114 protein-coding genes, 3 tRNA genes and 1 other RNA gene (2 of these 118 running past the window's edge) are annotated in these 113,547 nt (G+C 57.8%); 56 read left to right on the top strand and 62 right to left on the bottom strand.

The window, feature by feature from the left end; translation table 11 throughout:
• Window positions 1–136: the start of a DUF2182 domain-containing protein gene (locus I9185_RS03095; RefSeq protein WP_171633831.1), read on the bottom strand. 629 nt of this gene lie to the left of the window's left edge; only the first 136 of its 765 coding nucleotides appear in the window; the start codon lies at window positions 134–136; the stop codon falls past the left edge of the window.
• Between the two features lie 115 nt (window positions 137–251).
• Here I9185_RS03095 and I9185_RS03090 point away from each other — a divergent pair, with 115 nt between their 5' ends.
• The 10 genes from I9185_RS03090 (at window position 252) to I9185_RS03045 (ending at window position 7,901) form a co-directional block, all read left to right on the top strand.
• On the top strand, window positions 252–983 hold the full coding sequence (locus I9185_RS03090; protein ID WP_210092330.1) for an FCD domain-containing protein: 732 nt from the start codon (window positions 252–254) through the stop codon (window positions 981–983).
• Between the two features lie 117 nt (window positions 984–1,100).
• Window positions 1,101–2,501: a selenium-binding protein SBP56-related protein gene (locus tag I9185_RS03085; protein WP_210092329.1), complete on the top strand. Its 1,401-nt coding sequence runs from the start codon at window positions 1,101–1,103 to the stop codon at window positions 2,499–2,501.
• Window positions 2,502–2,514: 13 nt separating this feature from the next.
• Window positions 2,515–3,168 carry a hypothetical protein gene (locus I9185_RS03080; protein WP_171231674.1) on the top strand — a complete coding sequence of 218 codons (654 nt, stop codon included), beginning with the start codon at window positions 2,515–2,517 and terminating at the stop codon, window positions 3,166–3,168.
• 59 nt (window positions 3,169–3,227) lie between these two features.
• Window positions 3,228–3,878, top strand: a complete 651-nt coding sequence (locus I9185_RS03075) for a TenA family protein (protein WP_209833200.1) — start codon at window positions 3,228–3,230, stop codon at window positions 3,876–3,878.
• Window positions 3,879–3,895: 17 nt separating this feature from the next.
• Window positions 3,896–4,258 (top strand): DUF4345 family protein, encoded by a 363-nt coding sequence (locus I9185_RS03070; protein WP_210092328.1) that lies wholly within the window; start codon window positions 3,896–3,898, stop codon window positions 4,256–4,258.
• Between the two features lie 36 nt (window positions 4,259–4,294).
• Window positions 4,295–4,642: a transfer-messenger RNA gene (ssrA, locus tag I9185_RS03065) on the top strand.
• A 101-nt stretch (window positions 4,643–4,743) separates the two neighbouring features.
• Window positions 4,744–5,175 carry an ester cyclase gene (locus tag I9185_RS03060; RefSeq protein ID WP_171632620.1) on the top strand — a complete coding sequence of 144 codons (432 nt, stop codon included), beginning with the start codon at window positions 4,744–4,746 and terminating at the stop codon, window positions 5,173–5,175.
• Between the two features lie 125 nt (window positions 5,176–5,300).
• Complete coding sequence (locus I9185_RS03055) at window positions 5,301–6,116, top strand: sulfurtransferase/chromate resistance protein (protein ID WP_210092327.1); 816 nt, start codon at window positions 5,301–5,303, stop codon at window positions 6,114–6,116.
• Window positions 6,113–7,366 (top strand): chromate efflux transporter, encoded by a 1,254-nt coding sequence (gene chrA / locus I9185_RS03050; protein WP_210092326.1) that lies wholly within the window; start codon window positions 6,113–6,115, stop codon window positions 7,364–7,366. Before I9185_RS03055 ends, chrA begins: the two co-directional genes overlap by 4 nt.
• Window positions 7,367–7,442: 76 nt before the next feature.
• Entirely contained in the window at window positions 7,443–7,901 is a 459-nt protein-coding gene (locus tag I9185_RS03045; RefSeq protein WP_171168262.1) for a ClpXP protease specificity-enhancing factor SspB, read from the top strand.
• Between the two features lie 27 nt (window positions 7,902–7,928).
• Here the strand turns inward: I9185_RS03045 and I9185_RS03040 are convergent, their stop codons facing one another.
• Window positions 7,929–8,492, bottom strand: a complete 564-nt coding sequence (locus I9185_RS03040) for a hypothetical protein (protein ID WP_171632634.1) — start codon at window positions 8,490–8,492, stop codon at window positions 7,929–7,931.
• A gap of 205 nt (window positions 8,493–8,697) precedes the next feature.
• Between I9185_RS03040 and fumC the strand changes: the two genes are divergently transcribed.
• From fumC to I9185_RS03020, 4 genes are read left to right on the top strand one after another with little or no spacing between them, the layout of a single operon-like run.
• Window positions 8,698–10,092, top strand: a complete 1,395-nt coding sequence (gene fumC / locus I9185_RS03035) for a class II fumarate hydratase (protein ID WP_210092325.1) — start codon at window positions 8,698–8,700, stop codon at window positions 10,090–10,092.
• Entirely contained in the window at window positions 10,092–10,268 is a 177-nt protein-coding gene (locus tag I9185_RS03030; RefSeq protein ID WP_152457906.1) for a DUF4169 family protein, read from the top strand. Before fumC ends, I9185_RS03030 begins: the two co-directional genes overlap by 1 nt.
• Window positions 10,265–10,486, top strand: a complete 222-nt coding sequence (locus I9185_RS03025) for a ribbon-helix-helix domain-containing protein (RefSeq protein ID WP_152457905.1) — start codon at window positions 10,265–10,267, stop codon at window positions 10,484–10,486. Before I9185_RS03030 ends, I9185_RS03025 begins: the two co-directional genes overlap by 4 nt.
• A 58-nt stretch (window positions 10,487–10,544) precedes the next feature.
• On the top strand, window positions 10,545–11,147 hold the full coding sequence (locus I9185_RS03020; protein ID WP_210092324.1) for a DNA-3-methyladenine glycosylase I: 603 nt from the start codon (window positions 10,545–10,547) through the stop codon (window positions 11,145–11,147).
• Window positions 11,148–11,151: 4 nt separating this feature from the next.
• On the opposite strand, the gene I9185_RS03015 is transcribed toward I9185_RS03020, so the two are convergent.
• The 4 genes from I9185_RS03015 to I9185_RS03000 all read right to left on the bottom strand — a co-directional run bounded on the left by I9185_RS03015 (window position 11,152) and on the right by I9185_RS03000 (window position 15,476).
• Window positions 11,152–12,033: a fructose bisphosphate aldolase gene (locus tag I9185_RS03015; protein ID WP_210092323.1), complete on the bottom strand. Its 882-nt coding sequence runs from the start codon at window positions 12,031–12,033 to the stop codon at window positions 11,152–11,154.
• 73 nt (window positions 12,034–12,106) lie between these two features.
• Complete coding sequence (locus I9185_RS03010) at window positions 12,107–13,456, bottom strand: cytochrome P450 (RefSeq protein ID WP_210092797.1); 1,350 nt, start codon at window positions 13,454–13,456, stop codon at window positions 12,107–12,109.
• A gap of 2 nt (window positions 13,457–13,458) precedes the next feature.
• Window positions 13,459–14,661, bottom strand: coding sequence for a hypothetical protein (locus tag I9185_RS03005; RefSeq protein WP_210092322.1), 1,203 nt, complete (start codon window positions 14,659–14,661; stop codon window positions 13,459–13,461).
• Between the two features lie 62 nt (window positions 14,662–14,723).
• Window positions 14,724–15,476, bottom strand: a complete 753-nt coding sequence (locus I9185_RS03000; RefSeq protein ID WP_210092321.1) for a cytochrome c biogenesis protein CcdA — start codon at window positions 15,474–15,476, stop codon at window positions 14,724–14,726.
• A 106-nt stretch (window positions 15,477–15,582) separates the two neighbouring features.
• Between I9185_RS03000 and I9185_RS02995 the strand changes: the two genes are divergently transcribed.
• Entirely contained in the window at window positions 15,583–15,816 is a 234-nt protein-coding gene (locus I9185_RS02995; RefSeq protein WP_210092320.1) for a sulfurtransferase TusA family protein, read from the top strand.
• Window positions 15,817–15,865: 49 nt separating this feature from the next.
• Here I9185_RS02995 and I9185_RS02990 read toward each other — a convergent pair whose 3' ends face one another.
• The 8 genes from I9185_RS02990 to purC all read right to left on the bottom strand — a co-directional run bounded on the left by I9185_RS02990 (window position 15,866) and on the right by purC (window position 26,041).
• Entirely contained in the window at window positions 15,866–18,736 is a 2,871-nt protein-coding gene (locus I9185_RS02990; protein ID WP_210092319.1) for a ribonuclease E/G, read from the bottom strand.
• 508 nt (window positions 18,737–19,244) lie between these two features.
• Entirely contained in the window at window positions 19,245–20,579 is a 1,335-nt protein-coding gene (locus I9185_RS02985) for a sigma-54 dependent transcriptional regulator (protein WP_050603452.1), read from the bottom strand.
• Between the two features lie 12 nt (window positions 20,580–20,591).
• Window positions 20,592–22,370 (bottom strand): ATP-binding protein, encoded by a 1,779-nt coding sequence (locus I9185_RS02980; protein WP_171632656.1) that lies wholly within the window; start codon window positions 22,368–22,370, stop codon window positions 20,592–20,594.
• A 36-nt stretch (window positions 22,371–22,406) separates the two neighbouring features.
• Window positions 22,407–23,075, bottom strand: a complete 669-nt coding sequence (purQ, locus tag I9185_RS02975; RefSeq protein WP_210092318.1) for a phosphoribosylformylglycinamidine synthase subunit PurQ — start codon at window positions 23,073–23,075, stop codon at window positions 22,407–22,409.
• A gap of 11 nt (window positions 23,076–23,086) precedes the next feature.
• A complete protein-coding gene (locus I9185_RS02970) occupies window positions 23,087–24,130 on the bottom strand; it encodes a zinc-dependent alcohol dehydrogenase family protein (RefSeq protein WP_210092317.1) in 1,044 nt (347 codons plus the stop codon).
• A 4-nt stretch (window positions 24,131–24,134) separates the two neighbouring features.
• A complete protein-coding gene (purS, locus tag I9185_RS02965; protein ID WP_117872765.1) occupies window positions 24,135–24,365 on the bottom strand; it encodes a phosphoribosylformylglycinamidine synthase subunit PurS in 231 nt (76 codons plus the stop codon).
• A gap of 115 nt (window positions 24,366–24,480) precedes the next feature.
• A complete protein-coding gene (locus tag I9185_RS02960) occupies window positions 24,481–25,146 on the bottom strand; it encodes a MarC family protein (protein ID WP_210092316.1) in 666 nt (221 codons plus the stop codon).
• A 139-nt stretch (window positions 25,147–25,285) separates the two neighbouring features.
• On the bottom strand, window positions 25,286–26,041 hold the full coding sequence (gene purC / locus I9185_RS02955; RefSeq protein WP_209833217.1) for a phosphoribosylaminoimidazolesuccinocarboxamide synthase: 756 nt from the start codon (window positions 26,039–26,041) through the stop codon (window positions 25,286–25,288).
• Window positions 26,042–26,228: 187 nt separating this feature from the next.
• Between purC and I9185_RS02950 the strand changes: the two genes are divergently transcribed.
• Both I9185_RS02950 and bmt read left to right on the top strand, forming a co-directional pair.
• Window positions 26,229–26,546, top strand: coding sequence for a DUF1476 domain-containing protein (locus tag I9185_RS02950; protein WP_152457893.1), 318 nt, complete (start codon window positions 26,229–26,231; stop codon window positions 26,544–26,546).
• 121 nt (window positions 26,547–26,667) lie between these two features.
• Window positions 26,668–27,681 carry a betaine--homocysteine S-methyltransferase gene (bmt, locus tag I9185_RS02945; RefSeq protein WP_210092315.1) on the top strand — a complete coding sequence of 338 codons (1,014 nt, stop codon included), beginning with the start codon at window positions 26,668–26,670 and terminating at the stop codon, window positions 27,679–27,681.
• Window positions 27,682–27,692: 11 nt separating this feature from the next.
• Here bmt and I9185_RS02940 read toward each other — a convergent pair whose 3' ends face one another.
• The 10 genes from I9185_RS02940 to I9185_RS02895 all read right to left on the bottom strand — a co-directional run bounded on the left by I9185_RS02940 (window position 27,693) and on the right by I9185_RS02895 (window position 39,107).
• Window positions 27,693–28,469, bottom strand: coding sequence for an enoyl-CoA hydratase-related protein (locus I9185_RS02940; protein ID WP_171723332.1), 777 nt, complete (start codon window positions 28,467–28,469; stop codon window positions 27,693–27,695).
• Between the two features lie 75 nt (window positions 28,470–28,544).
• Window positions 28,545–29,000 (bottom strand): cytochrome c-type biogenesis protein, encoded by a 456-nt coding sequence (locus I9185_RS02935; protein WP_210092314.1) that lies wholly within the window; start codon window positions 28,998–29,000, stop codon window positions 28,545–28,547.
• Window positions 28,997–30,961, bottom strand: coding sequence for a heme lyase CcmF/NrfE family subunit (locus I9185_RS02930; protein WP_171116071.1), 1,965 nt, complete (start codon window positions 30,959–30,961; stop codon window positions 28,997–28,999). The genes I9185_RS02935 and I9185_RS02930 overlap by 4 nt, the downstream gene beginning before the upstream one ends.
• A gap of 75 nt (window positions 30,962–31,036) precedes the next feature.
• Window positions 31,037–31,615, bottom strand: coding sequence for a holin family protein (locus I9185_RS02925; RefSeq protein ID WP_210092313.1), 579 nt, complete (start codon window positions 31,613–31,615; stop codon window positions 31,037–31,039).
• Window positions 31,606–32,217 carry a holin-associated N-acetylmuramidase gene (locus I9185_RS02920; RefSeq protein WP_209833223.1) on the bottom strand — a complete coding sequence of 204 codons (612 nt, stop codon included), beginning with the start codon at window positions 32,215–32,217 and terminating at the stop codon, window positions 31,606–31,608. Before I9185_RS02920 ends, I9185_RS02925 begins: the two co-directional genes overlap by 10 nt.
• A 118-nt stretch (window positions 32,218–32,335) precedes the next feature.
• A complete protein-coding gene (gene ccmE, locus I9185_RS02915; RefSeq protein ID WP_210092312.1) occupies window positions 32,336–32,782 on the bottom strand; it encodes a cytochrome c maturation protein CcmE in 447 nt (148 codons plus the stop codon).
• Window positions 32,783–32,789: 7 nt separating this feature from the next.
• Window positions 32,790–33,818 (bottom strand): N-acetyl-gamma-glutamyl-phosphate reductase, encoded by a 1,029-nt coding sequence (gene argC / locus I9185_RS02910; RefSeq protein WP_210092311.1) that lies wholly within the window; start codon window positions 33,816–33,818, stop codon window positions 32,790–32,792.
• 94 nt (window positions 33,819–33,912) lie between these two features.
• Window positions 33,913–34,722, bottom strand: coding sequence for an aspartate/glutamate racemase family protein (locus I9185_RS02905; protein ID WP_171632695.1), 810 nt, complete (start codon window positions 34,720–34,722; stop codon window positions 33,913–33,915).
• 8 nt (window positions 34,723–34,730) lie between these two features.
• Window positions 34,731–35,609 (bottom strand): lysophospholipid acyltransferase family protein, encoded by an 879-nt coding sequence (locus tag I9185_RS02900; protein WP_210092310.1) that lies wholly within the window; start codon window positions 35,607–35,609, stop codon window positions 34,731–34,733.
• Between the two features lie 78 nt (window positions 35,610–35,687).
• Window positions 35,688–39,107 (bottom strand): indolepyruvate ferredoxin oxidoreductase family protein, encoded by a 3,420-nt coding sequence (locus I9185_RS02895; RefSeq protein ID WP_210092309.1) that lies wholly within the window; start codon window positions 39,105–39,107, stop codon window positions 35,688–35,690.
• Between the two features lie 169 nt (window positions 39,108–39,276).
• Here I9185_RS02895 and I9185_RS02890 point away from each other — a divergent pair, with 169 nt between their 5' ends.
• The 5 genes from I9185_RS02890 (at window position 39,277) to grxD (ending at window position 45,842) form a co-directional block, all read left to right on the top strand.
• Window positions 39,277–40,185, top strand: a complete 909-nt coding sequence (locus I9185_RS02890; RefSeq protein WP_171116088.1) for a LysR family transcriptional regulator — start codon at window positions 39,277–39,279, stop codon at window positions 40,183–40,185.
• 269 nt (window positions 40,186–40,454) lie between these two features.
• The gene (locus tag I9185_RS02885; RefSeq protein ID WP_210092308.1) at window positions 40,455–42,701 is read left to right on the top strand and encodes a mechanosensitive ion channel domain-containing protein; all 2,247 of its coding nucleotides are present in this window, start codon (window positions 40,455–40,457) and stop codon (window positions 42,699–42,701) included.
• Window positions 42,702–42,881: 180 nt separating this feature from the next.
• A complete protein-coding gene (purL, locus tag I9185_RS02880; RefSeq protein WP_210092307.1) occupies window positions 42,882–45,041 on the top strand; it encodes a phosphoribosylformylglycinamidine synthase subunit PurL in 2,160 nt (719 codons plus the stop codon).
• A 135-nt stretch (window positions 45,042–45,176) separates the two neighbouring features.
• Window positions 45,177–45,413 carry a BolA/IbaG family iron-sulfur metabolism protein gene (locus tag I9185_RS02875; RefSeq protein WP_152457878.1) on the top strand — a complete coding sequence of 79 codons (237 nt, stop codon included), beginning with the start codon at window positions 45,177–45,179 and terminating at the stop codon, window positions 45,411–45,413.
• Window positions 45,414–45,479: 66 nt separating this feature from the next.
• Entirely contained in the window at window positions 45,480–45,842 is a 363-nt protein-coding gene (gene grxD / locus I9185_RS02870) for a Grx4 family monothiol glutaredoxin (RefSeq protein WP_171632707.1), read from the top strand.
• A 6-nt stretch (window positions 45,843–45,848) separates the two neighbouring features.
• On the opposite strand, the gene I9185_RS02865 is transcribed toward grxD, so the two are convergent.
• From I9185_RS02865 to I9185_RS02855, 3 genes are read right to left on the bottom strand one after another with little or no spacing between them, the layout of a single operon-like run.
• Window positions 45,849–46,196: an MliC family protein gene (locus tag I9185_RS02865; RefSeq protein WP_171723341.1), complete on the bottom strand. Its 348-nt coding sequence runs from the start codon at window positions 46,194–46,196 to the stop codon at window positions 45,849–45,851.
• Window positions 46,193–46,588 carry a cell division protein ZapA gene (locus I9185_RS02860; RefSeq protein WP_171632712.1) on the bottom strand — a complete coding sequence of 132 codons (396 nt, stop codon included), beginning with the start codon at window positions 46,586–46,588 and terminating at the stop codon, window positions 46,193–46,195. The genes I9185_RS02865 and I9185_RS02860 overlap by 4 nt, the downstream gene beginning before the upstream one ends.
• Window positions 46,588–47,442, bottom strand: coding sequence for a hypothetical protein (locus I9185_RS02855; RefSeq protein ID WP_171723342.1), 855 nt, complete (start codon window positions 47,440–47,442; stop codon window positions 46,588–46,590). The genes I9185_RS02860 and I9185_RS02855 overlap by 1 nt, the downstream gene beginning before the upstream one ends.
• 236 nt (window positions 47,443–47,678) lie before the next feature.
• Between I9185_RS02855 and tkt the strand changes: the two genes are divergently transcribed.
• Window positions 47,679–49,703, top strand: a complete 2,025-nt coding sequence (gene tkt / locus I9185_RS02850) for a transketolase (protein ID WP_171723343.1) — start codon at window positions 47,679–47,681, stop codon at window positions 49,701–49,703.
• A 56-nt stretch (window positions 49,704–49,759) separates the two neighbouring features.
• Here the strand turns inward: tkt and I9185_RS02845 are convergent, their stop codons facing one another.
• Window positions 49,760–50,719, bottom strand: a complete 960-nt coding sequence (locus tag I9185_RS02845) for a DUF808 domain-containing protein (RefSeq protein ID WP_171632720.1) — start codon at window positions 50,717–50,719, stop codon at window positions 49,760–49,762.
• 181 nt (window positions 50,720–50,900) lie between these two features.
• Here I9185_RS02845 and gap (I9185_RS02840) point away from each other — a divergent pair, with 181 nt between their 5' ends.
• The 3 genes from gap (I9185_RS02840) to gap (I9185_RS02830) all read left to right on the top strand — a co-directional run bounded on the left by gap (I9185_RS02840) (window position 50,901) and on the right by gap (I9185_RS02830) (window position 53,205).
• A complete protein-coding gene (gene gap / locus I9185_RS02840; protein ID WP_152457871.1) occupies window positions 50,901–51,902 on the top strand; it encodes a type I glyceraldehyde-3-phosphate dehydrogenase in 1,002 nt (333 codons plus the stop codon).
• A 72-nt stretch (window positions 51,903–51,974) separates the two neighbouring features.
• The gene (locus I9185_RS02835) at window positions 51,975–52,118 is read left to right on the top strand and encodes a hypothetical protein (protein ID WP_171632722.1); all 144 of its coding nucleotides are present in this window, start codon (window positions 51,975–51,977) and stop codon (window positions 52,116–52,118) included.
• Window positions 52,119–52,200: 82 nt separating this feature from the next.
• The gene (gene gap / locus I9185_RS02830; protein WP_210092306.1) at window positions 52,201–53,205 is read left to right on the top strand and encodes a type I glyceraldehyde-3-phosphate dehydrogenase; all 1,005 of its coding nucleotides are present in this window, start codon (window positions 52,201–52,203) and stop codon (window positions 53,203–53,205) included.
• On the opposite strand, the gene coaD is transcribed toward gap (I9185_RS02830), so the two are convergent.
• The 3 genes from coaD to I9185_RS02815 form a co-directional block, all read right to left on the bottom strand.
• Window positions 53,197–53,688: a pantetheine-phosphate adenylyltransferase gene (coaD, locus tag I9185_RS02825; protein ID WP_152457869.1), complete on the bottom strand. Its 492-nt coding sequence runs from the start codon at window positions 53,686–53,688 to the stop codon at window positions 53,197–53,199. The genes gap (I9185_RS02830) and coaD overlap by 9 nt on opposite strands.
• An 85-nt stretch (window positions 53,689–53,773) precedes the next feature.
• Window positions 53,774–54,211, bottom strand: a complete 438-nt coding sequence (locus I9185_RS02820; RefSeq protein WP_171632726.1) for a CBS domain-containing protein — start codon at window positions 54,209–54,211, stop codon at window positions 53,774–53,776.
• A 60-nt stretch (window positions 54,212–54,271) separates the two neighbouring features.
• Window positions 54,272–55,174, bottom strand: coding sequence for a LysR family transcriptional regulator (locus tag I9185_RS02815; RefSeq protein WP_152457867.1), 903 nt, complete (start codon window positions 55,172–55,174; stop codon window positions 54,272–54,274).
• 104 nt (window positions 55,175–55,278) lie between these two features.
• On the opposite strand from I9185_RS02815, the gene I9185_RS02810 reads away from it, so the two are divergent.
• Window positions 55,279–56,778 carry a CoA-acylating methylmalonate-semialdehyde dehydrogenase gene (locus I9185_RS02810; RefSeq protein ID WP_171632733.1) on the top strand — a complete coding sequence of 500 codons (1,500 nt, stop codon included), beginning with the start codon at window positions 55,279–55,281 and terminating at the stop codon, window positions 56,776–56,778.
• Between the two features lie 189 nt (window positions 56,779–56,967).
• A complete protein-coding gene (locus I9185_RS02805; RefSeq protein WP_210092305.1) occupies window positions 56,968–57,567 on the top strand; it encodes a L,D-transpeptidase in 600 nt (199 codons plus the stop codon).
• A gap of 68 nt (window positions 57,568–57,635) precedes the next feature.
• Here the strand turns inward: I9185_RS02805 and I9185_RS02800 are convergent, their stop codons facing one another.
• Window positions 57,636–58,112, bottom strand: a complete 477-nt coding sequence (locus I9185_RS02800) for a fasciclin domain-containing protein (protein ID WP_152457864.1) — start codon at window positions 58,110–58,112, stop codon at window positions 57,636–57,638.
• A 71-nt stretch (window positions 58,113–58,183) separates the two neighbouring features.
• Window positions 58,184–59,035 (bottom strand): class I SAM-dependent methyltransferase, encoded by an 852-nt coding sequence (locus I9185_RS02795; RefSeq protein ID WP_210092304.1) that lies wholly within the window; start codon window positions 59,033–59,035, stop codon window positions 58,184–58,186.
• Between the two features lie 137 nt (window positions 59,036–59,172).
• On the opposite strand from I9185_RS02795, the gene I9185_RS02790 reads away from it, so the two are divergent.
• The 5 genes from I9185_RS02790 to I9185_RS02775 all read left to right on the top strand — a co-directional run bounded on the left by I9185_RS02790 (window position 59,173) and on the right by I9185_RS02775 (window position 63,899).
• Window positions 59,173–60,288 carry a carboxylate-amine ligase gene (locus I9185_RS02790; protein WP_171632742.1) on the top strand — a complete coding sequence of 372 codons (1,116 nt, stop codon included), beginning with the start codon at window positions 59,173–59,175 and terminating at the stop codon, window positions 60,286–60,288.
• A gap of 112 nt (window positions 60,289–60,400) precedes the next feature.
• Window positions 60,401–61,543 (top strand): acyl-CoA dehydrogenase family protein, encoded by a 1,143-nt coding sequence (locus I9185_RS02785; RefSeq protein ID WP_171632745.1) that lies wholly within the window; start codon window positions 60,401–60,403, stop codon window positions 61,541–61,543.
• Between the two features lie 7 nt (window positions 61,544–61,550).
• Window positions 61,551–62,591: an enoyl-CoA hydratase/isomerase family protein gene (locus I9185_RS20335; RefSeq protein ID WP_245223397.1), complete on the top strand. Its 1,041-nt coding sequence runs from the start codon at window positions 61,551–61,553 to the stop codon at window positions 62,589–62,591.
• Window positions 62,592–62,594: 3 nt separating this feature from the next.
• Window positions 62,595–63,467, top strand: a complete 873-nt coding sequence (gene mmsB, locus I9185_RS20330) for a 3-hydroxyisobutyrate dehydrogenase (protein WP_245223395.1) — start codon at window positions 62,595–62,597, stop codon at window positions 63,465–63,467.
• 108 nt (window positions 63,468–63,575) lie between these two features.
• The gene (locus tag I9185_RS02775) at window positions 63,576–63,899 is read left to right on the top strand and encodes a hypothetical protein (RefSeq protein WP_210092303.1); all 324 of its coding nucleotides are present in this window, start codon (window positions 63,576–63,578) and stop codon (window positions 63,897–63,899) included.
• Between the two features lie 16 nt (window positions 63,900–63,915).
• Here I9185_RS02775 and uvrA read toward each other — a convergent pair whose 3' ends face one another.
• The 3 genes from uvrA to I9185_RS02760 form a co-directional block, all read right to left on the bottom strand.
• Window positions 63,916–66,774 (bottom strand): excinuclease ABC subunit UvrA, encoded by a 2,859-nt coding sequence (gene uvrA, locus I9185_RS02770; RefSeq protein WP_171632757.1) that lies wholly within the window; start codon window positions 66,772–66,774, stop codon window positions 63,916–63,918.
• A 177-nt stretch (window positions 66,775–66,951) separates the two neighbouring features.
• Window positions 66,952–67,028: transfer RNA gene (locus tag I9185_RS02765), tRNA-Asp, on the bottom strand.
• Window positions 67,029–67,072: 44 nt separating this feature from the next.
• Window positions 67,073–67,149, bottom strand: a tRNA-Asp gene (locus tag I9185_RS02760).
• 180 nt (window positions 67,150–67,329) lie between these two features.
• On the opposite strand from I9185_RS02760, the gene I9185_RS02755 reads away from it, so the two are divergent.
• Window positions 67,330–67,404, top strand: a tRNA-Val gene (locus tag I9185_RS02755).
• Window positions 67,405–67,516: 112 nt separating this feature from the next.
• On the top strand, window positions 67,517–69,103 hold the full coding sequence (locus I9185_RS02750; RefSeq protein ID WP_210092302.1) for an APC family permease: 1,587 nt from the start codon (window positions 67,517–67,519) through the stop codon (window positions 69,101–69,103).
• Between the two features lie 45 nt (window positions 69,104–69,148).
• Here the strand turns inward: I9185_RS02750 and lon are convergent, their stop codons facing one another.
• From lon to I9185_RS02730, 4 genes are all read right to left on the bottom strand, one after another.
• A complete protein-coding gene (lon, locus tag I9185_RS02745) occupies window positions 69,149–71,557 on the bottom strand; it encodes an endopeptidase La (protein WP_210092301.1) in 2,409 nt (802 codons plus the stop codon).
• A gap of 223 nt (window positions 71,558–71,780) precedes the next feature.
• Complete coding sequence (locus I9185_RS20325; RefSeq protein ID WP_245223394.1) at window positions 71,781–71,975, bottom strand: hypothetical protein; 195 nt, start codon at window positions 71,973–71,975, stop codon at window positions 71,781–71,783.
• A gap of 307 nt (window positions 71,976–72,282) precedes the next feature.
• Window positions 72,283–73,413 (bottom strand): tRNA guanosine(34) transglycosylase Tgt, encoded by a 1,131-nt coding sequence (gene tgt / locus I9185_RS02735; RefSeq protein ID WP_210092300.1) that lies wholly within the window; start codon window positions 73,411–73,413, stop codon window positions 72,283–72,285.
• 63 nt (window positions 73,414–73,476) lie between these two features.
• Window positions 73,477–74,388: a nucleoside hydrolase gene (locus I9185_RS02730; protein WP_210092299.1), complete on the bottom strand. Its 912-nt coding sequence runs from the start codon at window positions 74,386–74,388 to the stop codon at window positions 73,477–73,479.
• A gap of 174 nt (window positions 74,389–74,562) precedes the next feature.
• Here I9185_RS02730 and I9185_RS02725 point away from each other — a divergent pair, with 174 nt between their 5' ends.
• The 3 genes from I9185_RS02725 (at window position 74,563) to I9185_RS02715 (ending at window position 76,188) form a co-directional block, all read left to right on the top strand.
• Window positions 74,563–75,453, top strand: coding sequence for an SPFH domain-containing protein (locus I9185_RS02725; protein ID WP_171723352.1), 891 nt, complete (start codon window positions 74,563–74,565; stop codon window positions 75,451–75,453).
• Complete coding sequence (locus I9185_RS02720; protein ID WP_171168340.1) at window positions 75,453–75,731, top strand: hypothetical protein; 279 nt, start codon at window positions 75,453–75,455, stop codon at window positions 75,729–75,731. Before I9185_RS02725 ends, I9185_RS02720 begins: the two co-directional genes overlap by 1 nt.
• A 94-nt stretch (window positions 75,732–75,825) precedes the next feature.
• Window positions 75,826–76,188 carry an SUF system Fe-S cluster assembly protein gene (locus I9185_RS02715; protein WP_152457849.1) on the top strand — a complete coding sequence of 121 codons (363 nt, stop codon included), beginning with the start codon at window positions 75,826–75,828 and terminating at the stop codon, window positions 76,186–76,188.
• A 218-nt stretch (window positions 76,189–76,406) separates the two neighbouring features.
• Here the strand turns inward: I9185_RS02715 and I9185_RS02710 are convergent, their stop codons facing one another.
• Complete coding sequence (locus tag I9185_RS02710; protein ID WP_245223392.1) at window positions 76,407–76,676, bottom strand: hypothetical protein; 270 nt, start codon at window positions 76,674–76,676, stop codon at window positions 76,407–76,409.
• A 289-nt stretch (window positions 76,677–76,965) separates the two neighbouring features.
• On the opposite strand from I9185_RS02710, the gene I9185_RS02705 reads away from it, so the two are divergent.
• Together I9185_RS02705 and tpiA are read left to right on the top strand one after the other, a co-directional pair.
• Window positions 76,966–77,331 (top strand): iron-sulfur cluster assembly accessory protein, encoded by a 366-nt coding sequence (locus I9185_RS02705; RefSeq protein WP_171632773.1) that lies wholly within the window; start codon window positions 76,966–76,968, stop codon window positions 77,329–77,331.
• 148 nt (window positions 77,332–77,479) lie between these two features.
• Window positions 77,480–78,229 (top strand): triose-phosphate isomerase, encoded by a 750-nt coding sequence (gene tpiA / locus I9185_RS02700; protein WP_210092297.1) that lies wholly within the window; start codon window positions 77,480–77,482, stop codon window positions 78,227–78,229.
• A 504-nt stretch (window positions 78,230–78,733) separates the two neighbouring features.
• Here the strand turns inward: tpiA and I9185_RS02695 are convergent.
• The 6 genes from I9185_RS02695 to I9185_RS02670 form a co-directional block, all read right to left on the bottom strand.
• Window positions 78,734–79,045 carry a multidrug efflux SMR transporter gene (locus I9185_RS02695; RefSeq protein ID WP_171723355.1) on the bottom strand — a complete coding sequence of 104 codons (312 nt, stop codon included), beginning with the start codon at window positions 79,043–79,045 and terminating at the stop codon, window positions 78,734–78,736.
• 154 nt (window positions 79,046–79,199) lie between these two features.
• Window positions 79,200–80,576, bottom strand: coding sequence for a TRAP transporter large permease (locus I9185_RS02690; RefSeq protein ID WP_210092296.1), 1,377 nt, complete (start codon window positions 80,574–80,576; stop codon window positions 79,200–79,202).
• Window positions 80,576–81,253, bottom strand: coding sequence for a TRAP transporter small permease (locus I9185_RS02685; protein WP_152457843.1), 678 nt, complete (start codon window positions 81,251–81,253; stop codon window positions 80,576–80,578). Before I9185_RS02685 ends, I9185_RS02690 begins: the two co-directional genes overlap by 1 nt.
• A 113-nt stretch (window positions 81,254–81,366) precedes the next feature.
• Window positions 81,367–82,368, bottom strand: coding sequence for a DctP family TRAP transporter solute-binding subunit (locus tag I9185_RS02680; protein WP_171632783.1), 1,002 nt, complete (start codon window positions 82,366–82,368; stop codon window positions 81,367–81,369).
• Window positions 82,369–82,730: 362 nt separating this feature from the next.
• Window positions 82,731–83,960: a sigma-54 dependent transcriptional regulator gene (locus tag I9185_RS02675; protein WP_210092295.1), complete on the bottom strand. Its 1,230-nt coding sequence runs from the start codon at window positions 83,958–83,960 to the stop codon at window positions 82,731–82,733.
• Entirely contained in the window at window positions 83,957–85,738 is a 1,782-nt protein-coding gene (locus I9185_RS02670) for an ATP-binding protein (protein ID WP_210092294.1), read from the bottom strand. The genes I9185_RS02675 and I9185_RS02670 overlap by 4 nt, the downstream gene beginning before the upstream one ends.
• Here I9185_RS02670 and I9185_RS02665 point away from each other — a divergent pair.
• Entirely contained in the window at window positions 85,737–86,918 is a 1,182-nt protein-coding gene (locus I9185_RS02665; RefSeq protein WP_210092293.1) for a cytochrome P450, read from the top strand. The genes I9185_RS02670 and I9185_RS02665 overlap by 2 nt on opposite strands.
• A 128-nt stretch (window positions 86,919–87,046) precedes the next feature.
• Here I9185_RS02665 and I9185_RS02660 read toward each other — a convergent pair whose 3' ends face one another.
• Window positions 87,047–87,529 carry an Lrp/AsnC family transcriptional regulator gene (locus tag I9185_RS02660; protein WP_117869097.1) on the bottom strand — a complete coding sequence of 161 codons (483 nt, stop codon included), beginning with the start codon at window positions 87,527–87,529 and terminating at the stop codon, window positions 87,047–87,049.
• 144 nt (window positions 87,530–87,673) lie between these two features.
• Between I9185_RS02660 and cobA the strand changes: the two genes are divergently transcribed.
• The 7 genes from cobA to infC all read left to right on the top strand — a co-directional run bounded on the left by cobA (window position 87,674) and on the right by infC (window position 93,299).
• Entirely contained in the window at window positions 87,674–88,450 is a 777-nt protein-coding gene (gene cobA, locus I9185_RS02655) for a uroporphyrinogen-III C-methyltransferase (protein ID WP_210092292.1), read from the top strand.
• Window positions 88,450–88,764: a DUF2849 domain-containing protein gene (locus tag I9185_RS02650; RefSeq protein ID WP_171328572.1), complete on the top strand. Its 315-nt coding sequence runs from the start codon at window positions 88,450–88,452 to the stop codon at window positions 88,762–88,764. Before cobA ends, I9185_RS02650 begins: the two co-directional genes overlap by 1 nt.
• 65 nt (window positions 88,765–88,829) lie before the next feature.
• Window positions 88,830–90,494: a nitrite/sulfite reductase gene (locus I9185_RS02645; RefSeq protein ID WP_210092291.1), complete on the top strand. Its 1,665-nt coding sequence runs from the start codon at window positions 88,830–88,832 to the stop codon at window positions 90,492–90,494.
• Complete coding sequence (locus I9185_RS02640) at window positions 90,484–91,245, top strand: phosphoadenylyl-sulfate reductase (RefSeq protein WP_171116163.1); 762 nt, start codon at window positions 90,484–90,486, stop codon at window positions 91,243–91,245. The genes I9185_RS02645 and I9185_RS02640 overlap by 11 nt, the downstream gene beginning before the upstream one ends.
• Window positions 91,242–91,649, top strand: a complete 408-nt coding sequence (locus I9185_RS02635) for a DUF934 domain-containing protein (protein ID WP_171116164.1) — start codon at window positions 91,242–91,244, stop codon at window positions 91,647–91,649. The genes I9185_RS02640 and I9185_RS02635 overlap by 4 nt, the downstream gene beginning before the upstream one ends.
• 109 nt (window positions 91,650–91,758) lie before the next feature.
• Window positions 91,759–92,592 carry a ferredoxin--NADP reductase gene (locus I9185_RS02630; RefSeq protein ID WP_210092290.1) on the top strand — a complete coding sequence of 278 codons (834 nt, stop codon included), beginning with the start codon at window positions 91,759–91,761 and terminating at the stop codon, window positions 92,590–92,592.
• 158 nt (window positions 92,593–92,750) lie between these two features.
• A complete protein-coding gene (gene infC, locus I9185_RS02625; RefSeq protein ID WP_171633836.1) occupies window positions 92,751–93,299 on the top strand; it encodes a translation initiation factor IF-3 in 549 nt (182 codons plus the stop codon).
• Between the two features lie 57 nt (window positions 93,300–93,356).
• On the opposite strand, the gene I9185_RS02620 is transcribed toward infC, so the two are convergent.
• From I9185_RS02620 to I9185_RS02610, 3 genes are read right to left on the bottom strand one after another with little or no spacing between them, the layout of a single operon-like run.
• A complete protein-coding gene (locus I9185_RS02620) occupies window positions 93,357–93,770 on the bottom strand; it encodes a hypothetical protein (protein WP_171723362.1) in 414 nt (137 codons plus the stop codon).
• A gap of 54 nt (window positions 93,771–93,824) precedes the next feature.
• On the bottom strand, window positions 93,825–95,141 hold the full coding sequence (locus tag I9185_RS02615) for an aspartate aminotransferase family protein (RefSeq protein ID WP_210092289.1): 1,317 nt from the start codon (window positions 95,139–95,141) through the stop codon (window positions 93,825–93,827).
• Window positions 95,138–95,911 (bottom strand): 3-keto-5-aminohexanoate cleavage protein, encoded by a 774-nt coding sequence (locus I9185_RS02610; protein ID WP_210092288.1) that lies wholly within the window; start codon window positions 95,909–95,911, stop codon window positions 95,138–95,140. Before I9185_RS02610 ends, I9185_RS02615 begins: the two co-directional genes overlap by 4 nt.
• An 88-nt stretch (window positions 95,912–95,999) precedes the next feature.
• Here I9185_RS02610 and I9185_RS02605 point away from each other — a divergent pair, with 88 nt between their 5' ends.
• A complete protein-coding gene (locus I9185_RS02605) occupies window positions 96,000–96,899 on the top strand; it encodes a MurR/RpiR family transcriptional regulator (RefSeq protein ID WP_210092287.1) in 900 nt (299 codons plus the stop codon).
• A 65-nt stretch (window positions 96,900–96,964) separates the two neighbouring features.
• On the opposite strand, the gene I9185_RS02600 is transcribed toward I9185_RS02605, so the two are convergent.
• Window positions 96,965–97,966 (bottom strand): molybdopterin-binding protein, encoded by a 1,002-nt coding sequence (locus I9185_RS02600; protein WP_210092286.1) that lies wholly within the window; start codon window positions 97,964–97,966, stop codon window positions 96,965–96,967.
• Entirely contained in the window at window positions 97,963–98,931 is a 969-nt protein-coding gene (locus I9185_RS02595; RefSeq protein WP_171723367.1) for an XdhC family protein, read from the bottom strand. The genes I9185_RS02600 and I9185_RS02595 overlap by 4 nt, the downstream gene beginning before the upstream one ends.
• Before the next feature lie 228 nt (window positions 98,932–99,159).
• Here I9185_RS02595 and I9185_RS02590 point away from each other — a divergent pair, with 228 nt between their 5' ends.
• A complete protein-coding gene (locus tag I9185_RS02590; RefSeq protein ID WP_171632817.1) occupies window positions 99,160–99,660 on the top strand; it encodes a hypothetical protein in 501 nt (166 codons plus the stop codon).
• A 4-nt stretch (window positions 99,661–99,664) separates the two neighbouring features.
• Here I9185_RS02590 and I9185_RS02585 read toward each other — a convergent pair whose 3' ends face one another.
• Together I9185_RS02585 and I9185_RS02580 are read right to left on the bottom strand one after the other, a co-directional pair.
• Window positions 99,665–100,924 carry a VWA domain-containing protein gene (locus tag I9185_RS02585; RefSeq protein WP_210092285.1) on the bottom strand — a complete coding sequence of 420 codons (1,260 nt, stop codon included), beginning with the start codon at window positions 100,922–100,924 and terminating at the stop codon, window positions 99,665–99,667.
• Window positions 100,925–100,930: 6 nt separating this feature from the next.
• On the bottom strand, window positions 100,931–101,839 hold the full coding sequence (locus I9185_RS02580; protein WP_171632821.1) for a MoxR family ATPase: 909 nt from the start codon (window positions 101,837–101,839) through the stop codon (window positions 100,931–100,933).
• Between the two features lie 162 nt (window positions 101,840–102,001).
• Here I9185_RS02580 and pyrC point away from each other — a divergent pair, with 162 nt between their 5' ends.
• Window positions 102,002–103,039, top strand: coding sequence for a dihydroorotase (pyrC, locus tag I9185_RS02575; protein ID WP_210092284.1), 1,038 nt, complete (start codon window positions 102,002–102,004; stop codon window positions 103,037–103,039).
• Here the strand turns inward: pyrC and I9185_RS02570 are convergent.
• Together I9185_RS02570 and I9185_RS02565 are read right to left on the bottom strand one after the other, a co-directional pair.
• A complete protein-coding gene (locus I9185_RS02570; RefSeq protein ID WP_210092283.1) occupies window positions 103,036–104,328 on the bottom strand; it encodes an MmgE/PrpD family protein in 1,293 nt (430 codons plus the stop codon). The genes pyrC and I9185_RS02570 overlap by 4 nt on opposite strands.
• A 37-nt stretch (window positions 104,329–104,365) precedes the next feature.
• Window positions 104,366–104,812, bottom strand: a complete 447-nt coding sequence (locus I9185_RS02565) for a type II toxin-antitoxin system RatA family toxin (protein ID WP_171633839.1) — start codon at window positions 104,810–104,812, stop codon at window positions 104,366–104,368.
• Between the two features lie 72 nt (window positions 104,813–104,884).
• On the opposite strand from I9185_RS02565, the gene hpt reads away from it, so the two are divergent.
• Window positions 104,885–105,427, top strand: a complete 543-nt coding sequence (gene hpt, locus I9185_RS02560; RefSeq protein WP_171632829.1) for a hypoxanthine phosphoribosyltransferase — start codon at window positions 104,885–104,887, stop codon at window positions 105,425–105,427.
• Between the two features lie 120 nt (window positions 105,428–105,547).
• The gene (locus I9185_RS02555) at window positions 105,548–105,904 is read left to right on the top strand and encodes a hypothetical protein (protein ID WP_171632832.1); all 357 of its coding nucleotides are present in this window, start codon (window positions 105,548–105,550) and stop codon (window positions 105,902–105,904) included.
• 11 nt (window positions 105,905–105,915) lie between these two features.
• Here the strand turns inward: I9185_RS02555 and I9185_RS02550 are convergent, their stop codons facing one another.
• Both I9185_RS02550 and lipA read right to left on the bottom strand, forming a co-directional pair.
• The gene (locus I9185_RS02550; protein WP_210092282.1) at window positions 105,916–107,067 is read right to left on the bottom strand and encodes an amidohydrolase; all 1,152 of its coding nucleotides are present in this window, start codon (window positions 107,065–107,067) and stop codon (window positions 105,916–105,918) included.
• Window positions 107,064–108,014 (bottom strand): lipoyl synthase, encoded by a 951-nt coding sequence (gene lipA, locus I9185_RS02545; RefSeq protein WP_152457817.1) that lies wholly within the window; start codon window positions 108,012–108,014, stop codon window positions 107,064–107,066. Before lipA ends, I9185_RS02550 begins: the two co-directional genes overlap by 4 nt.
• 263 nt (window positions 108,015–108,277) lie before the next feature.
• Here lipA and I9185_RS02540 point away from each other — a divergent pair, with 263 nt between their 5' ends.
• Window positions 108,278–108,826 (top strand): peroxiredoxin, encoded by a 549-nt coding sequence (locus tag I9185_RS02540; RefSeq protein ID WP_171168387.1) that lies wholly within the window; start codon window positions 108,278–108,280, stop codon window positions 108,824–108,826.
• A 48-nt stretch (window positions 108,827–108,874) separates the two neighbouring features.
• Here I9185_RS02540 and I9185_RS02535 read toward each other — a convergent pair whose 3' ends face one another.
• Window positions 108,875–109,954: a DUF6456 domain-containing protein gene (locus tag I9185_RS02535; protein WP_210092281.1), complete on the bottom strand. Its 1,080-nt coding sequence runs from the start codon at window positions 109,952–109,954 to the stop codon at window positions 108,875–108,877.
• 241 nt (window positions 109,955–110,195) lie between these two features.
• On the opposite strand from I9185_RS02535, the gene I9185_RS02530 reads away from it, so the two are divergent.
• On the top strand, window positions 110,196–110,495 hold the full coding sequence (locus I9185_RS02530) for a DUF6477 family protein (RefSeq protein ID WP_210092280.1): 300 nt from the start codon (window positions 110,196–110,198) through the stop codon (window positions 110,493–110,495).
• Here the strand turns inward: I9185_RS02530 and I9185_RS02525 are convergent, their stop codons facing one another.
• Window positions 110,496–112,040 carry a trimethylamine methyltransferase family protein gene (locus tag I9185_RS02525; protein WP_171632846.1) on the bottom strand — a complete coding sequence of 515 codons (1,545 nt, stop codon included), beginning with the start codon at window positions 112,038–112,040 and terminating at the stop codon, window positions 110,496–110,498. It lies immediately after the preceding gene.
• Window positions 112,041–112,163: 123 nt separating this feature from the next.
• Window positions 112,164–112,613 carry a GNAT family N-acetyltransferase gene (locus I9185_RS02520; RefSeq protein ID WP_209833274.1) on the bottom strand — a complete coding sequence of 150 codons (450 nt, stop codon included), beginning with the start codon at window positions 112,611–112,613 and terminating at the stop codon, window positions 112,164–112,166.
• Window positions 112,614–112,706: 93 nt separating this feature from the next.
• Between I9185_RS02520 and guaA the strand changes: the two genes are divergently transcribed.
• Window positions 112,707–113,547, top strand: partial view of a glutamine-hydrolyzing GMP synthase gene (gene guaA / locus I9185_RS02515; RefSeq protein WP_210092279.1) — the 5' portion only. 719 nt of this gene lie beyond the right edge of the window; only the first 841 of its 1,560 coding nucleotides appear in the window; the start codon lies at window positions 112,707–112,709; the stop codon falls past the right edge of the window.

The following is a 113,547-nucleotide window of genomic DNA, read 5'->3' as shown; positions in this document are numbered from 1 at the left end:
CCATGCGCGGATCCATCGCGGCCATCGCCTGCCCCATCGGCCCCGGACGGCCGATCAGATCAAGGCCCATGTCCCGGCTCATCGAGAACATGACCCACCACGCCCACAAGATCAGAACATAAAAGCCCAGCCACATTCCGCTGCGCAGCCACGTACGACTCACTTCGGCCTCCCGACTCAACTCCCTTGCTTTTCAAATGTCAGACTTTTAAATGTCAGACAAATAAAAATTTGCCCAAGGTCGTCTGAAGATGAAAACCGCGCCCCGGAAAACCGCAGACCTGTCTGCCCAGATCGCCCAGGCCATTCGGGATGCGATCGTATCGGGTGAACTGATCGTGGACGCGCGCCTGCCGTCCGAAGCCGAGCTGTCGGATCAGTTCCAGGTCTCTCGCCCGACCGTGCGTGAGGCATTGAAACGGCTGGCCGCGCAATCCTTGATCCGCACACAACGCGGCGCTTCCGGCGGGGCGTTCGTGAATCGCCTGAGCTTTGAGGATGCCTATTCTCAGCAAGTCACGACTTCGACATTGCTGCTGTCGATGAATGCGGTCAGCTTCGATACCGCATGCGAGGCGCGATATGCCCTGGAAAGGGCCTGTGCGCCTTTGTCAGCGCAGCGGCGCACGGCAGATCACCTGGCGACCATGCGGGCAGAAATATTCCGCCAGTCCCAACCGGGCCTGACGGATGAGGCTTTTTGCGCCTCGGACGTGACTTTCCATCGCGCGCTGGTGGATGGGGCTGGCAACCCGGTCCTGTCCTATCAGCTGGCGGGCGCCGTGGAAGCGATGCAACCGCTGATGAACATGATCACATTCACGGCGCGATCCCGCGAAGAGATCATCGGACTGCACAGCAGAATAGTGGAGGCGCTTGAGGCAAAAGACGCGGACACCGTAGACTCCGCACTTGTTGATCTGGAACACTACACACGACGGCTGGCCCATGACGTGGCCGAAAGCAAACGTAAACCGACCTGAGGGCCGCATTCGAAACAAGATCAGAACAAGGGGCAAAAAAGCGGGCAGATTTTCATCCGGCGCCAAGATCGGAACTTTCAATATGAATTGAAGTTCAATGACTTACGGGAGGACGTTATGAACCAAAGACCGGACCCAAGTTTTTATCCATCCGCGAAACTTGCGATGGAGGGCCCCGCTGAGACGCTTGCATTCACGCTGATGCTCAGCCCTGACTTTTCTCAACCCGACGGGCTGGCGGTTGTGAATGTCGATCCAAGCTCGGACGATTTCGGAAAGATCGTGCATCAGGTGATCATGCCCGAAAAGGGCGACGAATTTCACCATTTTGGCTGGAACGCCTGTTCTTCTTCCCTGTCGCCGCTGAGCGGTCATGCGTTTCTGGAGCGGCGCTATCTGATCATCCCGGGCATCCGGTCCAGCCGGATTTATGTCATTGACGCGAAGAACCCGCTTGAGGCCAAGATTCACAAGATCATCGAACCCGAAGAAGTCTTTGCAAAGACAGGGTATTCCCGTCCGCACACGATCCATTGCGGGCCCGAGGGCATCTATGTCAGCACCCTTGGTGGCGGCGGCCCCGACGGCACAGATGGCCCTCCGGGCATATTCATCATGGATTGCGAGACCTTCGATATCATCGGGCGCTATGAGATCGAGCGCGGCGTGCAGGACAAGCATTATGATTTCTGGTGGAACCTGCCGCGTGACTACATGGTCAGTTCCGAATGGGGCCTGCCGCCGCAATTCGAAAACGGGCTGGTGGCCGAGGATCTGTTGTCCAACAAGTACGGCCACCGGATCCATTTCTGGAACCTTCGGAACCGGACGAATATTCAGACCATCGATCTGGGCGAAAACCATCAGATGGCCCTGGAAATCCGCCCCGCGCATGATCCCGTAAAACAATACGGGTTCTGCGGCGTTGTCGTCGATACGACCAACTTGCAAGGGGCGATCTTCACCTGGTGGCGCAATGATGACGGCACGTTCGAAGCCAAGAAGACCATAACAATCGATCCGCAACCCGCTGATCCTGATGATCTTCCTGACCTTCTGAAGGGCTTCTCTGCCGTTCCGCCGCTGGTCACTGATATTGACCTGAGCCTGGACGACAAGTACCTCTATGTCGCGTGCTGGGGAACCGGCGAGATGCATCAATACGATGTATCCGACCCGATGAACCCAACCCTGGCAGGCAAGGTCGAGATCGGCGGAATCGTCAAAAAGACAAAGCATCCAAATGGTCAAACCTTTGGCTATGGTCCACAGATGGTCGAAATCAGCCGCGACGGCAAACGCGTCTATTGGACCAATTCGCTTTATTCCACGTGGGACGATCAGTTCTACCCCGAGGAAGGTGGTGCGGCCATGGTCAAGGCTGATGTCGGCGAGAATGGTGGTCTGACATTGGATCCGAAGTTCTGGGTAGAGTTTCCCAAGGGCTATCGCAGCCACCAGATACGGTTGGAGGGCGGAGACTGTTCAACCGACAGCTTCTGCTATCCGTCGGTCTGAGTTGGAATTTTTGATGTCATCAACGGCTGGCCTGTGGCTGGCCGTTGTTCTGAGCGGAGCCTATCACGGCCTGAACCCCGGCATGGGCTGGCCGCTGGCGGTGTCTTCGGCTTTGATGGAACAACGTCAATCCGCGCTTTGGGGTGCACTCGCGGCTTTGGCTGGCGGGCATTTCGTGGCCATGCTTGGCGTACTTCTTCCTTTTGCCCTGATGGCCGTACTGGTCGATTATCAGAATGAAATCCGCATCGGCGCGGCTCTGGTCGTGATTGGCATGGGCCTGTACATCGCGATAACCCGCCGTCATCCCCGCTTTCTTTCGCGGATCCCGCCAAGCAGGCTCGCGCTGTGGTCTTTTCTTGTGGCGCTTGCCCACGGGGCTGCCCTGATGCTGGTTCCAATCTATCTGGGCCTGTGTGCCGTGGATGAACTGGACGCGGGCCATCAAGCGATTTCTCAGATCATGACCACGAACACCCTTTTGGTTCTGGGCGTCGCCGCGCTGCATACGGCCGCCATGGTTCTGGGTGGCGGTTTTTTGGCCTTTGCGGTCTATCGTTGGCTTGGTCTGCAATTCCTGTCGCGCAGCTGGTTCAACCTGGAACTCATCTGGGCCCTGAGTCTCATTCTGGTCGGTGGTCTGGGTCTCTGGTCCGCCCTTGGCTGACCTTGTACTTTGTTTTGAAACGCGCTTTGTCTGCATCGAAACAAAACTGGAGCTTCCGAATGCAGGACCAAACCCGCCCAACCGAAGTGCTGCGTCAGGGCAAAATCGACGACTGGACGGCCGCCACAACCCATGCTTTCACCCGCGAGTTGTCTGACGGCACCCTGCCCGAGAACAAGATGCGCTGGTATCTGCAACAGGATTATCAGTTCGTCGACGGTTTCGTGCGTCTTTTGGCCAGCGCCATCGCGCATGCGCCGACCCTTGCTGACAGCGTACCGGCCGCGCAGTTTCTGGCGGTGATCACAGGCCCCGAGAACACCTATTTCCTGCGCGCGATGGACGCTTTGGACACTGAGCCCAGCACCGAGCCCGCGCCTGCCACGCGGGCGTTTCAAGATCTGATGGCCGAAGCCGCAGCCTCTGGCCGTTATCAGAACATGCTGGCGGTACTCGTCGTGGCGGAATGGGTATACCTGAGCTGGGCCAGCCCAGAAAACCCGCCCAAAGACGGCTTGCCGTTCTGGTTTGCAGAATGGATCACGCTACATGCGGGCGAAGGGTTCGAAAGCGTCGTGGAGTATCTGCGCAGTCAGTTGGATAACGTCTGGCCGACGCTGGATGCGGCCGAACAGGCCGAGGTCACGCGACTGTTCCATCGCGCTGTCGAACTGGAACGTGATTTCTTTGACGCCGCCTACGCGGCCTGAACCATAAGGGGGCCGGAATGGTCGCAACTCTGAACGTTATCGCGGCATTGCTGACCATCGGGTTCGGCGCGTTTGGGTTCTTGGCCCCGGCCCACACCGCGTCGGCCCTGGATCTGGCCCCAACCAACAGCACGATGGGGTTGTCCGAGATGCGCGCCTCGGTCGGTGGTTTGTTTGTTGTGACGGGGATCGCCGTTATCTTGCTGAACAACCCAATGGCCTATGTCATGCTGGGCATTGTCTATTCCGGTGCGGCGCTGGGCCGGTTTGTGTCAGTCGCGCTGGACAATCCCCCCTTGGCCAAGGCGTTGATCTTTGGGGGAATCGAACTGGTTCTGGCCGTCTGGCTCATCGCTGCAAACTTCAACAAAGCCACCTAACAGATTGGAAATGTTAAACACGGCTGAGTTCATTCTGAGTTTGCATCCCCCCATCACCTCACCTATATAAGAATCGTCCTTCGGGACTATGGACATAAACGCGCTCGTAATAAGCGGATCGGACCCGGGGGCGGTACCCGGCGGCTCCACCAACCATCCTTCGTTTGGGGATTTTGGGGCCGAAACAGGATCGACGAACGTCTAAAGGGGTTAGCTTTGTCTCGGCTGTCTGCCACCGTTACCGGCGAAAACAGTACAATTGCAAACGACAATCGTGCTCCGGTTGCAGTTGCTGCGTAAGCAGTAGCAAGACCGAAACTTAAGCCCTTGCGCCTAGCCGCGTAAGGCGGGGTTCGCAGGTACCTGGCAACAGAAACCTGCATTAATCCCCCACATGTCTGATTTTATTCACCCGTCCCTTGGCAGATTCAGAGTTTATTCATTCCTTTTTGCCATCTTGCCAGCACTTGGACAGGAGAACTGGGATGACGAATTCAGAGATACTCAGAAAGTGGTACTCCGAAGTTTGGGAAAATGGAAACACCGAAGCAATTGATCAGTTCTTTGCACCCGAAACGATGGCCGAGGGGCTGATTCCGGAAATGCAGGTCGGTGCGGACGATTTTCGGGATCTGGTCATGGCGTTCCGCCATATTCTGGGGGACATCAAGGTCGAATTGCCCAAGATCATCGAAAACGGCGACTGGGTTTCTGCCATTCTGCATGTTCGTACTTTTCGGGCTGACAATGGCGCGCCACTGGAAGTCACGGGCCAGGTCATGGCGCGGTTCAAGGCCGAAAAGATGGTTGAAGCCTACAACCATTTTGACTTCATCTCGTTTTTTGAAGAGCTGGGCCAGTTTCCATCGGACACCCTGCCCGTATGCATGACCGGGCAACGCCTGGACTGGGCGTGAACCCAAAGCAATCTTGACCCCCATGACCCTTGCGCGCTAGCAAGTGCCATGGGGTAAGATTGCGAACGCCCCGTGAGGCGACAGCCCAAGTTTCGCATGTATCCGCGGTCACAAGGAAACATGCCATGGCATCGCCCAACTCTATTTCTCCCAAACAACTCCTGCGTCTGATTGGTACTCCGAATGCGCCCGTTCTATTCGACGTCTGCCTGAATGACGATTTTGAAGAAGATCCCTATCTGATCCCCGCATCAATCCGGCACCCGGCCACGGATCTTCAGGGGCTTTTGTGCAAGATCTCGGGCCGTTCGGTCGTGATTATCTGTCAAAAAGGCAAAAAGCTGAGCCAGGGCGTTGTCTCCTGGTTGCGCGGCGAAGGGCATCAAGCCGAATATCTGGAAGGTGGAATGCATGCCTGGCGCGACATGGCCGATGCACCACGTGTGCCCGCAACACGCATTCCTGATCGAATTGGTGGCCATACGCTGTGGGTCACACGTCACCGGCCAAAGATCGACAGAATCGCATGTCCCTGGCTGATACGCAGGTTTGTTGATCCCGACGCCAAGTTCCTGTTTGTGGCACCCGGCGAAGTCGAAAGCGTTGCGACTGTTTTCGGGGCGTCGCCTTTTGATATCGAGAACACGTTCTGGAGCCACCGAGGCGACAACTGCACGTTTGACACAATGTTGGATGAATTCGAGCTTCACTCCCCTGCGCTGGACCGGTTGGCGACGGTCATCCGGGCAGCGGACACGAACCGGCACGCGCTTGCACCCGAAGCGGCGGGATTGTTGGCGGTGTCTGTCGGGCTTTCAAGGCAGTACCGCGATGACCATGAATACCTGAAAGCCGGGATGAACCTTTACGACGCGATGTATCGCTGGGCGCGCGATGGGTTTGACGAAAGCCATGACTGGCCCACCGGGCGAACGTCATGACACCGACACTGGCCGAGATTTTCAAGGTCTTTGGCAGGATCGGTCTGCTGTCTTTCGGCGGTCCTGCGGCTCAGATTTCCTTGATGCATCAGGAATTGGTCGAACGCCGACCCTGGCTGGATGAACAGACTTACCTGCGCGCCCTGTCTCTGTGCATGTTGTTGCCGGGCCCCGAGGCGATGCAGCTGGCAACCTATGCGGGGTGGCGCCTGCGCGGCGTTGCCGGCGGGCTGATTGCCGGCAGCTTGTTCGTGTTGCCCGGCGCGTTGGTGATTGCGGTTCTGGTCGCGCTCTATTCAGTATTTGGCGATGTTCCCTTGGTGCAGTCGGCCTTCACGGGCATCAAGGCAACCGTCATCGTCATCGTTTTGCAGGCGCTCCGCAATCTTTCGCGCAAGGCATTGAATGATCGCGAGCATCGAACAATCGCAATCCTGTCCTTCCTGGCCATTTTTCTGCTGAACCTCCCGTTTCCGGCGATCATATTCGTTGCCGCAGCCTGGGGGTACGTGACCTTCAAAGGACCCGTAGAAACTCCCACGCGAGAAGGAACACCACATCTGGCGCGGTCTCTGCGAACGATTGCTGTCTGGTTGCCCCTTTGGTTGGGCCCGCTCGTTGCTCTGAGCGTCACAGGCCATCAACTGCTGAGCGATCTGGGGTGGTTTTTTGCCCGGCTCGCCGTTGTAACCTTTGGCGGCGCATATGCCGTATTGGCCTACATGACTCAAACGGTTGTCGACCAGTACCACTGGATCAGCACGGATCAGATGATTGATGGGCTGGGGCTGGCGGAAACGACTCCGGGGCCGCTCATACTTGTCACACAGTTTGTCGCCATGCTGACCGGACAACTGACCGGCGGGTTCACGCTGGCGCTTGCAGCCGGAGCGGTAGCATTGTGGGCGACGTTCGTTCCGTGCTTTCTTTGGATTTTTCTTGCGGCCCCATATCTCGACCGTCTGGCCGCGCGTCCCCGCCTGTCTGCGGCCCTGCATGGAATCACCGCGGCCGTCGTCGGAGTGATTCTCAACCTTTCCGTGTGGTTCGCCCTGAATGTTCTTTTCGAATCGGTATCTGAAAAATCATGGGGTCCTCTGGCAATCCCCATGCCGCAGATTTCCGCGTTGAATTTTACCGCATTCGGTCTAACTATCCTTGCTGGGGCCTTGATTTTTCGACTGAAATTAGGGATGGGAACCGTGCTTGCCCTGATGTCGATTGCCGGCCTGGCTGCACACAATATCTGATCAATCCGGTCGTACCCGCCCTTTCGTTTCCGAACAAAACCCCTATGCTGAGCATAACCACTTTTGAGGATCACACATGTCGCAAGGCATCGACTATGGAAACCTGATGCACACCGCCATGCGCGGCTTGATCAAAACAGTGCTGAAGGACGTTTCTGAAACCGGTTTACCCGGGGCGCATCACTTTTTCATCACGTTCGACACACGTGAAGATGGTGTGGAAATCGCCGACTGGCTGCGTGAACGCTATCCCGAAGAAATGACCATCGTCATGCAGCACTGGTTCGAGAACCTCGAAGTCGGTGACCTCGGCTTTGGCATCACTTTGAACTTTGGCGACGCCCCGGAACCTCTGTACGTCCCCTATTCCGCAATCAAGACTTTCGTCGATCCATCCGTGGAATTCGGCCTTCGCTTTGAAAGCCCGGAAGACGAAATCGAAGAAGATCAAATCATCGAAGACGACATCGAAGTCGAAGAAGAAGAAATACATCACGATGCGGATATCGTGTCGCTGGACAGCTTTCGGAAGTGAACCTTCAAACCCCGCCCGGCGCGGGGTTTATCGTTTCATCAGGAAAGTCTCGACCGATCGTGATTTTTGACCATCTATGAATCGTGAAAACGCGAGGTTCAGCCCGCCCTGAGCAAGCGTGCGGTCGAATTGCTGCAACTCATATCCTCCGTCCTCGTCAATGAACAAAGAAAACACGGTCAGTGTTTCGCCGACGATGCGGCCCCATACAAATGGCTCGCCCTTCATCGGGTCCAACGGGACTTCGTGACCAAAAACATTGCGTTTCATCGCCGCCGAAAACACATCCGGTCGATCCGACGGAACAAAATCAATCGAGAACTTCTGTTCCTTTACGCGTCCATCCAACTTGTATGTCGTCGTCCGCCAACTGACGTTGAAACCGTTCTTGGTCTCGAAGATGGAAACGCTCATGTCGCGGGGCGTTGTCGTGCCATCCGCGTCCACAACTTCGGCTGAACCGATATAATCTCCTGTGAACGGTGTAATGTCTGCCGCGCGGGCCGCTGCGCTCAGAACCGACAGCCACAAAGCGCAAACTGCAAGTATCGCGACTGCTTTTCCAAGCGTAAGGCGATGGAAATCTGGCATTTTGTCCTCCATGGCGTCTATTGCTCCATTGTAGCCCAGCGGTATCGGCAAACAATGCACATTCCCCGCCTATAACGATTAAAGTGACGCACCCCGCGCCTATACCTTTGAAGCCCTTAAGTTTAAGGTGCGCGCAACTGGCCGATTGCGTCACGGCGTGGCTGCGGCTAAACGGCATACAACTGCATACCAGACGGAGTGACCGATGTCTCAAACCCGCACAGAATCCGACAGCTTTGGCCCGCTCGAGGTTCCTGCCGACAAGTATTGGGGCGCCCAAACGCAGCGCTCGATCATGAATTTTCCCATCGGCTGGGAAAAACAGCCGGTCGCCATCGTGCGCGCGCTGGGCGTAATCAAGAAAGCCTGCGCCATGGAAAACAAGGCAACGGGCAAGCTGGACGCAAAGATAGCCGATGCGATCATTCAGGCCGCAGGCGAGGTGATCGAGGGCAAGTTCGACGACAACTTTCCGTTGGTCGTGTGGCAGACGGGTTCGGGCACCCAGTCGAACATGAATGCGAACGAGGTCATCGCCAACCGAGCCATCGAGATTCTGGGCGGCAAGATCGGATCCAAAGACCCGGTACACCCGAATGACCACTGCAACATGGGGCAATCGTCGAACGATACTTTCCCAACCGCCATGCATATCGCAACAGCGATGAGCGTACGCGACGTGCTGCTTCCCGGCCTTGAAAAACTGGCGTCCGGGCTCGAGCAGAAGGCCGAGGAGTTCAAGGACATCATCAAGATCGGCCGAACCCATACACAGGACGCGACACCGCTGACCTTGGGTCAGGAGTTCAGTGGCTATGCCCACCAGATTCGTCAGGGAATCGCACGCGTACATGCGGCGATGCCGGGGATTTATGAACTGGCCCAGGGCGGAACGGCCGTTGGCACCGGCCTGAACACCCAGCACGGCTGGGACAAAGCCGTCGCAGGCCATATGGCCCAAATCACCGACCTGCCCTTCGTGACGGCGCCGAACAAGTTCGAAGCGCTGGCCGCCCATGATGCCATGGTCTTCCTTTCGGGCGCTTTGGCGACGATTGCCGGCAGCTGCTACAAGATCGCAAACGACATTCGTTTCCTGGGCTCCGGGCCTCGTTCCGGCCTGGGTGAACTGATCCTGCCGGAAAATGAGCCCGGCTCGTCGATCATGCCCGGCAAGGTAAACCCGACGCAGGCCGAAGCGCTGACGCAGGTCGCCGCACATGTGATGGGCAACAATGCAGCGATGAATTTTGCCGGGTCGCAAGGGCATTTCGAATTGAACGTCTACAATCCGATGATGTCCTACAACCTGCTGCAATCGATCCAGCTGTTGGGGGATGCCACCGACAGCTTTACCGAGCGGATGCTGATGGGCATCAAAGCGAACGAGCCGCGCATCGACAAGCTGATGAAGGAATCGCTGATGCTGGTCACGGCGCTTGCCCCTACCATCGGTTATGACAATGCGACCACCGTTGCGAAAACCGCCCACAAGAACGGTACCACGCTCAAGGAAGAAGCCATCGCGCTGGGCTTTGTGGACGAAGCGACCTTTGATGCCGTCGTCCGCCCCGAACAGATGATCGGCCCAAAAGACTGATGGGCAAGCCGGTCAATCTGAACCGGTATCGAAAGGAAAAAGCGCGGGCCGAAAGAAAGGCCCGCGCTGACCGGAACACCGTCGCATTTGGGCGTACAAAAGCTGAAAAAGAAGTCGTGAAGCTTCAACAGAAAAAACAAAAGCGCGACCTCGACAATCATGAGCTGGACGAATGAGCGGCCGTCCTGTCAAACGCTCTTTGACCCTGAAAGGACACCGAACCTCGGTATCACTCGAGGATGAATTCTGGCGTGCTTTTCGCGAGATCGCTCAAGAACAAGGTAAGCCAATCAATGTCTTGGCGGCTGAAATAGATGTGGCTCGCGACCCGGAAACGGGTCTTGCATCGGCCATACGCGTCTTTGTGCTGAACTGGTTCCGAAACCCTGATTGAGACTTGTCACGCCCTCACCTCGACGTGTAACGTGAGTGGGAACAAAAAGGGTACAACCATGAGCGACACCATTACCGGGCCGGATGGGCAGCAAAGATGCGCATGGTGTCAGGCCGCGCCCGAGTTCTTTGAATATCACGACAATGAATGGGGTTACCCTGTCGGCGACGACCAACGGCTGTTTGAAAAACTGTGCCTCGAGAGCTTTCAGTCAGGCCTTAGCTGGCGAACGATCCTGAACAAGCGCGAAAACTTCAGGAAAGCCTTTTGCGGGTTTGACTTCAACAGGATGGCCGCGTTTTCTGATGAAGATGTGGAACGCCTGCTACAGGATTCTGGGATCATCCGTCATCGCGGCAAGATTGAAGCGGTGATCAACAACGCACGTTGCGCGCAGGACCTTGTGGCGGCCGAAGGATCTCTGGCGGCCTATGTCTGGCGTTACGAGGCTGAGACGCCTCCGCCTCCGCAAACGGCGTCCACATCGCCCGAGTCGGTGGCCATGTCGAAAGATCTCAAGAAACGGGGATGGAAGTTTGTTGGCCCTACAACCGTGTTTGCGTTCATGCAGGCCATGGGGCTGGTCAATGATCATGCCGAGACCTGCATCGGCAGAAAAAAAGCGGCACAGTTGCGCCGCTCTTTCGTCAAACCTGTCTGACGGATCAAACCGAGGCTTTGAAAATCTTGTCGATGTTGGCACCCAAGGCCGCGTTGAATTCGGCATCTGACTGCTGCTTCGACAGACCTTCGGTCAAGGCCCGCGAGAAGGATGCAATCATCTTGCCGTTCCGGCCCAGCAGATCACAGGCTTCTTCCGTCGAATAACCGCCCGACAGGGCCACAACGCGCAAGACCCGCGGGTGGTCAGCCAGCGCGTCATACAGGTTTGCCTGTGTCGGGATCGTCAGCTTCAGCATCACTTCCTGACCCTCGGCCAGTTGATCGAGGTTTTTGAGAATTTCAGCCTTCAGAATGTCTTCCGCCTCGGCCTTGGTTTCCGAATGGATGTTCACTTCGGGTTCCACGATCGGAACCATACCGGCATCGGTGACTTCGCGGGCGACGTCGAACTGTTGGGCAACCACCGCCGCGATGCCATCGGCATTCGCTTCGTGAATGACCGAGCGTTCCTTGGTGCCGAACACACCATCGGCCTTGGCCAGGGTCTCGGCTAGACCAGGGATCGGTTTCATCATCTGAACGCCATTTGCCTGTTCTTCCAAGCCTTTGTCGATCTTCAGGAAAGGCACGATACCTTTGACCGACCACAGATAATCGGCAACCTTGCGGCCTTCGATCTCTTCGCCCAGGGTACGTTCGAACAGGATTGCGCCAATCACTTTGTCCTTTGTAAAATCGTCGGCCAGAATGATGCGGGCACGCATCTTCTGGATTTCACCGAACATCTCTTCCTCCGAGCTGTAGTCGGATGCCTCGACACCATAAAGCGCAAGCGCTTTCGGGGTTGATCCGCCGCTTTGATCCAGTGCCGCGATAAAGCCCGTGCCGTTGATCATCTGCGCGCGCTGTTCTGCTTTGGACATATTGTTTTCCCGTTCAATGATGATTCCGATGTTCTTCCCCGCATACAACAGGGCGTGAACCGATGGTAGGTTGTTAGCGCTCAAACAGGCGTAACCATATGCCATCTTTGGATCGAACCGTCAGGTGAGCGACCGGAACAGGTGTTTTTCCCGGGATTGTTTCGAACCGGTAGCGGCGCAAGAGCATTGACAGGATCAGCGGCCCTTCGACCATTGCAAACCCTGCCCCGGTGCACACTCGGGGGCCTGCTGAGAACGGGATGTAAGCGTCGCGCTGGCACCGCTTGCCGTTTTCCGTGCCCCAACGGCTGGGATCAAACCCGTCCGGATCGTCCCACAAACGCGCCTGACGGTGCAAATGCCACGGGCTGATCACGATCTGCGCGCCAACCGGTACATCCCGGTTACGGAACCGTTCGGGGCACGTGGTCTCGCGGACCATCATGGGCACCGGAGGATAAAGGCGCAGCGCTTCACGGAACACATCCCGGCTGATCCGGAGTTTTGAAACAGAGGCAAATGAAGGATCATCCAGAACGGCGGCCTCCTCTGCAACCTTCTGCTGCCATTCCGGGTAAAGGGCCATCAGGTACAGCGTCCAAGCCAAGGCTGACGCGCTGGTTTCATGCCCGGCAAGAAAAAAGATCGCCACCTGATCAACCATTTCCTCGGGGTCGAAGAATTGCCCGGTTTCGGGATCAGCCGTCGTCATGATCTTGGTCGCAAGATCATCAGGTGCCGTTCCGTCCTTGATGGCCTTTGCGCGTGTTCTGGTCAGTTCGGCAATCAGCGCCCTGATATCCCGCGCGTTCTGTTTGGTCGCACCGGAATGAAACCGGGGCAGCCACTTTGGCAAAGGAACAAATGCCGCCAGATTCAGCAAAGGTTGCGCGCGTTGATAGGCCCGGAACTTTTCGAACACCTGGCTGGCGATAGCGTTGTCGATAGGAACGGAAAACAGGGTGCGAAATATCACATCCGCCGCCGCATGGCTTGTCTGTTCTTCGAATTCGAGTTCCCCCCCGACATGAGGCCGCAGCCGTTCCACACACGCCTCGGCGGCGGCCAGCATGGCCGGGAATGTATCCTTCAGACGTCCCCCTTCGAACGCGGGATCGATAATCCGCCGCTGTCGTTTCCAGGTCTCGCCATTGGTCAGAAACACCGAATTGCCAAGCAACGGGCGCAGGCCTTCGCTGATCCTGCCGGATTTGGGGAAATCGTCAGCCCGTTTCTTGAGGACGGTTTGAACCAGATCCGGTTGATTGATCAGGAACGACCGGAAGAACGGGGTTTTGAATTCTGCCATCCACGCGCGATACAGCCGGGCTGGCTGCGCCGACAGCAGGTCATGTCTGAACAGTTTCACATAGCGCAGCAACGAAACCTTCTCGGGGCGCGGATCTGGCTTGGGCGGGGTCATGGTCATGGCTTTACCGAGGTGAACTTGGAGACAGGCGTCTCGATGCGGCTGCGCGAAGCCTCACGATCCGCAAACCTTTGCTTCAGCGTCAAAGGGCCAGCCGTTATCCGGAAATAGTCATAGCTTCCCGGCTTGTCGAACGCGCAAAGGTACTGAAAGTGCAGGCGAAAAAACCGCCATCGCAAAACCTTCCAGCGTTCCGGAGACAAGGTTTGCGTGAAAGCCGCCGACAGGACCAGCGGCCAACGTTTGTCGGCGTCGGCCACGCCCGTGACCGCAACCGGATCGCAAAGCGCAAAGGCGCAGCCATCACCGGGGGCCGAGACATCGATCCAGGTGAGTTCGGACCGCGTGGACAGGAAATGCAGATCGGACCGCAAATCGTATGCCCGAGGCAGAAACGAAACCATCGGAACCACCTGCCCCAAGCTGAGGAAAGACAGTGCTGCCCGCCGCTCCTGCACGTTCGTTTTTCGGATCAGCCCGGCCAGAACAGACGCCCCAAGATGCGCGCCCGAGCTGTGGCCAACGACCAGCACCTCATCCACATCGGACTTCAGCGCAGCTTCGATCGTCTCTCGGAACGAAGCCAACCTGTCCCTTAGCTCGACCGGCATTTGCCCGTTCAACTGCGCTGAATAGGCGTAATCATGCATCAGGTAATACGCAAACAGCCGGTTGTCGACCTTGCGAAACCATAACAACAGCGCAACGGCTGCGGCCGCTCCCGGGAACAGCCCCCACCAACCGGCCATGGCTATGCATGCCCATGCCACCGCAAGCGCGATCAGCAGCTGAGACACCAACATCGCCACTGGATACAACGCCGCGATCACCGGGCCCTTGCGCAATCGCATCAGACGCCACAACGTACCGGTTGATATGTAAATCCACGCCGTGCGGGCCAATTGCCAATAGGTCGCCGGGATCGAGACCGACATGCTGTCGCGCACGATGTCGGACCACACCAGAACCTCGAATTCCGTTTCAACGGTCAGGCCATCTTGTTCCGAGGTCACGCGCCAGCCAAAACGTCCGTCCGTTGTCTTTGGGGCGATTGCGATCTCGTACCCCGAGATCCGGGCCTGTTTCTGAGACTCGGTGCGATACAGCTCGCGATATCGCCGGGGCGGCATCGGATCATAGCCGGGAATATAGAACACCCGACGTCTGCGCACCTGCGGCTGATTTTTGTGACTGCTCATGCCCTGACCTTCTGATGCGCAGGTTAACGCAGGCTTGAGGTCAAGGTAAGTGCGTCAGTTGATCACCCGAAGTTTGCCAGCGCCGGAAAAGTCTCCAGCAACCACCAGCTGAAGCGGGTGAAAAGCCCGGTTATCAGCATGATGCCCACAAACAACAGCAGGCCGCCCATGACCTTCTCGATCGTGCCCATATACGGTTTGATCCGGTTCATCACGGTCATCGAGCGATTCAGGAACATGGCTGCCAACAAGAACGGAATACCCAAGCCCGCAGCGTAAACACCCAGCAGAAACGTGCCACGCGCGACCGACGCTTCGTTCGCCGCCAATGACAGGATCGCCCCCAGTTGTGGCCCAATGCACGGGGTCCAGCCGAATGCAAAAGCAAGGCCAAGGATATAGGCACCAAAGACCGAACCACCGGAATCGCCGGTTTCAATCCGTGCTTCGCGATCCAGAAAAGGAATCCGGAAGACATTCAGAAAGTGAAGGCCAAAGACGATGACGACGGCACCGGACAGCTTGGCGAACAGCACCTGATTTTGCAGAACAAACGCACCAAAGGCCGATGCGGTAAAGCCAAGCAGCAGAAAGACGGTCGACAGGCCCATGACAAAGAACAGCGCCGACATGGTCGCCTTGCGCCGCGCGCGGGCCTCGTCCTGCATCTCATGTATGGTAACGCCGCTCATATACGCCAGATAAGGCGGTACGATGGGCAATACGCAAGGCGACAGAAAGCTGATCAAGCCACCCAGTAGCGCGACGAACATGGCGGGCAGAAGTCCCGCGTCTATGATTTCGATTCCGAACATGTTTCTGCACATATGTGATGAAGAGCGATCCGTCACGGGGCCAAACGGTCACATCCTCGTGCACGGAATCTGGACAATATTACAACTTCACCCTATCCCGAAAATCATGTCAGAAATTTCAGATACCCTGGACGCCTTGGGCCTGTTGTGCCCCTTGCCCGTCCTGAAAGCCCGCAAACGACTGAAATCCATGCCGGACGGCGCCGTTCTGCGGGTTCTGGCCGATGATCCTGCGGCCATCGTGGATGTTCCGCATTTTTGTGCCGAGGCCGGGCATAGACTGCTTTCGCAGGACACTGACGGCGCACATCAGATCTATCTGATCCAAAAATCCAGCTGACCTTTGTTTCAGGTCAAAAAAAGGCGGGCCAATCAGCCCGCCTTTTTCGTTAACTTCCCAGCGACCACCAACCGCGTCGTCTGGGCTTGGCCGGTACAGGCTCAGGCTCTTCCGCTACGCCTTCAAGCACTGGCTCGGTTGTTGCTTCTGCTGGCCCGTCTTCGGCAGGATCGTCGGTTTCCGTAATTTCAGAGGCTTCTACAGCTTCCGCAGATGGCTTTTCCGCCTCATCCGCTTCTTCAACCGCTGGTGCCGCATCCACACCGTTTGCAGGTTGCTCTGCCGACAGCGAAGCATCAGCCTGTACTTCGGCTGGTTCGGCGACCACCTCGACCTGCTCCGCCACGTACTCGGCGCTTTCGCTCGCGATGCTCTCACCGGTTTCCTCGGCTGCCGGTTCTTCGGTCACGGCGTCCGCTGTCATGACGGCAGGTTCTTCAGACTGTTCCGCAACTTCTTCGGCAACCGCGTCTTTCTTGCGACGACGCGGGGCGCGTTTGCGCTTGGGCTTGGCCGGTTTTTCTTCCTCCGAAGCCTCAGCTTCAGCCGGTTCAGCATTTTCAACGACAGGCGTATCGCCCTCTGCGTCTTCTTGTGCGGGCGCTTCACCCTCTTCAGCGATCTGCTCGGGCGCATCGCCATTGCCCGAGCCTTTCTTGCGGCGACGACGGCGGCGCTTGCGCTTGGGCTTTGCCTCTTCTTCGGTCTGAACGGTTTCCTCTTCGGCCTCTTCCGCGTCCGATGAATCGACAAGATCCATCAGTGACGCATCAACAGAAACAACGGGCGCCGTGGCCTCGGGAACGATCCGGCTGGCCGTCTTGAATTTCTCCATCGAGAAGTCCGGGCTGACCAAATGGATATCCCCTTCGATCCTCACCGAAAGCCCATACCGCGCCTCGATCTGGGCAATATGCTCGCGCTTCTGGTTCATCAGGAAGTTCGCGATACTGACCGGGCAGCGCACCAGAACCTCGCGCGAGCGGCGGCGGGTGCCTTCCTCTTCGATCTGACGCAGGATCGACAGCGCCATGTTGTCGTCCGAACGGATCAGGCCGGTGCCGTGGCATGCCGGGCATGGCTGTGTGGTCGCCTCGATCATACCGGGGCGCAGACGCTGACGGCTCATCTCCAGCAGACCAAAACCCGAAATACGACCAACCTGAATGCGGGCGCGGTCGGTTTTCAACTTGTCTTTCAGACGCTTTTCGACTGCAGCGTTGTTCTTGCGCTCGTCCATATCGATGAAATCGATGACAATCAGACCTGCGAGGTCGCGCAGGCGCAACTGACGTGCAACCTCTTCCGCAGCTTCAAGGTTGGTCTTGAGTGCGGTTTCCTCGATCGAGCCTTCCTTGGTTGCCCGGCCCGAGTTCACGTCGATCGCCACCAGCGCTTCCGTCACGCCGATCACGATATAGCCACCGGATTTCAGCTGTACGGTGGGATTGAACATCCCGGCCAGATAGCTTTCCACCTGATAGCGCGCGAACAGAGGCAGCGCATCTTCGTACCGTTTCACGTTCTTGGCGTGCGACGGCATGATCATCTTCATGAAGTCCTTGGCGATGCGGTACCCGCCCTCACCTTCGACCAAGACTTCGTCGATATCACGGTTGTAAAGATCTCGGATCGACCGTTTGATCAGATCACCTTCTTCATAGATCTTTGCCGGCGCGATGGATTCCAGTGTCAGCGCCCGGATCTGCTCCCACAAACGCTGGAGGTATTCATAGTCGCGCTTGATCTCAGATTTGGTTCGCTTGGCTCCGGCGGTTCGAATGATCAAACCCGCCCCGGTTGGCACATCGATATCCGTTGCGATCTCTTTCAGCTTTTTCCGGTCCGCCGCGTTGGTAATCTTGCGGCTGATGCCACCACCACGTGCGGTATTGGGCATCAGAACGCAATACCGTCCTGCCAGCGAAAGATAGGTCGTAAGCGCAGCACCCTTGTTTCCGCGCTCTTCCTTGACAACCTGCACCAGCAGAACCTGACGTACTTTGATGACTTCCTGTATTTTGTAACGACGCGGGCGCGGTTTGCGCGGCGGACGAATGTCTTCGCTGTCATCATCGTCAGCAACCGATTCAATCGATGCGTCTTTTGATGCAGCGTCTGTACCTTTGGTTTCGTCAACGTCCTCATCAGGGTCTTGTTCATCATCCGCAGCTTCGACAGGTTCTTCTGCTTGCTCGGGCTCGGATTGGGCTTCATCGCCTTCCGATAAAACGTCTTCAACGGCCTCCACCGCCTCTTCGGCCTGATCCTCCGCGTCGTCGTCCGAGACCTCGACAGCCTGTTCAGGTGCTTCCTCGGCAACGTCGTCCAGAGCAGCCTCACCCGAAGCGGTTTCGGTTGCTCCTTCAGTGGCCGCCGCGTCATCGTCAACCGGCTCCTCTACCGGAGTTTCAGCGACGACTTCCATCGGCGACGTTCCTTCCGGAACATCAACATCTGCTTCTTCACCCTCGTCCAGATCGATGGTTTCCATGCCGGTTGGTTCGGTCGAAACCTCCATCGTTTCAACCGGATCATCCGATTTCACGTCAGCAGCCTTCGCACGAGACCGGGTCCGCCGCTTCTTGGATTTGGCCTCCTCAGCCTCATCGCGCGCCTTCATAGCCTCGGCATAGGCGCGCTCTTCCTCCATCAGCGCCTCACGGTCAGCGACAGGGATCTGGTAATAATCCGGGTGAATTTCAGAGAATGCCAGGAAACCATGCCGGTTCCCGCCATAATCCACAAAGGCCGCCTGAAGCGACGGCTCAACCCGCGTTACTTTTGCAAGATAGATGTTGCCGGCAAGCTGGCGTTTGTTTTCGGATTCAAAATCGAACTCCTCGACCTTGTTTCCGTCAACCACCACGACGCGGGTTTCCTCCGCGTGGGTGGCATCGATAAGCATTTTCTTAGCCATTTGTCCTTGGTGCACCGCGCCAAACGCGTTGTCCTGACCTGTCCAGGCGGACAGGCGCTTTTGGGGAGGTGTCTTGTCAGGGCGATATCAGACGGCGCGCGGCAGGGTCTGGCGCTGTGGCCCCCTGCCCGTTCTCTCAATCGTTGCGCGCGCGTCATCGCGGTTCTTCTCCGACAGGCGCGTCTGAACGCAGCCTGCCCATTTATTCCTTTCGCCCAGTGATCCCGGGCTCAGGTACTCCACTGCCCGTTGATGGGCATAATCGGTCTGCTGAACCGCGAGGTCTTGACCCTCACCAACGGATCAGCAGCGAAACTCAAAGATTCGGGACTTGCAGGCGTCAAATTCGCCCGGCCCGTTCCGCCACAATAAAAGCAACCCTGTGGAAAAGACAATGGGCAAACTGCATTCCGCCCCCAAACCAACGGTGCAGCCCCCTTCATCTGGCCAAAAATATCCCGGGGGAGGCGCCACAGGCGACAGGGGCAGAGCCCCCAAATCGCATCGCTTACAGATAGTCCGAACGCTGAAGGCCGTATTTGGCCATCTTTTCGTTCAGCGTCCGGCGAGGAAGGCAAAGCTCGTCCATGACTGACGCGATAGAGCCTTTGTGCCTGCGCATCGTATTATCAATCAGCATTCGTTCGAACGCTTCGACATATTCCTTCAGCGGCTTGCCCTCGGTGGTCATCACCGGCTGCATCTCTTCGTGATCGGACATCAACAGAGACGCGATGGTGCCCGAGCCACGGCGCGATTGCAGCACCGCCCGTTCGGCAATGTTGATCAACTGGCGCACATTGCCGGGCCAAGGAGCCTGCAACAATTGCGCAGCCTCCTGCGCGCTCACCTGGGGTGCATCGCAACCGTATTCTTCGGCAAACTGCTCGCTGAGACGGGTAAACAGGGTCAGGATATCTTCGCCCCGCTGCCGCAACGGTGGCATGGTGATGCGCAGCGCCGCCAAGCGATAAAACAGGTCCGGGCGCAGCACGTCTTCCGACGTCTTGCCCGCCTCCTGCAAGTTCGAGATGGCAACGATCCGGGTCTCCGCAGGTGTGCCCTGCTCGTTCATCACGCTTAGCAGTTTGGCCTGCAACGTATCGCTCAACGCTTCCACGTCTTCCAGAACCAGCGTGCCGCCACGCGCCTCTTCGATGGCGGGCAGTTGCGCATCTTCGGGCATCATCGGGCCAAACAGGCGCTTGGCCAGTGCATCCTCTTCAAGCGCGGCGCAGGACACCAAAACAAACTTCTTACCGGCACGGCTGCCAACGGCATGAAGCGCGTGAGCCACAAGCGTTTTTCCGGTGCCGGTTTCACCGTCGATCAACACATGGCCGTCGGCCTGGCCGAGATCCAGAATATCCTCACGCAGCCGCTCCATGACCGGGCTGGCACCGATCAGCTTGTTCATGATCTGGGTGCCGCCGGACAGCTCACGCCGCAAGGCGCGGTTGTCCAGAGTCAGACGGCGCGCATTGCTGGCGCGTTTGGCCAGTTCGGACATCCGATCGGGGTTGAACGGTTTTTCAAGGAAGTCGAACGCGCCAACGCGCATCGCTTCAACCGCCATCGGCACATCACCGTGGCCGGTGATCATGATCACCGGTAAGGTGCTGTCGGCCCCCATCAGCTTTTTCAGAAGCTGAATGCCATCCATTCCCGGCATCTTGATGTCCGAGATCACGATCCCCGGATAATCCGGCCCCAGAACCTTGAGCGCGTCCTCGGCGCTGGCAAAGGTTTCCGTGTCATACCCGGACAAAGCAAGCCATTGGCTGATCGATTGGCGCATGTCCTGTTCGTCATCCACAATGGCGATTTTCATGGCCTGTGCCATAGTCATTCCTCGTTATTCCGCGGCCTCAAGGCCGTCGCTTCCCAGTGCTGGCAACTGCATTTCAAACACCGCGCCGCCGTGTTGGCCGTTGCGCGCAGTCAGCCGTCCCCCATGGTCGTTCACGATCCCCGACGAGATGGCAAGCCCCAGGCCCACCCCGTCTCCGGGCTGTTTGGTGGTATAAAACGGCTCGAACAGGTTCTCGATATCCTCGATCCCATGCCCGTTGTCGCGTACCGTCAGGACAGCCGTGTCACCCGCCGCCAGGATGATTTCCACATCCGGCTCTGCCACTGATTTGGTGGCGTCCAGCGCATTGCGCAAGAGGTTGACCATAACCTGCTCGATCCGCATCCGGTCCCCCATCACCACCACCGGTTCTTCCGGCAGGATCTGGGTGATCTTTACATGGCGCTGACGCAACTGCGGTTCCATCATCGACAAGGCCGAGGCCAGCGCTTCGCCAAGATTTACAGGTGAAAACGCATCTGCCCCCTTGCGCGCGTAAGATTTTAGCTGCCGCGTAATCGCCCCCATCCGCTCGATCAGACCATCGATGCGACCGAAACTTGCCAACGCTTCTTCCGGCCGGTTTCGACGCAACAGCAGACGGGCGCCGGCCAAATAGGTTTTCATTGCAGCCAGAGGTTGATTCAGCTCGTGACTGACCGCCGCTGACATCTCACCCAGAGCTGCAAGTTTCGAGCTTTGGGCAAGGGTCTGTTCGGCCAAATCCAACGTCTTTTCAACCCGTTCGCGTTCAGCGATTTCCCGCTGTAGCCTGGCGTTCAATGCGCGAAGCTCTGCCGACTCGCGCTGAAACAGGGTCATGCGCAGCGTCGCCCTTCGGCTCAGCGCGTAGAACGCCAGCGCCAGAAGAATCGCAAAGCCCATGATCTCGAGCGCCAGAACGCTGTTCACTTTCTCGCGGATCGAGGCATAGGTCGTGAAAGATGTCATTTGCCAGCCGCGGAACGGGATGCGCGTCTCCAGACGCATCACGGCCTCGCCTTGCAGGTAGGCGTCAGGTGGCAGAGCGGTCCAATCGGTGGTCGCGCGAATGGCCCGCTGGATCGCCCCTTGCGGCGGTTGACGCAGCAGGGCCGCCCCCTCATCCAGACCCCGCCAGCGCGGTTCGGTGGACAGAATGATGGTTCCGGTGCTGTCAGTGACCATCACCGCATCCGAAATACCGGCCCATGCCTGTTCAAACTTTTGCAGATCAACTTCGACAACGATCACGCCCAGTATTTCCGCACTGTTTTCAAGCCGGCGCGAATAGACAAAGCTGTATCCGCCGGATTCCTTGGGAATAACGGAAAAGATCGTCGCATTTGACCGGATCGCATCCACAAAATACGGAATATTCCTGTGCGCCTCGCCCAGCCTGTTCCGATCCGTCGCCGCAACCGTTCGCCCGTCACCATCCAACAGCATCAACGACGCCGCACCGATTTCCTCAACGAACGAAATCAAACGCTGCGTCGATAACGAATAGTCTCTGGATTGCAGCGCCGAAATCAGTGTCGGGTCCCGCGCCAGCAACTGGGGCACGATCGAGTTGCGGCGCAGTTCGCTCAGCAAATTGCCCGAATACAGCGCAAGGCGCAGCTCGGCCCGGTTGCGGGTGGATTCGGTGAACCTGTCGGTCAACAAGCGGTTGGTGATCCAAACCGTTGCGATTGTTGCCACCATCAATACAATAACAGCCAGCCGCAGCCGCCACCCCAACGGGGCGCCGCGAAACGGTTTCAGCAGCTTTGACCAGCCTGATCGCACGTCCGAGTTCATGATCAGACGTTACGCGCGGGCGCGCGTGACCTCAAGTCACGCCGCTTCAAACACACCTGACAATGCGCGGAACAGCGCCGCCCCGTCGGTGCCGCCATGCCCTTGATCGGCCGCACGCTCGGGATGCGGCATCATACCCAGAACACGACGGTTTTCGGAAAGGATCCCCGCGATATCACCGACTGATCCGTTGGGGTTCTCGGTATAGGTGAATGCGATCCTGTCCTGATCTCTCAACGCCGCCAGCGTTGCTTCATCCGCGAAATAGTTGCCGTCGTGATGCGCGATCGGAATACCGATCACATCGCCTGCGTTATAGCCACCGGTAAACACGCTGTCGCTGGTTTCGACTTTCAGGCCCACAGTCTTGCAGATGTATTTCAGCCCGGCATTGCGCAGCAGCGCCCCCGGCAGGATACCTGTTTCCGTCAGAACCTGAAATCCGTTGCAGATCCCGACCGCATAACCGCCGCGTTCAGTGTGGTTGACCACGGCCTTGCAGATCGGCGACTGCGCAGCGATTGCACCGCACCGCAGATAGTCACCGTAAGAAAACCCGCCCGGAACACCCACGATATCAATACCGTCCGGCAGCGCCGCATCTTTGTGCCAGACCATGTCGACCTGAAAACCAGCCTGCTCAAAGGCGACCGCGAGGTCTCGGTCACAGTTTGATCCGGGGAAAACGATTACGGCTGCGCGCATGGCGGGCCCTCCTACGAGACAAAATCGGTGACGACCGCAACGCCCGGAGGGGTTGGGTGGTCAAAGGTGGCAAGCTCGGCGCTCACCTGGTTGAGAGATATTTTTCGCGTAACCAACGGGCTCAGGTCAATTCCACCGCCCGCGATCAGCGACAACAAAGACGGATAGCGCCAGCTTGGCATTCCGCGTGTGCCAAAGACGGAAAGCTGGCCAGAGTAAAGCACATCCATCGGCAACGCCATCTGGGTGTGATCTCCGGCAGGCATCCCGATCTGCACCATGCGCCCCATTTTGCGCAGGGAACGCATCGCGGAAACGGTCGTAGCTTCGACGCCAAGCGCCTCGATCGCAACATGGGCGCCGCCACCGGTGATTTCCTTCACCACCTTAGGCGCATCGCAGGTTGCCGCATTGACCACCGCGTCAGCGCCCAGAGCCTTGGCATAGTTTAGTTTGTCATCCGTGATGTCGACAATTACCACACGTGCGCCAAGCGCCTTGCCCAGCAGCAAAGTGGAAATCCCGACACCGCCGCCGCCGAAGACGGCAATCCATTCACCGCCCTGAACCTGTGCCCGACCGACCAATGCCTGCCACGCTGTCGTCACGCGGCAACCCAACGCGGCCGCGATGTCCGGCGCGATGCTGTCCGGCAAGGATGTCAGGTTCGCGTCGGCATGGGCCACCGCGACATATTCTGCAAAAGCGCCGTCACAGGTGAACCCCGGCACAACCTGATCCGCGCAGATCGTCTGATGACCCTGCGCACAATCCGGACACCGGCCACAGGCCAGAATGAAAGGCGCAATCACCCGATCCCCGACACGCCACCGGGTGACGCGCGCGCCGACGGAAACCACCTCGCCGCAATATTCATGACCGGGGGTCATGGGCAGGATGACATCCGGGTCCGAACCAGACCACGCGTGCCAGTCAGACCGGCACACGCCGCAGGCCAGCACCCGCACGACCACGCCGTCTTCCGCAGGTGCGGGATCCGGGATCGTCGTTACCTCAAGCGGCTGACGGTAAGTGATCAGACGCGCGGCCCGCATTCCGTCAGACCAGTTCGATCTCGTAGCGTTCGATAACCGTGTTGGCCAAAAGCTTTTCGCACATCTCGGTCACATCTGCTTCGGTCGCACCATCGGCCAGTTCAAGGTCGATCACCTTGCCCTGACGCACACCTTCGACCTGATCAAAGCCCATTGCGCCCAATGCGTGCCGAACCGCTTCGCCCTGCGGGTCCAGCACCCCGTTCTTGAGCATCACATGAACCCGTGCTTTCATTTTGGCAACTCCACCTGCGGGCCGCAATCCGGGACCCATTTCGTTGCGCGGGGGATAGCGCGCCAAATGGCTTTCGACAACCCTGTTTGCAAAGCAGTTTGCCGCAGCAATCCAACTATTCGCCTTCTTTGACCAATCCCGGATAATGCGCGTCAATCGCATGGAACGTGCCAGTCAGAACCATCTCGACCGCGACGGCGACCAGCAGGATGGCCATGATCCGGGTCAGGACGTTGATCATTGTCTCACCCAACAGGCGCGAGATCTGATCTGCGAACAACAATCCCAGCCCCACGATCGCACAGGCAATCAGGATCGCCGAACCCAGCGTCACGATTTCGGCACCGTTCGACAGTTGGTGCGAAAAAACGATCGTGATGGCAATCGTGCCCGGCCCGATGGTCAAAGGTATCGCCAGCGGTACGACGGCAAAATTCAGTTTCCGCTCGTGCCCGTCGTCCATCGCGGCCTGATCGCCCGGCGGCCGGTCCTCGGCCTTCAACATCGACATCCCGATTCCGAAGATGATGATCCCTCCGGCTATCCGGAAAGCCGGCACATCAATGCCAAAAACCCCAAGCACCTCTTCCCCGATCACAACAGCGGTCAGTGCAATGACGGTAACCGAGATCATGACAACAACCGCAACATGCCGCCGTTCTTCCGCGGTGCAGTTTTTCGTCATGCTCAGAAAAATCGGGATGTTGTAAAGCGGATTGAAGATTGCAAGCACGGCGGCCAGAAACTTCAGAAATACTGTCTGATCAAACAGTTCCGCCATTTGACACCCATCCTGAACCCTTTGTGCCTGCCCGAGGCAAACATGCTGGGGAAACGGGAAACTGTCAATTTCAACCGCGAACGAAAAAGCGCCGCAAACACGGTTGCGGCGCTTTGGCCAACTTGTGGTCCGGCCGTTCCTAGTTGATCAGCGTCGGCTTGGTGACATTGTTGTTGGGAAGGACACCCAAACGGCGTGCAACTTCGGAATAGGCGTCGGTCAAACTGCCCAAATCACGGCGGAACACGTCCTTGTCCAGTTTCTGGCCGGTTTCGATATCCCACAGGCGGCAGCTGTCGGGGCTGATCTCGTCAGCTACGATCAGTCGCTGATAATCGCCTTCAAACACGCGGCCGATCTCGATCTTGAAGTCGACCAGACGAATGCCCACCGCCAGCATCACACCGCTCATGAAATCGTTCACGCGCAAGGCAAGGCTGAGGATATCGTCCATGTCCTGCTGGCTGGCCCAGCCAAACGCGGCGATATGTTCTTCGGTGACCAGCGGATCACCCAGCGAATCGTCCTTGTAGCAGTACTCGACGATCGGGCGCGGCAGTTGCGTGCCCTCTGCAATACCCAGGCGCTTGGACATCGATCCAGCGGCATAGTTGCGCACGATCACTTCCAGCGGAACGATTTCGCAGTTGCGAACCAGCTGTTCACGCATGTTCAGGCGGCGAATGAAGTGGTTCGGAATGCCGATCTGGGTCAGGCCGGTCATGAAGAATTCCGACAGGCGATTGTTGAGCACACCCTTGCCGTCGATCACGTCCTTCTTTTCCGCGTTGAACGCGGTGGCGTCATCCTTGAAATACTGGACGATCGTGCCCGGTTCGGGGCCTTCGTACAGAATCTTGGCCTTGCCTTCGTAGATTTTCTTGCGACGCGCCATAAGCGACCTTTCCACTCTGCACAGAGGGATTGAGTCCCCTCACGTTGGCGTCCTCATAGTCCAAGCACCCATTTCCCGCAAGTTCATGTACCCGAGAGGCTTTGACGCAGCGCAAATCCCTTGCGCATGGGACGTCGTATAGTCATATCATCAGGAAAGAAGACATAACCCAAGAGGTCCTTGCCCTATGACGACGTTCGACGAACGCGAAAACGCCTTTGAAGCCAAGTTTGCCCATGATGAAGAGATGCAGTTCAAGGCACAAGCCCGCTGCAACAAGCTTTTGGGTCTTTGGGCTGCTGAAAAACTGGGTAAATCCGGTGCCGACGCCGAAGAATATGCAAAGACGGTCGTGATTTCCGATTTCGAGGAAGCCGGGCACGAAGATGTCGTTCGCAAGGTTTCGGGTGACCTGGGCAACCTGTCCTCGGACGAGGAAATCCGCGCAAAAATGGCCGAGCTTCTGCCGGAAGCCAAGGCACAGGTTCTGAGCGAGACCAACTGAGCCCAGGGCGTCCGACTCATGATCTTCATGAGTTTTATGAATTTGATTTGACGCCTTGGTCATGAGACACGGGGCGTCTCTTTTTTTAACGGCGTTTTGCGCCTTTTTCTGGAACAATCCTATGACAAACGCGCTGAGCAAGCTTCTGGAATCCAATGACGCCATTCTGGCCGATGGGGCCACGGGAACGAATCTGTTCAACATGGGCCTGCAATCTGGTGACGCTCCCGAACTCTGGAACGTGGATGCCCCGGACAAGATCCGGGCTCTGTATCAGGGGTCGGTTGATGCAGGCAGCGATCTGTTCCTGACCAACACGTTCGGCGGCACAGCGGCACGGCTGAAACTGCATGACGCGCACAACCGCGTGGGCGAGCTTAACCGCATCGGCGCCGAGCTGGGGCGCGAAATCGCCGACAAGGCGGGACGACCTGTCGTCGTTGCAGGATCGGTCGGCCCGACTGGTGAAATCATGGAACCGGTCGGCAGCCTGTCGCACGCGGAAGCCGTGGAAATGTTCCACGAACAGGCGGAAGCGCTGAAAGAAGGTGGGGTGGATGTTCTGTGGGTGGAAACCATCAGCGCCCCGGAAGAGTTTCGCGCCGGCGCCGAAGCCTTTGCCCTGGCCGACATGCCCTGGTGCGGCACAATGAGCTTTGACACGGCCGGACGCACGATGATGGGTGTCACCTCGGCCGATCTGGCACAACTGGTCGAAACCCTGCCGAATCCTCCCATCGCTTTCGGTGCGAATTGCGGCACCGGCGCATCCGACATTCTGCGCACCGTACTGGGATTTGCCGCGCAAGGGACTGAACGCCCGCTGATTTCGAAGGGCAATGCAGGCATTCCGAAATATGTGGATGGTCACATCCATTATGACGGCACGCCCGAACTGATGGGGCAGTATGCCGCCATGGCGCGGGATGCCGGCGCGACCATCATTGGCGGGTGCTGCGGAACCATGCCCGACCACCTGCGCAAGATGCGTGAGGCGCTGGATACCACACCTCGTGGCGAGCGCCCGACACTCGATCAGATCACTGATACGCTGGGTCCGTTCACATCCGCCTCGGACGGGACGGACGACGATGCGGCACCGGATCGCCGCACACGCCGCCGCCGCCGCGCATGATGCCAGCCTGATCAGCGCCCTTCGAATTTCGGAGGGCGTTTTTCCATGAAGGCCACAACACCTTCGGCAAAGTCCCGCGAACGGCCACATTCGCCTTGCAGGTGCGCCTCGGTCGCAAGCTGCTGTTGCAGAGTGTTTTCATACGTTCCGCGAATGGCTTGCTTGATTGCGCCATAGGCGGCCGTGGGGCCTTTTGCCAGATACTCTGCCCTCTTGCGCCAATGATCGGCGAAGGCGTCATCCGGCACGGCTTCCCAGATCATGCCCCATTCATCCGCCTGCTTTGCGGTGATCTTGTCGGCAAACAAGGCCGCGCCCATTGCTTTGGCCAACCCCATCTGGCGGGGCATGAACCATGTCCCCCCGGCATCGGGAAGCAGACCGATACGGGCAAATGCCTGTAGGAAATAAGCGCTTTCCGTTGCAATCACCACATCTGCACAAAGGGCAAGGTTCGCGCCTGCCCCGGCCGCCGGTCCGTTCACCGCGGCAATCGTGGGCACCGGGCAATTGTGGATCGTCTCCAGCATCGGTTCATATTCATCGCGCAGCGACCGTTCCAGATCGATCTTGCCGGTTGAAGACGCATCGCCCAGATCCTGCCCGGAACAAAACGCAGGGCCCGAACCGGTGATGACGACACAGCGCGCCTTGACCGCTGCATCTTTCATCGCGTGCGTAATCTCTGCCCGCATCTGGGTGGTCAGCGCGTTCATCTTGTCCGGCCTGTTCAGCGTCAGAACTGCCAGACCATCTGCAATCTCCAGAGCAACCGTTTCGTAATTCATGAAAAGCCTCCCGTCGCGCCATGTGTTTTTGCACACTTACTGGCCCGGACGGGATGGGAAAAGCAGAACCACGCGTCAGTCTTCAAGAATTTGACGCAGACGTTCTTTTTCGTCCTCACTCAACGCGGCAGAGTCCACTGACGCACGGGCCTTGGACCGGGTACGGAGAAAGCTCAACCCAACCGCTGCAGCGATCAACAGCATGATTGGCCCGGCCAGCCACAAAAACAGGTTCGAGCCGCTGGCAGTCGGTTTCAGAAGTACGTATTCGCCATACCGATCAACGATAAACGCGATCGCCTGTTCGTCCGTATCCCCAGCCACCAACCGTTCCCGCAACAACACGCGCAGATCGCGCGCGAGATCCGCGTTGCTTTCGTCGATGCTCTCATTGCGGCACACAAGGCAACGCAGTCCGGCGCTGAGATCCCGCGCACGCTGTTCCAGAACCGGATCATCCAGAACCTCGTCAGGCTGCACCGCAAAGACAGGGGTTGCGAACATCATCACAATCAGAACAATGCGTTTCATTCCGCAGGTACTCCGCCGACCGGGGTTTTTCTTGCGCCTGCGGCCACGCGGAAGCGCCTGTCACACAGGCTCAGGACACCGCCAAGCGCCATCAGGATACAGCCGCCCCAGATCCAGTTTGCCAGCGGCTTGATATAGGTTCGCATCACCCAGCCACCATCTGCCTGTTGATCGCCGATCACGACGTAAAGGTCCCCGAGGAAACGATAATCGATCGCCGCTTCGGTCGTGGGCATCCGCGCAACGGGGTAGTCCCGTTTTTCCGGGTGCAATGTCCCGATCGGACGGCCATTCTTTTCAACCAGAACATCCGCCGTAGTCGAAAAATAGTTCGGCCCCTCGACCCGACGGACATCTTGCAGCGTCAGCGTGAATTGTCCCACTTCGAAAGGTTGGTTGGGTTGGGCGACACGAATATCCTCGTCCTCCCACGCAGTCAGGCCTGCAATGGCAAAGATGGTAACACCCAGCCCGGTATGAGCAACGGCTTTACCCCAATCCGCCCCAGGCAGACGGAACAAGCGTTTCAGGCTGCCATTGCGCCCCGTACGGCTCCACAGATCAACGATGGCGCCAAATGTAATCCACGCCCCAAGGAATAGACCCACCGGCCCCAAAGCGCTTCGGCCGGTCTGCATCGCCCAAACCAACAGGGCAATCGCCAAGGCGAGACCAAAGGCATAGCGCAGCGACCAGGCCGTTTTTCCAATCCGCCCGCGTTTCCACGGCAACATGGCCCCGATGGGAAGGATCAATCCCAGCAAAACCATGAATGGGGAGAATGCAGCGTTGAAAAACGGCGCCCCGACCGAGAGTTTGCGATCAAACATCATCTCGGCCACCATCGGCCACATGGTACCGACAAAGACCACGAAACAACTGACCGCCAGCAGGACGTTGTTTACGATTAGCGCGCTTTCGCGGCTGACCATGCCGAAAACACCCTTGGCCTCCATCGCCTGCGCCCGCGCGGCAAACAAAGTCAGCGCCCCGCCGATGAAAACCACCAGAATGAACAGGATGAACACCCCGCGTTCCGGGTCATTGGCAAAGGCGTGAACCGAGGTCAGCAGCCCCGAACGAACGATGAATGTTCCGATCAGCGAAAACCCGAAGGCAATGATTGCCAGCAGGATGGTCCAGCTTTTCAGCGCCTCGCGCTTTTCAACAACAATTGCCGAATGCAGCAGCGCTGCCGCCAGGAGCCACGGCATGAAAGAAGCGTTCTCAACCGGATCCCAGAACCAGAAACCGCCCCAGCCCAGCTCGTAATAGGCCCACCAAGACCCCAGCGCGATGCCGATTGTCAAAAACACCCAGGCGGCCAGCGTCCATGGGCGAACCCAGCGGCCCCATGCCGCATCGATACGCCCTTCGATCAGCGCCGCGATGGCAAAACTGAACGCCATGCTCAGCCCCACATAGCCGAGATACAGAAACGGCGGATGGAAGGCCAAACCGGGATCCTGCAGCAACGGGTTCAAATCCCGCCCGTCAAACGGCGCGATTGCCAGCCGGTCAAACGGGTTCGAGGTAAACAGTATGAAAGCAAAAAATGCCACGGCAATGGCAGATTGAACCGCAAGCACACGCGCCTTCAGGCTTGGGGGCAACCCGCCCCCAAAGAACGCCGCCATCGCTCCGAACAGCGTGACAATCAGCACCCAAAGCAACATCGATCCTTCGTGGTTTCCCCACGTCCCGCTGATCTTGTAGATCATCGGCTTGGCCGAATGACTGTTTTCGACCACGATCCGCAGCGAAAAGTCCGACACGATGAATGCCCAGATCAGCGCACCGAAGGAAAATGCAGTCAGCAGAAATTGGACGATGGCAGCAGGCTCGGCAAAAGCCATCCAGCCGGTCCAGTTTTTTGACGCACCGATCAGAGGCACCACGCTTTGCACGATGGCGACGAAAAAGGCGAGGATGAGGGCGAAATGGCCAAGCTCTGTAATCATGCCCCGGAATATACTGCGAGGCCGAACCGGGGGCCATTAACTTTCGCACGAACCGGGGGCACATAGTGTCGCGGGTCAAAGCCCTCGAAGCTTGCGCCAATCGGTCAATGCTGGATTCGCATCAGGACGCGAGGCGTTCTGCATCAGGTTGCCATCAGGGCCGGGGTCGGCGACGCCCGGGCTGTCGCTGCGCATGGCCCGTACTGTTTCTATGTTCCCCATGACCGTCGGCAACCGCTGCATGGCTGCGCCTATATCCCGCTGAAAATCCTGCATTTTGCTCTGATGGCGCGCGCCAAAATAGAAAGACACAATCACGCCCAGCAACCACCAAAGAGGTTCCGGCACCAGCGCAATGCCCTGCATGCGTTCAGCGAACCACAGCGGATCCACCATTGCGGCAACAAACAATCCCAGCGTTCCAAGTGCCAACGCCGGGCGCGGTAACCGGTTCACGCCATCCATAATGCGGTCGTACAGGCCTTTTTGAGGAACCACGAACTCTCGGCCGAACTGCGTCATTGCCTGACTTTGCAACTCTGTCGCGCGCTCGGCACGGGACTCGGCGTTTTCCCGGTATATTTCAACCGTCTCACGCACAGCGTTGCGACCGCCCCCAAACAGCAGCGCCAATACCCCCGAGATCAACCCCATGCCGCAACCCTTTCCTTGAATTCACTTTCCGTAAGACGATAGCGTGGCGACAGAAACTCTTCGGCCCGTTTGATCCAGCCTCCTTTGCCACCGGATCGGGTGCGCGCGTATTTTCTGGATGCCGGGCGTTTGTCGGCCAGCCGAAAGTAATAGTTCCGCCGCGCCACACCATACGCATCGCGCAACGCGTTGGGGTCTGGTTGGGCCGCGTCTTCGCACGCCTGTGCCGTTTGCGCGCCGATCACGCCATCTGCCACGACGTCAAACCCCATATCACGCAAAAGCCGTTGCAGGATTATTACTGCTTGCGCACCGGCATTGACGTACATGTCAAAAACAGGGGCATGCAGAACATCTGGCAACAGCACGATGCGTGGCTTTTCAAAGTAGTGCTGAACAAAGATGTCGACCGCCTCGCGCTGAGTAAGCGCCCGGACATCCGCCACGTCAACCAGCCCATCCCCGGTCAGATCCAGTCCAAGCCGGCGCATCGTATGGATGGTGACACCGAATTTGGTTGCCCCGCCCGGATCGTCCGGGTCATTCACGTACCCGCCTTCCCGACGCACAATTTCATTGGCAATCTGCCGAACTGTTTGCATAGCGCCCTCATTTCGTTGAATGGCGCTGACGATCCCGAAAAAGAATTAACAAGCCTGAACGACCGAGGGCGCTGCCTGCATCCCGCGCGCAACGCCCTCAACACAAATGTGGGTCAGGTCAGCTTCCTTCAGCCTCTTTGTACACGCCCTGCTCTTTCAACGCGTCCACGACTTCCTTCGGCATATAGGTTTCGTCATGTTTGGCAAGAATTTCCGTGGCTTCGAACACGCCGTTCACGTAACGTCCGGTGCCGACCATGCCCTGATTTTCCGAAAACAAATCAGGCAGAACCCCGGTGAAAGAAACCTTGACGCTTTCGCCGCCGTCGGTGACGACAAAATGTACGGTTTCGCCCTGCCCGCGGATGATCGAACCTTCTTCGACCAGGCCCCCAATCCGAAAGACCTCGGTCGGCTTGGGTGGTTCGGCAATCACCTGGCTTGGCGAGCGGAAAAAGTTGATCCCGTCGCGCATGGCATAGCCAATCAACGCCGTCGATGCCACCAAGGCAACGACAGCTACCAGAATGACTTGTACTCGGCGACGTTTCTTGAGCGTTTTCATACCGTCCTCACGGGAATAACGGTGCCATCATCAGGCCCCGGGTTTCAATCTCACCTAACATCAGATTGGCATTCTGCAAGGCTTGGCCACTGCTACCTTTTGTCAGGTTATCCAGCGCCGCGATCACGATCGCACGCCGTTCGATCCGATCTGCCACAACTCCGATATGACAGAAGTTGGACCCGCGCACATGGTGGGTCGATGGTGTCTCGCCCATCGGCAGCATCTGAATGAAAGGCTCATCCGCATAAGCCTTTGCAAGCGTTTCATAGATGCTCAGCGGGTCACCTTTTACGTAGGTCGTGGCCAGAATGCCCCGGTTTGCAGGGATCAGGTGCGGAGTGAACTGCACATGAACCGCACGACCGGCCAGCTTGGAAAACTCCTGATCGAACTCGCCCAGATGCCTGTGGGTCCCGCCGACGGCATAGGCGTTGGTGCCCTCGCTCAGTTCGGCGTGCAGCAGGTTTTCCTTCAGCGACCGCCCTGCCCCGGATACAGCACATTTCAAATCCAGCACGATATCGTCCAGATCAATCACCCTGGCAGAAACAAGCGGCCGCAGAACGTATTGACCGGTTGCCGCGTTGCACCCTGTGCCCGCCACCAGCCGCGCGCCCCGGATTTCGTCGCGATAAAACTCGGTCAGGCCATAAACGGCCTCTTCCTGCTGCTCGAGCGCGGTATGCGGGTTTCCGTACCACTTTTCATATTCATCCGGGTCAGTCAGCCGGAAGTCAGCAGACAGATCGATGATCTTCAGATCCTTGGGCAGTGCTCTGATCACTTCCTGGCTGGTCTTGTGCGGAAGGGCACAAAAACACAGATCGATCCGGGAAAAATCGATCTCGGAAATCTTGCACAGATCCGGCAGGTCCATGTGGCGCAGATGCGGGAAAACCTGCGCCATGGTCATCCCTGCCTTGCGTTCGGCGGCCAGCGCGGCGATTTCCATGTTGGGGTGTTCGGCGATCAACCGCACCAGTTCCGCACCAGTATAACCCGAAGCGCCCAGAATTGCGATTTTATGGGTCATGTCAGACCTCTTCTCAACGTGTGTCACATGTTACGACCGCCGATGCGACGGTCTTGAAATAATGAAAGCAGAGCGGCCGCGTCCTTGACCGAAGTCAGGCAGCCTCGAATGTGATTTGTCGTCGGAGGAACTGTGTCGCCCGATCGCTCACCACATTGGGTTTCCCCGTCGTCAGGAACCCTCCCGGGCCACTACCCAGCATGTTGGGGTGGCGATGCAGATAATCCGCAAGGCTTTCCGCGACCAACTCCCCCTGGCTATAGACCTGCACGTCAGGTCCCAATGCCGCCTGAAACACGTCAGCCATTAGCGGGTAATGCGTACAGCCCAGAATGGCCGCCTGCGGTTCAGGCATCTTGCGCTTGAGGGCTTCCACATGGCTGCGCACCAGCGCCTCGGCCAGGATCATGTCACCGTCTTCAATGGCATCCACGACTCCACCACATGCCTGCGCCTCGACATCCACGCCAATTGCCCGGAACGCCAGCTCGCGCTGAAAGGCCCGGCTGGACACAGTGGCGGGCGTGGCGAACAAGGCGACATGCTTGACCGCCACTTCGCGTGGTGGGGAATTGTCGCCCCATTGCCGTTCGGTCAGGGCTTCGATCAAGGGAACAAAGACACCAAGCACACGTTTGCCTTCGGGCACGCCCTCTTCCTGCATCCGGCGCAGCGCCGCCGCGCTGGCTGTGTTGCAGGCCAGAATCACCAAGTTGCAGCCGCGATCCCAAAGGTCCTGCACGGCCTTTCGGGTCAGCTGATAGATGTCCTCGGCATCGCGCACACCGTATGGGGCATGCGCGCTGTCCGCGTAATACAGGAAATCAACGTCAGACAGTCGTGTCTGCGCGGCGCTCAGGACGGTAAGACCGCCCAATCCGGAATCAAAGATACCTACTGCCATTAGCCCCTTCAGGCGCGATGCCGTTCCTCAAATTCATATCCATAGTCATAAGACTTCAGCGGTGTCGGAGACAGCTCATACGTCGCTTTGCGCAGGAAATCCATCATCTTGCGCGTATCCTTGCCCAGCGGATCCAGAATGTCGCGCCCGATAGGTGTGCCAATCACCACTTTGACCGGAGTATCGACACGTTTTTTGAATTCCTTGATCAGCAACCCCATGCGCAGGGTGTTGTGCATATGGCTAGCAATCTGAAACAGACGTGACGTGTGCCCGTCGAAGAACACCGGAACGACAGTGGCGTTGGATTTCGCCGCCATTCGGGCCGTGAAACCGCGCCAACCCGGATCCATAGGATGGGCAAACGGATTAACGCCGGTGCTGACCGTACCCCCGGGGAAAATCCCGATCGCGCCGCCATCGCCAAGGTAATTCAATGCAGTCTTCCGCGTATCCAGGTTCAGTTTCACCGCTTCTTTCGTTTCATCAAACGAAACAGGCAAAACGATACGGTTCAGGTCTTCGGCCTTGCGGAAAACGCGATTTGCGAGAATTCGGAAATCACCACGGGTCTGAGACAATATATGCCCCATCATCAGCCCATCCAGAATTCCATATGGATGGTTTGCAATCAGGATAAGCGGACCTTCCTTGGGGATATTCGCCAGCGCGCCACCAACGACATCCAAGGTCAATCCATAGCGATCGACCATGACCGACCAAAAATCCCGACCCTTTGCGACTTCTTTTTCGTATCCGTCCGCCCGTTTGATCAGACGCAACCGTCCCGTGGTGTTCTCCATCAGCCTGATGACCAACCGCCCCCCCTTGGTTTCGGCGGAATGCGCATACGAGATGTCACGAACGACATGACGACGAGAAGACATGAAGGGCTCCGTTTTGCTGCCCGCAAAATAAGTACAAGCAACAGGTTTGACCAGCTATCGTGACACCCTTGTGACGAATTACTCTGCCGCAGCTTGCAATTCAGGCCCACCGCTGCGGATGACGGCCAGCAGCTCTTCTCGCCGTTTCGCAGCCTTGGCCTCATTTTCCCGCAGTACCGGCCCAAATCCGCGGATATCCAGCGGCAAACGAGCCAGGGCAGCAATCGCATCACGGGTGTCCTGCGACACCAAGGGCAGTACCTCGCGCATGTCCTTTTCATACTGTCGGATCAGGGCGCGCTCCATCTTGCGTTCGGATGAATATCCAAAAATGTCCAGTGGTGTGCCGCGCAATGCCTTGAGTTTGGTCAACAGCTTCAATGCAGTCAGGATGGATTCGCTGAACGCGCGCTTTTTCGGCCTGCCATTGCTACCCGATCCGCCGAATATCGGCGGGGCAAGGTGAAAGGTCATCTTGAAGTCACCATCAAACTCGGCCGCCGCTTTTTCCCGACTGGTCAGCAGAAGACGTGCAACCTCGTATTCGTCCTTGTATGACAACAGCTTGTGATACCCTTTCGCTACCGCTTCGCGCACATACGCGTCCTCGACACTGTCCACCAGCTTGCGGTACCGCCTGGCCAGCCGGGCGCTTTGATATTCCGTCAGGTGCTGCGCGCGAAACGCGATGATTTGGTCCAGTGTCTTGGGCATCTCGGCCACGGTCGGCGCAAGGATGGATTGCACGTCTTCCTGGTGCAGAACCGCCCAACGTCCGATATCAAACGCACGCTTGTTGCGTTCGACCGCCGTGCCGTTCAATTCGATGGCCTCAAAGATCGCCTGATGGCTGACCGGCAACAGCCCGCGCTGCCAGGTCGCGCCAAAGATCATCATGTTGGAATAGATTGAATCCCCCATCACCGCGCGCGCCAGTTCGGTCGCATCAAACAGCGAGACATCTTCTTTCAGCCGCGCTTGCAGGGCCAGTTCCAGCTGATCCGCCGGAATGCGGAACTCGGTATCACGCGTGAAGTCGCCCGTCACCGTTTCATGGCTGTTCACGACGGCCCCCGTACGTCCGGTGCGCGTCAGGCCCAACGTCTTTGCGCCGGCCGAGACCACCAGATCGCCACCGATCAGCGCGTGGGCCTCGCCAGTGGCGACGCGAATTGCGCTGATGTCCTCGGGGCGGTTGGCCAATCTACAGTGGATGTGGACTGCGCCGCCTTTTTGCGCCAGCCCCGCCATTTCCATCATGCCCGCGCCTTTTCCGTCGATCTGCGCCGCCTGCGCAAGGATGGCGCCAATGGTGACGACACCCGTACCGCCGACGCCGGTAATCACGACGTTGTGCGTGCCGGTGATCTTCGGCAGATCTGGTGTTGGCAAATCTGGCAGATCAATTTCGGTCGTCGCCTCTTTGCGAATTTTCGCGCCCTCAAGCGTCACGAATGACGGGCAGAAACCGTTCAAGCACGAGTAATCCTTGTTGCAGCTCGATTGATCAATGGCCCGCTTGCGGCCCAGCTCGGTCTGTTTGGGAACGATCGACACGCAGTTTGACTGTACACCGCAATCGCCGCAGCCTTCGCAGACATCGGTGTTGATGAACACACGCTTGTCGGGATCGGGGAATGTGCCGCGCTTGCGGCGGCGGCGCTTTTCGGCAGCGCAGGTTTGTACGTAGACGATGACCGATACGCCCTCGATCTCGCGAAACTTCTCCTGCACCTGCATGAGATCGGCACGCTCGTATGTCTGAACGCTGGCGGGTAGAGCCTTGAAGTTGACGTCCTCTTTTTCATCGTAAACCACGGCTACCTCTCGGACACCCATTGCCTTGACCTCGGCAACGATCCGTTCGGCGGTCAGGTCGCCTTCATTGTCCTGCCCGCCGGTCATGGCAACCGCGTCGTTGAACAATATCTTGAAGGTGATGTTCGTTCCTGCGGACAATGCAGCCCGGATCGCCTGAACGCCCGAATGGTTGTACGTGCCATCGCCAAGGTTCTGGAACACGTGCTTGGTCGTCGAAAACGGCGCCTCGCCGATCCAGTTGGCGCCTTCCCCACCCATTTGCGTAAATCCGGTCGTCTCGCGATCCATCCATTGTACCATGTAGTGACAGCCGATACCGGCATAGGCGCGGCTGCCATCCGGCACCTTGGTCGAGCTGTTGTGCGGACAGCCGGAACAGAAATACGGAAGCCGCGTGGCTATTTCCTGCGCGTTGTCAGCCCGGCGCGCTTCTGACAAAGACGCCAGCCCGGCCCGGATACCATCGGTCTCTCGACCCTCTTCAATCAGGATTTCGCCCAGCTTTTCAGCGATCATGATCGGGTCAAGCGCACCGCGCGTCGGGAACAGTTCTTCCCGGTGCAACGCCCCGGCCCCGCCTTTGTACCAGCCATAGACCCGGCGTCCGCGCCGGTCGTCAAAGATGGCCTCCTTGACCTGAACCTCGATCAGCTTGCGCTTTTCCTCGACGATCACGATCAGATCCAGCCCCTCGGCCCAGTCGTGGAATCCGGCCATATCCAGCGGGAAGGTCTGCCCCACCTTGTAGGTGGTAATGCCCAGACGCTCGGCCTCGGCTTCGTCGATGTTCAGAAGCGAAAGCGCATGTGTCAGGTCCAGCCAGTTCTTTCCAGCCGCGACAAAGCCGATCTTGGCGCCGGGTTTGCCCCACATCCGTTTGTCCAGCTTGTTGGCGTGCGAAAACGTCTCGGCCGCGAACCTCTTGTAGTCGATGACACGCGTTTCCTGCATATGCGGCGTGTCCCCCAACCGGATGTTCAATCCGCCATCCGGCATATCGAATTCAGGGATGACCACCTGCATCCGGTCCGGACTGCCATCCACGACCGAGGTGACTTCGATCGTGTCCTTCATCGTCTTCAGGCCGACCCAGACACCCGCGAATCGGCTGAGTGCAAATCCATAAATGCCATAGTCGAGGATTTCCTGAACGCCGGCAGGGCTGACGATCGGCATATACATGTCGACCAGCGACCATTCGGATTGATGCAGCACCGTCGAGCTTTCGCCGGTATGGTCATCCCCCATCGCCATGAGCACACCGCCATGTTTGGCCGTACCCGCCATGTTTGCGTGGCGCATGACGTCACCGGACCTGTCGACGCCCGGACCCTTGCCATACCAAAGCCCGAATACCCCATCGAATTTGCCGTCGCCGCGCAGCCCCGCCTGCTGGCTGCCCCAAAGCGCGGTGGCTGCCAGATCTTCGTTCAAACCGAACTGAAACGTGACATCGCTTTCGGCCAGCGGCTTCTGGGCCCGCATCATTTGCTGATCTACGGCCCCCAAAGGAGACCCGCGGTATCCAGTGACCAATCCAGCGGTGTTGAGACCCGCTTGCCGGTCTCTGGCCTTTTGCATCAGCATCAAGCGCACAAGCGCCTGTGTTCCGTTCAGAAGAACCGGGCTTTTCTCAAGATCGAACCGGTCGTTCAGCGTTATCTGTGGCTGGCTCATCAGACGTCTCCCCTCGTCAGATCAGTGTGCTATACTTGGATTTATTTTAGGTCATAATTTCTGACCTGTATAGAATTTATCCACTGATATGTAACGATTTCGTCCATTGAATGTAGAACTTGTCACCTATTTCATATAGGGCTTCTGAAAGATAACGAAAGTTGCGGTAATGGATTGGGACAAGCTTAGAATATTTCATGCGGTGGCCGATGCGGGCAGCCTTACGCACGCCGGAGACAAGCTGAACCTGTCTCAATCCGCCGTAAGCCGACAGATCCGCGCATTGGAAGAGTCTCTGGATGCCACTCTGTTCCACCGTCACGCGCGGGGGCTGATTCTCACCGAACAGGGCGAGTTGTTGTTTGACGCCACATCTGCCATGTCGAAACGGCTGGATGCCGCAGCCGCGCGTATTCGGGACAGCGAGGAAGAAGTCTTCGGTGTTTTGCGTGTCACAACGACCTTCGGCTTTGGTACACTCTGGCTGGCACCGCGCTTGCCGAAACTGTATGAGCAATACCCTGACCTGAACATCGACCTGATGCTTGAAGAACGCGTTCTGGATCTTCCGATGCGCGAAGCGGACGTCGCCATCCGCATGAAAGAGCCAAGCCAGGCCGACCTGGTGCGCAAGCGCCTTATGACCGTTCAGATGATGTTGTATGCAACCCAGGATTATATCGAAAACCACGGCGGCATGTTGCAGTCCCTGGAAGAGATCAAGGACCACCGTCTGATTTGTCAGACCCCTGCGGCGCCGCAGGTTGGCGCCAGTGCCGCCATGGTGCGCCACCTGATGACCTATAATCCCGGCTCTTTGCTGACTGTGAACAACTATTTTGGCGTGCTTCAGGGCGTTTTGCACAATCTGGGCATCGGTGTTCTGCCCGATTACGTCACACAGGATTTTCCGCACCTCGTGCCCATCCTGTCAGACATAGAAACCGCAGATGTTCCGGTTTATCTGGCTTACCCGGAAGAATTACGGCATTCAAAACGCGTTGGAGCGTTTCGCGATTTCGTGCAGGACGAAATCATCGCACAGCGTAAACAACTGAAACAGATGGGAAAACTGTAGCTATGCGCAAATAGCATAACGGACATGAAGTGTTCACAGGGTTAATTGCCTTGAACGTTCACTAACTGACCCCTAAATGAGCACTCGAAGGCGGTGATGCTGAAACGCTCATCATCTTCATACCTCCCTGTTGGACTACGGCCGAGCTTATAGCTCGGCCTTTTTTTTGGCTGGACCCTGCATTAAGTCAGCGAAAGCTCTGGGAAAAATACACGCATAGGCATATGATCCTCAAAAAACGATACAATTTCGTGTTTGAGGGAAAATACATGTTCCACCCACTCCGTCTGGTTTTGGCGCTCGTCTCCGCGTTATTCATGGCAGTGCCACTATATGCACAGGACTCCGGTTCAACTTCTACAGTGACCATCCCGGAAGACCTGACACCCGAGCAGGTCGACGATCTTGTTGCTCGCATGTCCGATGATCAGGTTCGCGCAATTCTGTTGGAACGCCTTGATGCCGTGGCGGAAAAACAAGCCGCCGAAAAAGCAAACGTAGAAGACCCGTTGACCGAGATAAGCGAGATCTGGGCTGAAATGGTCGCGTCCTGGACACATGTCCTGACCACGCTTCCCAACATAGTGACGGCGCAGATTACCGCGTTCAGCAATTTTAGCGATACGTTCGGATCGACCGGTGTCTTTACACTTATAGGGCTTGTCCTCTCTGTGCTTGTTGTCGGGTTCATTGCGGAAAAGCTGTTCATTTTCCTGACCCGACGCTGGCATGAAGCAACCGAAGCCGCGGACGAGGCCGACCTTTGGGGCGCCGTCAGATACCTGTTTCGCCGGTTCTGCCGCGAAATCGCCGGGCTGATCATTTTCTATGTCGTGATCCGCGCGGTTGGCCGCGGTCTTCTGACGACGGAACAGATCACCTATGCTGCACCGTTTGTATTCTATCTTATCTGGGTGCCGCGATTGGGTGCAGCAGCGTCCCGGTTTGTTCTGGCGCCGGAGAAGCCGCAATTTCGGTTGGTCAATATCGACGACCACTGGGCAAAGTACCTGCACCGTAACCTGATCGGTCTGTTGATCCTGATCGGGTTCACGCTGTTCGTCGTTCGGTTCAACGCACTCAATGGCGTCACGGGTGACGATACCCGCATTGGCTTCTGGCTGAACGCGGCAATTCACGTCTATATCGCCGCAATCGCCTGGACCGCGCGTGAAGGTCTGTCGCAGATGATGTTGGGGACAGACCCGGATCACACGAAATTCGATGAAGAAGTTGCACATTATTACCCCTATTTTGCCATCGGCGTTTCGGTGGCAATCTGGCTGCTGGTCGAGTTCCTGGTCGCGCAGCGTGATCCGGCAACATTGAGATTGCTGACCAGCGGCGCGCATTTCACGACGATGTTCTGGTTGTTGATTGCACCTGCGCTGGATACGCTGATCCGCGGTCTTGTGCGGCATTTGCAACCGCCAATGTCGGGCGAAGGCCCTCTTGCCGAACGCGCCTACCGTTCCGCGAAACGCAGCTACATCCGGATTGGTCGCGTTATCGCCGGCTTGGTCGTAGTTTTCATGATTGCACGCGTATGGCATCTTGACCTGCGCAATGTCGCTTCGGCCGGTGTCGGTGCCGAAGTCGGCGGTGCCGTGATCGAATTCCTGCTAATCATCGCCGTTGGCTATATCCTGAACGAGGTCGTCTCGCTCTGGATCAACCGCCGATTGGCCAAGGAACAGACTGCGGCCGAGGCGCTGGACGAAGAAGCAGGCGGTGAAGGCGGCGGTGCCGGCGGCTCTCGTCTGGCGACGGTTCTGCCCCTGATGCGGATCACGGCCCAGATTACGATTGCCGTGATTTTTGGCCTGCTGGCGCTGGGCGCATTGGGCATCAATATCACACCGCTTTTGGCCGGTGCCGGTGTTCTGGGTCTGGCGATCGGTTTTGGTGCGCAGAAGCTGGTTGCTGATATCGTGGGCGGGGTTTTCTTCCTGATCGACGATGCCTTCCGCGTCGGAGAATATGTCGATGTCGGCGGCACGATGGGCACTGTCGAGAAAATCTCGGTTCGCTCGATGCAGTTGCGTCACCATCGCGGCCCTGTACACACGATACCCTACGGTGAGATTCAGAAGCTGACAAATTTCAGCCGCGACTGGGTGATCATGAAGCTGAAATTCACCGTGCCGTTCGACACGGATCCCAACAAGGTCAAGAAGATCTTCAAGAAGATCGGTGCTGAGATGATGGAGGACGAGACCCACAAGGATGGCTTCCTGCAACCGTTCAAATCGCAAGGTGTGTTCGATTTTGACGATGTCGGCATGATCATCCGCGGCAAGTTCATGGCCAAGCCCGGCAAGCAGTTCACACTGCGCAAGGAGATCTTCAACCGGGTCAAGGCGGCCTTCAAGGAAAACGGCATCGACTTTGCCCGTCGCGAAGTGCGCGTTGCGATTCCGGGGCTGGACGACAATGAAAACCTAACCCCGGAACAAAAGACGGCTGTTGGTGCCGCAGCCGCAGCGCAGCTCAACAAGGATCAGGGATCGGCGTAAGCTTCGCGGTCCACGCCAGCTGCATGCACCCATTTTGGGACGCATTCATCCGGAACCGGCAGTGATGCCGGTTCCGTTTTTCTTTGAAAGACGCAACCTGCGCCGTCTTGACCCTTTCCACACGCGCGCGCTTGCCCTACAAGGCGCGCAATCTCGGCCCACTTGGACACAGGACAGAAGATGCAAGAGCCCGCCATCACACCCGATCTGATTGCCGCACACGGGCTCAAGCCCGAGGAATATGACATGATCCTCGAGATCATCGGGCGTGAACCTACTTTCACCGAGCTCGGCATTTTCTCGGCCATGTGGAACGAGCACTGTTCCTACAAATCTTCGAAGAAATGGCTGCGCACCCTGCCCACCTCTGGGCCCCAGGTGATCTGCGGACCCGGTGAAAACGCAGGCGTGGTGGACATTGGCGACGGTCAGGCCGTGGTCTTCAAGATGGAAAGCCACAACCACCCGTCTTACATCGAACCCTATCAGGGTGCGGCGACCGGCGTGGGGGGCATCCTGCGCGACGTCTTTACTATGGGCGCGCGTCCCATTGCGTCCATGAACGCATTGTCTTTTGGCGAACCCGGCCATCACAAGACCCGTCAACTGGTCAACGGCGTGGTCGAGGGCATCGGTGGCTATGGCAACTGCTTCGGTGTGCCTTGCGTCGGTGGCGAAGTGCGCTTCCACCCCGCATACAATGGCAACTGCCTTGTTAACGCCTTTGCCGCTGGTCTGGCCGACAGCGACAAGATTTTCTACTCGGCCGCGTCGGGCGTGGGTATGCCCGTCGTCTATCTGGGCGCAAAAACCGGGCGTGATGGTGTGGGTGGTGCAACCATGGCATCCGCCGAATTCGACGACACAATCGAAGAAAAGCGTCCCACCGTTCAGGTCGGCGACCCCTTCACCGAAAAACGCCTGATGGAGGCGACGCTGGAACTGATGCAGACCGGTGCGGTGATCTCGATCCAGGACATGGGCGCGGCGGGCCTGACCTGCTCGGCCGTTGAAATGGGTGACAAGGGTGGCCTTGGCGTGCGCCTTGATCTGGAAAACGTTCCTCAGCGCGAAGAAAACATGACAGCCTATGAAATGATGCTGTCCGAATCTCAGGAGCGTATGCTGATGGTCCTCAAGCCCGAGCTTGAGGCCGAGGCCCGCGCCGTGTTCGAAAAATGGGATCTTGATTTCGCAATCGTTGGCGAAACCATTGCCGAAGACCGCTTTCTGATCATGCATAACGGTGAAGTCAAAGCCGATCTGGTTCTGTCCAAACTGTCTTCTACCGCGCCGGAATACGACCGCCCATGGGAGCCTACGCCACAGGCAGAAGAACTGGCCGAAGTGCCCCAGATCGACCCGATTGACGGGCTGCGCGCCCTGCTCGCGTCGCCCAACTACGCAGGCAAGCAGTGGGTCTATGAACAGTACGACACCATGGTGATGGCGGATTCCGTCCGCACGCCGGGTCTGGGTGCGGGCATGGTCCGCGTCCACGGTACCGACAAGGTGCTTGCCTTCACATCCGACGTGACCCCGCGCTATGTGCGCGCAAACCCTTTTGAGGGCGGCAAACAAGCGGTGGCCGAAGCTTATCGCAACCTGACCGCCGTCGGAGCCAAACCGCTTGCCACGACGGACAACCTGAACTTCGGCAACCCCGAAAAGCCCGAGATCATGGGCCAGTTTGTCGGTGCCATACAGGGCATTGGCGCCGCGGTCGGCGCGTTGGATATGCCGATCGTGTCGGGCAACGTCTCTCTGTACAATGAGACCGACGGACAGGCCATTCTGCCGACCCCCACCATTGGCGCAGTCGGCCTGTTGCAGAACTCGGACGAGGTCATCGGCAACGAGGTACGCGAAGGCCACGTTGCGCTTGTGATCGGTGAAACCAAGGGGCATCTGGGTCAATCCGCCCTTCTGGCCGAGGTGTTCAACCGCGAAGACGGCGACGCCCCGCATGTCGATCTGGATGCCGAAAAGCGCAACGGTGATTTCATCCGCGCCAACTGCGAGATGATCAAGGCCTGCACCGACGTCAGCGATGGCGGCATCGCTCTGGCTGCCTTCGAACTGGCAGAAGCCGCAGGCGTTGGCGTATGTCTTGACGACGCCCCGACTGAATTCCTGTTCGGTGAAGATCAGGCCCGCTATCTTGTTGCGTGCAATTTCGATCAGGCCGAGGCATTGATGATTGCGGCCGGTCAGGCCGGCGTTCCACTGAATGCAGTTGGTCGTTTCACCGGCGATACTGTGAAGATCGGCAGCTCGGAAGCCTCGCTTGATGAACTTGCCGCGATTTACCGCAACAGCTTTGCCGAGGCTGTCGCCTAACAACGCAACGCGAATGCCAATCGAAACCCGCGCTGTGATCCGGTGCGGGTTTGGTTGTTTTTGCATGTGCCAGTGCTCTTGCACGCCCGGTTCATGCGCTCTACATCTTGGGAAAGACCTTCTGGAGTTATCTACATGCCGATGAGCGCCCACGAAATCGAACACCTGCTGCGCGAAGCCTTTCCCGACGCCGAGATTCAGGTCGGCGGAAATGACGGTGTTCATATGTCTGCCATGGTGGTGGATGAAAGCTTTCGCGGCAAAAACCGGGTTCAGCAACAGCGCGCTGTTTACGCAGCTCTGAAGGGCAAGATGGACGGCCCGGACGGAGAATTGCACGCGCTGGCGCTCACCACCAAAGTGCCGGAATAAGCTTCTCGGCTTCTTTCGAGGCGAACATATGACTCTCCCGTTGGAGAAACGAACAGGAAACGCAAAATGACCGACGTAAAAACCCAGATCGACGAAACCGTCAAAGCCAATGACGTGGTGCTGTACATGAAAGGCACCAAGGAAATGCCGCAATGCGGGTTTTCCTCACGCGTGGCTGGCGTGCTGAACTACATGGGCGTTGAATACACCGACGTAAACGTGCTGGCCGACGAGGAAGTGCGTCAGGGGATCAAGGATTATTCCGACTGGCCGACCGTGCCGCAGCTGTATGTCAAAGGCGAATTCGTAGGCGGTTGCGACATCATCACCGAGATGACCCTTTCGGGTGAGCTGGACACGCTTTTTGATGAAAACGGTGTCGGCTACAACAAGGAAGCAGCCGACAAAATCCGCGAAGCAAACGCGTAATCCTGCTTACCGGCTGGAACAATTCTGATAAATAGCCTGCTCATTGGCGGCGCCTGCCGCCAAATAGCTGATTGACGCGTTCCAACCTTTTGAGCGCAGGATATAGGTTCCTTCGGCTCCGAGAGATTCATAGCGGATGCCCGATCCGCTTTCGACCTGGCGCATCGCGACCAGAGTGTTGTCCACCATCGTCGCCGCCGCGCCTGAACCGTCGGGTGCGTTGAAATAGGTCACCGGCAACGGCACGCCGTTCTCGCAGGTAAAGGTGACAGACAGAATGTCGATTTCGGCGAGTGCAGATGTTGCCGGGAAAACAAGCAAAGCACCGCAGAAGAAATTGCGCAGATAGGTCATTGTGCCTTCTTCTCCTCGACGACGGAAGCCAGCGCTTCCGCACGTGCTGCCAGCTCGGCCAGCGTATCCGTGACGGATGGCGGCACCACCGCGACTTCAATACGTTCAGGTTCCGGCACGGGCGCATTTCTCAGCGATTGAAGCTCGGCCTCGGCCTCGGCCAGCCTGGCCTCCAGCGACTTGACCTTGTCTTCCGTTGCCGCCGTCTTGTCGGCCAGCAGCAGACCGGCCATCAGCAACATACGCGCTTCGGGCATCCGCCCAATCTGATCGGACAGAACCTGCGCTTCGTCATCCAGCATTTTGGCGGCCGCCTGCAGAAAGGGTTCTTCCCCGTCCCGGCAGGACACGTCAAAACCCCGCCCGCCAATATGAATGGTTACCTCGGGCATTACTCTACCTCACCTTCTACAAGTTTTGCCTGCGACAGCAGAGGTTCCAACCGTGCCAACACGGCCTGCGCTTCGGCGGCGTCCGAAGCCTGCGCCGCACGCGTCGCCTCAAGCTCGGCAACGGTGGCGCGGTTCAGCAATTCAGCATCCGTCAGCCCTTCTGCGGCCGCGGAACGCAACTCTTCTACGGAATTCCGCAACTGCTCGTTCGCCTTGCGCATACGTTGCAGATCGTCATCCAGCCGGGACATCGCAGCGCCATGGCTGGCCCGTTCGGCCCGCAGCATCTCAAGCTCGGCGCTCAGATCATCGACCCGTACCGTATCTTCAAGTTGTGCCTTGAGGCGGCTGTTTTCCGCCTCGACTTCTTTTGCCTGAGCAAGCAATTCACGCAATTGCTCAAGCTCGGCTTTCACCGCCGAAGGATCTTCGATGCCGTCAAGTTCGGCGCGCAGTCTTTCGTTCTCGGCCTTCAACGCGTCCAGTTCGGCATTGTTGTCCAAGGCCGCCTTGGCCTCGGCCAGCTCGGCGCGGGCCGCTTCGACAGACGCGATTTTCGCCCGGGCTTCTTCCAGCTCTGCGCGCAGCGCATCCGCGTCGGCGGCACCCGCTGGTTCCGTGCGCAGCTCCTCCAGATCGGCACGCAGCGCGTCCACTTGTTTTTCGTGCTGCTCTTTCAGGGTCTTCAGTCGTTCCTGAAGCTGCGCATTGGCAACTCTTTCGTCTTCAAGTTCGGCCTGAAGCCTCTCACTTACTTCAGCATTCCGGGACGCACCGCCCAACCCTTCGACGCCCGCACTGATACGATCCATCGCAGCAATAATGCGGTGCTGTAGTTCCTCTAACTGGCTCATGCCCCTGTCACCTCTTTATCAAGGTTCATTCTGTCGCGAAGTGATCCGAATCAAAACCGAATCCCGCTTGCCGACAGTCTAACGGAATGCGACAGAAAATACCCACTGTTTGGTTTCAATCACTTGGGCCTCGCTCTTCACCTATCGGGCGTTGCCAAAGCCCGGTTCCGCTTGCACTTTGGGTGCTGAATGGTATTGAGCGCGCAATCTGCTTTTTATCCAAAGGAACAACGCCCGTGGACCTGACTGCGCTGCGCAAAGCCAACCCCGAACACTGGGACAAAGCTGCGGCCATCCGCACCCTGACCCTTGACGCCGTCGCCGCCGCAAATTCCGGCCATTCCGGCATGCCGATGGGCATGGCCGATGTTGCGACCGTTCTGTTCGAAAAGCACCTGAAATTCGACGCCTCGGCCCCGAACTGGCCGGACCGCGATCGGTTCATCCTGTCGGCTGGTCACGGTTCGATGCTGGTCTATTCACTTCTCTATCTCACCGGTCATGCCGACGTGACGCTGGAAGAGATCAAGAATTTCCGCCAGTTGGGCGCCAAGACCGCGGGCCACCCAGAAAACTTTCTGATCGATGGTGTTGAAACCACGACCGGCCCGCTTGGTCAGGGTATCTCGAATGCCGTGGGATTCGCCATGGCCGAGGAAATCCAGCGCGCGCATTACGGCAAGAAGGTCGTGGATCACTATACTTACGTGATCGCGGGCGACGGCTGTCTGATGGAAGGCGTCAGTCAGGAAGCGATCACTTTGGCCGGCCGCCATGAGCTGAGCAAACTGATCGTCTTCTGGGACAACAACAACATCACCATCGACGGCACTGTCGATATCGCTGATCGCACCGATCAGGTCCGCCGGTTTGCGGCCTCTGGCTGGCACGTGATTGAAATCGACGGCCATGACCCCAAGGCCATCGATGCGGCCATTGTTCAGGCGAAAAAGTCCAAAAAACCAACCATGATCGCCTGTGAAACCCATATCGCTCTGGGTCATGCTGCGCAGGACACCTCGAAAGGTCATGGGGCACTGACGGATCAGGATCAGCTGAAAGCCGCGAAAGAGGCCTATGGTTGGCCGCACGACACATTCGAAGTTCCAGCCAACGTCAAATCCGCTTGGGAAGCCATTGGTGCACGCGGCGCAGACGAACGTGGGGCTTGGGAAGAACGTTTTGCCCAGCTTTCCGAGAGGAAACAGGCCGAATTCAAACGCGCCTATGCATTTGAGGCCCCCAAGCGGCTGGCTGGCGCCATTCGTGCGTTCAAAAAGCAGATGTCTGAAGAGCAGCCGAAACTGGCCACCCGCGCCTCGTCCGAAAAAGTTCTGAACGTCGTGAACCCGATCATGACCGAGACTGTTGGCGGCTCGGCTGACCTGACCGGATCGAACAACACAAAATCGGCTGATATGGGCGTGTTCCTGCCGGAAAACCGCAAGGGCCGCTATATCCATTACGGCATTCGCGAGCACGGCATGGCCGCTGCGATGAACGGCATGGCGCTGCACGGCGGTATCCGCCCCTATGGCGGTACCTTCATGGCCTTCACCGATTATGCCCGCCCATCCATGCGGCTGGCGGCGCTGATGAAGATCCCGTCGGTTTTCGTAATGACCCATGACTCGATCGGTCTGGGCGAGGACGGTCCGACCCACCAGCCGGTGGAACATCTGGCCATCTCGCGCGCGACGCCGAACACCTATGTGTTCCGCCCCGCCGATACGATCGAAACCGCCGAAGCCTGGGAACTGGCGCTGACCTTCAAGGACAGCCCCTCGGTCCTGTCGCTGACCCGCCAGGGCGTGCCGACCGTGCGCAAGGATCACAAGACCAAGAACCTGACCGCACAAGGCGCCTATGTTCTGGCCGAGGCCGAGGGCAAGCGTCAGGCGATCCTGATTGCAACAGGTTCCGAGGTTTCGCTGGCCATGGAAGCCAAAGCGATGCTCGAAGCCGAAGGCATCGGCACCCGCGTCGTCTCGATGCCCTGCATGGAGCTGTTCGCCGAGCAGGACGAAGCCTATCGCAAGCGGGTACTGCCTGCCGGTCCGGTCCGCGTCGGCATCGAGGCCGCCGTGCGCGCCGGTGGCTGGGATCGCTGGCTGCTGGGCGAGCGTGGCCGCGAAGCCAAGGCAGGCTTCATCGGCATGTCCAGCTTTGGCGCCTCGGCCCCTGCCGGTGAACTGTACAAGCATTTCGGCATTACGGCCGAAGCAACTGTGGCCAAGGTCAAAGAATTGTTGGGACTGTAAGACAGTCCCTTCTGATCGAGCAAAGGGCGGCTTTGGCCGCTCTTTTCATTTTGGTTTCAATGCGTTTCGGATTTGCTGAACAGGGGCATGATTATCTTGGTTGCCACCGGGATCAAAACCAATCCCCAAGCCAAACCAAATACGCCATCCATCGTGGCCTTGGATACCCACTCAACCGCACCAACCCATTGATCAGACACGGAATGTCCAATGGCATAGGCCCAATCATGGATATGATGTCCCAGCCAGCCAAAACCCAGAACCTCCATCCCGTGGATGACGATCGAGCCCCCCACCCACAGCATCGCGGCAGTTCCGACAATGGACAGTGTTTTCATCACCCCGGGCATTGCCTTGACCAACCCTCGGCCCAGACCGCGACCGATAGGTGTTGGCGCGTTCTGCGCCAGAAAAAGTCCCACATCATCCATTTTCACGATCAACGCGACGGATCCATAGACGGCCACCGTCACGCCGATCCCGACAACAGCCAGCGTCGCGGCCTGCATCCACAGGTTCGGGGCTTCGATCGCCGCCAGTGCAATGGTCATGATCTCGGCAGACAGGATGAAATCAGTCTTGATGGCGCCCTTGACCTTTTGCTCCTCCAGGTGGCCCGGATCGCGGATTTTCATGTCGTCCTCAATCACATGGCTGCCATGAGGAAACAGAACATGAAAAATCTTCTCGGCCCCTTCAAAACACAAATATGACCCGCCAAGCATCAACAAGGGCGTGATCAGCCACGGCGCAAAATTGGCCAGCAACAAGGCGACGGGCAGCAAGAGTATGATCTTGTTGAAGATCGACCCGCGCGCAATGCGCCAGATGATCGGCAACTCGCGCGCCGGGGCGAAACCCTGCACATATTTCGGCGTCACCGCTGCGTCATCGATGATCACACCGGCGGTTTTGGCCCCTGCTTTGCCTGCCGCCGCAACCACATCGTCCACTGATGCCGCCGCAACCTTGGCAATGCCCGCCACATCATCCAACAGGGCCAAAAGACCACTCATCGCGTTTCCCTTCAATCTGCTGTCGCCAACCGGACCCTACCTGATCTAACGGCTAGCGCAAGCGTTAGCGCAACCGGCGCAGGTTTGCGCTAACACCTTAAAAATATGCCGCTTTTGCCCTTTTGAGATTCCCTTTTCGCCGTTATATGGCCCTCAAAGCAAGCGCATCTGGAGACGTCATATGACCATCAAGGTCGGTATCAATGGTTTTGGCCGTATTGGCCGCTGCACCCTGTCGCACATCGCCGCGTCCGGGCGCAACGACATCGAAGTGATCAAAGTCAACGCAACTGGCCCGTTGGAAACCTCGGCGCATCTGTTGAAATATGACAGTGTTCACGGGCGTTTTCCGCGCGACGTCACCATTGACGGCAATACCATGGATCTGGGTCGCGGCCCGATGCAGATGTTCTCGACCTACGACATGACCGAGTTGGACTGGGAAGGCTGTGACGTCGTCCTCGAATGCACCGGCAAGTTCAACGATGGCCTGAAGGCCAAAACGCATCTGGAACGTGGCGCCGGCAAGGTACTGCTGTCGGCTCCGGGCAAGAACGTGGACAAGACCATCGTTTTCGGCGTCAATCACAACACGCTGGCCGCCAATGACAACATGGTATCGAACGGTTCGTGCACGACCAACTGCCTCGCCCCGCTGGCAAAGGTGCTGGATGAGGGCGTCGGTATCGAACACGGTATCATGACGACCATCCACGCCTACACAGGCGACCAGCCGACACTGGACCGTCGCCACAGCGACCTCTACCGCGCCCGCGCTGCTGCAATGTCGATGATCCCGACCTCGACCGGCGCCGCCAAGGCGCTGGGTGAAGTTCTGCCGAACCTGAAAGGCCGCCTGGACGGTTCCGCCATTCGCGTCCCAACCCCGAATGTTTCGGCGGTGGACCTGACGTTCCGTGCCTCACGCGACACAAGCACGGCGGAAATCAACGCGATCGTCGAAGAGGCCGCCAAAGGCCCGATGCAGCGCGTTCTGGGATATGAGCCCGCTCCGCTGGTGTCGACCGACTTCAACCACACCGAGGAAAGCTCGATCTTTGCACCGGATCAGACCCGCGTCGTCGATGACCGCATGGTCCGCGTTCTGGCCTGGTATGACAATGAATGGGGCTTCTCGGTTCGTATGGCCGACGTAGCTGTTGCGATGGGCCGCCTTAACTGACCCTTCGGACTTCGCTTGTACCTTGATGCCCGCTCAGGTTATCTGAGCGGGCATTTTACGTTCGGGACAGCCATGACCAACCAAATCGCTATCTGGCTCGGCCTTCTTCTTCTCGGCGTTATCATGTTGGATGTAGCGCTGTACGGCACCGAACATCTGCTTTTCCTCGGAAAGAAGCTTTACGACTTTCTGGACTGGCTCGCTTTCTGGCGCTGACAGAGGTTTTCCTTGACATTTCGCTTGATCTGTCATTGTTAGCGCTAACTCATCTTACTGAGACATTTGGACGGAGCAGACCATGACCTTGAAACTGGCGATCAACGGATTTGGACGGATCGGGCGCGGGGTTCTGCGCGCGGTGATGGAAAGCGGACGTACAGACGTTGAGATCGTCGCGATCAACGATCTTGGAAAACCCGAAATGAACGCGCACCTGTTTGAATTTGACAGCGTTCACGGCCGCTATCCCAACCCGGTTACGCTCAGCGATGCAGGTCTGGACGTGGGTCGTGGTCCAATTCGGCTGAGTAGCGAGCGCAACCCCGAGGATCTGCCCTGGTCGGATATTGACGTCGTTCTGGAATGTACGGGTGTGTTTCGTACGCGCGAGGCGGCGGAACGTCACTTCAAGAACGGATCCCGGAAAGTTCTGATCTCTGCCCCGGCCCGAGGTGACGGCGGTGTGAAAACCATCGTCTTTGGCGTCAACGATGGCGAACTGACCGCCGATGATCTGGTGGTGTCAAACGCATCCTGCACCACCAACTGCCTGTCTCCTGTTGCTGCCGCTCTGGATGCCGGCCTTGGTATCAAGCACGGCAACATGACCACTGTTCACGCTTACACTGCCAGCCAGCCGGTGCATGATACAGTGGGAAAAGATCCCTACCTGTCCCGAGCGGCAGCGCTGTCGATGATCCCCACGACAACCGGTGCGGCCGCTGCCGTGGGCCTGGTGCTGCCGCAACTCAAAGGAAAACTGACCGGTCAGGCCATCCGCGTTCCAACCCCGAATGTCTCGGTCGTTGATCTTGTGGCCGAGGTTTCACGCTCCACGACCGAAGAAGAGGTCAACCAACTGTTCGTCGATGCGGCTGCCAAAATCCCCGGCGTTCTTGCCGCGGAAAGCCGTCCTCTGGTTTCCATCGACTTCAATCACGACCCGCACAGCTCGACCGTGTCACTGGCTGAAACCAAGGTTACTGATGGCACGCTGGTTCGTGTGCTGGCGTGGTATGACAATGAATGGGGCTTTTCGAACCGGATGCTTGATACGGCGGCCGCAATGGGTGCCCTAGCCTAACCTTTTTTTCAGCGCATCATTGACACGGGGCGTGACGAATTTCGACACGTCCCCGTTCAACCGGGCGATTTCCTTCACCAGCTTGGACGCGATCGCCTGATGGCGCGCTTCGGCCATCAGGAACACGGTCTCGATCGAATCGTCCAGAGCCCGGTTCATGCCGACCATCTGAAACTCGTATTCGAAATCGGCAACCGCACGCAGGCCGCGCACGATGATTTGTGCGCCTACATCCCGCGCACAATCAATCAGCAGGTTTTCGAAGGGGTGCGCGATGATTTCGGTTCCGGTCTGCTCGGACAGCCGGGCGCATTCCGCTTCGATCATGGCCACGCGCTCTTCCAGCGAGAACAGAGGGCCCTTGTCCCGGTTGATGGCCACACCGATAACCAGTTTGTCCACCAAAGCTGCCGCCCGACGGATGATATCAATGTGCCCCATGGTGATGGGATCAAAGGTTCCAGGATACAATCCAACCCGCATCGCGCCCTCCTGCGCAACAAAATTTCTGCGCAAGCAAACATAACTTTGCTGCAGGTGCAAGTGATTGCTTGGGCAACCCCTGTCGTCAGTGCCCCATTATCATGCCTTCAAGGGCATCTTTTTCCATCGCAAGTTCGGAAAGCTGAGCCTTCACCACATCACCCAAAGTGACAATGCCTACGAGTTTTCCGTCTTCAACCACCGGCATGTGGCGAAATCGCCCCTCTGTCATACGGGACATGATGTCTTCCACGGTGGTCTGGCGCGTCGCCGTGACGAGGTTCTGGGTCATATAAGACTTAACCGGTTGGTTCAGACAACCACTGCCGCTGGCCGCCAATTCCCGGACGATGTCACGTTCTGACAGGATGCCGACCGCGGTATTGCCACCATCGTCGGAAACAACGACCGTACCGATGCGCTTGTCCGCAAGAATCTTCGAGGCCTCTGAGACTGTCGCCGTTGACGCCACGGTCACGACACCATCTGTCGCTTTGGACTTCAGGATGGCCTGAACTAGCATGAAGAATACCTCCGGAATAATAACACTTATTCCAAAGCGTTGCGCGATTGCCGCGACCTGTCAAGCGTCGGGGCCTGCTTCCAAACGAAGCACTTCATCGCGAATACCGCGTGTCAGGGCATCCGCAAAGCGGTTCAACCGCTCGTTGCGCTGGTCACCCTGATGCCTGACCAGATAGAAGCTGCGCGTCAAACTCACTTGATCCGTCAGGATTTTCCGAAGCCCCGGGTGGAATGGCAACGTGAAATCATGCGCCACGCAAACCCCTGTTCCCAGGCAGACCTGCCGCAGTTGAACCGATACCGAATTCGATGCAAGAGCGACACGGTCAACGCCAATGTCATTCAGGTAGTCAAGTTCCCGGTCAAAGATCATATCAGGGATATAGCCGATCAACCTGTGGCCCTTCAGGTCAGCTATGCTCCGGATCGGATCATGTCGCTTCAGATACTCTTCGGTCGCGACCATGTGCAGCTTGTAGTCGCTGATTTTCTTCACCAGCAGCTGACCGGCGGTCGGCGCACTGACCGTAACCGCCATATCCGCCTCGCGACGGGACAGGTTGATCACACGCGGAAGCGCCAGGATCTGAATGTCCAGATCAGGGTTTGCGTCGCTGATTTTGGCACACACCTGCGGCAGCAGATAGTTGGCACTGCCGTCCGGCGCGCCAATCCGGATTTGCCCGCTCAGGGTTTTCGTTGGTCCTGTTACCGCCCCGGCCGCCGCGCGCATCGCTTCTTCTGCGTGCAGCCCGTGTTCCAACAGCCGCTGTCCCGCCGGGGTCAGAACATAGCCTTGCTGCGACTTGGTGAACAATGTGGAATCCAGCGTCGCCTCCAGGCGCGCAATGCGCCGACCAACGGTGGCCGGGTCGATCTTCAGGATACGACCAGCGGATGACAGGCTTTCCTCGCGCGCGACAGCCAAGAATATCCGCATATCATCCCAGTTTGGGGTCATTTTGATCCCTTTTGCATTTTTGCAAAACTCTTTTGAGACATTGCCTCTGTTCGCGGGATTTCTGCAAGCCTATTCTGCGCGCAAATCTATCGGAGGAGCTATTGATGCAAAACCTGACCCATTTCCTGAACGGCGAAATGGTCGCCGGAACGTCCGGTCGTTTCGACGACGTCTACAACCCGGCAACGGGTGAAGTTCAATACAAGTGCCCGATGGCCAGTGCAGCGGAAACCACCGCCGCGATCGAGGCCGCCGCTGCGGCCCAGCCCGCATGGGGCGCAACCAACCCGCAAAAGCGCGCGCGCGTCATGATGGCCATGGTCGGCCTGATGAACCGCGACATGGACAAACTGGCCGAAGCGCTGAGTCGTGAGCACGGCAAAACCATCCCCGACGCCAAGGGTGATTTGCAGCGTGGTCTGGAAGTGATCGAATACTGCATTGGCGCGCCGCAGATGCTGAAGGGTGAGTTTACCGACAGCGCGGGCCCCGGCATTGACATGTATTCAATGCGCCAGCCTCTGGGCGTTGTCGGCTCGATCATGCCATTCAACTTTCCGGCCATGATGCCGCTCTGGCATGTTGGCCCTGCGCTGGCCTGCGGTAACGCCGTTGTTCTGAAACCGTCCGAACGCGACCCGTCCGTGCCCCTGATGCTGGCTGAACTGTTCGTCGAAGCCGGCCTGCCCAAAGGCGTTTTCCAGGTCGTAAACGGCGACAAGGAAGCTGTCGACACCATCCTCGACAGCGAGATTATTCAGGGCGTCAGCTTTGTGGGTTCAACCCCGATCGCACAGTATATCTACAGCCGCGCAACCGCGAATGGGAAACGAGCACAGTGCTTCGGCGGTGCCAAGAACCATATGATCGTCATGCCCGACGCCGATCTGGATCAGGCCGCGGACGCGCTGGTTGGCGCTGGTTTCGGTGCGGCCGGCGAACGCTGCATGGCAATCTCTGTCGCGGTTCCCGTTGGGGAAGAAACCGCAGACAAGCTGATCGAAAAGCTGATCCCGCGCGTCGAAAAGCTAAAAGTGGGCCCCTACACCGCTGGTGACGATGTCGACATGGGCCCTGTAGTAACAGCGGCCGCGAAACAGCGCATTCTGGGCCTGATCAATTCAGGCGTCGAACAGGGTGCGAAACTGGTTGTCGACAACCGCGACTTCAGCCTGCAAGGCTATGAGGACGGTTTCTTTGTCGGCCCGCACCTGTTCGACAACGTGACGCCCGAGATGGACATCTACAAACAGGAAATCTTTGGCCCGGTTCTGTCCACCGTGCGCGCGGGTTCTTACGAAGAGGCCCTTAAACTGGCGATGGATCACGAATACGGAAACGGCACCGCGATCTTTACCCGCGATGGTGATACCGCACGTGACTTTGCCAGCCGTGTAAACATCGGAATGGTCGGCATCAATGTTCCGATCCCGGTTCCGCTGGCCTATCACACCTTCGGCGGTTGGAAGAAATCCATGTTCGGCGATCTGAACCAGCACGGCCCGGACAGCTTCAAGTTCTACACCCGCACCAAAACCGTGACCGCACGCTGGCCGTCTGGCATCAAGGAAGGTGGCGAGTTTAACTTCAAAGCAATGGACTGATCCTACAGTTTCATGACGCTTGAAGCCCGGCCCGTTCAACGGCCGGGCTTTTTGCATCTTTCCGCCGAAAAACCTGCTTTCGTCCAATCGGTCACAGGAAATTCAAGTGGTTCACTCTGGAAAAATCCAACCAACACCCATATTTTGGCGTGAACATTGTACTGAGCAGTGAACTTATCGGAGGCAACCTTGTCCCAATCTCGTATAACCCGTCGCTCTGCCTTGCTGGGCGTGGTCTCTTTGGTGGCAACACCTGCCCTTGTTCGGGCACAAAGCACGGATGCTTTCCCTGAAACGGAAGACGCGATCAGTACGCAATTGCCGGTCCGACGCAATATATCGTCCTTCTCGCAACAGAGTTGGCAGGACCATTTCGATGAATTGGGCGTTGGATGCCTGCTGGCCGACATCACCAGCCGCGCCGTCCATTACTGGGGGCCTGACGGCACCTACAAACTGTACCCAAGTTCCGTGCCCATGAGCGAAGAGCTTACCAAACGCGGGTACACGAAAGTTGTGCGTAAAACCGAATTCCCAAGCTGGACACCTACGGCATCAATGCGCGAACGTGACCCTTCGCTGCCACTTCGGATGGAAGGTGGCGATCCCGGCAACCCACTGGGAACCCGCGCCATGTATCTGGGTTGGCCTGCCTATCTTGTCCATGGCACGCACGACACGCGCAAGATCGGTCGTCAGAGCTCGTCAGGTTGCATTGGCCTGTACAACCAGCATGTCGAAGAGCTGTATCCGCTGGTAAAAGTTGGCACACAGGTTCGACTGGTCTGATCCACCCTCTCTAAAACGCAAAAGCCCCGGTCGGTCGCCGGGGCTTTCTTGTCTTCGGAAGACGGCACTTATTCCGGCAGGATTACCGCGTCGACGACGTGGATGACGCCATTGCTGGCTTCAATGTCGGCCTGTACGACCTTGGCGTCGTTCACTTTCACGCCGTTTTTGGCGTTGACGCTCAGCCGGTCGCCCTGAACAGTCAGAACCTTGGCGCGTTTGCCGGCGATATCTCCAGACATAACCTTGGCCGGTACCACGTGATAGGTCAGAATCGCGACCAGTTGATCCTTGTTTTCTGGTTTCAAAAGCGTCTCGACAGTGCCTTCAGGAAGCGCAGCAAAGGCTTCGTCTGTGGGTGCAAATACCGTGAACGGACCATCCCCTTTCAGAGTGTCAACCAAGCCTGCAGCCTGAACGGCGGCGACCAGAGTATTGAACGACCCGGCGGCAACGGCGGTGTCGACGATATCAGCGGCCTGAGCTTTGAGCGGCATAGCAAAAGCAAGTGCGGCGGCTGCGCCCATGAATGTACGACGGAACATAGCTGTCTTCTCCTCTCCAGCGTGTTATGGAAAGGGTTACGGACCTTTTGCCGCAATGGATCACTTTGGTTTCAGTTTTCTTTGAGCTGCACCCAGATGCTTTGCGCCCGCCCCTCGGCCAAGAACGGCAAGGCAACAACGGCATCAGGCCGATCCTGTTGCAGGTAATACCCCGGCCAAAGCATTGAATACGCGCCAGATTGCAGCAAGCTGTGCATTACGTACTGCTCTCCCCAGCCTGGGCAATCATAGAAGAAGCGCTTGGGATATTCGTAGGGCAAAAAAACATCGTGAACGTGGATCACCACCCCGGGATTCAGCGACGGTATAATGCGGCAGAACAGATGTGCGACATCGTTGCTCATCCGCACAACATGGCTGGAGTCGATGAACAGAATGTCTCCGGCCTCCAGCTCTGCGAATAGCGCCGGGTCAGTTTCTTCAAGACGTTTTTGTTCGAACCGGTCGACCACATGGGCAATATCGGCGCGAGGGTACGGATCAATCGCGGTAATGGTGGTATCCAAATTGCCATCGATGATTGCCTGACGGGTCACACGGGTGGAATTGCCGCATCCAACCTCTATCACGCGTTTGGGCTGAAAGCGGCGGATCATCAGATACAATGCATCCGCATCCGGGCTGTCATAGTAACCATTGCCGGTACGATAACCGGTCTGGTTGCGTGCGGGATCTTTCAGCGCCTCCAGGGCAGCTTTGTGACGCTCGTATTCCGCCACAAGTTGAGAGATGTCGAACCCCTCCATCCCTGGCGACAAAGCATAAACGGGGCGCGTCAACCCACCCGCCGCTTCGAAGGCTTCCAGCCGCGCCCGTTCATCCTGTTCCGTAACTCTGTCGACCAGTTTTACCCCCAATTCTTCAAGGGCGGCATTGATCTTCGGGAATTTTCTGGGTTTCAAGGCGCTGGCTCCGCGATCTGTGATGCAATGTTCCTTACCGTTGCGAACCGTTTCTCTGCAAGGGCAAGCCTGTCAAACCCTTGGCAAAACGGAAATTTCCGTATTCACTGACGGAACGGACAACTGTGAGGGGCCCCATGCAGCAGGAATTTACACTCGGGATCGAAGAAGAATACCTGTTGGTGGATCGTGACAGCCTGCAATTGTCCGAAGCCCCCGAAGCGCTGATGGCGGCCTGCCAAAGCGATTTCGAAGGTCAGGTCAGCCCCGAGTTCCTGCAATGTCAAATCGAGGTTGGAACCAGACCACACGCCACGGTCGCTTCGGCGCGCGAAGACCTGAAGCGGCTGCGGTCATGCGTTTCGAAACGGGCCGCCGAATACAACCTGTCCCCTATCGCCGTCTCGTGCCACCCGTTCGCCAACTGGAAGGATCAACACCACACCCGGAAAGAACGGTATGACGCGCTGCAACATGCATTGGGCGGCGTTGCCCGGCGGATGCTGATATGCGGGATGCATGTACATGTCGGGGTCGAGGACCCTGCCCTGCGTGCCGATCTAATGCCGCAACTGTCATACTTTCTTCCTCATCTTCTGGCGTTGTCCACGTCTTCGCCCTATTGGAACGGCGAGGATACCGGCCTGTCTTCATACCGGCTGACGGTGTTCGACAACCTGCCCCGCACCGGGCTGCCGCCCGTGTTCGCCAGCTGGGGCGAGTATGAACGGAACACAGGCATTCTGGTCGAGCTTGGGGTCATCGAAGACACCACCAAGATTTGGTGGGATCTGCGCCCCTCACATCGTTTCCCAACTTTGGAAACGCGGATCATGGATGTTCAACCCCGTCTGGAGCACACTTTGTCGTTGGCGGCACTGGTTCAGGCATTGACCCGGATGCTGTGCCGTCTGAAGGATCGCAACCTGCGCTGGCGGCAATATGATCGTTTCCTGATCGGTGAAAACCGCTGGCGCGCACAGCGCTACGGAGTGGGTGAAGGGCTGATCGATTTCGGCGACCGGTCAGTCAAACCCATGTCTGAACTGATCGGCGACCTCATGGGGTTGTTGGCAGAAGACACCGAAGCACTTGGCACGATGACCGAGCTTGCACAGCTCAGGCAGATTGCTGAAAACGGCACTTCCGCCACGCGCCAACGCCGTATTCATGCCGAGGCATCAGCGCGCGGTGATGATCCCGGCCAAGCCGTCGTGCGCCACCTGATCGAGGAATTTCACGCCGATCTCTGAACGTTTCCGGCTTGCGACCCGTTTCAACCGACTCATTGTTGCGCCTGCAAAATTTCTGTAAGAATTCAGAAATAAACAACCGTTCAATTCATTGCCGACGGGAGGGAGCGTCATGGATTTCGCACTCAGCGAGGAGCAAACAGCCATATTCGACATGGCGCACGCGTTCGGGCAGGAAAACATCGCCCCCTTTGCGCGCCAGTGGGAGGCGGACGGAACCATTCCCAAAACCTTGTGGCCCCAGATAGGCGAGCTTGGTTTCGGCGCGCTTTACGTATCCGAGGAAAGCGGAGGGTCAAATCTGACCCGCCTGGATGCCACGCTGGTTTTCGAGGCGCTGTCGATGGCCTGCCCCTCAGTCGCCGCCTTCCTGTCGATCCACAACATGTGCGCCAAGATGTTGGACAATTTCGCGGATGATGACCTAAAGGCGCGCATCATGCCGGATGTTCTGAGCCTGAATACGGTTCTGAGCTATTGCCTGACCGAGCCCGGTTCCGGCTCTGACGCGGCGGCCTTGAAAACCCGCGCCGAACGCACCAACGAAGGATATACGTTGAACGGTACCAAGGCGTTCATCTCGGGCGGTGGCTATTCGGATGCCTATGTTTGCATGGTACGCACCGGTCAGGACGGGCCCAAGGGGATCTCGACCGTCTATGTCGAGGACGGCACGCCGGGGCTCAGCTTTGGGGCGCTGGAACAGAAAATGGGCTGGAAAAGCCAACCCACTGCGCAGGTTCAATTCGACGACTGCAAAATTCCCGCTGGCAACCTCGTGGGCACCGAAGGCGACGGCTTCAAATACGCGATGATGGGCCTCGATGGCGGACGTCTCAATATCGCGGCCTGTTCTCTTGGGGCTGCTCAGGCCGGGCTGGATATGACCCTGCAATACATGTCCGAGCGCAAGGCGTTCGGCCAATCCATCGATCAGTTCCAGGCCCTTCAGTTCCGTCTGGCGGATATGGAGATCGAATTACAGGCGGCACGCACCTTCCTGCGTCAGGCGGCGTGGAAACTGGACAACGGCGCGCCCGATGCCACGAAATTCTGTGCGATGGCGAAGAAATTCGTAACCGAAACCGGGTCGAAGGTGGTGGATCAGTGCCTGCAACTGCATGGCGGGTACGGATATCTTGCGGATTACGGCATCGAAAAGCTTGTGCGCGATCTTCGCGTGCATCAGATTTTGGAAGGCACGAACGAGATTATGCGCGTGATCGTCGCGCGTCAAATGCTCGCCAATCGCTGAGGCCCCGATGTCAGACATTGAAATCCGCACCACAGGCCGTGCCGGTCGCATCACCCTCACCCGTCCCCAAGCGCTGAACGCGTTGAGCTATGACATGTGCATGGCCATCGACACGGCGATGCGCAACTGGCGGGAAGACGATGCCGTTGACCTGATCATTCTGGACGCCGAGGGGGAAAAAGCCTTTTGTGCAGGGGGCGACATCGCCGAACTTTATGAAACGGGCACCAAAGGAGATTATGCGTATGGTCAGAAGTTCTGGCGGGACGAATATCGTCTGAATGCCCTGATCTTCGAATATCCCAAACCAGTCATCAGTTTTCTTCAGGGGTTTACCATGGGCGGGGGTGTCGGCATCGGCTGCCATGGCAGCCACCGTGTCGTCGGAGAAAGCTCCAGGATTGCCATGCCCGAATGCTCGATTGGCTTGATTCCGGATGTCGGCGGGTCACTGATGCTGGCCCTCGCACCGGGGCGACTGGGTGAATTCCTTGGGACTACGGGCTTCAGGATGGGGCCTGCGGACGCGATCTTTGCGGGGTTTGCCGACCATTTCATCCCGCAATCGCAATGGTCTGATCTGATCGAAATTCTGGAAGCGTCTGGAAATGCGAAACTGGTGGCCGAACATGCCGAAATACCACCCAATGGTGAATTGGCAGGGGTGCTGACGGAAATCGACAAACATTTTTCCGGTGAAACTCTGGGTGACATCCTGATCAGCCTGCGCAATGACGATCAGGAATTTGCAGACAAAACTCTGGAAAAAATAATGAAAAACGCGCCGCTTTCCGTGGCCTGCACGATCGAGATGCTGCACCGTCTGCGTGGCCCCTCTCTGACCATGCGGCGCGCGTTGGAGATGGAATACCGCTTTACCCACCGGGCGATGGAGCATAGTGATTTTCTGGAAGGTATCCGCGCGCAGATCATAGACAAAGACCGCAACCCGAACTGGCAGTTTTCCGATACGGACGTCCCCCTAGTGGCCGTCTCGAAAATGCTGCAGCCATTGGGTGCGGACACCCTGACATTCGAGGAGGACTGAGAGATGCAGATCGGGTTCATAGGGCTGGGAAACATGGGGGCGCCCATGGCGGCCAACCTGGCAAAGGCTGGCCATCAGGTTCTCGGATTCGACACGGCCGGTGTTGTCGTTGACGGGGTGACTCAAGCCGATACCGCGACAGAAGCCGTCGCCTCTGCCGATGCAGTCATAACCATGCTGCCGAATGGCGCCATCCTGCGGGCCGTTGCAAGTCAGATCATTCCCGCCATGGCGAAGGGTGCCGTGCTGATCGATTGCTCGACAGTTGACGTGGACAGTGCACGCGCAGTCGCGGAACAGGCCAGCGGCGTCGGTCTGATGTTCGTGGACGCACCGGTTTCGGGGGGTGTCGGCGGCGCGGCAGGTGGCACCCTGACATTCATGGCCGGCGGGTCAGACGACGCATTTGCAAAGGCGGCTCCTCTGTTCGACATCATGGGGCAGAAAGCGGTTCACTGTGGCGAAGCCGGAGCCGGCCAAGCCGCCAAGATCTGCAACAACATGATCCTCGGAGTGACCATGATCGCCACGTGCGAGGCCTTTGCCCTGGCCGACAAACTGGGTCTGGACCGCCAAAAGATGTTCGATGTGGTAAGCACCTCATCCGGATACAGCTGGACAATGAACGCCTATTGCCCTGCCCCGGGCGTTGGCCCGCAAAGCCCAGCCGACAATGACTATACTCCTGGATTTGCAGCCGAGTTGATGCTGAAGGACCTGCGCCTCAGCCAACAGGCCGCAACCAGTGCGGATGCGGATACACCGATGGGACAGGCCGCGACTGCTCTTTACGAGCAATTCGTCGAGACCGAAGACGGCAAGGGACGCGATTTCAGTGCCATGTTGCCACGGTTCGAAAAACGCGGACGTGAATAAGACAACTGGCGGCATCTTGCCCAACGATTTGACAGATATTGGGCAAGTGACCATCTAGGCAGTCATGAACAAATGGCCCCGGCTGGCCAAATCGCAAAGGAAGGCGACATGACGAGATTCTTGGTGACGACGGCAACTCTGGCGGCTTTGGCCCTTTCCCCGGTTGGCGCGGCGGCAAAGAACAAGGCCGGGCATTGCCCTCCGGGTCTGGCCAAGAAATCCGTTCCCTGTGTGCCGCCTGGTCAGGCTAAGAAAATCTACCGAGATGGAGACTTCATTACCAACGACTACCGTTGGATCAATGACCCCTATCGCTATGGGTTGAACCGAAACTATTCATATGTCCGTGCAGGTGATTACGTGTACCGGGTCGACCCCGAGACGCGCAAAGTCCTGAACCTGATCGGCGCGATCGCAGATATTCTGAACTGAGGCCGCGTCTGGGCAGTTATTCTGCCGCGACGCGCGCGCCCTTCAGCATCGGCTTCAGGTATCGCCCGGTGTGGCTGCGTTCAACATCGACTATGTCTTCCGGTGTTCCGGTGGCGACGATTTCGCCACCGCCATCACCACCTTCAGGTCCAATGTCGATGATATGATCCGCGGTTTTGACCACATCCAGATTATGTTCGATCACCACGACAGTATTGCCCTGGTCGACCAATTCATGCAGCACTTCCAACAGCTTGCGCACATCTTCGAAATGCAGACCCGTGGTCGGCTCGTCCAGAATATAGAGCGTCCGCCCGGTTGATCGTTTCGACAGTTCCTTGGACAGTTTCACGCGCTGCGCCTCACCACCCGACAGCGTGGTCGCCTGTTGACCCACCTTGATATAGCCAAGACCAACGCGGGCCAGCGCATCCATCTTGTCTCGGATCGAGGGCACGGCCTTGAAGAACTCCTGCGCATCTTCCACCGTCATATCAAGCACATCCGCAATGGACTTGCCCTTGAACTTGATCTCGAGCGTCTCGCGATTGTACCGCGCGCCCTTGCAGGTTTCGCAGGTGACATAGACGTCGGGAAGGAAGTGCATCTCGATCTTGATGACGCCGTCCCCCTGACAGGCCTCACAGCGGCCGCCCTTCACGTTGAAGCTGAAACGGCCCGGCTTGTATCCCCGCGCTTTCGCCTCGGGCAGCCCGGCGAACCAGTCGCGGATCGGGGTGAAGGCCCCGGTATAGGTTGCCGGATTCGATCGCGGAGTCCGCCCGATCGGGCGCTGGTCGATATCGATGACCTTGTCCAGATGCTCCAAACCCTTGATGGTCTCACACGGCGCAGGCGTTTGACGCGCGCCATTCAGGCGCATCGAGGCGGTCTTGAACAACGTCTCAATCGTCAGGGTCGACTTACCGCCACCAGATACCCCCGTGACACAAACGAACTTGCCCAAGGGAAACTCGGCCGTCACGTCTTTGAGGTTGTTACCCGAAGCCTTTACGACCGTTACCTTTTTCTTGTTCCCCTTGCGCCGCTCGGCGGGCACTGGAATCTCGCGTACGCCCGACAGATACTGCCCCGTGATCGAGGCCGCGTCCGCAGCGATCTGCTCGGGCGTGCCGTGGCTGACCACCTGCCCGCCATGCACACCCGCACCGGGGCCAATGTCGAACACATAATCGGCTTCGCGGATGGCTTCCTCGTCATGTTCGACAACAATCACGGTGTTGCCCTGATCCCGCAGATTCTTGAGCGTACCAAGCAACCGGTCATTGTCACGCTGGTGCAAGCCGATCGAGGGCTCGTCCAATACGTAAAGCACCCCGGTCAGGCCTGATCCGATCTGGCTTGCCAGACGAATGCGCTGACTTTCGCCGCCTGACAGGGTTCCACTTGAACGAGACAGCGTAAGGTATTCCAAACCAACATTATTCAGGAATCCCAGCCGCTCGCGGATTTCCTTCAGAATGGCCCGGGCGATCTCATTCTTCTGAGCGCTCAGATGGTTCGGAGCATCCTCGATCCAGGCAAGCGCTTCGCGGATGGACATTTGCACCACCTGACCGACATGCAGTCCCGCGATCTTCACGGCCAAGGCTTCGGCGCGCAGACGATACCCTTCGCAGGTGCCGCACGGGCGGTTGTTTTGGTACCGTTCGAATTCCTCGCGTATCCACGCGCTATCCGTTTCGCGATAACGCCGTTCCATATTCGGAATCACGCCTTCGAAGCTGCGTGTCACCTGGTACACGCGTCCGCCCTCGTCATAGCGGAACTGGATCTCCTCATCGCCCGAGCCCCGCAGGAACACCTGCTGCACTTTGCTGGGCAGGTCTTTCCAGGGCGTGTTCTTGTCAAACTCATAATGACGCGCGATGGCCTCGATGGTCTGAAGGAAATACGGCGACTTGCCTTTCCTCCACGGCGCCAGGGCCCCGTCATACAATTTCAGTGTCTGATCCGGCACCACGAGACGCTCGTCAAAGAACAGCTCGACCCCCAAGCCGTCACAATCCGGGCAGGCTCCGAATGGCGCATTGAACGAAAACAGGCGCGGTTCAATCTCGGGGATAGTGAAACCACTGACCGGGCAGGCAAAATTCTCGCTGAAGGTAATTCGTTCCGGCTCTCCTTCTCGTGGGGCGGTTTCCAGAATCGCGATTCCGTCCGCCAGATCCAGAGCGGTGCGCAGGCTATCGGCCAAACGCGTTTCCATGCCTTCACGAACAACCAGGCGGTCAACCACAACGTCGATATCGTGACGGAACTTCTTGTCCAATGTCGGGGGCTGATCCAGCTCGTGGAACTCACCATCCACCTTCACGCGCTGGAACCCCTGCTTGCGCAGTTCCAGAAATTCCTTCCGGTACTCACCTTTGCGGTCGCGCACGATCGGAGCCAGCAGATACCCCCGCGTGCCCTCCTCCATCGCCATGATGCGGTCGACCATGTCCTGCACCTGTTGCGCCTCGATCGGCTGGCCGGTGGCCGGGCTGTACGGCGTGCCTGCGCGGGCAAAGAGCAGACGCAGATAGTCATAGATCTCGGTGACGGTCCCCACAGTCGAACGCGGGTTCTTCGAGGTCGTTTTCTGTTCAATGGAGATCGCCGGAGACAGTCCACTGATATGGTCAACATCGGGCTTTTCCATCATGTCGAGAAACTGCCGCGCATAGGCGGACAGGCTTTCGACATAACGGCGCTGACCTTCGGCATAAATCGTGTCGAACGCCAGCGACGACTTCCCCGAACCGGACAGCCCGGTGATCACCACCAACTGATCCCGAGGGATATCGACATCGATGCCTTTGAGGTTATGCTCGCGCGCGCCGCGCACCTCTATATTCTTCAGCTCAGCCATTTCCGGCCCCCAACAAACAAGTGGTTTAGAGATAGGCGAGCTTGCCCGAGTCTCCAACAGAAAAGTTAGAACATTTAGTGAACGTACAGGTTTTCGCCGACCAAATCAAACGATGGGCATGGAATCGAACAGCTCGATGCCTGGCTATCTGGCGGATCCATGATCTTGAGGAGAAAATGGCGCGGTTGACGGGGCTCGAACCCGCGACCCCCGGCGTGACAGGCCGGTACTCTAACCAACTGAGCTACAACCGCGCATCTATTTCATGGCCTTTATCCTGGACCAAGGTTGGCAGCGATGGCGCGGTTGACGGGGCTCGAACCCGCGACCCCCGGCGTGACAGGCCGGTACTCTAACCAACTGAGCTACAACCGCCCGCTGCATGTTCATTGCTGAACGTTTGGGTGTATTATGGCCACGGTCGGGCAGCGTCAAGCGGCGTTTTGCAGTTTTTTGTCAGAATCCAGTTTTTTGTTTGCTTGCTGTTTTTTGCCCTCGCGAATTGTTCAATTTCCCTTGCAGCGCACCCCCGCGGAAGATATGACCGCATGTCATGGGTGATTAGCTCAGTGGTAGAGCGCTTCGTTCACATCGAAGATGTCAGGAGTTCAAATCTCTTATCACCCACCATCCCTTTTTCGGATTTTCGCTTGGAACCAGCGGGCTTGCCATGTCGCGCGTTCGGCGGCTATCGTGCCCTATTTGGCCCGATTAAAGGCCACACACTAAGGCTGAGGTCACCATGACGGGGTTAAAGCGCGACATCGGCCTGCTGGGACTGACCTTCATTTCAGTCGGAGGAATCATCGGTTCGGGCTGGTTATTCGGCCCCCTTCTGGCCGTTCAGCATGCAGGGCCCGCGGCCACGATCTCGTGGATTATCGGCGCGGTTGCCATGTTCATTTTGGCCATCACCTTCGCAGAGATTTCCGCCATGCTGCCCATTCCCGGAGGGATCGCGCGCGTGCCTCAGTTTTCGCATGGCAATATCGTTTCGATGGCCATGGGATGGACCGCCTGGATCGGCTACAACACCACGGCGCCCATCGAAGTCGAGGCCATGCTGAAATACCTGGCGCCGTATGCGCCTTGGTTGCATACGGCCGAGACAGGTGATTTGACCGGGGCGGGTATTTTCGTTGCGCTGGTTTTCATGCTGCTGTTCGTCGCGGTGAATGCGCTTGGGGTCAAGTTCTTCACGCGCGTCAATGCTGCGCTGACCTGGGCCAAGATCGCCATACCAGTTGTCCTGTCCATTCTGCTTGTCGCAAGCCGGTTCAACATCGAGAACTTCACCCAGCCGGATGGGTTTGCGCCCTACGGCGCGCAGGGAATCATGGCCGCCGTTTCCACCGGGGGCGTTATTTTTTCATTCATCGGCTTTCGCCATGTGGTTGATATGGCTGGCGAAGTTCGAAATCCAAAATTTGCAATTCCGGCCGCATTGGTGTTGTCGATTGTTCTTTGCGCCATCATCTACCTTGGTTTGCAAGTGGCCTTCATCGGTGCGCTGGACCCATCCATGCTGTCCAAAGGATGGGCACAGTTGAGCTTTGGGGGCGAAGGACCACTGGACGCCGTCATCATGTCTGTCGGGCTGGTCTGGTTTCTGAGCCTGCTGAATGTCGGATCCGTGATAGGCCCCTTTGGAAACGGGCTGGTCGCAACCGGGTCAAACGCCCGTATCGCCCTCGCCCTTTCAAAAAACGATTTTCTGCCCAAACGGTTGCAGGTTTTGTCGTCATTCGGGGTTCCGCTGTGGGCGCTGGGGCTGAACTTTCTGATCGGAACGGTTTTCCTGCTGACAGTACCCTTTACCACCGTCATTGCCCTGAACGGTGCGGCCATCGTCTTGTCATTTGCGGTCGGGCCCATAGCCGTGGTTTGCCTGCGAAACCTTATGCCAGATCATCCCAGATCGATCCGAATACCGGCCGTGCGACTTGTCGCGCTGTCCGCTTTCGCCATCGCCACGCTGATCGTCTATTGGAGCGGATGGGACACGGTCTGGCGGCTTGGCATCGCGCTGATTGTCGGGAAAGCTCTGTTGCTGATCCGGTTCCGAGGACGTTTGGACGAAATGGACGTTACCGAGGCCCTGTGGCTTGTGCCTTATTTCTCAGGCCTTGGGCTGATCTCATTCCTTGGGCAATTCGGAGCCGGTTCGTTGAAGCAGATCCCGTTTGGGTGGGACCTTCTGCTTTGCATCCTGTTTTCGTCGATCATTTTCGTTCTTGCCGTCCGCTCGGCGCTGCCATCGAAAAAGTTCAATGAATATATAGCCGAAGAAGAAATACTTGATCCAAAGCAACCCGTCATTGGATTGTAAAAAAGGCAGGGCATTCGCCCCGCCTTTTTCATTCGCTCAATCTACTTAGTGTGCCGTGGCCGATGGCCCCGTCGCCTCTGACGAGGCTGCTGCGGCAGCGGCGGCCTCCTCGGCGGCTTCGTCCCATTCAACCGGCTCCGGTGTACGAACCAGAGAATGCTCAAGAACCTCCGAGACGTGCTTGACCGGGATGATTTCCAGCCCTTCCTTTACGTTATCCGGGATATCCGCCAGATCCTTTTCGTTTTCCTCTGGGATCAGGACCGTCTTGATACCACCGCGCAACGCAGCCAGCAGTTTCTCCTTCAAGCCGCCAATCGGCATTGCGTTCCCGCGCAACGAAACCTCGCCCGTCATGGCGATATCCTTGCGTACGGGAATGCCCGTCAGAACCGATACGATCGATGTCACCATCGCCAGACCCGCTGACGGACCATCCTTGGGCGTTGCGCCATCCGGCACGTGCACATGGATGTCGATCTTGTCGAACTGAGGCGGTTTGACTCCGATCTTGGGAGAAATCGACCGCACATATGACGACGCCGCATCGATGGATTCTTTCATCACATCGCCCAGCTTGCCTGTCGTCTTCATCCGACCTTTGCCGGGCAGTTTCAACGCCTCGATATGCAACAGATCGCCCCCGACCGAGGTCCAGGCCAGACCGGTCACGACACCAATCTGGTCGTCCTGCTCGGCCAGACCATAGCGGAACTTGGGCACACCCAGGAACTCATCCAGATTATCCGGCGTCACCGTCACAGTGTCCGCCTCTTTCTTGATAATCTTGGTCAGCGACTTTCGCGCAACCTTGGCGATTTCACGTTCAAGGTTCCGCACACCGGCCTCGCGGGTATAGGTACGGATTATCTTTTGCAGCGCCTCATCGGTCAGTTCGAATTCCTTGGCTTTCAGGCCATGGTTTTTGACCTGCTTGGCGATCAGGTGCTGTTTGGCGATCTCGCGCTTTTCGTCCTCGGTATAGCCGGCCAGTGGGATGATCTCCATCCGGTCCAGCAAGGGCCCGGGCATGTTGTAGCTGTTGGACGTGGTCAGGAACATCACGTTCGACAGGTCATATTCCACCTCCAAGTAGTGGTCCATGAACGTGTTGTTCTGTTCCGGGTCCAACACTTCCAACATCGCCGAGGCCGGGTCACCACGGAAGTCCTGCCCCATCTTGTCAATTTCATCGAGCAGGATGAGCGGGTTGGTGGTTTTCGCCTTTTTCAGCGCCTGAATGATCTTGCCGGGCATCGAACCGATATAGGTCCGGCGGTGGCCGCGGATCTCGGATTCGTCGCGCACCCCACCCAAGCTAATGCGAATGAACTCGCGCCCCGTGGCTTTGGCGACCGATTTACCTAAGCTGGTCTTGCCCACGCCCGGAGGGCCGACAAGGCACAGGATCGGGCCTTTCAGCTTTTTCGAACGTTGCTGAACGGCGAGATATTCGACGATCCGCTCCTTGACCTTTTCAAGGCCATAGTGATCGGCGTCCAGAATATCCTGCGCACGACCCAGATCCTTTTTGACGCGGGATTTGGTGCCCCACGGCAAAGACAGAATCCAGTCCAGATAATTGCGCACCACGGTTGCTTCGGCTGACATGGGCGACATGTTCTTGAGCTTCTTCAGCTCGCCTTCCGCCTTCTCGCGCGCTTCCTTCGACAGCTTGGTCTCGGCGATCTTGGCTTCCAGTTCGGCGATCTCGTTCGCGCCGTCCTCGCCATCGCCAAGCTCTTTCTGAATGGCCTTCATCTGCTCATTCAGATAATACTCGCGCTGTGTCTTCTCCATCTGAGATTTGACGCGAGTCTTGATCTTTTTCTCGACCTGCAAAACCGACATTTCGCCCTGCATCAGGCCATAGACTTTTTCAAGCCGCTCGCTGACGCTGAGTGTTTCCAGCAGGTCCTGCTTTTGTTCGACCTCGATGCCCAGATGGCCCGACACAAGGTCGGCCAGCTTTGCCGGCTCGGTGGTTTCACCCACGGCCGTCAGCGCTTCTTCGGGGATGTTCTTGCGCACCTTGGCATAGCGCTCGAACTCGTCCGCAACGGTGCGCAACAGGGCTTCGGTCGTGGTGACGTCACCCGGGATTTCGGTCAGATATTCCGCCCGTGCTTCGAAAAACAATTCGTTTTCAAGAAACTCGGTGATCTGCACGCGCGCCTGCCCTTCGACAAGCACTTTGACGGTGCCGTCGGGCAGTTTCAGCAGCTGCAACACATTGGCCAGAACACCGGATCGGTAGATACCGTCCTCATCCGGGTCGTCTACGCCGGGATCGATCTGGCTGGACAGCAGAATTTGTTTGTCATCCTGCATCACCTCTTCCAGCGCGCGCACCGATTTGTCTCGGCCCACGAAAAGCGGCACGATCATATGCGGGAACACCACGATATCGCGCAGCGGCAGGACGGGGTATGAGGAATTCAGAGGCTCTTGCATGCTCTATCCTTATCGTTGGCAAGACGGCGCTTGTCCCTCATCGAGGCAACATCCGGCCATCTCCTGTCTTGGACGATAAAGGTGGGGCCTCATCGCCCTTTTTCAACCTTACCGCCATGTATCGTGTCGCAGCATGAACCGAGGTTTTCGGGACTGCAAGATGTCCCGGGAACATATCCACCGAAATTAGTGCGACATGCATATGCAATGCGCATATTCACTATCAGAACACCTGCTGCACCGCCCGGGACTGAAGAAAACCGCGGCCACCGAGGTTGCGGCATTCCAGACCTTTCGTGGAAGAGGCGCAGGTAAATCCTCCGAACCGACCGGTGACACCGTATTCCGCACGGTCAAATCCGTCCCGGTTCCGATTCAGCGGCTGGCACAGCATTTCCACGGGACCGGTGTCGAACATCTGAAAATCATGCCCCCCAGTCAGATTGACAGTTCGCGGGGCGCGGCAACGCCGGAGGGCCGTATCTTTTTATGATCGTGCACCGAATGTCCGAGGACTCGGCGCCTTCGCCCACCGAGCACTGAGTGTTTTCGGATGGGGTTTCAAAGGTCCAGACATCTGCAATTGCAGGGCTTGTACAAAAAAATGACTGCGCCGAGGAAAAGGCGGAACATCAACAGTTCTCCGGGTCACATACAAAAACAACTTTGAATAAAGTTGTTTCAGAATACCCGAAGACCCCGCAATTGTCACCTGAACGGACAGGTTACAGGGGCTCGATATCGCCCTGCGCGCGTTGCGCGTGGAACGCGGCCTGCCACGCCTCAAATGAGCCTTCAGCGATCGCGTCCCGCATGCCCTGCATGATTTCCTGAAAGTAATGAAGGTTGTGCCAAGTCAGTAACATGCCCGAGATCATCTCGTTGGCGCGAAACACATGGTGCAGGTAGGCACGTGAATAGTTCGAACAGGCCGGGCAAGAACAGTTTTCATCCAGCGGGCGTGGATCGTCCGCATGACGCGCGTTCTTGATGTTCACGACGCCATGGCGCGTGAACACCTGACCGGTACGGCCCGAACGCGAGGGCAGAACGCAATCCATCATGTCGATCCCACGCGCCACTGCTCCGACTATGTCATCCGGTTTGCCAACGCCCATCAGGTAACGTGGCTTGTCCTTGGGCAGGAAATCAGGCGCATAATCCAGACAGTCGAACATGGCCTCTTGCCCCTCGCCCACTGCCAGACCGCCAACGGCGTAGCCTTCGAAACCAATCTTCTTCAACGCTTCGGCGCTTTCTTCCCGCAGGTCCCGCTCGAGACCACCCTGCATGATTCCGAACAGAGCATGCCCCGGACGATCCCCAAAGGCGTCACGGGACCTGTCGGCCCAACGCATCGACAAACGCATGGATTCGGCGATCCGGTCGCGATTTGCAGGCAATGCAGGGCACTCGTCAAAGCACATCACGATGTCGGACCCCAGTAGGCGCTGAATTTCCATTGATCTTTCTGGCGTCAGCTCGTGCTTCGATCCATCAATATGGGATTTGAAGGTCACACCCTTTTCGGTCAGCTTGCGCAAGCCGGCCAGCGACATGACCTGAAACCCCCCCGAGTCCGTCAGGATCGGTCGGTCCCAGTTCATGAACCTGTGCAACCCGCCCAAACGGTCAATCCGTTCGGCGGTGGGGCGCAGCATCAGGTGATAGGTGTTGCCCAGCAGGATGTCGGCCCCGGTGGCCCGGACGCTTTCCGGCATCATCGCCTTGACCGTCGCGGCGGTACCAACTGGCATGAAGGCAGGTGTCCGCACCTCGCCACGCGGAGTGTTGATCACACCGGTGCGCGCCTTGCCGTCTGTGGCCTTGAGCTTGAAAGAGAATTGCTGGATCATGTTATCGCCTCGGATCGCCGAACCGGGCAGGATTTGCCCGATCCGATCGGTCTTTGCAACCCGTCAGGGCAAGGATGCAACGCGGTCAGTAAACAGACGCACGACCCCCGCTCCATCCACATCACGACAAACACGAACTGCGGGACGATCCCGGTCAGGTTGCGTCGCACCTATCCGGTCGCCTTCCGTCACTACACGCAGCCCGGTTTCGACCACGTCGAACATGGCCCCGTGCGAACAGGCGATCACAGCGGTTGAATCATGCAGACCGCACCCTTCCAATCCGCCGATTTCTTTATAGAATTTCAGATAAAACCGAGAGATATCACGCAGAAAAGATCCCATGCCGGGCGATTTTTGAGCCAGCGCCTCGAAATCCGCGGTCTCGTAAAGTGTTTTCAGGGTAACGTCCAAACCAACCAGCACGGTCTCGGGCGGTGCGGAAAAGACCGCATCCGCGGCAACCGCATCGTGATAAATGTTGGCTTCTGCATGGTCGGTAACGTTGCCCTTGCAGTAGACGGCACCGCCCATGATCACCAACCGGCCGAGATTTCCGGCAAATTCCGGGTCCAATCGCATGGCGTTGGCAATGTTGGTCAGCGGTCCGACCGCACACACGACCAATTCGTTTTTGTGCTTCCGGGCCATTTCGGCCAGAAACTCTGCGGCAGGAAGATCATGATTCCGTCCGATCTCGGGTATCTCGGTCAGATCGCCAAACCCTTCGGGACCATGGACATGGTCCGATGGGACGTGCTTGTCAGCCCCCAACGGGAAAGGCGCGCCTTCCGCCACCGGAAGGTCCAGGCCCAGCTTGTCCAGCAGGAAACGGGCATTGCGGCTGGACTGATGAACATGCGTATTGCCGAACACCGTGGTCAGGCCGATCAGGTCAAATTCAGGCGCAGCGGCGGCATAGGCAATCGCCATGGCATCGTCGATGCCGGGGTCTGTATCGATTATCAGTTTCATTCCCGCCCGATACCGCAAACAAGCCGGGATGCAAAGCAGTCACAGCAGTTCGGTTCAATGCTGAATTCCCGTAGTGAGGCGTTTGCATCCGCCAGCTTTCCCTCCATACCAGAGTTGAAATCGAGCGACTCAACCATATATGTATACCATAGTACACAATAAAAAGAGGACAGAATGACCGAAGATCAGATCATCGGACTGCTTTCGTCAAACATTATTTACCTGCTGGCCGCCGTGCTGGTGGTCATCGTTATTTTCAAGGGCATCAAGATCGTTCCGCAATCCGAAAAATACGTGGTTGAACGGTTTGGCCGCCTGCATTCGGTGCTTGGCCCCGGCATCAATTTCATTGTTCCGTTACTGGACGTTGCACGCCACAAGATCTCGATCCTTGAACGCCAGTTGCCGAACGCGACCCAAGACGCGATCACCAAGGACAACGTGCTGGTGCAAATCGACACCTCTGTCTTCTACCGAATTCTCGAACCGGAAAAGACGGTCTATCGTATCCGCGACGTTGATGGAGCGATTGCAACCACGGTTGCCGGTATCGTTCGTGCCGAGATCGGCAAGATGGACCTGGACGAAGTGCAGTCGAACCGTGCACAGTTGATCACACGCATTCAGGAAAGCGTCGAAACAGCAGTGGATGATTGGGGAATCGAAGTGACCCGGGCCGAGATTCTGGATGTGAATCTGGATCAGGCCACCCGCGATGCCATGCTGCAACAGCTAAACGCAGAACGCGCCCGCCGTGCGCAGGTGACCGAAGCCGAAGGCAAAAAACGCGCCGTCGAATTGCACGCCGATGCTGAGCTGTACGCAGCGGAACAAACCGCCAAGGCGCGGCGCATTCAGGCCGAGGCCGAGGCATACGCGACAGGCGTCGTCGCCAAGGCCATTCAGGACAATGGCATCGAGGCTGCGCAGTATCAGGTTGCGTTGAAACAGGTTGAAGCCCTTAATGCATTGGGCAACGGTTCCGGCAAGCAGACCATAGTTGTGCCCGCCAATGCTCTCGAAGCCTTTGGTGACGCGTTCAAAATGCTCAAAGGAGGTAGATGATGGCTGATCCCTTTTGGCTGACTTGGTGGATCTGGCTGGCCGCCGCGCTGGCTCTGGGGATCCTGGAAATCGTTCTGCCCGGATTCATCTTCTTGGGCTTTGCGATCGGGGCCGCGATCACCGGTCTCATCCTTGTCATCCCCGGTCTGACACTGTCATTGCATGTGATCGCGCTGATCTTCGCAGTTCTTTCGTTGATCGCATGGCTAGTCCTGCGCCGGCTTTTTGCCTTGCCGCATGGTCAGGTCAAAACCTTCACGCATGACATCAATGACTAAGACACAGTGACGCTCACCCGAGCGTCACGCCCCTACTGGACGCTGTTGCAGGTATTCCCTATATAATCACTCAGGCAACTGACCCGAGGCAAAGATGACCCACCCGAGCGAACAGTTTGAAGGCACCCCGCTGATTGCGCCGTCAACGATTGAACACCCGCTGTACGAGGCAGTCGTCGAAGCGTGCCGCACGGTTTACGATCCGGAAATTCCGGTCAACATCTATGACCTGGGCCTGATCTATACGATCGACATTTCTCCGGACAACGCCGTGAAGGTCATCATGACCCTGACGGCACCCGGGTGTCCGGTCGCGGGCGACATGCCTGGCTGGATTGTCGAGGCGATTGAACCTGTTGCGGGCGTCAAGGAAGTCGATGTCGAACTGACCTGGGAACCGCCCTGGGGCATGGAAATGATGTCAGATGAGGCGCGCCTGGAATTGGGCTTTATGTAGCCATCAGGCACTTGCCCTTCCAACTGTCACGAAAACTTGGCATTTTCGTCACCTTATCGTGCAGTCCCCGTCACCCTACAGACGGATATCATCTTAAGGTGGCCGTCGCGTATGCGGGACCATCGGCTGGGCACGCCATGACCGCCCCCCGCTTCCTAGCTCAAGAATATGGGCCGTTCTTGCCCGAGAACGGTCCTTTTTTGTTCCGACGACGACGATCAATTCAGATTGCAGGTTTCCTTGATCTCTGCCGTTCTGGCATCCAGTTGCTTGACGTAGTCACCTGACAGCATTTGCAACCTTTTTTGCTCGGTTCCCGTGACCAGCCCCAACAGAGCCCCGGCAGGTGTTATGGCGGCAATGCTTTCCAGTTGTTTGTCTTCCGCATGTTTCTTTTCCGATGCAATCGCGCGCAGATCCCCTTCTGCCGTTGCACAATTCACCGGGTGCCGTTCGGATCCCGTGGCCGCCCCAGCTTCGTCGGACATCGCGCACACGCTTACGGAAAAAAGTGCGGCCGCAAGTAAAGCTACTTTAACTTTCGACCCTAAATAATTCATATTTCTACCACTTCATGTCATGCCATCTATTCGGACGGGGTTCCAAAACGTCATAAGACCGATGCTAACCCCGCCTCCCGTATCAAAGCAAGTTTGCAGAGCGGCGACGCAGAAACACTAAGCTTTCCAGCGAATTCAATTTCTTTACACGACATTGCCTTGAGCAAAAGAGCCTTGGCCCCTAGATTGGGTGTAACGCGCGACAACGGAGATTTACATGTTCGGCATCCCCGGCAAACAGGCTGTGACAATGACGCCCAAAGCCGCAGAACAGATTACCCGCCTGATGAAATCAGGCGGTCACGCTGGTTTGCGCATCGGCGTCAAAAAAGGCGGCTGTGCAGGCATGGAATATACCATGGAGTATGTTGATCACGCAGATCCTCATGACGAAGTGGTCGAACAGGATGGCGCGCGCATCATGATTGCGCCCATGGCCCAGATGTTCCTGTTCGGAACCGAAATCGATTACGAAGTGTCGTTGTTGGAATCCGGCTTTAAGTTCAAGAACCCGAACGTCGTCGACGCCTGCGGCTGTGGAGAATCGATCAAATTCGACGAAAGCATCGGCCAACAAGGCTAAGCCCGCCTCATCCCTTTTCATTTGAACGTCGCATGCGGGCCGATCTTCGATGTTTGCGCCCGGGATCAGCATGCGAGCAGAATTGTAAGATGGTCCTTACAATGCTATCCGCATGCTAAAATCATCGGATGATCAGGGAGATACCGAAATGCGGCAGAAGCTGGCGGCTGGAAACTGGAAAATGAATGGGACCGGCGCTGAGTTGACCGAGTTGAAGGCGCTGTCTCAGATCCACCCGGCAGCCTCGGTGGATATCCTGATTTGCCCGCCGGCAACATTGCTCAGCCGCGCATCAATTGCCGTTCAGGGCACCGCCATCTCTGTCGGTGGTCAGGACTGTCATGCCGCAAAATCAGGCGCGCATACCGGAGATATCAGTGCGGATATGCTGGTGGATGCCGGTGCAACATCGGTCATCCTGGGCCATTCCGAGCGCCGCGTGGACCACGGTGAACATGACGAAGATGTGCGGGCCAAGGCGCGCGCAGCGATGGATGCAGGTTTGAAGGCGATCATTTGCGTCGGTGAAAGCCTTGAGCAGCGCGAAGCGGCCAATACGCTCGACATCATCGGCGGCCAGATGTCCGGGTCGATCCCGGATCAGTCGACCGGCGAGAACCTGATCGTCGCATATGAACCGATCTGGGCAATTGGCACCGGCAAAGTTCCCACCCTAGAAGAAATCGGGGACGTTCACGACTTCATGCGCGCCCGGCTGGAGCGCCGCTTTGGCGAAGGCGTGGGCCGTTCCGTCCGCCTGCTTTATGGCGGCTCGGTGAAACCCGGCAACGCGGCAGATATATTTTCAGTTTCCAACGTCGATGGCGCACTTGTGGGCGGGGCCAGCCTGAAAGCGTCTGAATTCTCGGGAATCATTCAAGCGCTGGAAGGCGCCTAATTCCAGACTTCGTCCCGCAGTTTCTTCGGCTCAAGGATCGGTTTTTTCAATAGATCGTCGCTTCAACGCGATGCGGTCAGGGTTGTTCACTGCAACAGGCCCCTCCCCTTTGATCGCAAAAAATCCTGCCTTGCGCGCGAAATTCCGTGAGTTGACGAAGAGACGCGGGGTTCCGAACTGAGCGATGGGAAGCGAACAAATTGCACTGGGCAATGGCGAGGTATGCGGGAACAGGTTTTCTGACGCCCCGCCTTGCGCAGGGCTTCCATCTGTTCCAGCACGGTCGGGTTGCCGCCCTGTACAGGCTGATTGCGACCTTGTGAGACAACTCCGCCATCCCGCGCCAGAACCGATTTGATGCGACATCCGCCGTCGTCAAATCCGGCCTTCGCCTTTTCAGGAGCCACGCAAAATGCGTCTGTCAGAGCCGGTCAAAATTCCGAGCTCCGCTTCGAGTGTGTGCTGTAAACTGCCGAAGTACTTTGGCTTGGCAAGTCAAGCGCATCAGGCCAGCTTCATCACCACAAGGCCTGTCACGATCAGAACCGCAGCTGCGATCCGCGCAGGTGTCAGGGCTTCGCCAAGAAACAGAATACCGACACTGAACGCCCCCACCGCACCGATCCCAGTCCAGATCGTGTATGCGGTGCCCAACGGTAAGTCGCGCATTGCAAGCGCCAGCAGACCAAATGAGCCCAACATCGAAGCGCCCATCACGGCCGTCGGCCACAATCGGGTAAAACCGGCCGACTGCTTCATGGCAACCGCCCAGACAATTTCCAAAAGGCCAGCAAACAGAAGAAATATCCAGGGCATAAGACAACCTCATATCCGTACGGGTCGTCCCGAATGATGTCCCAGAAAGCAGAGGTCGTCCTCTGTGCCTCAGATAAGAACCCATCGCGTGGTTTCAAGACACGAAAAAGCCGGGCAGTTGACACCACCCGGCTTTGTTCAGTTTTCAGACAGTCTAGTTGGTTATTATTTCCGGCCCCATGAACGTGTTGGGCAGGAAGGTCGATATCCACGGAATATACGTCACCATGATCAGGAAGACGAACAGCACCGCAAGGAAGGGCAGCGCCGCCTTCACAACGCTCATCATCGGCATACCCGCAACACCCGAAGTCACGAACAGGTTCAGACCGACCGGAGGCGTGATCATCCCGATCTCCATGTTGACCACCATGATGATACCCAGATGGATCGGGTCAATGCCCAGCTCGATAGCGATCGGGAACACAAGGGGCGCCACGATAACCAACAGGCCTGACGGTTCCATGAACTGACCGCCGATCAGCAGGATCACGTTCACCACGATCAGGAAAGCGACAGGGCCAAGGCCGGCCGACAACATCGCTTCGGCGATATGCTGCGGCACCTGCTCGTCGGTCAGAACATGCTTGAGTATCAGCGCGTTGGCGATCACGAACAGCAGCGTGACCGTCAGCTTGCCTGCCTCGAACAGCGTATGCTTGGTGTCCGGGTGAATGAACGCCGTGATCAGCGCATAGGGTTTTTTCAGCAGCGGCAGGTTCTGTGTGCCTTCTTCCGTGCTCAGCGGGCCCATGTCCTTGTACACAAAGCTGGCAATGAAGAACGCGTAGACTGCGGCAACTGCGGCGGCTTCGGTCGGGGTGAAGATGCCACCATAGATACCACCCAGAATGATGACGATCAGGAAAAGACCCCAACCGGCCTCGCGGGCCGAGGTAAAGACCTCTCCCCAGCCTTTCCATTCCCCCTTGGGCAGGTTCTTGACCTTGGCCATGACATAGATGGTGATCATCAGCATCAAACCGGCCATCAGACCGGGAATAACCCCCGCAAGGAACATGCGCCCAACCGAGACTTCAACAGCGGCGGCATATACGACCATGACGATGGATGGAGGGATCAGAATACCCAATGTCCCCGCGTTGCAGATCACACCGGCGGCAAATTCCTTGGAATAGCCCACCTGACGCATCCCCGCGATGACGATCGAGCCGATGGCGACCACGGTCGCCGGGGACGACCCGGACAGGGCTGCGAACAGCATACAGGCAAAGACGCCCGCAATCGCCAGACCGCCGGGCAAATGCCCGACACAGGCGATCGAGAACCGGATGATCCGTCGTGCGACACCACCTGTAGTCATGAAGGACGACGCCAGGATGAAGAACGGGATCGCCAGCAGGGTAAAATGCCCTTCAAAAGCCTCGAACAGCGTACCCGCGACGGACGCGAGTGAACTGTCTGAGTAGATCAGCAGAAACAGGGTCGAGCTGAGGCCAAGCGCAACTGCAATCGGCACACCGATCAGCAGCAGGCCGACGACCATCGAGAAAAGAAGTACGACGTCCATCAGTTATGCTCTCCTTGCTGAGCGCGGACTTCTTCGATCTCGTCCTCGACTTCGTGGCTGGCGACAAGGCGATCCGTTTCGCCACGCCATATCTGAACGGCAACCTGGGCGAACCGGATCACCAGCAGCAGCATCGATACCGGCAGCACCAGATAAGGCACCACTTTGGGAAGCTTCTCGTACCCTTCGCCATAGTTGATCAGGTCTTCCAGAAACCGCAGCGGAGCGACCATCGGGATATCGTCCACCTCATAGAAACTCTGGCTGCGGGCGTCGAAGTTGAACCCGGTCGGGAACCAGCGTCCGGATGTCGGCGGCAGATCCGCGAAAACCGCCCAATAGTCATAGGCGCCTTTCAGCAGCAGCAACGAAAACACCAGACAGCACCCCACAGCGATGAGCGCCAGAATGCGACGTGGCGCCGGGGCCAGCATGTTCAGGATCGCATCAACACCCAGATGAGAGTGTTTCTTGACCGCGTAAGAGGCACCAAGCAGCACCAGCCAGCCAAAAGTGAACACCGTCAGTTCAAGCGCCCACAGGATATTGGAATTGAAAACAAACCGCGCGATCACGTTGGCAAATGTCACGACCGTCATCAGGCCCAACAGACACGCGATCAGGGTTTCTTCGATATGGTCGACCAGCCCGCCTTGGCCGGAATTCGCACCAGACATCTTTCTGTCCCCGCATTTTTTGTGATGAGAGAGTGTTGGGCGGGCTTGTTCAGCCCGCCCGGCCAGCGCGTCGAATACTCCCCAGTCCCCGGACGCGCGGCCTTTGGCCAGATTCAGAAGCCGGCGTTGATGGCCTGAGCCGCGTCGATCTTGTCCTGACCCACGTCACCTGCGAACTGGTCCCAAACGGGTTTCATCGCATCAACCCAGGCCTGACGCTGTTCCGGGGTCAACTCGCGGATGACTCCGCCTGCTTCAACGATCGAAGCTTTGGCTGCTTCGTTCACGGCAAAGGCTTCTTTGTTCCTTGTTTCCGTGACTTCAGCCAGAATGGTCAGGAACTGATCACGCACGTCCGGATCCAGGCTGTCCAGCCAGTCCACAGAGGTCACGACCAGATAGTCGATGATGCCATGGTTCGTCTCGGTGATGCCGTCCTGCACTTCGAAGAACTTCTTGCCATAGATGTTCGACCAGGTGTTTTCCTGACCATCCACAACCCCCTGTTGCAGCGCGCCGTAAACTTCCGAGAACGCCATTTTCTGCGGGCTGCCACCAATAGCCTCCATCTGTGCCACCAGAACGTCCGAAGACTGCACGCGGAACTTCAGACCGTTTGCATCCGACGGATCGACCAGCGGCTTGTTGGCCGACATCTGCTTCATGCCGTTGTGCCAGAAGGCCAGCCCCTGAAGGCCACGGCGCTGCATGCTGTCCTTCATCGCCTGACCATCAGCCGAAGCCTGGAATGCATCCACAGCGTCGATGTTCTTGAACATGAACGGCAGGTCAAACAGGCGGAACTGCTTGGTGAACTTCTCGAACTTCGACAGTGACGGCGCGGCAAGCTGAACGTCGCCCTGCAACATCGCCTCCAGCACCTTGTCGTCGTTGTACAGTGTCGAGTTCGGATAGACCTCCACGCACATCACGCCGTTCATCTCATCATTGACGCGCTGTTCCAGCAGCGATGCGGCGATGCCCTTGGGGTGTTTGTCAGTGTTGGTCACATGCGCGAACTTGACGACGATTTCACCATCGTCACAGGCTGCCATCCCTGCGGTGGCTGTGACTGTCAGCGCCAGAGCGGTTGCTGCCGTTGTCAGGAATTTCATCTGTCTTTTCCTCCCAGACTTCCTTGAAATTGTCCTTCGACACCAATTCGGTATCAGATGCAGCGAAGTGAAACGAATCGGCACGATCCACTCAACGATTTGTTTTCTGTCCCTCGATTTTCTATTTAGTGATTTTCTTTCAGAAGGTTATAAAGCGCTTTGCAATGGATATTGGACCCATTCGAAACCCCGAGTGCGAGATTCCGCACAGCAATCTTCCAGTTTGTGCGAAAATCCGCACACGCCGCGAATCAAAACCCCCGAATCAACTGACGCGAAACCGCAGCCCGGGACAGCGGGCTGCCCGGCCCAACAGCTTTAGACGCATGTTAATGCGGAAAAAGGTGGCGGGAGCCCGGCCGTTACCGTCGGTAATCCTCGGCCCGAATCTGGTACCGTGCCAGCTTGTCGTAAAATGTCTTGCGCGGCAGTTTCAATGCCTTCGCCGCATCTGATGCCTTGCCGTTGTGACGACCCAGCGCCGCGATGAGCAGCGACCGCTCCACCCGCGCCATATGTTCGCTAAGGCCCAGGTCTGTTGCCTGCGCGACTTCTTCCGGCATTCCCAGCACGAAGCGCATCGCGGCTGACATCAGGGATCGCGCATTCCCCGGCCAGTCGCTGGCCATAAGCGACGCCAGATGCTCGGACGAGATTTCCGGCGCCACGATCCCCGCCTGTTCCGCGGCCTGTGCAACGTAATGGCGGAAGATCACCGGAATGTCGTCGGGGCGTTCTGCCAGCGATGGAATACGAACCCGCATGACATCCAGCCTGTAAAACAGGTCTGCATTGAACCGGCCTTCAGAACTCAGCGCCGACAGATCAGCGGTCGTTCCCGCAATGATACGCCCGCCCGGTCCATGCTCGATGATCTCCAACGCCGCAAATTGCGTGGCATGGGGCATGGCCGACACTTCGTCCAGAAACAATGACCCACCTGCCGCATCTTCACAGCTCTTGGCCAAGTCGTCGGGGCTGAGGCTGGAGGCCGTGCGTTTGACAAATGGTCCCTGCCCTGCTGGTGACATCAGATGCACGACCTCGGCGACCTTCGAGATGCCGCTGCCCGGCGGTCCCGTCACAAGAACCTCGGCGCCTGTTGGCGCAACGGTCCGAACCCGTTCGCGCAGGGCCTCGGCCTGCGGCGACAGTCCGAACAGCAAACGCGCGGCGGGGTCTCCTCGTTCCAGCTCGGATTTTGCCGCTCTTTGCTCCAATATCTGCGAACGGGCTGCAAACGCGCGTTCAAGCACCTCGAGAAGGTCGGACGCGGCGCACGGCTTTTCCAGAAAATCGAACGCGCCCTTTCCCATGGCATCGACGGCCATGGGAATATCGCCCTCACCCGTCAGAAGAACCACGGGAAGATCCGGATCGACCTCTCGGGCATAAGACAAAAGATGGAACCCGTCCCGCCCCGGCATGCGTATATCCGAGATGATGACACCGGGAAACTCGCGGCTGATGTGATCCTTGGCCGCCACAAAGGATCCGGCGGTCGTTGGCTGATAGTCCGCCAATTCCAGAGTTTGAGACAAGGCCTCGCGTACGGCGGCATCATCATCGACCAACAAAACCCTGCGCATCACGCGGCCTCTTCCTTGTCGCAGGGTTCCAGTTCGACGGTAAACATGGCCCCATCCGCCGTGTTCGCGCCCCGTATATCCCCACCAAAGCTTTGAACCAGCCCGTAGGAAATGGAAAGCCCCAGCCCCAAACCTTCTGACGATCCAACGCTTTTCGTGGAATAGAAGGGCTCGAACATCCGGTCGGGGTCTTCAATGCCCGGGCCAGTATCCTGCAAGGAAACGCTCAATCGTGCACCTTTTCGCAGCGTTATCGTTATAATCCGTTTTGGTCGTCCCAGCATTGCATCCGCCGCATTGTTGATCAGATTCACGAACACCTGCACCAAACGTACTTCACCCCCCCAAACATACACAGCCCCATTCGGGGGGTTCCAGTTCAGGGTTACATTGTCGTCTCGCAGGCGGGCCTCGGTCAGTTCAACAGCAGTGTTGAGAACCTGAATCAGGTCAACCCGTCCCATCGGTTCGCTTTCGTTGCGGGCAAAGGCGCGAAGGTTCTTGATGATCCGCGCCATCCGCGCCGCCATTTCCGAGATCCGGCCCAGATTCTCGGCAGCCATTTCAGGTTTTCCCCGCGTCATGAACGCTGAACCGTTATCCGCAAATTGCCGTATGGCCATAAGCGGCTGGTTCAGTTCATGGCTGATGCCCGCCGACATTTGCCCCAAAGCGCTGAGCTTTCCGGCCTGCACCAGGTCTGCCTGGGCCCGCCGCAGCGCCGCCTCGGCTTCTTCCCGTTCCGCCACTTCCTTGCGCAAACTGGCATTTGCCACTGTCAGGTCATGGGTGCGTTTGGCCACACGGCTTTCCAGAACGGCATTCGCTTCGGCCAACGCCCGCCGCCGCTCCATGGCTAGAAAGAGCATGGCCCCAAAGGCCAGACAGATCGCTGCGACGGCCGCCGCCTGAAGCCTGGCGAGCTGAAGGGCCGGCGCCACGTCCACCAGCACCTCGGCAGTCATGTCGATCACCGGCAAATCAAGGGTCAGATGCAGCGCATCGCGCGGCAGGTAACGCCCCCAGTTCAAGTGCCACAACTCGTGCCTGCCGACCTGTTTCGAAGAAAAATCGACGGTCGCACCATCTGGCGGCGTCAATCCCGCCTCACCGTCCGCCCGGCGCCAGAACAGCAGGTCGGATCTGTTGGAAATGAAAACGACACCATCTGAATCGACAAAGAAAACCGCCTCGGTACTGCCGCGCCACGTTTGTTCAACGTCCTGAACATCAGCAACGACCATCAACGTGCCTTCAATCTGGCCAGTCGGGCCAAAAGTGGGGGCGGCATAGGAATAGATCCGGTCTTCGCCCGAAGGTACAACCTCATGCGCACTGCCCAAGGCGCCCTGCATCGCACGGCGGAAAGCCGGATGATGGGCCATGTTGCGCTGGGACACAGGCTGCGCCGATACCAGCACCTGCCCCTTCGTATCCAGATACATCATGTTTACGGCGGCCGTTTTGTCAGCGACGTCCAGCAGCGTTGCCCGGGCTTGGCGAATACCGGCCTGCGTATCCAGTTCATGCAAAACGGGATGAGTTGCCATCAGCACGGCAAGTTCCTGATACACTTGCATCTGCGTGCTCAGCCGGTCAGCCGCCAACTCAAGATCTGCCTCTGCCTTCTCGCTCAGCTGAGACAGGGCCTGTCGATAGCCATAAGACCAGACAAACCCCGACAATAACCCAACGGCGAGCAAAAAAACGGAAATGAACCAAACCCTGTGCATAGACAGGGTCTTGCATTCAATGCGCCGCATGGCAAGTGTGCGGCGCATGAAGTCTTTTTCGCAATCACCGACAGACCCGGGTTTCGTCCAAAACCCCTACCCGTTCTACGACAAGGCGCGAGGCTCGGGCGATCTGTTCTATTGGCAGGACTATGGTATGGTCGCCGCGGTTTCATACCGCGCGGTTCGCGCCCTGTTTCGGGACCGCCGATTTGGCCGCGAGGTACCGCCCGAATTGGCAGAGCAAGGTCCCGCCCATCTGGCGCCCTGGCTGGCCATCGAGGCCCATTCACTGCTTGAGGCAGAACCACCAAGGCACACACGCCTTCGGTCATTGGTGATGCGCGCCTTCACGTCACGGGCGATTTCTGCGCTGCAACCTTCCATCGAAGATCTGTGCCACAGCCTGATCAAAGACTTCCCCGGGAACACGTTCGACCTGTTGGAAACCTATTGCACTCAGGTTCCGGTGGTCACGATCTGCCGGCTTCTGGGCGTCCCCGAAGCCATGGCGCCCGATCTGTTACAATGGTCTCACGATATGGTTGCCATGTATCAGGCCAATTGCACGCAGGACACCGAAGACACGGCCGCCAAATCATCTAAGGAATTCACCGAATTCCTGAAGGAATACATAGAGCTGCGGCGCAATGATCCCCGCGACGATCTGATAACCCGGTTGATAAGCGCCGAGGAAGAAGGCCAGAAACTGTCACTGGACGAGCTGGTTGCTACCTGCATCCTGCTGCTCAACGCTGGCCATGAGGCTACCGTGCACTCACTGGGGAACGGGGTGAAAACCCTGTTGCAGACCCGCACCGCCCCTGACGCCCTGGCACCGGATGGACTCGACGGAACCATCGAAGAAATCCTGCGCTATGACCCGCCTCTGCACATGTTCACACGTTACGCGTATGAGGACGTGGATCTGTTCGGCCATTCATTCAAACGTGGCGATCAAGTGGCACTGTTGCTTGGCGCGGCCAACCGCGACCCCGCTGTCTGGGCTGAACCGAACACGTTTCAGCCGAACCGTCCGATTGAAGTCAACACAAGCTTTGGGGGCGGAATTCATTTTTGTGTCGGGGCACCTCTGGCGCGTCTGGAAATGCGCATTGCTTTGCCGATCCTGTTCGAAAGCTGTCCAAACCTGCAACTGGCTGCGCCGCCGCTTTATTCGGACAGCTATCACTTTCACGGGCTGAATCAGCTGCTGGTCAGACCTTAGCAATCACCTTCCGCATACCTACACGATGGCTATGGCGATTTTGCTTCCGGCCAAATGAAAACACCCATCAGCTCATCTGGCTCAAAGCCCATTGAAAGACACAGGCGGAGGAGCCGCGGTCGAGTGTTCTAAGCCCCCTCTGCCAACGCATTCAGCGGCAGCATCGTTGTGGACTTGATCTCTTCCATGGACAACAACGCCGTGACGTTGTGCACGCGCACTTCCGAGATGAGCGACTGATAGAACTGATCATAGGCACGCGCGTTTTTAACCCGGACTTTCAGGATATAGTCGATATCACCCGCCAACCGGTGCGCCTCTTGCACTTCGGGGTGATCCTTCAATGCTTTCAGGAATTTACGTTGCCAGTCCGCCTCATGTTCCGAGGTGCGGATCAAAACAAAAAAGGTGGCTTCGAACCCAAGTGCCTCGGCATCCAGCAGCACCGTTTGCTGGCCGATGATTCCCGCCCCCTTGAGCTTGCGAATGCGATTCCAGACAGGCGTCTTTGAACTGCCGACCCGAGCCGCAATTTCGTCCAATGATTGGCCTGCGTCCCGTTGCAGCTCGGCCAGAATTTTTCGATCCGTGTCATCTATCCGCACCGACATTCCAATTTTCCTTCTGTTTCGACACCTATGTTCCGGCTTTTCCGAAAATCGGAACATTTGTCCTTATTTTAGCGGTGATATGGCGCTTCGGTGGGAATATTTCCTATATTGAGGGTCAAGTCAAACAATGTCCGAGACGATCCGATGCAGGATTTTCACACAACCAGTCCCAAAGGTCATGTCGACTTTGTCGGCGCCGGACCCGGTGACCCCGAATTGCTGACGCTCAAGGCGTTGGCCGCATTCGAGCGCGCGGATGTGGTGCTGCATGATCGCCTGATCAGCAAGCCTGTGCTGGACATTGCCGCCCAGAACGCCGCTTTGGTCGATGTCGGCAAGGCCGGGTTCGGCCCCTCGTGGAAGCAAAGCGATATCGACGCGCTTCTGGTTGAACACGCCCTGAATGGCAACCGTGTGGTGCGCCTGAAATCGGGGGATCCCACGGTCTTTGGTCGTCTGGACGAAGAAATCGAGGCCCTCGATGCGGCCGGTATTTCCTGGCAGATCATTCCCGGCATCACGGCGGCCTCTGCCGCAGTGGCAAGCATCGGTCAAAGCCTGACTCGCCGCGGACGCAACTCATCGGTGCGTTTTTTGACCGGGCACGACATGCAGGGTTTTGCGGATCACGATTGGAACGCTTTGGCCAAGCCGGGTTCCGTGGCGGCAATCTACATGGGCAAGAAGTCCGCTCGGTTCATTCAGGGTCGCCTGATCATGCACGGCGCCGATCGCGCCACGCCCATTACCCTGGTCGAGAATGCCTCGCGCCCCGACCAACGGATTTTGGCCACCACTTTGGACCAGTTGCCCACCGATCTGGCCGCCGCCGAAATGGATGGACCGGCCCTGACCTTCTATGGCCTTGCCCCGCGCGAAGCGGCGCAGGCTGTAACCGAATTCAACAAGGAGCTTGCCTGATGGCCCGCGCTTTTACCCCCAAAGTCGTCACTGCAAATGACCTGCTCGAAGGTGACGTGATTTATCTGACCGAAGATGACCGCTGGTCCCGTGACCTGAGCGAGGCAGAACTGATCACCGACGAGGCGCATGCGCAGGTTCGCCTGCTGGATGCCGCGCGTCAGGCAAACAAAATTGTGGGCGCCTATCTGGCCGATGCCGTTGCTGGCGAAAACGGCCCCGAGCCCACCCATTTCCGGGAAGACTTCCGCCGCACTGGTCCGTCCAACTATGCCCACGGCAAACAGGAAGCTTCCCCGCAGCCCCGGGCCTGACCTCTGGCCCTTCTCTCTCCCCTTCAAGGCCCCAGGTTCGGGGCTGCAACCAAGGACAGCTAGACATGTATCGCTACTCCGAGTTTGACAAAGATTTTCTGGCAGAGCGTAACGCGCAGTTCCGCGCTCAGGTCGAGCGCCGCATCGACGGTTCGCTGACCGAAGATGAATTCAAGCCGCTGCGCCTGATGAACGGCCTGTATCTGCAACTGCACGCATACATGCTGCGGGTCGCCATTCCCTACGGCACGCTGAACAGCGCACAAATGCGCCAATTGGCCCTGCTGGCTGAAAAGTGGGACAAGGGGTATGGCCATTTCACCACCCGTCAGAACATCCAGTACAACTGGCCGAAACTGAAAGATGTGCCAGACATGCTGGACGCGCTGGCCGGGGTGGGCATGCACGCCATCCAGACCTCGGGCAACACCATCCGCAACGTGACGGCCGACCATTTCGCCGGTGCCGCCGCGGATGAGGTCGCCGACCCGCGCCCCTATGCCGAACTGCTGCGCCAGTGGTCGACCGACCACCCGGAATTCCAGTTCATGCCGCGCAAGTTCAAGATCGCCATCACCGGTTCGGAAAACGACCGCGCCGTGATCAAAGCGCATGACATCGGCCTGCAACTGGTCGAACGTGACCGCGTTCTGGGTGCGCGCGTCATCGTCGGTGGCGGCCTGGGCCGTACGCCCATGATCGGCAAGGAACTGTCCGAATTCGTCGCATTCGATGATCTGCTGGCCTATCTGGAAGCCACCGTGTCGGTCTGGAACCAGATCGGTCGCCGCGACAACAAGTACAAGGCGCGCATCAAGATCACCGTGCATGAACACGGCATCGACGCCATCCGCGCCAAGGTGAATGAACGTTTCTTGCAGGTTCGCCCACAGTTCAAGGGCGCCGACATGGCGCTGCTGGATGAGATCAAAGGCCATTTTGCGCCTCCGGCCTTCCGCGAAGGTTCGGTTGCGTCGTTTGAAAGCGCCTATTCCAACGATCCGGTTTTCCGGTCGTGGGTCGATACCAACATCGCGCCCCACAAGAACGCGGACCACGCGATCGTTACGATCTCGATCAAGAAACACGGCCAGACGCCGGGTGATGCGACCGCCGAGCAGATGCGCGTGATGGCCGATCTTGCCGAAGAATTCGCCTATGATGAGCTGCGTATCAGCCACGAGCAGAACGTGATCCTGCCGCATGTCCACAAATCGGACTTGCCCGCGATCCACGCAAAGCTGAAGGAACACGAACTGGCCACCGCCAATATCGGGCTGATCAGCGATATCATCGCCTGCCCCGGCATGGATTACTGCGCGCTGGCGACGGCGCGCTCGATCCCGGTTGCTCAGGAAATTGCGACCCGCTTTGAAGATTTGAAGCTGGAGCATGACATTGGGCACCTGAAGATCAAGATCTCGGGCTGCATCAACGCCTGCGGCCACCACCATGTGGGCCATATCGGCATCCTGGGCTTGGATCGTGCAGGCGTCGAAAACTACCAGATTACACTGGGTGGCGACGCCACCGAGACGGCCGCGATCGGCGACCGCACCGGTCCGGGTTTTGCCTATGACGAGATCGTGCCGGCCGTGGAACGCATCGTCGACACCTACCTGGATCTGCGCGAGAATGCTGAAGAAACCTTTCTGATGACTTATCGCCGCGTCGGCATGGAGCCGTTCAAGGCCGCCCTCTACCCCGAGGCTCGGGCGAATGCCGCTTGATCTGATTCAAACGGAACTGGGCAAAGACCGCAGCGACCTGACCGAGAAGGTCAACGCATTGAATGCCCGGTTCCGTCACCACAGCGCCCATGACGTGATGCATGGCGCCCTTGAAGAGATCGATGCGCTTGCTCTGGTCTCAAGCTTTGGTGCGGAATCGGTGGTGCTGCTGCACATGGCTGCGGTGATCGATAAGATGACGCCGGTGTTGTTCGTGGATACCCAATTGCTGTTCACCGAAACGCTGGAGTACCAGCAGGAAGTCAGCGAGCGCCTGGGGCTAAGGAACATCCGGATCATCCGGGCGGATGACGAAGAACTGCAACGCGAAGACCCCTATGGCGCGCTGCGCCTGCGGGATACGGATGCGTGCTGCAACCTGCGCAAGACCTTTCCCTTGCAGCAAGCCCTGACCGGGTATTGCGGTTGGATTACCGGCAGGAAACGGTTTCAGTCCGGCACGCGCGCCGCGCTCGAGTTTTTCGAGGTCGAAGACGGCACGGGCCGGATCAAGGTCAATCCGCTGGCCCATTGGGCGCCGGACGATGTGCGCGCCTATATGGAAGAAAACAACCTGCCCCGGCATCCGCTGGTGGCCAAGGGATACCCTTCGATCGGCTGTGCGCCCTGCACTTCGCCGGTGAAGGAAGGCGAAGACCCCCGCGCCGGCCGCTGGCGCGATCAGAATAAGGAAGAATGCGGCATTCATTTTGTCGATGGCAAGATGGTGCGCATCGGAGAAAAAACATGAACGTAATCGTAACAGATGAGGGCTTTTCGCCCGATGACTGGACCGACGGCTTTGTCACTCTGGATGATGCCGCGAATGACGTGGTTGCGCTGGACGTCAGCTCGGACACGGACCCGGATGAGCTTTTTGACCGTTTGGGCAGTGCCAAGCTGGTCCGGGTGGATTTTCCATCCTTTGCCGACGGTCGCGGCTTTACCATCGCCCGCACCCTGCGCCTTAAGGGCTATACAGGACGTTTGCGCGCCAAGGGTCATGTTCTGGCAGACCAGTACGCCATGGCGCGTCGCTGCGGCTTTGACGAAGTTGAGATTGACGGAGACCTGGCAGATCGCCAGCCCGAAGATCAGTGGCTTTCCCGGGCCAACTGGAAAGAGAACAACTATCAGGCGCGTTTGCGCGGTTAAAAGCCGCCCATCGCCGGCTTGAAACACAAAGGGGGCAATCTGTCCCCTTTTCCTGACTTGGATCAAAGATTAAACGGAGATGTCGGTTTAGCAGACCGGCAGGTAAACGATGACAGAGATGAAGCCCGTGAGCGAAGCAACTGCCGTTAAGGCCCCGGTCCTGCCGGACGCGCAAACTGTAACCGAGGTCAAGCATTGGACCGACAGCCTGTTCTCTTTCAAGGTGACGCGCCCCGCCACGCTGCGTTTCCGCTCGGGCGAGTTCGTGATGATCGGTCTGCTGGGCGACAATGGCAAGCCATTGCTGCGCGCCTATTCAATCGCTTCGCCGTCGTGGGACGATGAGCTGGAGTTCTATTCGATCAAGGTTCAGAACGGCCCGTTGACGTCGAAGCTTCAGCACATCAAGCCCGGCGACCAGATCATCCTGCGCCCCAAGCCGGTTGGCACGTTGGTGCATGACGCCCTTCTGCCCGGCAAGCGTTTGTGGTTTTTTGCCACCGGCACCGGTTTTGCCCCGTTTGCTTCGTTGTTGCGTGAACCGCAAACATATGAAGATTATGACGAGGTGATCATCACCCATACCTGCCGCGAAGTGGCCGAACTGGAATATGGCCGTCAATTGATCGACAGCATCCGTCAGGATGAAATGCTGGCCGAACTTATAGGCGAAGGCTTTGCAGACAAGATCCGCTACTACCCGACAACCACGCGCGAAGAGAGCCCCAAGATAGGTCGGATCACCGACCTGCTGAAGGATGGCACCGTGTTCGGCGATCTGGGCATTGAAGGCGGAATCAAACCCGAAACCGATCGCGCCATGGTCTGCGGGTCGCTGGCTTTCAACCTGGACATCAAGGAAATCCTTGAAGGTTTTGGTCTGCGCGAAGGCGCGAATTCCGAACCCAAAGAGTTTGTGATCGAAAAAGCCTTTGTCGGCTAAAGGCACCTTGCGTTCGGAGCTTTGCAGCCCCGAACGCAAAATTCAGCGGACAAAACACTGTTTTTTCGCAACTGCCGGTGTTTATGCCGCTTGAAGTGTGGCCCGGCCCGGTTTAAATTCCGGGCTCGAAATTCTGCAATTATCAAAGGAATGAACCCATAGCTCGCAGACCTCACAACGCGCCGCCACAACGAGACACCGGCCCGCGCGTCAATGATAAGATCCGTGCCCCCGAAATTCGCCTGATTGGCGCCGAAGGTGAAAATGTCGGGGTGGTTCATCCCGCCAAAGCCATGCAGATGGCCGCTGAGGCCGGTCTTGATCTGGTCGAAATTTCGCCCAATGCGAACCCACCGGTCTGCAAGATCATGGATTTCGGCAAATTCAAATATGAAACGCAAAAACGCGAAGCCGAAGCCCGCAAGAAGCAAAAGATCATCGAGGTAAAAGAGGTCAAATTCCGACCCAACACCGACACGCATGACTATGACGTCAAAATGAAGAACGTCTTCAAGTTTCTGGAAAAAGGCGACAAGGTCAAAGTTACCCTGCGTTTTCGCGGTCGCGAAATGGCACACCAGAACCTTGGCCGCGAATTGCTGCAGCGTGTCGCCGAGGACGTCAAGGACTTGGGCAAGATCGAAAACATGCCCAAGATGGAAGGCCGTCAGATGATCATGATGATCGGCCCGCTGCCGCAGAAATAATCCGGTCCAAAGATCGAAACGGTCCAAGCCCCTTCTCTTTTGAAGGGGCTTTTTCGTTCAGGGCGATCGCCTGCTGCGCAGCCAACGGGCCGCGTCCCGGAAATCGAACACCAGCGAGGTGATATCGACGATCAGAAGCACCCGGAGAAAGCAAACAAAGGCTGGGCTCAGGGGGTCTTCGGAAAACAGCAGAAGCGTCACGATGATGACCAACGGCACCCAGCACAGAATGTGTGGCAACGCCATCGCGCCGCTCATCCCGCGTGCACCCAACATGATCGGCACGTTCAGCGCCATGCCCGAAATTGCAAGCAATGCAATCAGGTGCCCCTTTGGCTGATCCAGAAATGCCAGCGGAAGCAGGTTTACCGGTACCAAAATGAACGCTACCCAGACCTGAACCCACACAGGGAGCGTTCGGAAACTGCGCCAGATATCCAGCACCATGGACGTCGCCTTTTCCAGATCCATTGCCCACGACACATAGCAAACGTGTCGCAGGCAAACAGGGTGCTCACGGTATTGTCAGAGAACGGCTGAAAAAGAGCGTTCCAGTTTGCTGACAAGTTCGCCTATCTGCTCGTCATCTATGATGAAAGGCGGCGCGAGAAGTATATGGTCTCCGTTCCGGCCGTCCCGGGTGCCCGCCATGGGATAACAGATCAGGCCTTCGGCCAGCGCCGCCTTCTTTATCTTTCCGGCAATGCCCAACGATGGATCAAAGGGGGTCTTCGTCTCGCGATCCGCTACCAATTCCACACCCCGGAACAGGCCCCGGCCACGCAAATCGCCCACGTTCGGGTGCTGTCCAAACGCGGCTTCCAGTGCGGAATGCACTTTGCTGCCCATGCGTCCGGCGCGCGCCGGTAAATCACCCTCTATCAGTTCACGGACCACCGCAAGAGCCGCAGCCGTGGCGACGGGATGGCCGATATAGGTATGCCCATGTTGGAAAAACCCTGACCCATCGCGAATTGCGCCATAGATTTTACCGGTGCACAGCATCGCCCCGATTGGTTGATATCCTGCGCCCAACCCTTTGGCGATGCACAGAATATCCGGTGCAGCACCGTCGTGATCGCAGGCGAACAGATGACCGGTGCGCCCCATGCCGCACATCACCTCATCCAGAATCAGCAACACGCCATATTGGTCGCAGATTTCCCGGATGCGTTTGAAATACCCCTCAACCGCCGGAACCGCGCCAAGTGTAGCACCAACAACCGGCTCGGCCATGAAGGCCATAACCGTTTCGGGACCAAGGCGCAGAATTTCCGCCTCCAGCTCATTGGCGACGCGCTGACCATAGTCAAAGCTGCTCTCACCCTCGGGCTTTTCGGCATATTCATAGCAGGCCGAGATATGGGTCATTTCGATCAGCATCGGCGCGAATTGGGCCCGTCTCCAGGCATTTCCCCCGGCAGACAAGGCCCCCAAAGTGTTGCCATGATAGCTTTGCTTGCGCGCGATCACGTGGCGGCGCTCGGGCTGCCCTATTTCCAGAAAATACTGGCGCGCCAATTTGATGGCCGCTTCGGTCGCCTCGGACCCACCCGATACGAAATACACCCGGTCCAGATCCCCCGGCGCGTGCTGGATCAGAAGATCGGCCAATGCCTCGGCCGGTTCCGAAGTCATGAACCCGGTATGGGCGAATGCGATCTGTTCCACCTGCTGTTGCACGGCCCGGATCACTGCCGCGTTGGAATGCCCCAGACAGGACACGGCCGCATCGCCGCAATCCAGATATCGCTTGCCGTCGGCATCAATTAGGTATGCGCCGTCGCCACCCGCCGCGACGGGAAGTTCAAATTTGGTGTGGCGTGGGAAAACATGACTCATGTTCCGGTCCTTCCAAGTGTTTCTACCAAAGCCGCGACCGAGGCCGCGTTGTCCGTCCAGAGCGTGCCATCCGGTGCCGTTAGGCTGTTTTCGAATCCAACACGCAAGTCACCGCCGCGCCGCCCGGTTTCGACAAGACAATCATGTTCCTGCGTCCCAAAGGCGCACACCATCCATTTGGCCGGGCTGGATGGAAACGCATCCAGATCCGCTGGCACGGATTGCTGATTCTGACTGTAGCGTCCCAACACAAGCAATCGGTCTGTTTGGTCCGGCTGGACGATACCTTTTGACTGCCAGTCTTCCAGCAGCTTCACATCTTCCAAGTCGTAGAGAATATGCTGAACCCGCGTGCCCTGAGCCGCACATAGCGCATAGACCCGAGGCGCAAGATCAAGGGCCCGCGCGATTTCCCGGACTGAGATCGAGGCCCATTCAGGCTGAACCAGTTGCAGGCATTCAAACTGCGACTGGACATCGAACACGCCTGCTGCCTCGGTGGTGATCTGAACATCCATGCCCGGCACTTCCCTTTTCAGTTCCGCGATTGTTTCGCGATACAATCCGGCATCCAACGTGTGATGTCCGTCGGCATCCCGTACATGCAGGTGGATGCCATTTGCACCAGCCTCGTGGCAGCCCCGCGCCGTTGCGACGATCTGATCCGTCGTGACTGGCAAAGCCGGGTGATCCGCGCGGCCCCGCCGGGCCCCGTTCGGAGCAACCAGTATATATGGTTTCCCGGTGGTTTTCACTGTGCTCTTGGTCATTGCGCCCTCGTGATCGTCTGTCCTCAGCTAATGAGCCCAAGCTTCGTTTTCAATTTACCAACTAGAAAACATATGTTTTGCTTACCGCATGACCCGCACTCTAACTGCCATCGTTACGCAATTGCGCCGCGAGATCGATGAAATGCCTGCGCAAATGCAGGTCGCTGTAAAGTATATCATCGATCATCCCGGCGAATTCGCGTTGAATTCGATCCGCACCACCACCGATCGCATCGGCATCAGCTCGAACGTTCTGATCCGGCTGGCGCAACGCATGGGGTATGACAGCTTTGACGCTTTTCGGCGTCCATTTCGAAACGCTCTGACAACCGATGGTGAGGACAGGTTTGGGCAGGATTGGCTGGAACACCTAAAGGAACAAGGGCAGTTTGGTGCGGCGCAGGCACGATTTGCGCAAAACGAAATAAATGTCGTGGCCAGATCGCTGCGCCTCATGGCCCCCCATTTGACGGAACAGGCCGTCGCACACATCAGGTCGGCGCGCCGCTGCTATGTGACGGCCACACGATCCAGCCATGCGCTGGCCTATTATTTTCACTACGCCGCACGCATGGCCCATCCCGGGCTTCAGCTGGTGCCCCGCCACATGGGTTCGGCCATCGACGATCTGGTCGAAGCCACCGCCGAGGATTGTCTGTTTGCAATCACGGTTCACCCCTATTCAGCCGACACGATTCAGGCGATGCGGTATGCTCGGGACCGGTCGATGCGCATCGTCCTGTTGTCGGATAGCGAGGTCATCGCCCCGGGGGTTGAACCGGATGTCGTCCTGCCTGTCAGCACGCGAACCTTGCACCCGTTTTCCAGTTTTTCGGGGGCAATGGCCGTTCTTGAATGCCTGCTGGGCCATTTGTTTGACACCGGCGGAGAGACCGCCAGAGAAAGAGTGGATGCCTATCAGAAAGCACGGGAAGACACCGGAGCGTATTGGCGACCCGGCGTATTGCCAAAGCTCAGAAAACCATAAGCCGGTTCGGTCAAAGTCTCTGGGGTCAACCTCAGAATTCAGCCCCGCTCAGGATCAGTGGCGGATCATTCTTTTCGTTTGGCGCGAGGCTGCGGCCTGGTCGGGATTTCTTTCAGCAATCCTCCGACACCCATTCCGGCAATATCCGATCCGGTCGTTTCGACCCCGCAGGCAACCCGTGACAGAACCCAATCCGCCCCGTTCAACGCTGGAGATCGTGCACATCCGGGCAACCCGATCACCGGTCGATCCTGCATCGCACCCAGAAAAAGTAGGTTTCCCGGATCAACCGGCATTCCGAACCGATCCACCCGCCCGCCGGCAAGCCGAACAGCAGACGGGGCAACATCGTCCGGATCCGAAGTCGCGGATCCGGTCAGGATCATGAGCAGATCACCGGTCGTTCTGGAAACCGCCTTGGCCAGCGCATCCACGCGATGCGGCACGATCTGAACATCACACAAATCCAGACCCAGGGCTTCGGTCCGTCCGCGAATGGCGGCGATCCCCTTGTCGTTGGGCGGGCCGCCGGGGATATCCGTGACGATCAAACCTGCCGTCTTGTGAACGGGTCTTGCCAGACGCACGGCCCCTTGCGCCAAATTGGCAGCCCGCAGAACATCAGCCTCTGGCACGGCATATGAGATGACCTTGATGGTGGCGACCATGCTCTTCGGGCCCATCTGCTGGTATTGCGGAACCGTCGCAACCGTGATCATCGGGTTGACCTGATTGAACATTTCCAGCGCATCCACATCCAGAACCGCCACGCCTGGCCCGTCCGCCAACAGGTTGACCCGGCCGGTGAACGCGTCTGTCACGCGCAGATTGGCCGACGCCGCATCTGGCGCAAGAGCTGCGGCCAAACGACGTGCGGCCTCGTCTTCGTGACAATCGCCGGGTTCGAGGCGCGCAACGATCACTTCGCGGATGTCCGCCTGCGTCAACTGCGCCACATGCTCTGCGCGCAGTGACAGCCCCTTGCGCAGCTTTTGACCGTCAGCCGTCACCGAATGGGCCAGAATGGCGCCTTTTGCTTCAGAGACGGGTACCGGACCAAACCTCATGCCTTGCCTCGCAGAACGGCCGTCATCTGCGCCAGAATTGCAATGGCAATCTCGGATGGGCCGGCAGCCCCGATATCCAACCCGATTGGCCCATGAATCCTCGAGATTTGCTCATCACTGAAACCGGCCGCTTTCATACGCTCGACGCGTTTGGCGTGGGTACGTGTCGATCCCAAGGCACCAATGTAAAACACGCCCGCATCCAGTGCAGCTTGCAATGCCGGATCATCCAGCTTTGGATCATGCGTCAGCAGGACAATTGCGGTGCGCGCATCCAACCCGAGTATTGCAACGGCCTCATCCGGCCAATCCGTAAGGATCGTTTCCCCCGGAAAACGGGCGCTGGATGCAAACGCGTCGCGCGGGTCTATTATGGCCGGATCATACCCGGCAATTCGCGCCATCGGCACCAATGCCTGTGCGATATGCACCGCACCAACAACGATCAATCGCAGCGGCGGGTTGTGAACGGCCACAAAGGTCTGACCATCTTCTTCAAAACCAGACCGATCCATGCGCAGCCGTTCCGCATAGGCGTTACGACGCAAGGCTCTGTGCCCGGTATCGATATTGACTTCGTAAGCGATGGGTTCACGCGCTGCGCGGGCTGCAACCAGTTCCGCAAGCATCGGTTCGGGCAGAACCTTTCCAACGGGTTCGACAAGAACGCGAATGGTCCCGCCACAGGCCAGCCCGACCGCAAAGGCATCTTCGTCGCTCACTCCGAATTCCAGCAAGCGAGCTTCGCCTTCGTCAATGGCCTCTAGCGCCTCGACGATCACCGCGCCTTCGACACAGCCGCCCGACACAGAACCCTCGATCCGGCCATCGCCGCCGATCACCAGCTGGGAACCCACCCGGCGTGGCGCGCTGCCCCAGGTTTCGACAACCGTGGCAAGCGCGGCGCCGCTGCCATTGCGGTGCCACTTCAATGCCGTTTCCGGGCTGTTGTCGAATCGTTCCATCAGGACCTCCAGACGTCGTCTGTCTCCAACATAGGCAGGATTGGCGGGATGAAAAGCGCAACACCCCTGTCAAAACGTCTATGTTGAGCCCTGCAAGCCGATGCTAAAGCCTGAACAATATTCAATAAATCATAGTATTGATTGTTAGGGGCCCGGGTTTTAGCTTGTGCGGGCAGCGGGCCAGTTGCCCAAGCTGCATACCAAACACATTTTTTCGGAGACAAGCAGTTGAAACATTATCTTGCACTGGGCGCAGTGGTTGGCCTTTTGGCTTCGACCGCAGCGTGGGCTGACACATTCGAACGTTATGGAGAGGTCGAGGGCTGGAAAGTCTTCATCGACAACGAAAAGAAATCCTGCCTGATCGAGGCCGTGGACGATGCGGAAAACGTCGTTCAGATGGGCCTGACCGAAGATCGCGGCGTGGGGTATGTGGGGGTATTCACCAAAGCCGATACCGACATCAAACGTGGCGAAACCCAAGAAGTGGCTATCCTGATTGGGGACAACATCTATCTGGGTGAAGCCACAGGTATGAAAGGCAACATCACCAAGGGTTATTCCGGTGGTTACATTCTGTCTGACAACCCGCAATTCGCGGATGATCTGGCCAAGAAGAAGGTCATGATCGTGTTCCCCGAGACATCCTATGCATTTACCGTCGATCTGACCGGCACCTACAAGGCCATGGAAATGGCCCGGAAGTGCAACGAAGAACAGTTGTCGTAACGGTCTAATCGAAAAGAGCGGCCATCAGCCGTGCTTTCTGCCCCTGGTCGTCGGGTTGTGAAATCACGGCGGCCAGGTCCTCGAGCGAGGCAATCGAGTGCCCTGCCCTGAAACTGTCGACATGGGGCAGCATGGCCGCCACACCCTGTGCCTTGGGGGCAAACCCGTCCCAGCGCAGCAGAGGGTTCAGCCAGATCAGGCGTTTGGAGGACAGGTGCAGCCGCTCGATCTCTTTCTCGAGGCCCTCCGGGTCACCCCGTTCCAAACCGTCGGTGATCAAAAGAACAACCGCACCTTGCCCCATGACACGTCTTGACCAGTCTCTGTTGAACTGATGCAGACAGTCGCCGATGCGTGTGCCCCCTTCCCAGTCCTGCGCCTCAACCCCGGCAGCGGCGAGCGCTGCGTCAACATCCCGATGATGCAAGTGGCGGGTTATGTTGGTCAGGCGCGTGCCGAACGTGAAGGCATGAACCTTGGCCCAACCTGCCCCCTTGGCGTTCGAGACCGTGTGCAGGAAATGCAGGATGACACGGCTGTATTGGCTCATCGAACCCGAGATATCGCAAAGCGCAACAAGATTTGGCCATCGCGGTTTGGGTTGCAGCCGGGCGATATCACGCAATTCGCCCCCTTGCCGCATGGCTGCGCGCAAGGTGCGGGCACGGTCGATACGGTGCCCCAGATGACTGGCCTGTCCGCGGCGCGACTCAATGGGTTTGACCGGCAGGGTCATCCGCGCCAATACGCGTTTGGCTTGCGCGATTTCAGCGGTGCTCATCTGTTCGAAGTCCAGATTGCGAAGACGCTCTTCTGACGATGCCGTTTGCGTGGCGTCAACCTCGATTTCGGTTTCGCCCTCGTCTTGCGCAGCCTGCTGGGGCGCGTCACGTTCGACACCCTCCAGCAGGGCCTCGGCTGCACGCTTTTCACCGGCATCCGCCTTGCGTTCCTCTTGCACGCCCCGAATGGCAGGAAGCATCATGGCCATCATGTGTTCCATGTATCGCGGGTCGCGCCAGTACATTCGGAAGACCTGCGCAAACACCGTGCGATGTTCGGGGCGGTTCACGAAACAGGCGTGCAGCGCCCAGTAGAAATCCCGTTTCTGAGTGAAACCCGCGGCTTGTACCGCGCGAATTGCATCGATCACCCGCCCCGGACCAATCGGCAGCCCCGCCTTCCGCAACGCGCGGGCAAAATGGGTGATGTTCTGCGCCAGCTTCGGGTTGTCGGGAATCTCCAGCGGGATCTGCTCGGCCATAGCGCGTCAGGCCGGCTCAAGGGTCGCTTTGGCCTCATCCAGAATGCGCTTGGCCTCGGACCCTTGCAGCTTCTGGATGTCGTCCTGATATTTCAGGATCGCCCCCAGCGTGTCACCGATCACCTCGGGGCTAAGGTTCATCACGTCCAGCGCCAGCAGACATTTGGCCCAGTCAATGGTTTCGGCCACGCCGGGTTTCTTGAACAGATCCTCGGTGCGCAGACGCTGAACGAAAGCCACGACTTCGCGGCTGAGCGCATCGGCGGCCTCGGGCGCGCGCGCGTGCAGAATTTCGATCTCGCGTTCAAAATCGGGATAATCGACCCAGTGATACAGGCAGCGACGCTTGAGGGCATCGTGCACTTCGCGAGTCCGGTTCGACGTGACAATCACAATGGGTGGTTGGGGTGCTGCAACGGTGCCCAGTTCAGGGATCGTGACCTGAAAATCACTCAGAGCTTCCAGCAGAAAGGCTTCGAACGGTTCATCGGTCCGGTCCAGTTCATCGATCAGAAGAACCGGTGCTCCGTTTTCGTCCGGGCGCATTGCTTGCAGCAAGGGGCGTTCGATCAGGTATTCATCCGAAAACAGTTCCGCCTGCAACGCGCCCCGGTCGGCCCCGCCCGAAGCCTCGGCCGTTCGGATCGCAACCATCTGTGCCGGAAAGTTCCATTCGTAAACGGCCGAGGATGCGTCCAGACCTTCGTAGCACTGCAACCGGATCAAACGGCGGTTCAGGCCGGATGCCAGCGCCTTGGCGATTTCCGTTTTGCCAACTCCGGCCTCGCCTTCCAGAAACAACGGGCGTCCAAGCTTCAGCGACAGGAACACAACCGTGGCAAGGGCCCGTCCGCAGACATAGCCCTGACGTCCCAGCATCTGCTGCACGGTATCTATGGAATTTGGCTGCGTCATGGAATTCCTCTCTACTTCGCGGACAAACAGGTCACGCAAGCGCCATTGCGTCAAGGCCCTAGCCCCTGTCAGAGCTACGACGTTCCGGTTGGTTGACAAGTTTTTTCGGCAACTCGTTCCGGGCTGGTTGGTCTTTCGGGGCAGCTATGCTAGCGGAAGGCCATGACTGATACCCTCACGATCCGCCGCCCCGACGATTGGCATCTGCATCTGCGCGATGGCGCCATGTTGCAGGCCGTTCTGCCCGAAACTGCACGTCATTTCGCCCGTGCAATCATAATGCCGAACCTCGTGCCGCCGGTCGTGCGCGGGGATCAGGCCGCCGCTTACCGCGACAGAATCCTGGCCGCCCTGCCCGACGGCATGGTGTTCGAACCACTGATGACCCTGTACCTGACCGAGGATACAGATGCGCAGGACGTCGCCGCCGCCCATGCCAGCGGGCTGATAAAAGCGGTCAAGCTGTACCCGGCAGGGGCCACGACCAATTCGGCCTCGGGCGTGCGTGACTTTGACGAAGTGCGCCCGGTTCTGGAGAAAATGGCCGAGATCGGCCTGCCCATGTGTGTCCATGGCGAAGTGACCGACCCCGAGATCGACATCTTTGACCGCGAGGCCGTGTTCATCGACCGCGTTCTGGACCCGATCCGAAAATCGACGCCGGGTCTGCGCGTGGTGATGGAACATATCACCACGTCCAATGGCGTGGACTATGTTAAAGCCAACGAAAAGGATCTGGGCGCGACGATCACCGCGCACCACCTGATCATCAACCGCAACCATATTCTGGTGGGCGGGATCAAACCGCATTACTATTGCCTGCCGGTCGCCAAGCGCGAAGAACATCGCCTGGCCCTGCTGGCAGCCGCCACCTCGGGCGACACGAGATTCTTCCTGGGCACGGACAGCGCTCCGCACACGGATGCAAACAAGGAAATGGCCTGCGGCTGCGCGGGGTGTTTCACCGCGACGAATACCATGTCTCTGGTGGCTGAGATGTTCGACCGCAAAGGTGCGCTGGACAAGCTCGAGGCGTTCGTCTCGCTCAACGGGCCGGGCTTTTACCGCCTGCCTGTGAACGAAGAGACGATTACCCTGACCAAAGGCGAGCCGGTTGCATACCCGTCAAAGATCGACACCGGCGAAGGGCCTGTCACGGTGTTCGACCCCGGTTTTCCGCTGCACTGGAGCGTGGCTTAACCCGCCATACGTTCGGCCAGATCACGGGCGCGACCACCGGTGCGCAGCATCGACCAGATCGCGTCCGCCTCATCCGATCCGATCAGCTTCGACGCTTTGACGCGCACGCGATCCTCGCGGTCAGACAGCGACATTGGGGTCATCAGGTCATGCGTCGCCTCGCGGCGGACACCGTCGCGACGCAACAAGGCCAGATGCGCCTGCGTTTCCGACAGGCTTTCATCCGCTTCGACCGTGATGCGATCTTGCAGAGACGTAATGCGTGGGTCCGCGCAGATCTTGTCGGTGTAGCTGCCCGGCAAAGCCGTATCATACCCCAGCGCCTGCATCGCGATGACCGTCCGGTAAGAGAACTTGGCCCCCAGCCCGGTTGTGGGCGAAAGCTGATTGCACACACTCATCCAACGGGGATGGGTTTTGATTTTAATCTCGGCCACTTCGGGTTCCGCGATGTCCAGCGCGCGCGCCGCCTCCAACGCCGCGTGCAGGCCGTGACAACAGGCGTGGAACTTGTGGCTTACCGTTTCGAACAACCATTCATCGCCCAAACCATCCAGCGCGCTTTGATCCGCTGCACCCTGATGGGTCGCGCCAAATCCATACGTGCCTTCCAGCGCGTCGGCGTTGGGTTGAAATCCACGCTGAACAAGCACAGCCGCCTCGACCCCTGCCGAAGCGGCAAGCCCGGCATTGTAAGGCTTGCCCATTGTTCCGAACTGGGCCTTCAGCCCGGCCGCGCGCGTTGCCGTCAAACCCAATACGGATCGCATCTGAACCTTGTCGAATCCAAGCAACCGCCCCACGGCGACAGCGGCCCCGAATGCACCGGATGTCGCTGTCTGGTGAAACCCGGCCTGATAATGCCCCCTGCCCAGCCACAGGCCGACACGGATTGACGTTTCCATACCGACCAGCGCGGCTTCGAGCAGATCGACCAGAATGCGGTCATCCCACTCGGCCACGGCAAGGGCCGCAGGCAGGATGGCGACTGACGGATGCCCGATATGCGCGAAATGCGTGTCATCGTAATCCAGCGCGTGGGATATGGTTCCATTCACCAAAGCTGCGCCGCGCTGTGGGGCCGCGCCCCCTCCGAACAGATGCGCCTGAGCGTTCCCGCCCTCGGCCAGGACCATATCGCGAACTATGCAGGACACCGGCTCGGACGCCCCTGCGCGACCAACTGCCATCCAATCCAGAACGGACAGCGACGTGACAATCCGCGCCTGAGCCGTCGTTGAAACCTGGCCCGCCGCGAAGGTGGCCAATGCTGCTGTGAAATCCGTCATGAGCGCAGTCTAGCGTGCGCCCTTGCCGCGTAAAGGCCTAGCCGTAGAGTTCTTTCGCACGCGCCTCGAAGGCGCGGACGATCCGCTGCATGGCTTCGTTGAACACAACGCCGATGATCCCCTGAAGGATGGCGTTCTTGAATTCGAAATCCACATGGAACGAGATGTTGCAGCCCCCATCGGGCGCGTCCTCGAACTGCCAGTCGGATTTCATGTATTTGAAAGGCCCGTCCAGATACTCGGTATCGATCTTCTTCTGATCTGCAAACAGGGTCACCCGGCTGCCGAACCGTTCGCGGAATACCTTGAACGAGATGACCAGATCGGCCTCCATCACCTCGGCCTCACCAACCGCATAGGTCTTGCGGATCCGGGACGCGGCGCACCAGGGCAGAAACTTTGGGTAGTTGCCCACATCCGCAACAAGATCATACATCTGCTGGGCTGTGTATGGCAGGTGGCGGGTTTCCGAATGGATTGGCATGATGTCCGGTATTTGCAGGTGACAATGGCGCGTCATGTCGTATGTTGCGCGCCAAAGATCAAGGGGGCTGCGATGACTAACCGCGCATATGTGATAGATGAGATGATCTCGGCCAAAGCCATCGCGGCGCGGATCGAGGAGTTATGCCGCGAAATCACGGATGAGTTCGGCGATACCGACAAGCTTGTCGTCGTGGGATTGCTGCGCGGCAGTTTCGTCTTCATCGCCGACCTGGTGCGGGAACTGGACCTGCCGATCGAAGTGGATTTCCTTGAGGCATCCTCGTATGGCGATTCGATGGAGAGCAGCCGGGAAGTGCGCATTCTCAAAGACTTGCGCGGCGCGATCGAAGGCCGCGACGTGCTGGTGGTCGAAGATATCGTCGACACCGGGCACACGCTGAACCACGTCACCAACCTGCTGCGCAGCCGCAAGCCGAAACGGCTCAAGTCGATTGCCCTGCTCGACAAACCCAGCCGTCGCGAAGTTGAATTCCGGTCAGACTGGATAGGCTTTGAAATTCCGGATGAATTCGTCGTGGGTTACGGGATCGATTACGCTCAGCGCAACCGCAACCTGCCGTTTATCGGCAAAGTCCGGTTCACCAAGGACTAGCTGCACTTTACCCAGGCAATTTGAGTGGCTACCCAGCGCCCCAAATTCAAAAACCCGAATAATAGTAGACAAACTTATTTGCGCGCCCTTACTCTTCCTATCAGCACGGGAGGATTATGTATGAAGCGTGTAGTTGCGACAGCTGCTGTCGTTATGGCGATCGTGGCACTTGCAAGTTCGGGTGCTGCAAAAGACAACAAGGGCAAAGGGCAAGGTGCCAATAAAAGCAAGGTAGAGAAATCCATCAAGTCAAACGGCAAAGCCGTACCGCCCGGTCAAATCAAAAGATACACGCGAGGGCAGAAGCTGCCGGGTGATCTGAGTTTTGACTATATCGACGATCTCGACAAATGGAAGCTCAAGCCTTTGGGGCCCGGCCAGCGCTATATCCGGGTGGATGATGAAATACTCTCGATATCTGATGATACGAAGACAGTTATAGAAGCCGTTGGAATCGTTGGCGATCTGGTTAAATAAGTGGATCGTGACTAGCAGGTTTTGCCAAGCACGACATCAATCGCGCTCAGGAAAATCCCGGTTCCAATCGGAATAAGCGCATCCGGGAAATCGTAATCCGGGTTGTGCAGTTGTGGATGGTCCTGCCCCGCCCCCAACCAGAACATGGCCGCCTGCGCGCCTTTGCCAAATTGGCCAAAGTCTTCGGAAAAACGCTGTGGCCGATCGACCAGCCGGCACGCGACGCCCCGATCGGCACAGGCTTTGGCCAAAACCGAAACGGCTTCACGGTCATTGACGCAGGCTTCGAATACCTCGTCATAGCTGATTTCGAACGCCAGCCCCTCGGCCTTCGCCGTGTTTTTTACCAGAGTTTCCGCATCCGTCATCAGGCTTGCCATACGCGCGTCCGAAACCGTGCGTAGGGTTACCCACAATTCGGCCCACCCCGGTGCGACACCAACTGTGCGCTCGCCCAGAGTGGCATGGGTAACCGTGGTCAAAGCGTAGGTGTCATCCAAGTCGCCACCCGCCCCCAATCTGGCCAATGCCGGCATCAACGTCGACAAAGCACCTGCCGGTGACACGCCGTCCTGAGGGGCCGCTGCGTGTGAGGTTTTGCCTGTCAGAACGATTTGCATCCCGCGCGAGGCACAGTTCGCGGGACCTTCACACAGTTCCACCGCGCCCAGCTCCAGCCCCGGCAAAGTATGCAGAGACAGCACGATGTCAGGGGAAACCTCAGCGAACTGAGGATCGGCCCGATAAGCAATAGCGCCATGTCCGGTTTCCTCGGCGGGTTGGAAAATCAGAACCACGCGGCCAGATTTCGGGCGCTGTTCTTTCAACGCCTCCGCCACCCCAAGGACCATCACCATGTGGCCATCATGGCCGCACAGATGCCCTTTGCCTGCAATCTGAGACGCGTATTCCAGATCCGAGCGTTCCTGAATTGGCAGCCCATCCAGTTCGCATCGAATTCCAACCGTGGGTCCGGCAGTACCGCTTTCGTAAAGGGCCGCGACACCGTGCCCGCCTATGCCGCACAGAACTCTGTCCGCACCCGCTTGGCGCAAAAGATCCGCAACCCGCGCCGCGGTATGCTCCTCTTGCCCCGAAAGCTCTGGCTGTTGGTGAAACTCGTGGCGCAGGCGGATAAGCTGCGCGATCCGCTCGGGTGTCACGCTTGCTGTAGCTTTGCTTGCCGGGCCGCGCGAAGCCGGGCGAAATCGTCGCCGGCGTGGTACGAAGACCGGGTCAGAGGTGTCGCGGATACCATCAGGAACCCCTTGCCATAGGCCGCCTTTTCGTAAGATGCGAACTCTTCCGGGGTTACGAACCGATCTACTCCGTGATGTTTCGGAGTCGGTTGCAGGTACTGGCCGATGGTCAGGAAATCGATATCCGCCGCGCGCATGTCGTCCATGACCTGGCGCACTTGCTGTTCGTTTTCGCCCAACCCGACCATGATGCCTGATTTGGTGAAGATCGACGGATCAAGTTCTTTCACGCGCTGTAGCAGGCGCAGGGAATGAAAGTACCGCGCCCCCGGGCGCACTTCGGGGTAGAGACCCGGCACCGTTTCCAGATTGTGGTTGAACACATCCGGTTTCGCTTCGACCACTGTCTCAAGGACAGTGTTGTCGCATTTCAGGAAATCCGGTGTCAGGATCTCGATCGTGGTTTTCGGAGAACGATGACGTACCGCGCGGATTGTCTGCGCAAAGTGCTCGGCCCCGCCGTCTTGCAAGTCGTCACGGTCCACCGAGGTGATCACCACGTGGTTCAGGCCAAGTTTTTCGACCGCATGGGCCACGCGACCGGGTTCAAATGCGTCAAGATCGTCGGGGCGACCGGTTGCAATGTTGCAGAAGGTGCAGCCGCGCGTACAAATCTCGCCCATGATCATCATGGTGGCATGACCCTGGCTCCAGCATTCTCCTACGTTGGGGCACCCTGCTTCTTCGCAGACCGTCACCAGATTGTTGTCGCGCATGATCCGCCGCGTATCCGCATAGCCCTTGCCACCGGGTGCCTTGACCCTGATCCAATTTGGCTTTTTGGGCTGTGCATTGTCCGGACGATGGGCTTTTTCCGGATGGCGCTCTTCGGGGATCTTCAGATCTCGCACGGTCGTTTTCCTGACTTTGGGTCAACTCTTGTTACTCATAACATAGACAGAAGCGCGGTGTTAGACCAGCGGCGCATAGCCGCTATGCGTTGTACCCTCGCAAGCGCAGAAAGGTATCATGCGCGTATTCGTATTTGCGATTTAATTTCAATATCTAGCAAGACGTTGGCCTTATTCGCAATCGCAGCGTTTACGCGATTGAATGCGGTTTAGAACTGTTTTAATTCACACCAAAATCATATGTGAATCACAGGAGTTTGACTATGAAAACCGGCGCAAAACTGCCCGACGTGACCTTTCACACCCGTGTCCGTGACGATTCCATCGAAGGACCAAACCCGTTCCGTTGGGAAGACAAGACGACAGCTGACTATTTCGCCGGAAAGCGCGTAATCCTGTTCTCATTGCCGGGTGCGTTCACCCCAACCTGTTCGACTTATCAGCTGCCTGGGTTTGAGAACGGCTATGCCGATTTCAAGGCCATGGGGATCGACGAAATTTACTGCATGTCCGTCAACGACAGTTTCGTGATGAACAAATGGGCCCAGGATCAGGACCTGAAGAACGTGAAAGTCATCCCCGACGGATCGGGGGAGTTCACGCGAAAAATGGGCATGTTGGTCGACAAGGACAATCTGGGTTTCGGAATGCGCTCGTGGCGCTATGCGGCCATCGTCAATGATGGCGTTGTCGAGGCGTGGTTCGAAGAGCCCGGCCTGATGGACAATTGCCCGGAAGATCCATATGGCGTGTCCTCGCCGGAAAACCTGATGAAACACCTGAAGGCGTCAGCAGAACCTGAAATGGCCTAAGCCTCAAATCCAAAGAAAAGGCCCGTATACACCGGGCCTTTTTTCTGTTCAGCCGATCATCCGATCTCGTTCCGCCTGCTCCTGATAATGCCGTTTCAGCCGTTGAAGGGCGATCCGCAGGACAATCTTGCCGGACCGCGCAGACCAACCCATTCGCTTTTCCGCCAGCTCCAACCCTTCCAGATAGCAACAGCATCGCAACGCAACATCACTCAGACCCGGCCCCAAGTCGGATAAGGCACGTGCAACGCGGTCCTTCGCATCGGAAGCCCCCTTTCCACCATGGCTTTCACTGGCAAAACTGCTTCGACCACCTGTCGTCAGAAAACGATCCCAGTTCTGCGAAACCTGAGGGCCGATCTGTGCCAGCTCAAAATCTTCGCGCAAGCGCTCGCCGGCGCTGACGAGGGAGTCATCCAGAAACGGTTTTCCGTCACGATCCCGTCTGCGCGACAAAGCAATCAGCGGGCTTTCCGCAGCACTGTACCGAATGCGTTTGACCCGCTCGGCGGACCCGCCCGAAGGCTTGCCCTGAAAGCTACTCTGAGCTTCGGCAAAACCAAAGTCAGTCCCGGCACGCGCCTTGTTTTCTGCCTTGGCGATCAAATGGCTTAGCGCCGTTCGTCCCGCTGCGGAAATCCGATATCGCGAAATGCGTCCGGGACTGTCGCAGGTGATCCAGTCTTTCAAAGCCAGGGCCTGCGCGATCCTGCATTCTACGACTGCGGTTCTTGTAGCCCCGGCATTGCCGGTGTCGCGTACGACGACCGCCTTGTCCATTTCCTCGGCCACGGCAAGGACCGAACCCGTCTCGCTCAGGCGGCGCAACACACGCAGTGCCTCATTTTCAAATTCTTCTTCAGCCGCGTTTTCTGACCCGCTTGTCGGGCCGTCGGCGCACTCCGAAACTGAAAAATGCGTCTCTGCGAGCGATTGCAAAGCCGCATCCACCAATGGATCGTCGCGGCGCATTTCGATGCGTCGAATTTGTCTGAGGATAGTTGACGCATGGCACCCGGCTGATCGCGCGATATCGCGGATCGAGCGACCGGTCTCGGTATGAGCAAGGTATCTTTGCGCCCCTTCTGGAACCCATGCCGGAATGGTGAAAGCCATGTTGTTTTCCATAATTATTTGCCCTCGTCGACAAAACAAACTGCCACTTTTCGCCCTCGGAATGTGGGTTAACCAAATCTAACTAGAGGTCCATTCGTTACTCGTTCGTTAACCACACAAGGCAAGAACCAGATTTGATTCAAAAAGATAAACAGTCGTGAAACCATCGTTCGGGGAGACTCTGACCAAGGCAACACCCGCTTAAGTTGTGCAAAAACAGGATCCATCAATTTCCGATAAAGGGACACATGACATGCAGGACCTGATGACAATGATCGCAACCCTCCGCCGCCCACGCATGTTGGCGCGTGCTGCCAGATTCGGGGCGCGGGATTACAATCGGGACAGGCATCTGCAACGCATTCTGGGATACGGGTCGCTGCCCGGTTCAGGTCAGGCGCTGCTGCGTTTGCTCGAGATGGAAAGAGAGGTAAATGAACAGCGAAAAGAAGATGATGCCGCCTACTCATTGGTGCGGCATCTGGATCTGCTTATTGCGCTGCTGGGTGAGGCGCAGCTGTATCAGGCCAGCCGCGCCTCGGTTCTTCAATAATCAGGAGAATGCGTCCGGCATGGAGGCCTTTTTCTCGGCGATATAGGCTTCCAGCGCCGCCGCGGTATCCGGGTCCATCTGCGGTTGCTGATAATTGGCCAGCAAATGTTCAACCCGCGCCGTGGCCAGAGCCCGCGTGTCACGCGCGCCCTCTTCCTGCCAGGTTTCATATGGCTTGTAGTCCAGCACTTCGGATTTCCAGAAGGATTCCTTGAAGTTGGCCTGCGTGTGGGCACAGCCAAGATAGTGACCACCCGGCCCTACTTCGCGGATTGCGTCCATGGCCTGCGCGTTTTCGTCATAAGCAACGCCCTTGGCCAGTGAATGCAGCACTCCCAACTGATCCGCATCCATGACGAACTTTTCGAAATCGGCAACCAGACCGCCTTCCAGCCAGCCGCAGGAATGCAGCATAAAGTTCACGCCCGAAAGCAGCCCCATGTTCAGCGAATTCGCTGTTTCGTAAGCCGCCTGCGCATCCGGCAGTTTCGAGCCGCAGAACGACCCGGCCGAGCGGTATGGCAGGTTCAGACGACGCGCCAGCTGGCCTGCACCATATGTGATATGCGCGGCTTCTGGTGTGCCGAAGGTGGGTGCGCCCGAGTTCATATCGATCGACGTCACGAACGCGCCGAAAATCGCGGGGGCACCCGGACGGATGATCTGGCTGTAGGCAACGCCGGCCATCACCTCGGCCAGAACCTGTGTCAAAGTACCAGCCACCGAGACCGGCGCCATCGCTCCACCCACGATGAAGGGCGAAATGATGCAGGCTTGATTGTTGCGCGCATAAACCTCCAACGAGCCCATCATCACATCGTCGAATGTCATCGGCGAGTTGATATTGGTCAGCGAGGTCATCACGGTGTTTTCCTGCACGAACTCTTTGCCGAACAGGATTTCGCACATTTCAACCGAATCCTGTGCCCGGCTGGGATCGGTTACCGAGCCCATGAAAGGCTTGTCCGACAGGGTCATATGCGCCTTCAGCATATCCAGATGGCGCTTGTTCACCGGAATGTCGGTCGGCTCGCACACCGTACCGCCCGAGTGGTGCAACCACTTGGACATGTAGGCAAGTTTCACGAACTTGTTGAAATCGTCCATGGTTGCATAGCGGCGCCCACCCTGTGCATCACGCACGAACGGAGGACCGTATACCGGGGCCAGAACCATGTTGCGGCCACCGATTACAACCGATTTTTCGGGGTTGCGGGCGTGCTGGGTAAACTGGCTGGGGGCTGTCTTGATCAGCTCACGCGCCAGACCACGCGGAATGCGCACACGCTCACCGTCGATATCTGCGCCCGCGTCACGCCACCGTTCCAAAGCTGCTGGATTGTCGACAAAGTTGACGCCGATTTCTTCCAACACGGTTTCAGCGTTGTTTTCGATAATCTCAAGCGCCTCTTCGTTGAGGATCTCGAAATTCGGAATGTTGCGTTCGATGTATTTCGCAGTCTCGATACGAACTGCGGTACGCTCGGCACGGCGGGCGGCGCCACCGCCACCTCTCGCCCTGCGCCGGGTGTTTGCCTCTGCCATGAGAAAATCCCGTCTGGTTGGTTAGATTGAGCGTTTTGATACAGGTTTGCCAGAACTCAAGCATAGGGATTGCGGCGCTCTGGGGGGAAAAGCGACATTGCCGCCCCACCGCGAACCAGGCGGTCAGTCAGGATCGGCCGCCAACGCTTTCTCCATGGTAAGGCCGCTACCCACCTGATCCGTCACTTTCCAGCCCATGTGCCGGTACATCGCAATCGTGTCTTTCATCATTTTATGAGTTCGCAACTTCAACTTGGATAGATTCCGCGCCTGTGCTTCTTCTTCGGCAAACTGCATCAATTGCCGCGCAACCCCCTGCCCTTGGGCTTCGGGCGCAACCGCAAGGTTGAACACCATGATTGCGTCGTCAACTTGGTCAAAAACGATGACCCCAACTATACCGCCAGATACCGCAAGCAAGACGCGATGGGTCTTGATGTCATCCGCGATTCCGGCAGTAACGTCAGGCAGATCCTCGATCCGGCTTATTGCATCTTCATAAGCATTTTCCAGACACCGCGTTACCTTATCCGCATCCACCACAGCAGCCGTTCTGAACTCTATCTTCGACATGGCACCTGATCTTTCCGCCGGTTTGACTCAGCTTTTGTACCAAATGACGCCATACGGCTTGCACATGCAAGGCTTGCAACTTATGAGCCGGTTATGACCCAGACATCCCACGACCGCCTTCTGATCATCGACTTCGGCAGCCAGGTTACGCAGCTTATCGCCCGCCGCCTGCGCGAGCTGAATGTCTATTGTGAAATTCACCCTTACCAGAATGTCACGATGGATTTCGTGCGGGAAATGGCGCCGCGCGCCGTGATTTTCTCGGGCGGTCCGGACAGCGTGACGCGCGAGGGCTCGCCCCGCGCCCCGCAAGAGATTTTTGATTATGGCGTTCCGATACTGGGCATCTGCTATGGCCAGCAGGTGATGATGCATCAGCTTGGCGGCAAAGTCGAAAGCGGCCATGGCACAGCCGAGTTTGGTCGCGCCTTTGTTACACCGAAAAATAAACTGGATATCCTGGATGGCTGGTTCGCGGACGGCGCTGAACAAGTCTGGATGAGCCATGGCGACCATGTCAGTGAAATCGCACCTGGGTTCGAGGTATTCGGAACCTCGCCCAACGCACCTTATGCGATCACCGCCGATCCATCGCGGCACTTCTATGCCGTGCAGTTTCACCCCGAGGTACACCATACGCCAAAGGGCGCGAAACTGTATGAAAACTTCGTAAAGCTGGCCGGGTTCAAGGGCGACTGGACCATGGGTGCCTATCGCGAAGAGATGATCCGCAAGATCCGCGAACAAGTCGGAGACAAAAAGGTCATTTGCGGATTGTCCGGTGGCGTTGACAGCTCGGTTGCCGCGATCCTTATTCACGAAGCAATCGGGGATCAGCTGACTTGCGTCTTCGTCGATCATGGGCTGCTGCGCAAGAACGAGGCCGCGGAAGTTGTTGGCATGTTCCGGGACAACTACAACATTCAGTTGATCC

Source organism: Ruegeria sp. HKCCSP346 (genome assembly GCF_017872595.1).
GTDB lineage: Bacteria > Pseudomonadota > Alphaproteobacteria > Rhodobacterales > Rhodobacteraceae > Ruegeria.
Note: the sequence above shows the minus strand (reverse complement) of the source record. Positions and strands in the feature narration are given on the sequence as shown.

Coding starts and splice junctions, on each gene's coding strand:
- I9185_RS03090 (WP_210092330.1), top strand. CDS start 252: ATGAAAACCGCGCCCCGGAAAACCGCAGACCTGTCTGCCCAGATCGCC.
- I9185_RS03085 (WP_210092329.1), top strand. CDS start 1,101: ATGAACCAAAGACCGGACCCAAGTTTTTATCCATCCGCGAAACTTGCG.
- I9185_RS03080 (WP_171231674.1), top strand. CDS start 2,515: ATGTCATCAACGGCTGGCCTGTGGCTGGCCGTTGTTCTGAGCGGAGCC.
- I9185_RS03075 (WP_209833200.1), top strand. CDS start 3,228: ATGCAGGACCAAACCCGCCCAACCGAAGTGCTGCGTCAGGGCAAAATC.
- I9185_RS03070 (WP_210092328.1), top strand. CDS start 3,896: ATGGTCGCAACTCTGAACGTTATCGCGGCATTGCTGACCATCGGGTTC.
- I9185_RS03060 (WP_171632620.1), top strand. CDS start 4,744: ATGACGAATTCAGAGATACTCAGAAAGTGGTACTCCGAAGTTTGGGAA.
- I9185_RS03055 (WP_210092327.1), top strand. CDS start 5,301: ATGGCATCGCCCAACTCTATTTCTCCCAAACAACTCCTGCGTCTGATT.
- chrA (WP_210092326.1), top strand. CDS start 6,113: ATGACACCGACACTGGCCGAGATTTTCAAGGTCTTTGGCAGGATCGGT.
- I9185_RS03045 (WP_171168262.1), top strand. CDS start 7,443: ATGTCGCAAGGCATCGACTATGGAAACCTGATGCACACCGCCATGCGC.
- I9185_RS03040 (WP_171632634.1), bottom strand. CDS start 8,492: ATGCCAGATTTCCATCGCCTTACGCTTGGAAAAGCAGTCGCGATACTT.
- fumC (WP_210092325.1), top strand. CDS start 8,698: ATGTCTCAAACCCGCACAGAATCCGACAGCTTTGGCCCGCTCGAGGTT.
- I9185_RS03030 (WP_152457906.1), top strand. CDS start 10,092: ATGGGCAAGCCGGTCAATCTGAACCGGTATCGAAAGGAAAAAGCGCGG.
- I9185_RS03025 (WP_152457905.1), top strand. CDS start 10,265: ATGAGCGGCCGTCCTGTCAAACGCTCTTTGACCCTGAAAGGACACCGA.
- I9185_RS03020 (WP_210092324.1), top strand. CDS start 10,545: ATGAGCGACACCATTACCGGGCCGGATGGGCAGCAAAGATGCGCATGG.
- I9185_RS03015 (WP_210092323.1), bottom strand. CDS start 12,033: ATGTCCAAAGCAGAACAGCGCGCGCAGATGATCAACGGCACGGGCTTT.
- I9185_RS03010 (WP_210092797.1), bottom strand. CDS start 13,456: ATGACCCCGCCCAAGCCAGATCCGCGCCCCGAGAAGGTTTCGTTGCTG.
- I9185_RS03005 (WP_210092322.1), bottom strand. CDS start 14,661: ATGAGCAGTCACAAAAATCAGCCGCAGGTGCGCAGACGTCGGGTGTTC.
- I9185_RS03000 (WP_210092321.1), bottom strand. CDS start 15,476: ATGTTCGGAATCGAAATCATAGACGCGGGACTTCTGCCCGCCATGTTC.
- I9185_RS02995 (WP_210092320.1), top strand. CDS start 15,583: ATGTCAGAAATTTCAGATACCCTGGACGCCTTGGGCCTGTTGTGCCCC.
- I9185_RS02990 (WP_210092319.1), bottom strand. CDS start 18,736: ATGGCTAAGAAAATGCTTATCGATGCCACCCACGCGGAGGAAACCCGC.
- I9185_RS02985 (WP_050603452.1), bottom strand. CDS start 20,579: ATGGCACAGGCCATGAAAATCGCCATTGTGGATGACGAACAGGACATG.
- I9185_RS02980 (WP_171632656.1), bottom strand. CDS start 22,370: ATGAACTCGGACGTGCGATCAGGCTGGTCAAAGCTGCTGAAACCGTTT.
- purQ (WP_210092318.1), bottom strand. CDS start 23,075: ATGCGCGCAGCCGTAATCGTTTTCCCCGGATCAAACTGTGACCGAGAC.
- I9185_RS02970 (WP_210092317.1), bottom strand. CDS start 24,130: ATGCGGGCCGCGCGTCTGATCACTTACCGTCAGCCGCTTGAGGTAACG.
- purS (WP_117872765.1), bottom strand. CDS start 24,365: ATGAAAGCACGGGTTCATGTGATGCTCAAGAACGGGGTGCTGGACCCG.
- I9185_RS02960 (WP_210092316.1), bottom strand. CDS start 25,146: ATGGCGGAACTGTTTGATCAGACAGTATTTCTGAAGTTTCTGGCCGCC.
- purC (WP_209833217.1), bottom strand. CDS start 26,041: ATGGCGCGTCGCAAGAAAATCTACGAAGGCAAGGCCAAGATTCTGTAC.
- I9185_RS02950 (WP_152457893.1), top strand. CDS start 26,229: ATGACGACGTTCGACGAACGCGAAAACGCCTTTGAAGCCAAGTTTGCC.
- bmt (WP_210092315.1), top strand. CDS start 26,668: ATGACAAACGCGCTGAGCAAGCTTCTGGAATCCAATGACGCCATTCTG.
- I9185_RS02940 (WP_171723332.1), bottom strand. CDS start 28,469: ATGAATTACGAAACGGTTGCTCTGGAGATTGCAGATGGTCTGGCAGTT.
- I9185_RS02935 (WP_210092314.1), bottom strand. CDS start 29,000: ATGAAACGCATTGTTCTGATTGTGATGATGTTCGCAACCCCTGTCTTT.
- I9185_RS02930 (WP_171116071.1), bottom strand. CDS start 30,961: ATGATTACAGAGCTTGGCCATTTCGCCCTCATCCTCGCCTTTTTCGTC.
- I9185_RS02925 (WP_210092313.1), bottom strand. CDS start 31,615: ATGGGGTTGATCTCGGGGGTATTGGCGCTGCTGTTTGGGGGCGGTCGC.
- I9185_RS02920 (WP_209833223.1), bottom strand. CDS start 32,217: ATGCAAACAGTTCGGCAGATTGCCAATGAAATTGTGCGTCGGGAAGGC.
- ccmE (WP_210092312.1), bottom strand. CDS start 32,782: ATGAAAACGCTCAAGAAACGTCGCCGAGTACAAGTCATTCTGGTAGCT.
- argC (WP_210092311.1), bottom strand. CDS start 33,818: ATGACCCATAAAATCGCAATTCTGGGCGCTTCGGGTTATACTGGTGCG.
- I9185_RS02905 (WP_171632695.1), bottom strand. CDS start 34,722: ATGGCAGTAGGTATCTTTGATTCCGGATTGGGCGGTCTTACCGTCCTG.
- I9185_RS02900 (WP_210092310.1), bottom strand. CDS start 35,609: ATGTCTTCTCGTCGTCATGTCGTTCGTGACATCTCGTATGCGCATTCC.
- I9185_RS02895 (WP_210092309.1), bottom strand. CDS start 39,107: ATGAGCCAGCCACAGATAACGCTGAACGACCGGTTCGATCTTGAGAAA.
- I9185_RS02890 (WP_171116088.1), top strand. CDS start 39,277: ATGGATTGGGACAAGCTTAGAATATTTCATGCGGTGGCCGATGCGGGC.
- I9185_RS02885 (WP_210092308.1), top strand. CDS start 40,455: ATGTTCCACCCACTCCGTCTGGTTTTGGCGCTCGTCTCCGCGTTATTC.
- purL (WP_210092307.1), top strand. CDS start 42,882: ATGCAAGAGCCCGCCATCACACCCGATCTGATTGCCGCACACGGGCTC.
- I9185_RS02875 (WP_152457878.1), top strand. CDS start 45,177: ATGCCGATGAGCGCCCACGAAATCGAACACCTGCTGCGCGAAGCCTTT.
- grxD (WP_171632707.1), top strand. CDS start 45,480: ATGACCGACGTAAAAACCCAGATCGACGAAACCGTCAAAGCCAATGAC.
- I9185_RS02865 (WP_171723341.1), bottom strand. CDS start 46,196: ATGACCTATCTGCGCAATTTCTTCTGCGGTGCTTTGCTTGTTTTCCCG.
- I9185_RS02860 (WP_171632712.1), bottom strand. CDS start 46,588: ATGCCCGAGGTAACCATTCATATTGGCGGGCGGGGTTTTGACGTGTCC.
- I9185_RS02855 (WP_171723342.1), bottom strand. CDS start 47,442: ATGAGCCAGTTAGAGGAACTACAGCACCGCATTATTGCTGCGATGGAT.
- I9185_RS02845 (WP_171632720.1), bottom strand. CDS start 50,719: ATGAGTGGTCTTTTGGCCCTGTTGGATGATGTGGCGGGCATTGCCAAG.
- gap (WP_152457871.1), top strand. CDS start 50,901: ATGACCATCAAGGTCGGTATCAATGGTTTTGGCCGTATTGGCCGCTGC.
- I9185_RS02835 (WP_171632722.1), top strand. CDS start 51,975: ATGACCAACCAAATCGCTATCTGGCTCGGCCTTCTTCTTCTCGGCGTT.
- gap (WP_210092306.1), top strand. CDS start 52,201: ATGACCTTGAAACTGGCGATCAACGGATTTGGACGGATCGGGCGCGGG.
- coaD (WP_152457869.1), bottom strand. CDS start 53,688: ATGCGGGTTGGATTGTATCCTGGAACCTTTGATCCCATCACCATGGGG.
- I9185_RS02820 (WP_171632726.1), bottom strand. CDS start 54,211: ATGCTAGTTCAGGCCATCCTGAAGTCCAAAGCGACAGATGGTGTCGTG.
- I9185_RS02815 (WP_152457867.1), bottom strand. CDS start 55,174: ATGACCCCAAACTGGGATGATATGCGGATATTCTTGGCTGTCGCGCGC.
- I9185_RS02810 (WP_171632733.1), top strand. CDS start 55,279: ATGCAAAACCTGACCCATTTCCTGAACGGCGAAATGGTCGCCGGAACG.
- I9185_RS02800 (WP_152457864.1), bottom strand. CDS start 58,112: ATGTTCCGTCGTACATTCATGGGCGCAGCCGCCGCACTTGCTTTTGCT.
- I9185_RS02790 (WP_171632742.1), top strand. CDS start 59,173: ATGCAGCAGGAATTTACACTCGGGATCGAAGAAGAATACCTGTTGGTG.
- I9185_RS02785 (WP_171632745.1), top strand. CDS start 60,401: ATGGATTTCGCACTCAGCGAGGAGCAAACAGCCATATTCGACATGGCG.
- I9185_RS20335 (WP_245223397.1), top strand. CDS start 61,551: ATGTCAGACATTGAAATCCGCACCACAGGCCGTGCCGGTCGCATCACC.
- mmsB (WP_245223395.1), top strand. CDS start 62,595: ATGCAGATCGGGTTCATAGGGCTGGGAAACATGGGGGCGCCCATGGCG.
- I9185_RS02775 (WP_210092303.1), top strand. CDS start 63,576: ATGACGAGATTCTTGGTGACGACGGCAACTCTGGCGGCTTTGGCCCTT.
- uvrA (WP_171632757.1), bottom strand. CDS start 66,774: ATGGCTGAGCTGAAGAATATAGAGGTGCGCGGCGCGCGCGAGCATAAC.
- I9185_RS02750 (WP_210092302.1), top strand. CDS start 67,517: ATGACGGGGTTAAAGCGCGACATCGGCCTGCTGGGACTGACCTTCATT.
- lon (WP_210092301.1), bottom strand. CDS start 71,557: ATGCAAGAGCCTCTGAATTCCTCATACCCCGTCCTGCCGCTGCGCGAT.
- I9185_RS20325 (WP_245223394.1), bottom strand. CDS start 71,975: ATGTTCGACACCGGTCCCGTGGAAATGCTGTGCCAGCCGCTGAATCGG.
- tgt (WP_210092300.1), bottom strand. CDS start 73,413: ATGATCCAGCAATTCTCTTTCAAGCTCAAGGCCACAGACGGCAAGGCG.
- I9185_RS02730 (WP_210092299.1), bottom strand. CDS start 74,388: ATGAAACTGATAATCGATACAGACCCCGGCATCGACGATGCCATGGCG.
- I9185_RS02725 (WP_171723352.1), top strand. CDS start 74,563: ATGACCGAAGATCAGATCATCGGACTGCTTTCGTCAAACATTATTTAC.
- I9185_RS02720 (WP_171168340.1), top strand. CDS start 75,453: ATGGCTGATCCCTTTTGGCTGACTTGGTGGATCTGGCTGGCCGCCGCG.
- I9185_RS02715 (WP_152457849.1), top strand. CDS start 75,826: ATGACCCACCCGAGCGAACAGTTTGAAGGCACCCCGCTGATTGCGCCG.
- I9185_RS02710 (WP_245223392.1), bottom strand. CDS start 76,676: ATGTCCGACGAAGCTGGGGCGGCCACGGGATCCGAACGGCACCCGGTG.
- I9185_RS02705 (WP_171632773.1), top strand. CDS start 76,966: ATGTTCGGCATCCCCGGCAAACAGGCTGTGACAATGACGCCCAAAGCC.
- tpiA (WP_210092297.1), top strand. CDS start 77,480: ATGCGGCAGAAGCTGGCGGCTGGAAACTGGAAAATGAATGGGACCGGC.
- I9185_RS02695 (WP_171723355.1), bottom strand. CDS start 79,045: ATGCCCTGGATATTTCTTCTGTTTGCTGGCCTTTTGGAAATTGTCTGG.
- I9185_RS02690 (WP_210092296.1), bottom strand. CDS start 80,576: ATGGACGTCGTACTTCTTTTCTCGATGGTCGTCGGCCTGCTGCTGATC.
- I9185_RS02685 (WP_152457843.1), bottom strand. CDS start 81,253: ATGTCTGGTGCGAATTCCGGCCAAGGCGGGCTGGTCGACCATATCGAA.
- I9185_RS02680 (WP_171632783.1), bottom strand. CDS start 82,368: ATGAAATTCCTGACAACGGCAGCAACCGCTCTGGCGCTGACAGTCACA.
- I9185_RS02665 (WP_210092293.1), top strand. CDS start 85,737: ATGAAGTCTTTTTCGCAATCACCGACAGACCCGGGTTTCGTCCAAAAC.
- I9185_RS02670 (WP_210092294.1), bottom strand. CDS start 85,738: ATGCGCCGCACACTTGCCATGCGGCGCATTGAATGCAAGACCCTGTCT.
- I9185_RS02660 (WP_117869097.1), bottom strand. CDS start 87,529: ATGTCGGTGCGGATAGATGACACGGATCGAAAAATTCTGGCCGAGCTG.
- cobA (WP_210092292.1), top strand. CDS start 87,674: ATGCAGGATTTTCACACAACCAGTCCCAAAGGTCATGTCGACTTTGTC.
- I9185_RS02650 (WP_171328572.1), top strand. CDS start 88,450: ATGGCCCGCGCTTTTACCCCCAAAGTCGTCACTGCAAATGACCTGCTC.
- I9185_RS02645 (WP_210092291.1), top strand. CDS start 88,830: ATGTATCGCTACTCCGAGTTTGACAAAGATTTTCTGGCAGAGCGTAAC.
- I9185_RS02640 (WP_171116163.1), top strand. CDS start 90,484: ATGCCGCTTGATCTGATTCAAACGGAACTGGGCAAAGACCGCAGCGAC.
- I9185_RS02635 (WP_171116164.1), top strand. CDS start 91,242: ATGAACGTAATCGTAACAGATGAGGGCTTTTCGCCCGATGACTGGACC.
- I9185_RS02630 (WP_210092290.1), top strand. CDS start 91,759: ATGACAGAGATGAAGCCCGTGAGCGAAGCAACTGCCGTTAAGGCCCCG.
- I9185_RS02620 (WP_171723362.1), bottom strand. CDS start 93,770: ATGGATCTGGAAAAGGCGACGTCCATGGTGCTGGATATCTGGCGCAGT.
- I9185_RS02615 (WP_210092289.1), bottom strand. CDS start 95,141: ATGAGTCATGTTTTCCCACGCCACACCAAATTTGAACTTCCCGTCGCG.
- I9185_RS02610 (WP_210092288.1), bottom strand. CDS start 95,911: ATGACCAAGAGCACAGTGAAAACCACCGGGAAACCATATATACTGGTT.
- I9185_RS02605 (WP_210092287.1), top strand. CDS start 96,000: ATGACCCGCACTCTAACTGCCATCGTTACGCAATTGCGCCGCGAGATC.
- I9185_RS02600 (WP_210092286.1), bottom strand. CDS start 97,966: ATGAGGTTTGGTCCGGTACCCGTCTCTGAAGCAAAAGGCGCCATTCTG.
- I9185_RS02595 (WP_171723367.1), bottom strand. CDS start 98,931: ATGGAACGATTCGACAACAGCCCGGAAACGGCATTGAAGTGGCACCGC.
- I9185_RS02585 (WP_210092285.1), bottom strand. CDS start 100,924: ATGGCCGAGCAGATCCCGCTGGAGATTCCCGACAACCCGAAGCTGGCG.
- I9185_RS02580 (WP_171632821.1), bottom strand. CDS start 101,839: ATGACGCAGCCAAATTCCATAGATACCGTGCAGCAGATGCTGGGACGT.
- pyrC (WP_210092284.1), top strand. CDS start 102,002: ATGACTGATACCCTCACGATCCGCCGCCCCGACGATTGGCATCTGCAT.
- I9185_RS02570 (WP_210092283.1), bottom strand. CDS start 104,328: ATGACGGATTTCACAGCAGCATTGGCCACCTTCGCGGCGGGCCAGGTT.
- I9185_RS02565 (WP_171633839.1), bottom strand. CDS start 104,812: ATGCCAATCCATTCGGAAACCCGCCACCTGCCATACACAGCCCAGCAG.
- hpt (WP_171632829.1), top strand. CDS start 104,885: ATGACTAACCGCGCATATGTGATAGATGAGATGATCTCGGCCAAAGCC.
- I9185_RS02555 (WP_171632832.1), top strand. CDS start 105,548: ATGAAGCGTGTAGTTGCGACAGCTGCTGTCGTTATGGCGATCGTGGCA.
- I9185_RS02540 (WP_171168387.1), top strand. CDS start 108,278: ATGAAAACCGGCGCAAAACTGCCCGACGTGACCTTTCACACCCGTGTC.
- I9185_RS02535 (WP_210092281.1), bottom strand. CDS start 109,954: ATGGAAAACAACATGGCTTTCACCATTCCGGCATGGGTTCCAGAAGGG.
- I9185_RS02530 (WP_210092280.1), top strand. CDS start 110,196: ATGCAGGACCTGATGACAATGATCGCAACCCTCCGCCGCCCACGCATG.
- I9185_RS02525 (WP_171632846.1), bottom strand. CDS start 112,040: ATGGCAGAGGCAAACACCCGGCGCAGGGCGAGAGGTGGCGGTGGCGCC.
- I9185_RS02520 (WP_209833274.1), bottom strand. CDS start 112,613: ATGTCGAAGATAGAGTTCAGAACGGCTGCTGTGGTGGATGCGGATAAG.